Genomic DNA, 113,950 nt, shown 5'->3' with positions numbered 1-113,950 from the left:
CGCGCCGACGCGATCGCCGCGGCCCGTCGCGAGACGGTCGGGGTGCCCGCGCGGATCACCGAGCTCGCCGGGGAGGTCGCCGGGATCGCCGCCGAGCTCGCCCGCAGCGGCAACCCCAATCTGCACGGCGACGCGACGGCCGCCGTCCACCTCGCCGCGGCCGCGGCGACGACCGCCGCCGAGCTGATCGCGGCGAACGTCACCGACGACCCGAAGGCCGGCGACACGGGGGAGGCCCAGCGGGACCGGGCCCGCGAGATCGCCGCCGGCGCCCGCGCGCTCGCCGAGGCGGCGCTCACCCGGGGCGCGGGGCGCGACTCGTGATGCGTCAGGAGATCTCCACCAGCTCGCCGGTCCGGCACGCTTCGGCGATGGCGAGCGTGACGCGCAGCGTCTCCACCGCGTCCCGTCCGGTGACGCGCGGGGCCGCCCCGCGGATCACGTCGCAGAAGTGGGCGAGCTGGCGTGCGAGCGGATCGGCGTCCTCGACCTCGACGACGGCCGCCTCGAACGGCTCCCACCAGGACGGCGCGCCGGGGTAGGTCGTGAGGCGCATCGTCGGCACTCTGAGCGACCCGCGTGTCCCGGCGATCACGTAGCAGTCGGCGTCGGGCTGATGCGGGTAGGCGGCGTTCTCCGCGGACGTCAGCTCCCAGCTGAACGGCGCCGCGGCCGTGTCGGAGAGCAGGAACGTCCCCAGTGCGCCGCTCGCGAAGCGCAACACCACGGCGACGGTGTCCTCGACCGCGTGCCCGCGGGTGCCGTTCGCGGCCATGGCCTGCACCGCGAGGATCTCCCCGCAGACGGCCCGCAGGTCGTCCACCTCGTGGACCATGTTGATGAGGATCGGCCCGCCCCCGGGCTCGCGTCGCCACGGCGCGGCGTCGAAGTAGTCGTCGGGCTTGGAGAACAGGGCGCTGCCCTGCACGGCCACGACGCGCCCGAGGGTGCCCGCCGCCACCGTCCGAGCTGCGGCCTCCAGCAGCGGGCTGTAGCGGCGGTGGTGGCCGACGAGGAGCGGCACGCCCGCCTCCTCGGCCGCGTCGACGAGCCGCTGCGCGTCCTCGACCGTGTCGGCGATCGGCTTCTCGACGAGGACCGGAACGCCGCGCTCGACGCACTCGAGGGCGATCGGCACGTGCAGCCGGTTGGGCGCCGCGACGATCACACCGACGCCGTCGGTGCCCTCGGCCGCGAAGCACTCGCCGATGGAGTCGTGGTCGGACGCGGCCGCGGGGGCCGGGTCGACGACGGCGGCGAGCTCGCACCCCGGGCTCTGCCGGACGAGCTCGGCGTGCCTGCGCCCGATGAGCCCGGCGCCGGCGACGACGATCCGGGGGAGGGTGCGGGGGAGCGGCATCAGACCGCCGCGGCCCGCAGCCGGGCGTAGTCCTCGGGCGACACCGGCGTGGCGTCCGCGGTCCCGAGGTCGTCGAGGGGGATGCGGAACGTCTCGCGGGCCGACCACGCCGCGGCGGCGGCCAGCACCGCGAACCCGAACGTGAAGCCGCCGACGATCAGCGGCACGTTCGACCCGGACGGCGCGACGACGGCGAAGACCGTCGGCATGAAGGCGGTGATCGCCGTGCCGATGTTCTGGGAGACCGCGAACCCGGTCACGCGGGTGCGGGTCGGGAACAGCTCCTGGTAGAAGGCGGGGAAGATCGCGTTGTAGCCCTGGTACACCACGCCCCACATCAGGATGGCGAGCACGAACGCGAGCACGACGTCGCCCCGGCTGACCGCCCACAGGTACGCGAACGAGAGGGCGCCCGAGCCGAGCGAACCCACGATGATGCAGGGGCGGCGCCCGATGCGATCGCTGAGGTCGCCGACGAACGGGATGAGCAGCACGGCGACGACGTTGCCGACCACGGAGATCCACAGATAGGTGGTCGCGCTGAAGCCGAGCCCGTACGCCTTGCTGGTGGCGTAGCTGGCCCCGAACACGGTGGTGGTCGTCGGCACGATGTTCATCAGCGCCATCAGGACCACGCGCAGCACGTCGCGGCCGTTCTCGCGGACGACCTGCACGATCGGCGCCTTCGGCACCGCGTTCTGCTCCTGCTCGGCGCGGAACGCCGGGGTCTCGTCCACGCGGCGCCGGACGAGGTAGCCGGCGACCACCACCAGGGCGCTGAGCAGGAACGGAACCCGCCAACCCCAGGCCTGGAACGCGTCGGCGGGCAGCAGCGCGGACATCGGGAGGAACACCGCGGCCGCGAGGATCTGCCCCGCCTGCACGCCCTGGAGGGTGAAGCTCGCGTAGAAGCCGCGGCGCCCGAACGGCGCGTGCTCGACGATCATGGCGCTGGCGCCTGAGATCTCGCCGCCGACGGCGAACCCCTGGATCAGCCGCAGGACCACCAACAGGGCCGGGGCCGGCACGCCGACCGACTCGTACGTGGGCAACAGCGCCACGAGGAACGTCGAGACGCCCATCATCAACATGCACAGCACCAGGACGTTCTTGCGGCCGTGCTTGTCGCCCCAGTGGCCGAGCACGAACGCTCCGAGCGGGCGTGCGACGTAGCCGACGCCGAACGTCGCGAGGGAGGCGACGACGCCGACCGCGGGGTCGCCCTGGGGGAAGAAGATCGCCGGGAACACCAGTGCGGCGGCCTGGGCGTAGATGAAGAAGTCGTAGTACTCGAGCGCGCTGCCGACCCACCCGCTGGCCGCTGCCTTCCTCGGGGAGCGTTCCACGGTCCTCTCCTTCGAAGCGTCGGGTGCGCGCGTGCGTGGTGCGGCTGGGGAGAGGCTAAGGGGCCCCGGGGGAACGTGATCACGGCCCACCGCCCGCCTGTGCCGGACACGGGCGCGCGGCGCCGGTCGGGTGGAGATCGGACGGAGGAGGGTCGGCATCCTCACGACGCGTTGACCGGCGTACCCGCGGTGTGTTCCAGTTGCCGCGACGACGGTGCAGGAAGCCGGTGCGAGTCCGGCGCGGTCCCGCCACTGTGACCGGGGCGACCCGGGAGCCAGACCCTCGCCGTCGTCCACAACTCCGCCGAGCAGAGGGCGCGGACCCTCGAGGAGGAAACGCCGATGACGCAGCCCGTGCTGCTGCTCTCCACCGCCGACACGGAGCTGCTGGCCGCCCGCAGCTCCGGGGCGCTCTACCGCACCGCCAACCCGTCGCGCGTCGACCCCGAGGGGCTGCCCCCGCTGCTGGACGGCGTCGCCGTCGTGGTGCTGCGGCTGCTGGGCGGGCGCCGGGCCTGGCCGGAGGGCGTGGACGCGCTGATCGCGTCCGGGCTGCCGGTCGTGCTGCTGGGCGGGGAGGCCGCCCCCGACGCCGAGCTGATGGCCGCGTCGACCGTCCCCGCGGGCGTCGCCTCCGAGGCGCTCGCCTACCTCGCCGCGGGTGGCACCGCCAACCTGCGGCAGCTGCACCGGTTCCTGTGCGACACCGTGCTGCTCACCGGCGAGGGCTTCGACCCGCCCACCCCGATGCCGGAGTTCGGCCTGCACGGCGATCGGCGCCAGGACCCGGACCGGCCGACGGTCGGCGTGGTCTTCTACCGGGCGCACGAGCTGTCGGGCAACACGGCGTTCGTCGACGTGCTGTGCGACGCGATCGAGGCGCGCGGCGCCAACGCGCTGCCGGTCTTCTGCGGCTCCCTCCGCGGCGCGCAGCCCGAGCTGATGGAGCTGCTGGGCCGGGCCGACGCGCTGGTCGCGACCGTGCTGGCGGCGGGCGGGACGGTCGCAGCGGACGCGAGCGCGGGCGGCGAGGAGGACTCGTGGGACGCGGGCGCGCTCGCCGCCCTCGACGTCCCCGTGCTGCAGGGGCTGTGCCTGACCACCCCGCGCGCCACGTGGGCGGAGTCCGACGCGGCGCTGTCGCCGATGGACGCGGCGATGCAGGTGGCGATCCCCGAGTTCGACGGCCGATTGATCACGGTGCCGTTCTCGTTCAAGGAGGCTCTGCCGGCTCCCGAGGGGCCGGGCGACGACATCCCCGTCTACGTCGCCGACCCCGAGCGGGCGGGCCGGTTGGCCGGGCTCGCGGTGCGGCACGCCCGGCTGCACGCCACGCCGGTGGCGGAGCGCAAGCTGGCGGTGGTGCTGTCGAGCTACCCGACCAAGCACTCCCGGGTCGGCAACGCCGTCGGGTTGGACACCCCGGCGTCGGCGGTCGTGCTGCTGCGGGCGCTGCGCGAGGCCGGCTACACGGTCGGGGAATTCCCGGCGGACCCCGACGAGCTGATCCACGCGCTCATCGCCGCGGGCGGCCACGACGTCGAGTGGCTCACCGAGGAGCAGATGGCGGCCGCGCAGGCCCGCGTCCCGCTCGCGGACTACCGCCGCTGGTTCGACGCGCTGCCGCCCGCGCTCGCCGACGGCATGCGGGAGCACTGGGGCGACCCGCCCGGCTCGCTCTACGTGGACCGGGACGAGATCGTGCTGGCCTCGCTGCGGTTCGGCAACGTCGTGCTGATGATCCAGCCGCCGCGCGGGTTCGGGGAGAACCCGGTGGCGATCTACCACGACCCGGACCTGCCCCCGTCGCACCACTACCTGGCCGCCTACCGCTGGCTGGACGAGGTCTTCGGCGCCGACGCGGTGATCCACCTCGGCAAGCACGGCACCCTCGAGTGGCTGCCCGGCAAGGGCCTCGGCCTCGCCGCCGAGGACGCCCCGGACGCCGTGCTCGGCGAGCTGCCGCTGGTCTACCCGTTCATCGTCAACGACCCGGGGGAGGGCACCCAGGCCAAGCGGCGCGGCCACGCCGTGGTCGTCGACCACCTGGTGCCGCCCATGGCCCGCGCCGACACCTACGGCGAGATCGCCAAGCTCGAGCAGCTCCTCGACGAGTACGCCACCGTCCAGGCCATGGACCCGGCGAAGCTGCCCGCCCTGCGCACGCAGATCTGGGAGGTGGTGACCGCCGCCCAGCTGCACCACGACCTGCACGTGGACACCGCGCCGGGCGAGGAGGACTTCGACGAGTTCATCCTGCACATCGACGGCTACCTCTGCGAGATCAAGGACGTCCAGATCCGCGACGGCCTGCACGTCCTCGGGGCGCCGCCGCGGGACGAGGCCCAGGTCAACCTGGTGCTCGCGATCCTGCGGGCGAGCCAGGTCTGGGGTGGGAGGACGGCGCTGCCGGGCCTGCGGGCCGCGCTCGCCGCCTGGGCAGGCCTGGACGAGCAGGCGCTGCTGGCGAACCCCGGCGCCCAGGTTCAGGAAAGCCACATTCATGAACGTGGGCTTCATGAATGTGGCTTTCCTGAAGCGCGGCGGCAGCGCCTCCTCGCCGTCGCCCCCGGCCCCGCCGTCACCGGCGCCGACATGGTCGACGTCCTCGAGGGCGTGGCCCGGGCCCTGGTCACCGGCGTGCAGGAGCGCGGGTGGGCCGAGCCCGCCGCCGTCTGCGCCGAGCTCCTGGGCGAGGAGATCCCCGACGTCGTGGCGGTGCTCGAGTTCGGCTGCCGCGAGGTGGTGCCCCGGCTGGAGCGCACCACCGACGAGGTCACCGCCGCGCTGCACGCCCTCGACGGCGGGTACGTGCCCGCCGGGCCGTCCGGGTCCCCGACCCGCGGCCTGGTCAACGTGCTGCCGACCGGGCGGAACTTCTACTCGGTCGACCCGAAGGCGATCCCGTCGCGCAGCGCGTGGGCCATCGGCTCGGCGCTCGCCGACTCCCTCGTCGCCCGCCACCTCGCCGACACCGGCACCTACCCGCGCAGCGTCGGGCTCACCGTGTGGGGCACCAGCGCCATGCGCACCCAGGGCGACGACCTCGCCGAGATCCTCGCGCTCATCGGCTGCCGCCCGACGTGGGACGACGCCTCGCGCCGGGTCACCGGGTTCGAGGTCGTGCCGCTCGAGGAGCTGGGCCGGCCGCGCATCGACGTCACCGTCCGCATCTCCGGGTTCTTCCGCGACGCGTTCCCGCACGTGATCAACCTGATCGACGACGCGATCCGCACCGTCGCCGACCTGGACGAGCCGCCCGAGCAGAACTACCTGCGCGCCCACGTCGAGGAGGACGCCGCCCGGCACGGCGACCGCCGCCGCGCCACGTCGCGGATCTTCGGCTCGAAGCCGGGCGCGTACGGGGCGGGCCTGCTGCCGCTGATCGACGCCCGCAACTGGCGCAGCGACGCCGACCTCGCCGAGGTCTACGCGGTCTGGGGCGGCTACGCCTACGGCCGCGGCCTCGACGGCCGCGAGGCGCGCGCCGACATGGAGGCCTCGTTCCGCCGGATCGCGGTCGCGGCGAAGAACCAGGACACCCGTGAGCACGACATCGTCGACTCCGACGACTACTTCCAGTACCACGGCGGGATGGTGGCGATGGTGCGCGCGCTCACCGGCCGCTCACCCGCCGCGTACGTCGGCGACTCCGCGGTGCCGCAGGCGGTGAAGACCCGCACGCTGGCCGAGGAGACCAAGCGGGTCTTCCGCGCCCGCGTGGTGAACCCGAAGTGGATCGCCGCGATGCGCCGGCACGGCTACAAGGGCGCGTTCGAGCTCGCGGCCACCGTCGACTACCTGTTCGGCTACGACGCCACCGCGGGCGTGGTCGACGACTGGATGTACGGCCAGCTGGCCGAGAGCTACGTGTTCGACGAGACGACCCGGGCGTTCCTGGAGAAGTCGAACCCGTGGGCGCTGCGGGGGATCACCGAGCGGCTGCTGGAGGCGGCCGACCGCGGCATGTGGGCCAAGCCCGACGACGCCGTGCTCGACCGGCTCCGCCAGACCTACCTCGACCTCGAGGGCGACCTCGAAGGCGACCTGGAGGGGGAGCGGTGAACACGCTGGTCGGGGTGGGTGTGGGGCCCGGCGACCCGGAGCTCGTCACCGTCAAGGCGGCCAACCTGCTGGCCAAGGCCGACATCGTGTTCGTGCCCGTCGCCGACACCGGGGAGACGGGCCGGGCCGAGCAGACCGTCCTGTACTACGCCGAGGCGTGGCGCGTGGAGCGCGTCGTGTTCGCGCTGCACGACCGCGAGCACACCGAACGTCGCGAGCGCGCGTGGGACGCCGCGGCTGCCCAGGTCGCGGCCTGGTTCGCCGCGCACCCGGGCGGTACCGCCGTGTTCGCGACCATCGGCGACCCGTGCGTCTACTCCACGTTCAGCTACCTCGCCGCCTCCGTGCGCGGGGTGCTCGGCGAGCTGGACGTGCAGCTCGTGCCGGGGATCACCGCGATGCAGGACCTCGCCGCGCGCTCCGGGACGCCGCTGGTGGAGGGCCGCGAGCCGCTCTCGCTGTTCCCGATGACCGCCGGCCCGGAGCGGTTCCGCGCCGCCCTGGAGCGCGGCGACGCGGTGGCCGCGTACAAGTTCGGCCGGATGCTGCCCGAGACCCTCGCCGTGCTCCGCGAGACCGGCCGCATCGACGAGGCCGTCTACGGCGCGGGCCTCGGCCTGCCCGAGGAGGACATCCGTCCCGCGGCCGAGCTCGACCCGGACGAGGAGGGCCCGTACCTGTCGACCCTGATCGTCCCGCCGAAGCGGACGGGCCGCGGCGGCTCCCTGTGAGCGGTCCCGGTTTCTACGAGGTGGTGCACGCCCGTCGGGACGTGCGGTCCGGGTTTCGGCCCGACCCGGTGGACGACGCCGTGCTCAGCCGGGTGCTGGAGGCCGCGCACGCGGCGCCGTCGGTCGGGTTCTCCCAGCCGTGGGACTTCCTCGTGCTGCGCGACCGCGCGATCCGGGAACGGGTTCACGCGCACGTCGCCGCGGCCCGCGCGGCGTACGCCGCGTCGCTGCCCGCCGCGCGGGCGGCCGCCTTCCGCGACCTCAAGGTCGAGGCGATCCTCGACACCCCGCTCAACATCGCGGTGACCTGCGACCCCACCCGCGGCGGGAGGCACGTCCTCGGCCGCCACACCCAGCCGCGGACCGCGCCGTACTCGGTGGTGGGCGCCGTGCAGAACCTGTGGCTCGCCGCGCGGGCGGAGGGCCTCGGCGTGGGCTGGGTCAGCTTCGGCGACGAACGGGAGCTCGCCGCGCTGCTGGGCCTGCCGCCGCACGTGGAGCTGGTCGCCTACCTCTGCGTCGGGCACGTCGACGACTTCCCCGACGAGCCGGAGCTCGCCACCGCGGGGTGGGCGCGCCGCCGCCCGCTGCGCTGGGCGGTCCACCACGACACCTACGGCCGCCGCGGCCTGCCCGGGGAGGAACCGATGGACCTGCTCGCCGAGACGGTCGCCGCGATCACGCCCCCGGACGCGGCCGCGCGCGCCGCCGCCGTGGAACGCCTCGACCGGATGACGAAGCCGCGCGGCGCGCTGGGGCGGGTCGAGGACCTCGCCGTCGCGCTCGCCGGGATCGCGGGTGCCTGCCCGCCGCCGGTGCCCGAACCCGCGGCGGTGGCCGTGTTCGCCGCCGACCACGGCGTGCACGCGCACGGGGTGACGCCGTGGCCGCAGGAGGTCACCGCGCAGATGGTGGCGAACTTCCTCGCCGGGGGAGCGGTGGTGAACGCCTTCGCCCGTCGGGTGGGGGCCGAGGTGTGCGTGGTCGACGTCGGCGTCGCGGCGCCGCTGGACCCGGCGCCCGGCCTCGTCCCGCGCCGGGTCGCCGACGGCACCGCCGACCTCGCCACCGGCCCCGCGCTCACCCGCGAGCAGGCCCGCGCCGCCGTCGAGGTGGGCATCGAGACGGCGCGCGACCTCGTCGCCGCCGGGAACCGCTGCCTCGTGACCGGCGACATGGGCATCGCCAACACCACCGCGGCCGCGGCCCTGATCAGCGCGTTCACCGGGGCCGACGCGGGCGAGGTGACGGGGCGGGGCACCGGCGTCGACGACGCCACGCTGGCCCGCAAGACGTCCGTGGTGGCCGCCGCGATCGCTCTGCACCGCCCGGACCCGGCCGACCCGCTCGGGGTGCTGGCCGCCGTCGGCGGCCTCGAGCACGCGGCGCTCGCCGGGTTCCTGCTCGGTGGGGCCGCGTTGCGCGTCCCGGTGCTGCTCGACGGCGTGAACGCCGGTGCAGCCGCCCTCGCCGCGGCCGCCTTCGCCCCGCACGCCCGGACGTTCTGGGTGGCCGGGCACCGCTCGGCCGAGCCCGGGCACGCCCGCGCCCTGGCGCACCTGGGCCTCGACCCGCTGCTGGACCTCGGCATGCGCCTCGGCGAGGGCACCGGAGCCCTGCTCGCCCTCCCGGTCCTGCAGAGCGCCGCGCAGGCGCTGCAGGACGTCGCGACGTTCGACGCCGCGGGCGTCACCGACAAGACCCGCTAGCGCCCCTCGGCGCCGGTGTCAGTGGCCGGGCAGGGCGGTTGGCGGGGTGGGCGCCGCCGGCGCGGGCACGCCACGGCGCCGCAGCGCGTGCCACGAGACCCGCACCAGCTGCACGGCCAGCGCGGCGACCACGGCGACGTCGAAGGCGAGCACCATGCGCTGCAGGACCCCGCCGACGTCGACCGGTCCGAAGATGCCGGGCACGACGTCGTCGAGCCTGCTGACCACGTAGGCCACGGCCAGCACGGCCGCGGCGATGGAGAGTGTGCGGACCGTGGAGACCACCGGGCGCCACTCCGGGTACTCGGCCAGCCGGGCCGCCGCGGCGAGCCCGGCGAACGACAGCAACGCGAGGATGCCGGCCCCGGCGAACTGGTGCACCCAGCCGCCGAAGGTCAGGATGCGCGGCGAGTCGTCGGCGGGGAAGACCGCGGCGAGCACCAGGCACGTCGCCCACACCGCGAGCAGCACCGTCGGGCGGCCCGCCATCCGCACGCCGGAGCGCGCCATCCCGACCAGCACGGCGAGCGCCCCGACCGCCAGCGCCACCGCCGCGGAGAAGAACAGCTGCTCGCCGCCGTCGACGAACGCGTAGTAGCTGAGCGGGACCGAGATCGGGTCGACCTCGCGGAAGTAGGTCACGCCGAGGTAGACCATGATGATCGTCGATCGCGCGATCGCGAGAAGCGCGAGCACGGCGAGAAGAAGCGTCGCGACGCCCAGCCGGCCCGAACGCTCCACACCCCCCATTCCTGCCCCCCATCCGCTGATCCTTTGATCAAGCGAACGCGGTGCGTCGGGCCGGGTGTTCCGTGTTCTTCGTTACGCGTTCCCGGTGGCGCTTCGGTGGCGCTTCGGTGGCGCGTTCTCGGTGGCGCGGCCCGTCAGGCCGACCGGTCCACCGAGGCCGGGGACGTGGACTCGAGCGCCTCCACGAGGTGCTCGACCGTGATCGGCCCGTGGTACATCTCGCCGTTGACGAAGAACGTGGGCGTGCCGCGCACCCCGCTGCGGACGCCGGAGTTGAAATCGGCCTCCACGCGGTCCTCGACGAACCGGGTGGCGGGCCAGGTGACCTTCTCCGGCGGGACGCCGATCTCCTCGGCGTAGCGGCGCAGGTCCGCCTGCCGCAGCCGCGGCTCGTCGCCGGAGTAGAGCTTGGCGTGCATCGCCCAGAACTGCCCCTTGAGCGCGGCGCCCTCGGCCGCGACGGCCGCCGAGAGCGCGAAGGGGTGCAGCTCGGCCAGGGGGAAGTGCCGGAAAGCGAACACGAGCCGGTCGCCGAGGCGCCGGCGCACCTCCTCGACCACGGGGTAGGCGCGGCGGCAATACGGGCACTCGAAGTCGCCGTACTCCACGAGGGTCAGCTCGGAGCCGAGCACTCCCAGCAGGTGGTCGTAGCTGCCGACCCGGGGTACGAGCGGCATCGTGCCTCCCTGACGGCTGATCGGGGCATAACGCACGAAGTGGCAGGATCACGTCGTGACGGTGACGACCTTAGCCGAGCGCGGTGACCTGAGCCGGGCTGCGCGCGACTTCCTGCGCACCGAGTCCGGGTCGGCGGTGCTGCTGCTGTCGGCGGCCGTGCTCGCTCTGGCCTGGGCGAACCTGGGGTGGGGTTACGAGGATTTCTGGCACACCGAGTTCGCGATCACCTTCGGTGACACCTCGCTCGCCCTCGACCTGCGGCACTGGGTCAACGACGGGTTGATGGTGCTGTTCTTCTTCAGCGTCGGGCTGGAGATCTCGCGGGAGATGGTGCTCGGCGAGCTGCGCGGGTTCCGCGCGCTGGCCGCCCCGGCCGCGGCGGCGATCGGCGGGCTCACCGTGCCCGCGCTGCTGTTCCTGGCGTTCAACGCGGGCGGCCCGGCGGCCGGGGCGTGGGGGATCGCGATCTCCACCGACACCGCCGTGGTGATCGGCGTGCTGGCGCTGGTCGGTCCGCGCTGCCCGGACCAGCTGCGGGTCTTCCTGCTAGCGCTGGCGATCGTCGACGACATCGGCGCCGTGGCTGCGATCGCGCTCTTCTACACCGAAGACCTGCAGATGACCCCGCTGCTGCTGGCGCTGGTGCTGTTCGTCGCGCTGCTGGCGCTGCGGTTCGCGCCGTTCTGGCGCACCCCGGTCTACGTGCTGATCGGGGTGGTCATGTGGCTCGCGGTGCTCGACTCGGGCGTCCACCCGAGCGTGGTCGGCGTCGTGATGGGGCTCTTGGTCAACGCCTACGCCCCGCGGCCGCGCGACGTGATGCGGGCGCAGGTGCTGGGCACCAGCTTCCTGCTCGACCCCAGCCCGGAGCGCGCGCTGGCGGCGCAGGCGGCGGTCACCGAGGCGGTGTCGCCCAACGAGCGGCTGCAGCTGCGCATCCAGCCGTGGAGCAGCTACGTGATCGTCCCGGTGTTCGTGCTCGCCAACGCCGGCGTCGTGCTCACCGGCGAGACCCTCGCCGCTGCGTTCACCTCGCCGGTGACCTGGGGCATCATCGTCGGTCTCACCGTCGGCAAGCTGGTCGGCGTCACCGCGGGCACCTGGGTGGCGTTGCGCACCGGGATCGGGCGGGTGCCCGACACCCTGCGCTGGGGCCAGCTGGTCGGCGGCGCCGGGCTCGCCGGCATCGGGTTCACCGTGGCCCTGTTCGTCACCGAGCTCGCCCTCGACGACGAGCACCTGGTGACCGACGCGAAGATCGGCATCCTGACCGGGTCGCTGCTCGCGGCGCTGCTGGGCTGGCTCGTCTTCCGCCTGGCCGGCGAGCGGGGCGGCCAGTGCGCGCCCAGCGGCCTGCCGGTGCTGCCGCCCCGGCCGTGGCGGCCGCCGGAGTGACGCCGGGCCCGCTCCCGCCGGTCAGGCCAGGCTGCCGAGCGGGTCGGCCCGGCTGAGGTCCGGGTCGTCCGCGCGCAGCGTGCGGGCCTTGCCCGGGCCGGTGGAGCGCGTCTCGAACCGCACCGTGACCCGCCCGTGCCCCGCGCCCTGCACCCACCCGTGCCCGTACTCGGGGTGGGTGACGTCGTCGCCCGGCCGCCACGGGCGCTCGGCGGACCGGTCGTCCGCGCGCGGCGTCGACTGCTCCGCCGGTTCGACGGGACCGGCCGCAGGTTCCGCGGCGGGCTCGGCGGCCGCAGGTTCGAAGAGCGCGGGCGGCGGGTCGTCGGTGAGCCCGGCGAGCGACACCCCGATCAGCCGGACCCCGCCCTCGGGAACCGCGGCGCGGGCCAGCCGCTGCGCGACCGCGGTGAGGGTGGCGAGGTCGGCGCTCGCGACCGTCGACGTCTCCGAGCGGCTGGACGTGGTGAAGTCGGCGCTGCGCACCTTCACCGTGACGGTGCGCGCCGCGCGCCCGGCCGCCACCAGCCTGCGGTGCGCCGCCTCGGTCATCCGCGCGACCGCGTCGTGGACCGCGGTCATCGCGGTGAGGTCGGTGTCGAAGGTGGTCTCGGCGCTGACCTGCTTGGCCGCGCCGCGCGGCGCCACCGGGCGCTCGTCGATGCCGCGGGCGAGGCGGTGCAGCTCCGTGCCGATCGCCGTGCCGAGCAGGCCGTGGACCTCCCTCAGGTCCATCGCCGCGAGCTGGCCGATCGTGTGGACCCCGAGCTTGCGCAGCCCGGCCTCGGCGACCGGCCCGACGCCCCACAGCGAGCGGACCGGCAGCGGGTCGAGCACCGCCCGCTCCTCCTCGGGCGCGATGACCCGCAGCCCGTCGGGCTTGGCCAGCTCCGAGGCGATCTTCGCCAGCTGCTTGCCCGACCCGGCGCCCACGGACGCGGGCAGCCCGGTCGCGGCGCGCACGTCGGCCCGCAGCCGGGTGCCGAACCGCTCCACCTCCTGCGGCGACGCGCCGGCCAGCGCGGGCGGCTCGAGGAACGCCTCGTCGATCGACACCGGCTCCAGCACGGGGGAGGCGTCGGCGAGGATCGCCATCACCCGCGAGCTCAGCTCCTTGTAGAGGGTGAACCGCGCCGGGAGCACGACGGCGTGCGGGCAGAGCCGCCGCGCCTGCCCCATCGGCATCGCCGAGCGCGCCCCGAACGCCCGCGCCTGGTAGCTGGCGCCCGCCACCACCGCGCGTGGCCCGAGCCCGCCCACCAGCACCGGCCGCTCTCGCAGCGTGGGGCGGGTGAGCTGCTCGGCCGCGGCGAAGAACGCGTCCATGTCCAGGTGCAGGACCCAGCGCGCGGTCACCGTGTCATCCTCCCCGGCGCCATTTTTCCTGGACGGACCGACAACCCGGCCCGTAGCGTCCGGTAGTCGTGGCAACCGCAGAGACCAGCCAGGGCCTCACCACCGAGATCACCACCGAGATCACCACCGTCGAGGAGCTGGAAGCCCTCGTCGGTACGCCCCAGCAGGCGGTGCGCGACAAGGTCCGCCCGTCGCTCGACCCGATCGACCGCATGTGGCTCGCCCACTCCCCGCTCTGCCTGGTCGGCACGAGCGACGCCGCGGGCAACCTGGACGTCTCCCCGAAGGGCGACCCGGCCGGGCGGCTCGCCCACGTGGTCGACGACCGCACCATCGTCATCGCCGAGCGCCCCGGCAACCGCCGCGTCGACGGGTACCGCAACATCCTCACCAACCCGCACGTCGGGCTGCTGTTCCTCGTCCCGGGCCGCGGCGACACCCTGCGGATCAACGGGCGGGCGCGGCTGCTGCGCGACGCCCCGTACTTCGACGAGCTGGTCGTGAAGGGCCACCGGCCGGTGCTCGCCCTCGAGGTGGCGATCGAGGAGGTCTTCTACCACTGCGCGAAGGCGTTCATGCGGGCTCAGCTGTGGGAGCCGGAGACCTGGGACCCCGAGGCGCTCCCCTCCACGGCGCGCATCGCGAAGGCCCTGGTCCGCAAGGACGCACCGCTCGAGGAGCTCGAGCGGTACTACGGGCCCTCCTACGCCGAGCGGCTCTACAAGGCCTGAGCGGCGAGCAGCCCGTCCCCGCGCTCCTCGGTGATCTCCGGCCGGTCCCCGCTGCCCGCGACGGCGGCGCGGTAGCCGGGTGCGGGGTGCAGGTCGGCGACCCACAGCGGGTCGCGCGGCGCGTCGTCGCCGGTCCAGTCCAGCACGCCGTCCGGCCCGAGGGTGATCGCCGACATCGGGGTGGACAGCCCCGTGCCCACCGCCTTGAGCAGCGCCTCCTTGCGCGTCCACAGCGTGAAGAAGGCATCGGCGTCGGCCGCGGTCTCCCGCGCTGAGCAGACGTGGGCGAGCATGCCGTCCAGGTCGGCGAGCTCGCGGACCCGCTCGACGTCGAGCCCGACCGCGCCCGCGGGGTGCACCGCGACGCCGACGAGGTCGCCCGCGTGCGTGAGGGAGAACCCCGGGCCGCCGGGCAGCACGGGCTTGCCGTGCTGGGCGCCGCAGCGGCAGGTGCGGTCGAACACCAGCGCGGCGGGCGGCGCGCCGACGGCGTCGGCGAGCACCAGCCGCACCAGGGCGTGCGCGGCGAGGTAGCGGGCCTGATCGGCGGGTTTGCGGAAGCGGGTGAGCCGCTCGCGCTCGTGGCCGTCGAGCACCGCGACCAGCCCAGGGGCGTCCGCGGGCGCCACCGGGGCGGCCCACCACACGACGGCCATGCTGCGGGCCTTCCTCAGGGTTTGCGGCCGACGCCGCCGTAGGCGTCGATCTGCTCGACCCGGCCGATCTCGACGCCGTCCGGTCGCCACTCGGTGATCGGCACGACCCCCGGCTCGACCAGCTCCGTGCCGGTGAACCAGCCGCGGACCTCCTCGACCGTGCGCAGCTGGTAGGGCGATCCCATGTCGGCCTGCGCCTGGGCGCTCTTGACGGCCGCCTCGCTGGTGCTGGTGCCGTCCCACATCGTCAGGTAGCTGCCCGACGGCACGGCGCCGAGCACGCGGGAGACGATCGACCGCGTCACCGCGTAGTCCGGTTCGTAGCCGAACACCCCCATGAACATGACGCCGACCGGCTGCGAGAGGTCCAGCACCCCGCCGGCCTGCTCGACGATGCGCTCCGGTTCGTGGTAGTCGGCGTGGACGTAGGTGGTGACGCCCTCGGGGGTGGTGTTGACCAGGAGCGCCCTGGCGTGCGCGAGCACCAGCGGGTCGTTGTCGACGTAGACGATCTTGGCGTCGGGTGCGACGGACTGGGCCACCTCGTGGGTGTTCTGCATCGTGGGCAGCCCGGTGCCGATGTCGAGGAACTGGCGGACCCCGGCCTCGGCCGCCAGGAAGCGGACGGCGCGGATCAGGAAGTGGCGCGACTTCACCGCCATGTCCGCGATCTGCGGGTACATCGCTCGCACCGCGTCGCCGATCTCCCGGTCGGCGGCGTAGTTGTCCTTGCCGCCCAACCAGTAGTTCCAGATGCGCGCCCCGTGCGGGACGTCGGTGCGGATCTCCGGCAGGGGTTGCTCGGTCACGGTCGCGACCGTAGCGCACGGACCGCGGTCGCGATCACGTGTTCGCGCCCGCCGCATGACCTCCGAGGTGATCGACCCCGACACCCGCGCGCGGCGAGGCTTCCTCCCGTCAGCGAACGACGGGGAGGACCACAGATGACCACCGCAACCCTTGCCACCGCCGCCGTGCAGCGCTACCTGGCGGCCTGGAACGCGACCGATCCGGCCGAGCGGCGTGCGGCGGTCGAGGCGGCGTTCGCCCCGGACGCGCGCTACGTCGACCCGCTCGCCGACGTGACCGGCACCGAGGCGCTCGACGCCCTGATCGCGGGCGTGCACCAGCAGTTCCCCGGCATGCGGTTCGTCCCGGTCGGGGACGTGGACGCCCACCACGACGTCTGCCGGTTCCGCTGGGGCCTCGGCCCGGAGGGTGCCCAGCCCGTCGTGATCGGGTTCGACGTGGCGACCGTGGGCCCCGACGGGCGCATCACCGGCGTGCAGGGCTTCCTCGACAAGGTGCCGGCAGGCGCCTGATCAGCGCGGTGCCGGTAGGTGCCTGATCAGCGCGGTGCCGGCAGGTGCCTGATCAGCGCGCGGCCCACGCCGGCGGCACCCAGACCTCGTCGCCCGGCGCCTCCGCCCGCCGCATCCGCAGGTAGCGGCGCAGCGCGCGGAGCGCCGGGTGCGGGTTGTCGGCGCGCCGGACCAGCGACATCGGGTGGACCGGCGCCGGGCCGCGCACCGGGATCCGGCGCGGGTCGTAGCGGTCCGGCCACAGGTAGCGGGAGCGCTCCCCGACCAGCGTCGCGAGCTGCGGGAGTCGGCGATCTCGGCGAGCAGCGACTCGCCACCGAATGCGGACCGGAGGACGTCGACGGTCTCGATCGGTGGGGCTGCCGCTGGGCGGTGCGGCGGTCGGCCTGTTCGGGCCGGTGATCACCGTGCCCGCCGACGCGTGCAGCCACCTGCTCTCGGCGGCCGGCATCACCGCGGTCCGCCGCCGGGAAGCCCCACGGCGAGGTCCGATGGCCGACCGGCGCGTGGCCGAGCTGCTCGACGGCTCTCGGCACATCCTGACCCACCCGGGCCTGCGCGCGCTCCACGCCAACCACCTGCTCGTGGCCGGGCTGATCACGGCCCCGGAGCCGCTGCCGGCCGCCGCGTCGTCATGCCGAGGATGATCGCCCGCCCCGCAAGGCCGACGACCGGGCAGCTGGACGAGGCTGCCCGGTCGCCCGCCCGGCGCCGCGCCCCCGCCTCGCGGGGTCGCTGAGGCGGGAACGGCGGCGCCGCGCTGGATCACCCGGTGCGCCACACCGGGATGATCCGACGGCCCTGCGCAGGGCGGGCGCGCCCCGAGGAGCTCGCGTGGATGGCTCCACTCGGGGCGGACTTGCCCGCACGGCCGCGCCGGGCCGCCCGGTTGGCCGGCGCCGCGTCGGCGCCGGCGGGCTTCACTCCACCTGCCGGCGCGAGCTCGGCGGCGGAAAGCAGGGACGAGAGCAACGGATCACGCAAGGGATGCCTCCTGCAGAAGACGGGGCCGGCGCAGCAGAGCCGGGGCGGCGCCGGATCTCATCCAGTGCCGGCCGGGTGGCTGGGACGGGTGGTGCCGCGGTGGCGGCCGTCGCTACAGGCGCATGGGCAGAACGGTAGGCCGGTGGTGGTGGGTGCGCGAGCGATTTATCGGGGGTGCCGGTCTGGCGGGTTCCGCGGGACTCGATCCCGGTTGACCCGGCTGCCGATGGGCGCGCCTGGTCGCCTCGCCGGTCCCGGCGCTGGCTGCCGAGTTGGCGCCTTCGCTGCGAGTGGTCCGGTGCACGCCGGGTTCTCGCCACGGGTGGGTGGGTGCGTCGGTTCTCCCCACCGAATTCCGTGGTTGCGTTGGCGGCCGTACCCGACTCGGGGGCACGGCAGTTGGCCGCGAGCCCGCTGCGGTCGCGTGCCACTCAACCGCTTGTGGTCCCGTTGCGTCTCCAGGCCCACCCCGATCTCCCTCGCGCCCTCTGAGTCGGGTTCCGCGGAACCCGCTTCTCACGCGGCCGGGGTGACCCGCTTCGGTAGCAGGAGCAGCTGAGGACGTAGTCGACGTCGAGGTTGTCGCCGTCCCAGTTCGGTGTGATCGTGGTGTGGTCGATGTGTAGACGCGCGCGGGTGTGCATCTCCACCAGGCTCTCCGCATTCCCGGTCAACGGCGGGGCGGCCTCGGGAATCAGTGCTCCGTCGGGGCGGAACTCCCATTTCCCGCCAGCCGGGGAACTGGCGGCGCTCCCCGTCCCGCGCCGTGAGCGCCCGCACCTGAGCGTCGGAGGTGAGTCGTCGGGAGCGGCCCGGGTACATGGGGTTGTTCGCCGTACCCGCTCGCCCGACCCGTGAACGGCTCCTAGCGTCGTGCCCGTGAGCAGCACGCAACCCAGCGTTGACACCATCGTCGTCGGCGGCGGCATCGCCGGCGCCTCGATCGCCTACGAGCTCGCCGCCGACCGGTCGGTCCTCCTCGTCGAGGCCGAACCGGAGCTCGCCCGCCACTCCACCGCGCGCTCCGCGGCGACCTACGTGCCCGGCCACGGCCCGGCGCCGGTGCGCGCGCTGATCCGGGCGAGCGGCCCCCGGTTCGCCCGCCTCGAGGCGGAGCTGGAGGCGCCGCCGCTGCTCGCGCCCCGCCCGGTCCTGCACGTCGCGGTCGACGCCGACGGCGAAGCGCTGCTGGCCGCCGAGCTCGCCGCCCAGGACGGCGAACCCGGGGCGCCGGTCCCGATCGACCCGGACGAGGCGCAGCGGCGGTGCCCGGCGCTGCGGCCCGGCGTGGTCCGCGGGGCTGCCGTGGTGGAGGGCGCCGCCGACGTGGACGCCGCGGCGTTGCACCAGGCCTACGTCCGGGGGCTGCGCCGCCGCGGTGGGCGGGTCCGCACCGGCGCGCCCGTCACCGAGGTGCGCCGCAACGGCTCCGGCTGGGAGGCGCGGCTCGGCCCGGACGGGGAGGCGGTCGCCGCGGCCGAGGTGGTCGACGCGGCGGGCGCGTGGGCCGACGCCGTGGCGGAGCGCGCGGGGGTGCCGCGGATCGGGCTCACGCCGATGCGGCGCACGATCGCGCTGGTCGCCGTGCCCGACCCGGCCCGCCTGGCCGGCCCCGACGGCGGCAGGCTGCCGATGGTCGTCGACGCCCGCGAGGGCTTCTACTTCAAGCAGGAGGGCGACGGGCTCCTGGTCAGCCCCGCCGACGAGACGCCCGTCCACCCGCACGACGCGCGCCCCGACGAGCTGGACGTCGCGACGGCGCTCGAGCGGGTCGAGGCGGTCACCGGCCTCGGCCTGCGCTCCGTGCGCACGGCGTGGGCCGGGCTGCGTTCCTTCGTAGCCGACCGGCTGCCGGTGGTCGGGGCGTGGCCCGAGCACCCCGGGTTCTTCTTCTGCGCCGGTCAGGGCGGGTCGGGCATCGAGACGGCGCCCGCGCTCGCGGCGTTCGCCGCGGCCGTGGTGACCGGCGCGCCGACCCCGGACGACGTCCCGTTCGGGCGCGACGCCTTCGCCCCGACCCGCCTGTGATCGACCTTGCGCACCGGCCGCTGAGCGCGGGACGTACGGTTCGGGCTCATGACGAGCGCGCTGTTCGACCCGCTGTTCGGGGCCGACCGGGTCGCGGCCCGGCTCGACGACGCGTCGTGGGTGGCGGCGCTCGTCGCCGTCGAGGTGGCGCTGTCGCGGGCCGCGGCCGAGCACGGGATCGTGCCCGCCGACGACGCCGACAAGATCGAGGCGGCCGCCGCGTCGCTGCAGATCGACCCCGCGGCGCTGGGGCGGGCCGCGGTCGAGGGCGGCAACCCGGTGATCCCGCTGGTGCGCATGCTGCGCGCGGCGGCGGGGGAGGCCGGGCGGTCGGTGCACCCCGGCGCGACGAGCCAGGACGTGATGGACACCGCCGCGGTGCTGCTCGTCGGCTGGGCGGGCGAGGTGGTGCTGGACGACCTGCGCGGCGCGGCCGACGCCGCCGCCGACCTCGCGCGGCGGCACCGCGACACGCCGATGATCGCCCGCACGTTGGGCCAGCAGGCGCTGCCGACGACGTTCGGGCTGGTCGCGGCCGGTTGGTGCGCGGGGCTCGACCGGGCCCGAGCCCGGCTCGCCGACGTCCTCGCCGCGCTGCCGGTGCAGCTGGGCGGGCCCACGGGCACGCTCGCCTCCCTGCACCCGCACGGGCCGGCCGTGGCCGCGTCGCTCGCCCGCGCCCTCCGGCTCGCCGACGCCGCCCCGTGGCACACCGAACGCACCCGCATCGGGGAGCTGGCCGGGGCGCTCGCCGTGGCCGCGGGCGCCTGCGCCAAGCCGGCGACGGACGTTGTGCTGCTCGCCGGCACGGAGCTCGGCGAGGTGTCGGAGGCGGCGCCCGGCGACTCGTCGTCCATGCCGCACAAGCGCAACCCGATCGCGGCGGTCACCGCGCGCGCGGCGGCGCGCAGGGCACCGGGCCTCGCGGCGGTGCTGCTCGCCGCGGCCGACCACGAGCACCAGCGCGCCGCGGGGCCGTGGCACGCCGAGTGGGAGACGATCACCGACCTGCTGCGGGCGACCGGCGGGGCGGCCGCTCGGCTGCGGGTGTCCCTCGAGGGGCTCGAGGTGCATCCGGACCGGATGGCGGCGAACCTCGCGCTCACCGCCGAGGCGAGCGGCCCGCCCGGACACGCCGGCGAGCTGGTCGACCGGCTGCTCGCGGGGCGCCCGTGAACGGTGAAGTGATCGAACCGTCGCCCCCGACCGGCAGACTCCGGGCATGGCCGAACGCGTGCTGTCCACCCGCGAGCTCAACCGGGCCGTGTTGGCCCGCCAGCTGCTGCTCGAGCGCGCCGCGCTGAGCCCCGAGCAGGCGGTGGAGCGGGTCGCCGGGCTGCAGACGCAGTACGCGCCGTCCGGCTACATCGGGCTCTTCTCGCGGTTGGAGAACTTCCGCCGCGCCACCCTGACCGAGGCGCTGCACGCCGGGCGCGTCGTGCAGGCGTGGGTGATGCGCTGCACGATCCACATGGTCTCGCCCGCCGACTACTGGCCGTTCACCGAGGCGGTGCGGGAGGCGCGTCGCGAGCAGTGGCGGCGCACCCACCGCGTCGGTGTCCACACGGCGGTCGACATGGAGGCGGCCGCCGCGCAGCTGCGCGACCACCTCGCCGACGGCCCGCTCAAGCAGGCCCGGATCCAGGAGCTGCTGGCCGCCGCGGGGCACCCGAAGGAGGTCTGGCCGGGCGTGCAGCTGTGGGTCGACCTGGTGCGCGTCCCGCCCGCGGGCACGTGGGACACGCCCCGCGCCCACGTGTACGGCCTGGCCGAGCACACCGTGCCCGCCCCCGACCCGGCGCCGGAGGAGGACTGCGCGAAGGAGTTCCTCGTGGCCCGCTACCTGCGCGGGTTCGGGCCGGCCGCCCCCGCCGACATCGCCTCGTTCTGCGGCTGGAGCACCACCGCCACGCGGGCCGTGCTCGCGCGGATGCAGCTGCGCCGCTTCCGCAGCGAGACCGGGGCCGAGCTGGTGGACGTCCCGGACGGGCCGCTGCCGCCCGCCGACACGCCCGCCCCGGTGCGGTTCCTCGGGCAGTGGGACGCCAACCTGCTGGTGCACGCGCGGCGCGCGCAGATCCTGCCCGAGGAGCACCGGCCGCGGGTGTTCGCGCGGAACATCCCGCAGTCGGTGCCCACGTTCCTCGTCGACGGTCAGGTGGCGGGCACCTGGCGTTACGTCGACGGCGAGGTGCGGTGCGAGCCGTTCCAGCCGCTCACCCGCGGGGCGGCTCGCGAGGTGGAGGCGGAGGCGGAGCGGCTCGCCGCGTTCCACGCCAATTGATCAGCGTGTTCCGGCAGGGCCCGCAGCTCCGCGAGCCGGCGTTCCCACGCGCGGTCCCGTGCGGCGGCGCCGGGGAACCCCGAGCGGGTCGCCCGGACGCAGGATCGACAGCGCGACGAGGGCGGCCACGAGGACGAGGACGATGATGGCGGTAGTCATGGCAGTAAGTTTCCGCTCGCCAAGTTTCCGCCAACAGTGGCAGAACCGACTACCTCTGTAAAGATCCTGCCAGTACTCTCGACGCCATGCTGTCCACGGTCGCCGTGCTGGTGATCCCGCCGGTCGCCCCGTTCGAGTTCGGCACGATCTGCGAGGTCTTCGGCATCGATCGCAGCGAGGACGGGATCCCGCCGATGGAGTTCCGGGTCTGCGGCGAGGAGGCGGGCCGGCCGCTGCCCACGTCCGTCGGCGCCCAGGTCGTGCCGACCCACGGGCTCGACGGGCTGCGCGGCGCCGACCTCGTGGCGATCTCGGCCACCCGGGCCCGCGAGTTCTCCGACGCGGTGCTCGACGCCGTGCGAGAGGCCGCGGCGGCGGGGAGCACGCTGCTCAGCGTGTGCTCCGGGGCGTTCGTGCTCGGCGCGGCCGGCCTGCTCGACGACCGGCGGTGCACCACCCACTGGGAGAACGCCGACGAGCTGCGCCGCCGCTTCCCACGCGCGCACGTGGACCCGGACGTGCTGTTCGTCGACGACGGCAACCTGATCACGAGCGCCGGTACGGCCGCGGGCATCGACGCGTGCCTGCACCTGGTGCGCCGCGAGCTCGGCAGCGCCGCGGTCAACGCGCTCGCGCGGCGGATGGTGGTGCCGCCGCAGCGCGACGGCGGCCAGCGCCAGTACATCGAGCAGCCGGTCCCGGTGTGCCGGGCCGACGGCCTCGCGCCGGTGCTGGACTGGGTGCTGGAGCACCTCGACGTCGAGCACACGGTGTCCGACCTCGCCCGCAGGGCGCGCATGTCGGAGCGCAGCTTCGCCCGCCGTTTCGTCGCCGAGACCGGCACCACCCCGCACAAGTGGCTCACCCTGCAGCGGGTGCTGCGCGCGCAGCGGCTGCTCGAGGACACCGACCTGGGCATCGACGAGGTGGCCCAGCGGTGCGGTTTCGGCAGCGGGGCGTTGCTGCGCCACCACTTCCGCAAGGTGGTGGGCGTGTCCCCGGCCGAGTTCCGCCGCACGTTCGCCGTCCGCACCGCGCTCGCCGGGCACTAGTCTCGGGGTGTGACCGACGAGGTGGGCACCGGCGACGCGCAGGACGCCGTGCTCGCCGAGCGCGACGGGGACGGTGTCCTCACCCTCTTCTTCAACCGCCCGGAGCGGCGCAACGGCTGGGCGGAGGACCTGCACGAGGCCTACTACGACCGGCTCGCGAAGGCCGCGGCCGACCCGGACGTGCGCGCGGTGGTCGTCACGGGCGCGGGCAGCACGTTCTGCCCGGGCGCCGATCTCTCCCGCCTCGGCGGGCTGGCCGAGGCGGGCGCGCGGTTGCCACACCACCCGGTCGACGTGCCGCGCCGGTTCCCGAAGCCGCTGATCGCCGCGATCAACGGGGCGTGCGCGGGGGTGGGGCTCGTGCAGGCGCTGTTCTGCCACGTCCGGTTCGCCGCCGACACGGCGCGGTTCTCCACCGCGTTCGCCCGGCGCGGGCTCGTGGCCGAGTACGGCGTCGCGTGGACGCTCTCCCGGCTCGTCGGCCAGGAGCGCGCCCTCGACCTGCTGCTGTCGGGGCGGACGTTCGACGCGGCCGAGGCGATGCGGCTGGGGATCGTGAGCCGGGTCGTCCCGCGCGCCGAGGTCCTCGCGGCGGCACAGGCGTACGCGCGCGACCTCGCGCTGCACTGCAGCCCACGGGCGATGGCCGTGATCGCGCGGCAGGTCCTCGACGCGCAGGACTCCACCTTCGACGAAGCGTTGCGCGCCTCCTACGAGCACGTCGACCGCTTCATCGGGTCGGCCGACCTGCGAGAGGGGGTGGCCTCCTTCGTCGAGCGGCGTCCGCCGCGGTTCCCGCCGCTCGCCCCACCTCCCGACTGACGCCTCCACCACCACAGGAGATGAACCACATGCAGCAGCGACAGGCCCGGGTCGCGGTGATCGGGGCGGGCCCGTCCGGGCTGTACGCAGCCGCCGCGCTGCTGGCCTCGGACGTGCCGGTCGACGTCGACGTGCTGGACCGGCTGCCGGCACCGTACGGCCTCGTGCGCTACGGCGTGGCCCCCGACCACGTGAAGATGAAGTCGGTCATCCGCGTGTTGCGCAAGCCGTTCGACCAGTCCCGGGTCGCGTTCCTCGGCGGTGTCCACGTGGGCGAGGGCGGCGTGCCGCTCGAGGTCGTGCGGCAGCACTTCCACGCGATCATCCACGCGACCGGCAGCACGGTGGACCGCGAGCTGGGCATCCCGGGCGAGGAGCTGGCCGGGTCGCTGGGGTCGGGCGCGTTCGTCAGCTGGTACTGCGGCCACCCCGACCACACGAAGCTGCAGCCGCTGCTCGACCGCCCGGGCGTCGCGGTGGTCGGGGCGGGCAACGTGGCGCTCGACGTCGCCCGCGTGCTCGCCAAGACCGCCGACGAGATGGCGGGCACCGACGTGCCGGACCCGGTGCTGGAGACGCTGCGTTCGAGCGCCGTGCGCGACATCCACGTGCTGATCCGGCGCGGCCCCCAGCACATCCGCTTCACCCCCGCGGAGCTGCGCCAGATCGGCGAGCTCGCCAACGCCGACGTGCTCGTGCACGACGACGGCACGCTCGCCGCGGGCGTCGAGGAGCCGGAGGACCGGCGGCACCGGCAGATGCTCGACATGCTCGCCGAGTGGGCCGCGGCCGAGCCCGCCGGGAAGCCGCGCCGGATCCACCTGCGCTTCCTGCGCTCCCCGGTGGAGATCCTCGGCACCGGCGGTCGCGTGAGCGGGGTCGTCGTCGAGCGCAACCGGATCGTCGACGGCCGCGTCGTCGGGACGGGGGAGCGGGAGACGCTCGACGTCGGGCTGGTCGTGCGGGCGATCGGCTACTCCGCAGAACCCGTGCCCGGCCTGCCGTTCGACGAGGCCACCGGCACGGTCCCGAACGTGGGCGGCCGGGTGGTGCGCGACGGCGAGCCGGTGCCCGGCGCCTACGTCACGGGCTGGATCAAGCGCGGACCGACCGGCGTGATCGGCACGAACAGGGCCGACGCCGTCGAGACGGTCACCGCGCTGCTCGAGGACCTGCCGAACCTGCCCGACCCGGAGCACCCCGACCCGGCCGAGTTCCGCGCGGCGCTGGCCGCGCACGGGGTGCGGCCGGTGGACTGGAGCGCGTGGCTGCGGCTCGACGCCGAGGAGATCCGCCGGGGTGGCCTGCGCGGCGCGGAGCGGGTGAAGGTGGCCGAGCTCGCCGAGATGCTGGACGCCGCCCACGGGGCGCCCACCGGCTGACCGGCCGGATCAGGCGGCAGCGAGCAGCCGGACGCCCTCGACCAGCCGCGACAGGTCGGCGTCGGTCCACGGGCCACGGGCGATCACGCAGACGTGCTCGACGCCGACGCCGCCGAGCGTCGTGCAGCGCGCGGCGAATCCCTCGGGCGCCTCGCCCGGGGCGAGCGCCGTGGCGACGGTGGTCTCGATCTCCTCCCGCGGCCGTCCGATCGCTGCGCACTCGCGCGCGAGCACGTCCAGCTTGCGGCGCAGGGTCGCGCCGCGGTCCGGGACGTCGAACAGGTTGCACGCGTCTGCGTAGCGGGCGACCAACGGCAGCGTCCTCCGCTCCCCGGCGCCGCCGACCAGGATCCGCGGTCGGCGCGCCGGGACCGGGTGGTTCAGCGGCCGCTCCGCGCGGACGTGCCCGCCCCGGAAGGGGGAGTCGTCGCCCGCGAACATGCGGTGGGCCAGCCGGAGGGTGTCCTCCAGCAGCTCGAACCGCCGCGCCGTCGGCGGCATCGGGATGCCCATCCGGGCCGCCTCCCGACCGTCGTAGCCCGCACCGAGGCCGAGCCAGGCGCGCCCGCCCGACAGCGCGTCGAGCGTGCTGACCGCCTTGATCAGGACGGCGGGCGGGCGGAACGTGACCGGGCTGACCAGCGCGCCGAGCCGCACCCGGGTCGAGCGGGCCGCGAGCCACCCGAGCGTCGTGCAGGCCTCGAGCTGCGGATCGGTCGGCTCGGTGCCGGGTGCGTGCTGGACGAGGTGGTCGGGCACCCACACGGTGTCGAGGCCGCCCTCGTCGGCGACCCGCACGATCCGCTCCAGTGGCGCGTGCCCGGTCCCGCTCGGGAACCGGGTGATGCTCAGGCTGACGCGCACCGCCGCGTCGGTGCAGCCCTCAGCAGGGCTCGACCGAGATGACCGCGGGCACCGCGTTGAGGCGGTCGACGAAGCTGGCGCACTCGTCGGCGGTGAGCGACACGGTGCAGGTGATCGAGCTGTACGGAACCCCGTCCTTGACCTCGACGGAGAACTCGCGCACCGGGACGCCGAACGAGGCGAGTGCGCTGCCGATGTCGAGGACGCCCTGCATGCCGCCGGTGGTCACGATCTCGTGACGGCGCTGGAGCCTGGGGGCCCAGGTCTTGCGGGGGGAGTGGTCGAGAACAGTCATCGTCGGCTCCGATTCCACGGGTTGTGGGGGCCGAGCCAGGCCTCGGGTGGTGAATGGGGAGCAGGCGCGCCGGCAGCCTGGCTCAGCCGACGCGCGGCAGTACTGCCGCACCGAGGGCGAGGGCGTAACGCATGTGACCAGCATAACGCGTGTCGCCCCCCGGATTCCCCCGACCCGCCGTCCCGATCGGGGCGCAACGGGCTAACGCACCAGCCTCCCGAGCAGTGCGGCCGCCCCCGCGATGCCGGCGACGGCGGCCCCGGCGAGCAGCCCGAAGTCGGCCCACAGGTTCGCCGGTGCGCCCACCAGGAGCCCGCGCAGGGCGTTCACCAGGTACGTCAGCGGGTTGACCAGGCTGACCACCTGCAGCCACGCCGGCATGATGTCGATCGGGTACAGGGCGTTGGAGGCGAAGAACAGCGGCATCGTCATGAGCTGGCCGATGCCCATCAGCCGGTCGCGGGTCTGGGCGATGCCCGCGATCGCCATCGACAGGCACGAGAAGAACCCCGCGCTGAGCATGAGGGCGGCGGCCGCGGCGAGCAGCTTCAGCGGGTTGACGGTGATGTCGACCCCGAGCAACGCAGCGATCGGCACGAGCACCACCACGGGGGCGAGCCCGCGCACGCCGGCCGCGAAGGCCTTCGCGGTCACGATCGCCGACCGCGGCGTCGGCGTCACCATGACCTTGGTCAGGATGCCCGCGTCGCGCTCCCAGATGATGTGGATCCCGAAGAAGATCGAGACGAACAGCGCGGACTGCGCGAGGATCCCGGGGGTCAGGAACTCCAGGTAGGTGAGCTCGCCGGTCGGGATCCCGCGGATCCGGCTGAAGATCTGGCCGAAGACCAGCAGCCACAGCACCGGCTGCACCATGCGCGTGAGCAGCTCGGTGTTGTCGCTGCGCAGCTTCTGCAGCTCGACGAGGCCGAGCGCGGCGGTGCGCACGGCGAAGAGGCGGACCGGCTCAGCCCAGCTTGCGGGCCGTCGTGCGGCTGCGACGGACATTCCTCACCCCTTCGCTGCGTTCGGAGTCGAGGCCCGCGCCCGCGTAGTGGCGGAAGACGTCCTCGAGCGTGGCGTCGGGGCCGATGCCGGCCCGGAGCGCGGCGGGTGAGCCGACGGCCTGCAGCCGGCCGTGGTGCATGAGTGCCACGGTGTCGCACAGTTCGTCGGCCTCCTCCATGTAGTGCGTGGTGAGCAGCACCGTCATGCCGTGCTCGGCCCGAATCTGCCGCACCCGCTCCCACACGCCCGCGCGCGCGATCGGGTCGAGCCCGACCGTCGGCTCGTCGAGCACGAGCAGCCTGGGCCGGTTGACCAGCGCCTGCGCCAGCTCGAGCCGGCGGATCATGCCGCCCGAGTACGTGTCGGCGCGCCGGTCGGCCACCGCCGAGAGGTCCATGGCGGCCAGGACCTCCTCCACCCGGTCGGCCCGCTCGGCACGCGGGACGTCGAACAGCCGCGCGAACCACATGACGTTCTGGCGCCCGGTGAGCGCGGTCTCGATCGACAGCTGCTGGGGTACGTAGCCGAGGTGCCTGCGCACCTCGGTCGGGCGGCGCCGGACGTCGTGCCCGAACACCCGCACGCTGCCCTCCTGCACCGGGAGCAGCGTGTTCAGCACCCGGATCGTGGTGGTCTTGCCCGCCCCGTTCGGGCCGAGCAGCCCGAACACCTGTCCGGCCGGGATGGTCAGGTCGAGGTGGTCGACGGCCACGGTGTCGCCGAACCGGTGCACCAGCCCGGTGCACTCGACCGCGAGCCCGCTCACCGCTCACGCTCCAGGGCCCGCAGCTCCTCGGCCAGCGCCTCCAGTGCGTCGATGCCCGCGGCGAGCTCGGCGACCCGGCGCGGGCCGAGCCGTCCGAGGGCCTCGTGCAGCACACCGCGCCTGCGGGCCCGGGCGGCGTCGAGCGCTTCCTGGGCGGAGGCGGTGAGCCGGAGCCGGCCGACCCTGCGGTCCTGCGGGTCGGTCTCGCGGACGAGCAGCCCGGCCCCGACCAGCTGCGTGACGATCGTGGACACGGTGTTGGGGGCGAGCCCCAGCTCGTCGGCGATCTCGGCGACCGACCTGCCCGCGCGCTTGCCGACGACCAGGAGCACCTCGCGTTGCGCAGGCGAGACCTCGAACGGCGCGGCCGCGACGACCGGCCCCGCCAGCCTGCGCAGCAGCCTGCGCACCGCGCCGACGGCGGGCATCAGCGACTCGGACACCGCCTCGGGGGTGGGCGCCGTGGGGGAGGGGACCATGCGCCCAGCATAAACCTCTGGAGCAGAATAGATCTGAATCAGAGGCAATTGACCCGTGCTCGGGCTCCCGTTCGACGTGCCGCCGCCCTGCAGCCCGGTCGACGAGGAGTACCCGGGGGTGCCGGTCCGCAAGGAGCTCGGCGAGCACGAGACGATGCTGTCGATCGACAAGGCGCGCCGGGTGCTCGGCTACGCGCCGCGGTCCAGCCGGCGCGGGTAGCGGTCGAGCAACGCCGGGGTGAAGCGCCGCCACGCCACCGCGGTGAGCACGACCATCCCGCCGAAGGCGATCCAGCACGGCGCCGTGATGCCGAGCGCGCGGGCCACGAGCCCGCCGCCGAGCGCGCCCACGGCCGAACCGCCCACCGGCGAACAGGTAGTAGCCGCTGTTGACGCGCCCGCGCAGCGCGTCGGGCACCACCCGCTGGCGCCAGGACACCGAGAGGATGCCCCACGGGCTCGCGTGCGCGCCGAAGACGACCATGGTGGCGACGGCGACCCACGGCGCGCGGGCGAGCGCCAGTGACAGGTGCGTGCAGGTCTCGATCACAGGCCGGTGCGCAGCAGCAGCGCCGTACCGAACCGGGCCTGCAGCCGCGCCGCCACCAGCGTTCCGGCGATCCCGCCGACCGCGCTCGACGCGAGCAGGAGGCCGAACCCGACCTCGGTGAGCCCGAGCCGCTCGCGCGCGTGGAGGACGAGCAGAGAGAACGCGGCGAGCAGCGTGACGTTCATGAAGCACAGGCAGACCGCCAGCATCCGCAGCACCGGGTGGCGCAGCAGGGCGCGCATCCCGGTGGCGAGGTCGCGGCACACCGGTCGGGGCGGCCGTTCCGGGCGGAACCGGCCGCGCAGCGTGGCCACGAGCACCGCACCAGGTTGACCAGCACCACCAGCCGGCGCCGGTCGAGCCGGTCGACGTAGACGCCGGCGGGCAGCGCGAACAGCAGCCACGGCCGCTGCTGCACGAACACCGCGCCCGCCACGAGCGCGGGATCCGAGGTCAGGGACGCCAGCCGGAGGGGACCCGCCGCGATCGCCACGCCGTCGCCGACGTTCGAGACGGCGGAGGCCGCCCACAGCCGCCGGAACGCCGCCCCCACCCGCTCGGCGTGGCGGAAGGGTCAAACGGTTCACCCGCGGATCAGTGTGCGAGCGGGTCCGTGGCCGTCGCGAACCGCGCCACCGTGCCGGCGAGCGCGTCGGTGAAGTCGTCCAGCACCCGCCGGTCGATGCCCTCGGCGCGGTCGCACGCGGAGTGGTAGCAGGGGTCGAAGTCGACGCCGGCCCGCCCGCCCCACCGCGCGGCCTGAGCGTCCGTCTTCGCGTTGTCGGCGCCTGAGAACACACCGCCGGTCGGGATCCCGGCCTCGATGAACGCGTCGTGGTCCGACTCGTCGTCGAACGCCGCGGTCTCGGCGGTGGCGCCCGTGGCGGCCAGCTCCTCGACCAGGGTCCGGCCGACCACCTCGGAGCCCTCCGGGCCGGTCTCGTCCGCCTCGTCCCCGAAGCCGCCCTGGACGAAGTAGCCCGCGTTCGGCGAGGCCGCCATGTCCGCGTTGAGGTAGAGGATGATCGCCCTGCGCTCGCTGCGGGAGAGCGACTCGACGTACGCGGCCGAGCCGTCGAGGTTCCGCTCCTCCGCCGCCCAGAACGCGAAGCGCACCGCGTTCGTGGTGGGTGGGGAGCCGCCCATCCGGGTCGCCACCTCGAGCAGCGCGGCCACCCCGGAGGCGTTGTCGTTGATCCCCGGGCCGTCGGGGACCGAGTCGAGGTGCGCCCCCGCGACCACGACCCGCTCCGGGTCCCCGGTGCGGGTCTGGGCGACAACGTTGCGGAGCGTGATCGGCCGGCGATCGTCCGAGCGGAGGGTGAACACGGGGGTGGTGGTGTCGAACCCCGCCTCGCGCAGCACCCCGGCGACGTGGTCGACGCTCGCGTCGTAGCCCGGGCCGGGACTCGCCCGGTTTCCGCCCGTCGCGTCGGCGATGGATTGCAGCGCCTCGATGTGCACCCAGGCGCCGTCCGCGGTGACCTGCTCGACGAGCTGCGCGCGGAAGGTATCGCCGGGCGGCGCGGGAGGTGTCGCCGGCCGGGCGGTGCAGCCGGGCAGCAGAGCGGCGGCGATGAACAGGGCCATCGTGCCCCTCCGGCACCCGCCCACGCCCGCGTCATGCATCAGAGACAGTCCGATCGACGACTCGCTCCCGTGGTTGGGGAGTCGCCCGTCCCGCTCGATGCGTTTCCCGGTGCGGTCACCCGCGCCCGGGGTGACGGCCCGCCGGGGGCAGCGGCGGGTCCGGCGGCGGAAGCTCACCTGGCGGGACCCGACGCCTGCGAAGCAGAGCGCGAGGCACAGCAGCCCTGCGGTCACGAGAGTTCGTGATCACCGCGACCGAGACCCCGGCGAGATCGAAGATCAACGCGAGGCCGAAGAGGGCGGCGGCGACTGCTGCGGGCATCGGGATTCCTTCCGCAGGGGGTCGCCCAGCTGGTTCCCGTTCCGCACCGCGCCCGACCCGCCGCCGCGGTGATCAGACGGGGTCCGGGTCGCCGTCCTCGCCGAACCAGTGCGCCAGGCGCCCCCTGCGACTCACCGCGCGCAGCCGTCGCTCGGTCGGCTCGCGGGTCCGGCTGGTGGTGACGATGAGCAGCTCGTCCCCGGTGAGGAGCCGGGTGTCGCGCTCCGGGACGATCGTCTCGCCGTTGCGGATGATCAGGCTGACGACCGTGGGCGGCGGGAGCCGCAGCTCGAACAGGGCGACGCCGTGCAGCCGGGACCCGGGCGGGATGGCCAGGGTGAGCAGCTCGGCGTCGAGCTGGTCCAGCGGCGCCGCCTCGACCTGCAGCTCGCGCGTGGCGTGGCGGGGGATGAGGCGCAGCGCGCGGCCGACGATCGGCAGGGACGGGCCCTGGATGAGGGTGAACACGACGACCCCGACGAAGACGATGTCCAGGATCTGGTCGCTGCCGGGGACGCCCGCGACGATCGGGAAGGTGGCGAGCACGATCGGCACCGCCCCGCGCAGCCCCGCCCAGGAGATGAACACCTGTTGGCGCCACGGCACCCGGAACGGGATCAGGCACAGCACGACCGAGACCGGGCGGGCCACCAGCAGCAGCACGACCCCGATCACGAGCGCCGGCAGGATGTTGGGCCCCAGCTCGCTGGGGGTGATCAGCAGGCCGAGCAGCACGAACAGCGCGATCTGGGCGAGCCAGCCGAGGCCTTCGGCGAAGGACTTGATGGCCATCCGGTGCGGCAGGCCCGCGTTGCCGAGCACGATGCCCGACAGGTACGCGGCGATGATGCCGGACGCCTGCGCCGCGCCGGCGGCGGCGAAGGCCAGGATGCCGATGCCGAACGTGGCCAGCGGGTACAGCCCGGACGACGGTAGCGCGATCCGGCGCAGGGCCGCGACCCCGAGCCTGCCCAGCCCGAGCCCGACGGTGGCGCCCACCACGAGCTGGTAGAGCAGGTTGAGCGTGACCCCGCCGATCCCGGCCTCCTGCAGGGGCGTGGTCGCGAACAGCGTCACCAGGATGACGGTGGGGGCGTCGTTGAACCCGGACTCGGCCTCCAGCAGACCCGCCATGCGCCGCGACACCGGGATGCCCCGCAGGACGGCGAACACCGCGGCAGCGTCGGTGGACGACACGATCGCGCCGATCAGGAGGGCCAGCTGCCAGTCCATGCCGAGCAGCAGGTGGGCGCCCGCGGCGGTCACCACCACGGAGATGCCCACGCCCGCCGTGGCGAGCACACCCGACGGGGCGAGCACCGAGCGCACGTCGGACCACCTGGTCGTGATCCCGCCCTCGACGAGGATGACGGCCAGCGCGGCCGCACCGAGGTTCTGCGCCAGCTGCGCGTCGTCGAACTCGATCCCGAGCCCGTCCTCGCCGATCGCGACGCCGAGCGCGAGGAACAGCAGCAGGCTGGGCAGCCCGAGCCGGGCCGCCGCACGGGCGGCGGCGATGCTGGCCAGCACCACCGCCCCGCCGGCGAGCAACACGACGTAGAGCTGCGAGAGGGTCATCAGACGAAAGCGAAGTAGCGCAACCACACATAGGCCCACGCGAGGACGAGGGTCATGATGGCGACGGACAGCCCGTACTTGGTGAACTCCCAGAACCCGATGGGCTGACGGTGGCGGGCCGCGATGCCGATGACCACGACGTTCGCGCCCGCCGCGACCGCGGTGGTGTTGCCGCCCAGGTCGGCGCCCAGCGCGAACGCCCACCACAGCGCCTGCCCCTGCGCGGGGTCGGGCGCCACCGCGACGAGGTTCTCCACGATCGGCGCCATCGCCGCGGTGTAGGGGATGTTGTCGACGAACGCGCCGAGCACCGCTGAACCGAAGATGAGGCTGGTCGCGGTCAGGAAGTACCGGTCCCCGACGGCGGCCGCGGCCGCTTCCCCGATCGCGCCGATGACGCCGACCTGGACCAGGCCGCCGACGAGCACGAACAGGCCCATGAAGAACACGAGGGTCGGCCACTCGACCTCCTCGAGGAACTCGGAGGCCTTCGTGCGGGAGACGAGCACGATGGCGCCGGCGCCCAACAGCGCCACGATCGAGGGTTCCAGGTGCAGCACGGTGTGCAGCACGAACCCGATGATCACCAGCCCCAGCACCACCAGGCAGCGCACGAGCAGCCGCCGGTCGGTGATGGCCTCGGTCGGCCGCAGGTCGGCGATCTGCGCGGCGTCCGGCACGGTGCGGAACGCGTCGCGGAACATGAACCGGCACACGACCAGGAATGCCGCCACCATCACGACCACGATCGGCGTGAGGTGGATCAGGAAGTCGTTGAACGACAGGCCCGCCCGGCTGGCGATGATGATGTTCGGCGGGTCGCCGATGAGGGTGGCCGTGCCGCCGATGTTCGACGCGAACACCTGCGCGATGAGGTAGGGGACGACCGGCAGCCCGAGCCGCGCGCACACGGCGAACGTCACCGGCGCCACCAGCAGGACCGTGGTCACGTTGTCGAGCACCGCCGACGCGACCGCAGTGATCACGACCAGGAGCGCCATCAGCCGGAACGGGCGTCCCCCCGAACGCTGCGCCGCCCAGATCGCGAGGTACTCGAAGAACCCCGTCTGCTTGAAGACGCTGACGATGATCATCATCCCCAGCAGCAGGAAGATGACGTTCCAGTCGACGCCGGTCTCGTCGGAGTAGAAGGCCGTCTCCGCGTCGACGATCCCGAACAGGACCATGGCCGCGACGCCGCCGAGGGCGGCGGCGACGCGGTCGACGCGTTCGGTGGCGATGAGCGCGTAGGCGACGACGAAGATGGCGACGGCGAGAACGGTCATCGGCATGGGGCCTCCGGGTCGGGGGAGCGGCGCAGCGCGGGGTCACACCACGTCCGGCGGGCGGCGTGCACTGCGCGCGACGAGAACCAGCGGAGCGGGGGCTCCGGGTGGCGGGCGGTCGAGCGGACGGCGACGTCAGCGCACGGGCGCCCCCGCAAGCGATGGCACCGCGGGCGGCCGGAGCGCCGTCGCGGCCGCCCTCCGGACCCCGCCCCGCCGGTCGTCACCGCGATCGCCCGTGGTCCTGCTCACGGGCCCCACGGGCCGGGTCGTCCGGCGGCGGGACCGCGGCGATCAGCGGGTCGACCTGCACCGCGGCCGGGCAGACCTTCCGCCGTGCCACTCGAGCACCGGTGGGATCCGCTGTCCGCACGGTGGGAGCGCGAAGGTGCTCTCCTCATGGTCCTGATCAACCCGCCTAGTTCGCCGCGACGCCGGCAACACCACCTGGTCGTGCCCATCCGCGCCGGTCACCGAGGAACCGGCGCAGGAGCCGAGGGGTGCCTACGTCGTCGGGAGGTTTCAGGACCGACCGTGACCGGGACAGCGGCGCACGGACGTGCCGCGGCGATCCGTCGATTCGCGCGCCGCGGCCGTTCCCCATGGGCTCAGGATGTCAATCGGCGGACCGGTCGACCATCGGGCCCAACACCCATATTCGTGATCGTGCGACGCGCGTCCCGCCGGTGTCGCCGAGAAGTGGGGTCCAGCCACCATGGACAGACCGCGACGGCGAGGTGACGCTTGCGGCATGCCCGCGATCGTCGATCGGCACCCCGCGCAGCCCCGAGGCGACAGCCGGGCGGGTGGAACACCGGCGACGGCGCTGTTCTGGCGGCTGTTCGGGTTGAACACGATGGTGTTCGTGGCCGGTGCGGGCGTGCTCGTGCTCACGCCCGCGACCGTCTCGGCGCAGACCGCGATCCGCGAGGTCGTCGTCCTGGCCACGCTGCTGGTGGCGATGCTGGTGGTGAACGCGATGCTGCTGCGGCGCAGCCTCCGGCCGCTGGACGGGCTGTCGGCCCTCATGGAGCGGGTCGACCTGCTGCGGCCCGGCGAGCGCCTCGCGGTCCGGGGAGCAGGCGACGTCTCGCACCTGGTCCGGACGTTCAACGAGATGCTGGACCGGCTCGAGGCCGAGCGCGGCGAGAGCAGCGCGCAGATGCTCGCCGCGCAGGAGGGCGAGCGGAAGCGGATCGCGCAGGAGCTGCACGACGAGATCGGCCAGAGCCTCACGGCGGTGCTGCTGAGCCTGAAGCGCACCGTGGACCGCGCGCCCGAGGACCTGCGCGACGAGCTGCGCAGCGTCCAGGAGCTGATCCGCGGCAGCCTCGACGAGGTGCGCCAGGTCGCCCGCAGGCTGCGCCCCGGGGTGCTCGACGACCTGGGCCTGCACAGCGCGATGAGCGCGCTCGCCACCGACTTCACCGAGGCCAGCAACGTGACGATCACCCGCCGCGTCGACCCGCACCTGCCCGAGCTGGGCAAGGACTCCGAGCTGGTGCTCTACCGGATCGCGCAGGAGAGCCTCACGAACATCGCCCGCCACGCGGGCGCCTCGCAGGTCGAGCTCTCCCTGACCCGCGAACCCGAGGGCGTGGTGCTGCGCATCATCGACGACGGGCGGGGCCTGGACGGGGCGGCCGAGGGGGCCGGGATCCGCGGCATGCGGGAGCGGGCCATCCTGATCGGTGCCCACCTCACCCTCGGTCCGGGCCCGACCGGCGGCACCGAGGTGCGCTTGACCATCCCGGACAGAACGCGGCGGGGGTAGGCGGAGTTGGAATCCGGCAAGACGCGCATCCTGCTGGCCGACGACCACGCCCTGGTGCGGCGCGGGCTGCGCCTGATCCTGGACGGCGAACCGGACCTCGAGGTGGTCGCGGAGGCGGGCGACGGCGCGGAGGCGCTCGAGCTGTCCGGCCGCGGCGACGTGGACCTGGCCATCCTCGACATCGCGATGCCCCGGATGACCGGCCTGCAGGCCGCGCGGGAGATGTCGCGCCGGGCCCCCGACGTGCGCATCCTGATGCTGTCGATGTACGACAACGAGCAGTACTTCTTCGAGGCGCTCAAGGCGGGCGCCTCCGGGTACGTGCTCAAGTCGGTGGCCGACCGGGACCTGGTCGAGGCCTGCCGGGCGGCGATGCGCGGCGAGCCGTTCCTGTACGCGGGCGCCGTCACCGCGCTCATCCGGGACTACCTGCAGCGCAAGCGGCAGAACGACCGGCTGCCCGACAGCATCCTCACCCCCCGCGAGGAGGAGATCGTCAAGCTGATCGCCGAGGGCCACTCGTCGAAGGAGATCGCCCAGACGCTGGTCATCAGCGTCAAGACCGTCGACCGGCACCGGGCCAACATCCTGCAGAAGCTCGGCATGCGCGACCGGCTCGACCTCACCCGCTTCGCCATCCGCGCGGGGTTGGTCGAGCCCTGACCGCCTGCCGGGTCACCCCCGCTGCAGGGCCTGCGTCGCGGGCGCGAACAGCGACGGCGCGGTCTCGTAGGGGGTGTAGAAGCTGAACCGGTCCACCAGGCCACCGAAGCGCTGCAGGATCGCCTCGCCCAGCCGATCGGGCTCGGCGACCACGGCGAAGGTGCCGAGCACCTCGTCGTCGACCAGCTCGCCCATCCGCCGCCAGCGGTCGTCGTCCGTGCTGCGCGACAGCCGGTTGAGCTCGACGCCCAGCTCGCCCCACCCGTGCAGGTCGAGCACCCGCCGGTAGGCCGGGGTGCTGCCGTAGAAGGCGATCTGCTCGCGCACGGCGCGCGCGGCCGCGGCCATCTCCTCCTCGGTCGTGCCGGTGACGACGAGGCCGGAGAACGCGATCGTGAAGTCGGCGCGGGTCCGCCCGCTCGCGGCGAGCCCCTCCTCGACCACGGGGAGGGTCTGCTCGCGCAGGTAGCGCTCGGTGGTGAAGGGGTGGGGCATCAGCCCGTCGCACACCTCGCCGGCCACGCGCGTCATCAGGTCGCCGACCGCGGCCAGGTACACCGCGGGCGGGCCGTACGGGTTGGGCCCGGGGGAGAAGAACGGCGTCATGAGCGTGTGCGAGTAGAACTCGCCGCGGAACGCCAGCCGTTCGCCGGCGTTCCACGCCGTCCAGATCGCGCGCAGGGCCTGCACGTACTCGCGCATGCGGCGCGCCGGGTGGCTCCACGGCATCGCGAACCGGCGCTCGATGTGCGGCTTGACCTGGCTGCCCAGCCCGAGCACGAACCGGCCCTCCGAGTGCAGCTGCAGGTCGTTGGCGAGGTAGGCCGTGGTCATCGGGTTGCGGGCGAAGGCGACGGCGATGGCCGTGCCCACCGCCACCCGCGAGGTGTGCTCGGCCACCGGCATGAGCGGCAGGAACGGGTCGTGCGGGCCCTCGTGGCTCCACAGGCCGTCGAAGCCGGCCGCCTCCTGCTCCTTCGCCTCGGCGGCCAGCTCGGCCAGCCCGGCGCCCTTCAGCAACGCGTCGACCTTCATCCGGTCAGTGGAGCACGAGCCGCGCCGCGGTCCTGCGCCGGTATGGCGAGCCGCTCGGTCACCGCACCGGCGGTGCACCCCGCGACCGCGGTCTCGAGGTCCTCGTGCACCAACCACTGCCGCTGCAGCCCGAGCAGCGACACCACGCGCCACGCCGCCCCAGGCCGGGGGCACACGACGTGCGCGACGCCGCCCCGCGCCTGGACCGCGCCCACGACCCGCTCGACGCAGTGCACGCCCGCGGCGGCGAAGAACTGCACGCCCGTGAGGTCGACCAGGATCGACGAGGAGCCGAGGGCGAGGGCGCGTTCGAGCGCCTCGGTGAGCGCGTCCCGGGTGCCGGTGTCGACGTCGCCGGCGACCCGGACGGCGACGTACCCGCCCGGGCAACCCTCGACCTCGGCCACGAACACCCGAATCGGACCCTTCTCGCTCGACCCCCGTCATGTGTGGGCACCCAGAGTGATCCGGTAAGCACCGCAGGTCAATACCGCTACGGTCGGAAGATCACCACGACCCGGTGGTCCAGGTGGCGGTGCTGCTCACCCTGCGTGGCGGCAGGCCCCTCGGGGTCGCCTCCGCGAACTTCAGGAAAGCCACATCCATGACGCTGGGCTTCAGGAAAGCCACATTCCTGACGTCGGCCGCGGGGGCCCACCTGCGGGTTGGGGCGGCATGTGCTGGATAGACTTCCGCGCGACCGGCTGCGCACCGCGCCGGCGCCCGGCGAGTCGCGGGTCCGATCCGTCGGGTCCTCGCCGCCACATCCGGAACCGGGAGTTCGACCGCACATGACATCGCGCGTGCCCGAGGGTGTCGTCTGGATGCGCAGCAGCACCAGCACCGGCGACGACGCCGTCGAGATCGCCCGGCTGCCCGACGGCGGGGCGGCGCTGCGCCGCGCGGGCGACCCGGACTGCGAGCCGCACGTCTACACGGCTGCCGAGTGGGAGGCGTTCGTGAAGGGCGTGGACGCGGGCGAGTTCGACCTGCCCGAGTAGGTGCGCCCGCTCCTCGGGGCCGCCGCGTCGGTGGTCGTCGCGCAGGGAGCCGTCCTCGCGCTGTGGCCCGACGCGCACACGCTGCTGATCGACCTGCAGGTCTACCGGGCGGGCGGCGAGCACGTCCTCGCGGGCGACCCGCTGTACACGGGCGGCGTGCTGCTGGACCTGCCGTTCGTCTACCCGCCGTTCGCCGCGGTGCTGTTCGCGCCGCTCGCGCTGCTGCCCTTGGGCGTGCTCAAGGCGCTGTGGACGACCGCCGGGGTCGCCCTGCTCGCCCTCGTCGTACACCGCTGCGCGCCCCGCGCGGGGTGGCCCGCGGTCGCGCTCGCCGCGGTGGCCGCGACCGCGCTCGACCCGGTGCGCACCACGCTCTACCTCGGGCAGATCAACATCGTGCTGCTGGCCCTCGTCGCCTGCGACCTGCTCGGCAGGCCGGAGGGCCGCCTGCGCGGCGTCGGGGTCGGCCTCGCGGCCGCCGTGAAGCTTACTCCGCTGCTGTTCGTGGTGTACCTGGCGGCCACGCGGCGGTGGCGGGCCGCGGGCACGGCGCTCGCGACGTTCGCCGCGGCGGCCGGGATCGGGTTCCTGTTCGCGCCGGCCGACTCGGTGGCGTTCTGGTGGGACGGCACGTTCCTCGCCGCCGACCGGATCTCCGACGTCGCCGGCCCCAGCAACCACTCGCTCAGCGGCCTGATGGCGCGGCTCGGCGCCGAGGGGCTGCCCTGGTTCGCGGCGGCCGCGGGGCTCGGGGTGGCGACGATCGTGGCCGCCGCGCGGGCGCACGGCGCCGGCGAGGAGGTCCTCGCCGTGGCGCTGTGCGGACTCGCCTCGGCCGCGCTGGCGCCGTTCGCGTGGTCGCACCACTACGTGTGGGTCGTCCCGCTCGCCGTGCACCTCGGCACCCGCGCCGTCGCGGGGGACCGGCGGGCCGCGGCGGGGCTCGCCGGGGTGCTCGTCGCGACCGTCGCGGTGGTGACCGCGCTGCCCGGCCCGCGGGTCGGCCCGATCCCCGCCACGGGGCTGGTCTCGGTGTGGCAGGACGCCTATCTGCTGCTGTTCCTGGTGGCGCTCGCCGCCACCGCCGGATGGCGGCGAGCGCCCTGCGCGGCGCCGCCGGCATGCCGAGCCCCCGCTACCGAAGCGGTCGGAACGCCGCCCGGAGCTCGTCGCTGAACAGCTCGGGCTCCTCCCACGCGGGGAAGTGCCCGCCCCTGTCGACCTCGTTGAAGTAGGCGAGGCCGGGGTGAACCGACTCCACCCAGCTGCGCGGCGCGGCCCGGAGCTCGCCGGGGGAGGTCGTGAACGCGACCGGCACCGCGACCGGGGAGGGGCGGCGCCCGCCGCCCGCGCCGCGGCGATGGCCTGCCCGAATTCCCAGTACCAGCGCGCGGCCGACGCCCCGGTGCCCGTCAGCCAGTACAGCGTGATGTCGTCGAGGACGTGGTCGCGGGTGAGGTTGCCCGCCGGCTCGCCGTCCACGAACGCCCGCGAGATCTTCCGGTAGCTGTCGGTGTCGTGGTCGAGCATCCACGCCGCGAGCCCGACGGGGGAGTCCAGCGGGGAGTAGCCGATGGTCTGCGGCCGGGTGGACTGCTCGAGGAAGTAGCCGAAGGCGTCCGTCAGGAACGCCTCGACGGCCTCGTGCGCCGCGCGCTCCTGCGCCGACGCCGCCGGCAGGTGCTCCTTGAGACCGAGCGCCGGGGTGAGCAGGTTGACGTGGATGCCGCTCAGCCCGTCGGGCGCCTGGCGGCCAGCTCCGCCCAGGCGCGGGCGATCCGGCCGGATTCCCGCCCGAGCTCGGTCGGTTCGCCGGAGAAGCCGTAGCCGGGCAGGGATGCCAGCACGAGGTGGAACGCGTCCGCCGGGGTGCCGCCGTGCGCGGTCGGGTCGGTCAGCGGGCCGACCGTCTCCAGCAGCTCGACCACGGAGCCGGGCCGGCCGTGGGTCATGATCAACGGCAACGCGTCCGGGTGCGGCGACCGGACGTGGACGAAGTGGATCTCGACGCCGTCGATCTCGGTCGTGTGCTGCGGCAGGGCGTTCGGTCGCTCCTCGCACGCGCGCCAGTCGTAGCCGTCGGCCCAGTAGCGGGCGAGCTCGCGCACCGTCGCCGGCTGGACGCCCTGCGCGCGGTCCGCGACCAGCTCCCGCGAGGGCAGCCGCGCCGCGCCGACCCGCCTGCGGAGCTCGCCGAGCTGCTCCTCCGGGACGTGGACCTCGAACGGGCGGATGCGGGGCGCCGTGGTGCCCGCGGGGGCTGAGGTGGGTTCGGTGGGCAGCGACATCGTGCGCCTCCTGACGACGTCCGGTTCGGTGCTGCGGTCGCTCGCGCTGCGGTGCGCCGGTCGCGTCGCGCTGGTGGGACCGGCGGCTGGTGGTCGCCGTCTCGGTGCGTGACCCGGCCGCGGTGCGGCCCCGGCCGGTCTCCGCTCGTACCGCCGCGCCGTCGTCCGGCACCGGACCCAACACCGGCCCACCACGCGGCCCAACCCGGACCGCGCCGCGGAAAGGCGAAGGCCCCGCCGGGTCGGCTTCCCGGCGGGGCCTTCGTTCGGTCTGGTCGCTACTGCTGGCCGAGCGCCTCGCGCTCCTCGGTGCGGGTGGCGACCTCGGCGGGCTGCTGCCCGTCGCGGGCCGCGGCCTCCCGCTCGGCCGCCTCCCGGCGGGCCCGCTCCAGCGCCTCGGTCTCCTCCGGCGGGTCCGGCGTGAGCAGCGAGCCGGGCACCGGTGCGCCGCCCAGGCCGAGCTGGTTCATCCGCTTGGGCACCGGGGCGCCCTGGTACTCGAGCGGGATGGCGTGCCCGTGCTCGTCGACGCCGCCCAGCGGCTGGTGGACCTCGATGAACTCACCGTGCGGCAGCCGCTTGATGATGCCGGTCTCGATGCCGTGCTCGAGGACCGCGCGGTCGGAGCGCTGCAGCCCGATGCAGATCCGGTAGGTCACCCAGTAGGCGATCGGCGGGACCACCAGGACCCCGATCCGGCCCGCCCACGTGGTGGCGTTGAGCGAGATGTCGAAGAAGTACGCGATCAGGTCGTTGCTGCCCGACAGGACCAGCACCGCGTAGAAGGAGATGCCCATGACGCCCAGCGAGGTGCGGACCGGCACGTCGCGCGGCCGCTGCAGCAGGTTGTGCAGGGCGTTGTCCTTCGTGAACTTCCGCTCGATCCAGGGGTACGCGCCGGCGAGCACGTACAGGATCGGCAGGAACGCGGGGCTCGCCCAGAACGCCGGCGGGATGTTGTAGTCCCCGAGGTAGATGTCCCACGGCGGGAAGATCCGCAGCATGCCCTCGGTGAACAGCACGTACCAGTCGGGCTGGGAGCCCGCGGAGACGTGGGCCGGGTTGTACGGGCCGAAGTTCCACATCGGGTTGATCTGCAGCAGCCCGCCCATGAGGCCGAGGACGCCGACCGTGACCGCGAAGAACGCGCCGCCCTTCGCCGCGAACTGCGGGAGGATCCGCACGCCGACGACGTTGCCCTCGGTCCGGCCGGGGCCGGGGAACTGGGTGTGCTTCTGGTACCAGACCAGCCCGACGTGCAGCGCGATCAGCGCGAGCAGGATGCCCGGGATGAGCAGCACGTGCACGATGTAGAGGCGCGGGATGATCTCCGTGCCGGGGAACTCCCCGCCGAAGATCGCCCAGTGGCTCCAGGTGCCGATCACCGGGACCGCCAGCATGAACCCGGAGGCGATCCGCAGCCCCGTGCCCGACAGCAGGTCGTCGGGGATCGAGTAGCCGGTGAACCCGGCGAAGAAGCCGAGGAACAGAAGCAGCACGCCGATCACCCAGTTGGCCTCCCGCGGCTTGCGGAAGGCGCCGGTGAAGAACGTGCGGAACATGTGCACGACCATCGCCGCCATGAACAGCAGCGCGGCCCAGTGGTGGACCTGCCGGACGAACAGGCCGCCCCTGACCTCGAAGGAGAGCTCGAGCGCGCTCTCGTAGGCGCGCGACATGTGGATGCCGCGCAGGTTCTCGAACGGGCCGTCGTAGACGACCTCCTCCATGGAGGGGTCGAAGAACAGCGCCAGGTACACGCCCGACAGCAGCAGGACGATGAAGCTGTAGAGCGCGACCTCACCGAGCATGAACGACCAGTGGGTCGGGAAGACCTTGTTGAACTGCTTCCGCAGCCCGGCGGCCGGGTGGTAGCGCTGGTCGAACTCGTCGAGGGCGCCGATCACCTTGGCGTTGGAGCCGGAGCCTGTCGGTGTGGTCAGGGCGCTCACGGGTTGTACCTCCGCTCCCAGAAGGCCGGACCGACGGGCTCGGCGAAGTCGCCGGTGGCCACGAGGTATCCCTCGTCGTTCACTGTAATCGGTAGCTGGGCCAGCGGCCTGGTCGCCGGACCGAACACCGGCCGCGCGTACTCGGTCGCCAGGAACTGCGACTGGTGGCACGGGCAGAGGATCCGGTTGGTCTGCGCCTCGTACAGCGAGGTCGGGCAACCCAGGTGGCTGCAGATCTTGGAGAAGGCGTAGAAGTCGCCGTAGTTGAAGTCCTCCTGCCCGCTGCGCTTCACGACGCGCTCACCGGGCCGCAGGCGGATCAGCATGACCGGGGCGTCGGAGGCCCGCAGGCTGCGGATCAGGGCCTCCTCGTTGCCGCGGTCGGACTCCCGGAACGGGAACACCGTCTCCATCGACCCGGGCGCCTGGTCCTCGGGCCGCACGAGCGAGATCTCGTGCGGGTCGCCGGTGTCGCGGCGCAGGTAGACCGTCTCGCCGTTGACCGGCTTCCACGGGGTGACCCACAGCGCCGCCTCGTCGCCGCCCTTCCACGGGTCGCGCACCAGCGGCGCGACGGCGGCGACGCCCAGCCCGAGGCCGAGCACGCCGGCGGCGCCGCCCGCGGCCCGCACGATCAGCTTGCGCCGTGCGATGTCGGTGTCCTTGGCGGCCTTGACCAGCTGCGCGGTGACGGTGAGCCGCGCGACGTCGTCGGACGCGCCGTCGTGGCGCTGCTGGACCGACACCTCGTCGGGGAAGAACTTCTTGATGTAGGAGATCACGCCGATGCCGATGGCGAGCACCGACAGGCCGAACGTGCCACCGACGACCGGGGTGTACAGCGAGTACACCAGGTACCCCGGCTCACCGGGCGGCACGTACTCGTACGGCCAGGCCACGAACGCGACGACGAACGCGAGGCCCGACAGCGCGGAGATCACGAACCACAGCGCGACGGACCGTTCGGCGCGCTTCTCGGCGCGGGTGCCCCGGATCGGCCACTTGGGCTGGTTGTGGACGACCTCGACGTCGTCGAGGTCGCCCGCGAGCCGCGCCCGCTGCTCGATGGTCATGTCCTCGACCTCGGCGGCCGTGGGCGCGGGCGGCTTGGGGTTCTCCGTTCCGAGCGCGGGTGGATGCTGGCTCGAGGTGGTCATGACTTGGCTCCCAGCCACATTGCGAACCCGACCATGGCGGCGATGCCGACGATGAAGGCGACCAGACCCTCCGACACGGGCCCGATCCCGCCGAGCGCCTGGCCGCCCGGGTTGTTGTTCCCGTTGGTCACCGACTTGATGTAGGCGATGATGTCCTCCTTCTCGTCCGGCGCGAGCTGCCGGTCGGAGAACTTCGGCATGTTCTGGGGGCCGGTGAGCATGGCCGTGTAGATGTCCAGCTCGGTGGCCGGGTCGAGGGTCGGCGCGAACTTGCCGGAGGACAGCGCCCCACCGCGTCCGGTGAAGTTGTGGCAGGACGCGCAGTTGAGGCGGAACAGCTCGCCGCCGCGCGCGGGGTTGTCGCCGCGCAGGGCGAGGCCCTCCGCGTTCGGCCGCGTCGGGCCGCCGCCGTTGGCCTGGATGAACGCCCCGAGCGCGTCGATGTTGCGCGCGCCCTCCTCGGTCTCCGGGTTGAACTGGGGCACCGGGGGCTTGCGCTTCGCCTGCGCCTCCTGGCGGGCCAGCGGCATGCGCCCGGTGGCGACCTGGAAGTACACGGCCGCGTCGCCGACGCCGATCAGGCTGGGCCCGCGGTCCTGCACGCCCTGCAGGTTCGAGCCGTGGCACGTCACGCAGGCGTTGTTGTAGAGCTCCTGGCCCTGGGCGATCAGCGCTGCGTCGCCCTCCTGGGCCGTGGCCACCTGCGGCTCCGGCGTGAAGGCGGTGTACAGGCCACCCGCGGTGAGCAGGCCGATCCCCAGCGCCAGCGCGCCTGCCACGCGGCGGCGGAACCGGCTGCGCGGCCCGCGGGGCTTCCTCGAAGGGGGTGTGGTGGTCATCGTCGGCGTCGTCCAGCCCTAACGGTCGGGTATCAGCGGATGAAGTAGATGACGGTGAACAGGCCGATCCACACCACGTCGACGAAGTGCCAGTAGTACGACACGACGATCGCAGCGGTGGCCTGCTGCGGCGTGAACTTGCTGAGCTTGGTGCGGATCAGCAGGTAGACGAACGCGATGAGCCCGCCCGTGACGTGCAGGCCGTGGAAGCCGGTGGTCAGGTAGAACACCGTGCCGTAGGCGCTCGACGCGAGCGTGGTGCCCTCGTGCACCAGCTGGACGTACTCGTAGCCCTGGCCGATCACGAAGGCCGTGCCCATGATGAGCGTGAGCAGGTACCAGCGGCGCAGTCCGAACACGTCCCCGCGCTCCGCCGCGAACACACCGAACTGGCAGGTGAACGACGACGCCACGAGGACGATCGTGACGACGAGCGCGTAGGGGACGTTCAGGTGCGTCGGCGGCGGCGGCCACGGCAGATCCGGCGGGTTCTGGGCGCGCGCCGTGAAGTAGATCGCGAACAGCCCGGCGAAGAACATCAGCTCGCTGGACAGCCAGACGATGGTCCCGACGCTGACCAGGTTGGGGCGGTTCAGCGAGTGGATGCGCGCGCTGATGGTGGGAGCCGCAGTCGTCACCGGGGCAGTATGACCCATCTTCTACAGGCTGTCGTCTTTACCCCCGGGGGCAGGCGGGGCGGGGCGGACGAGCACGTCGCACTACAGTTCCCCGATGTGAGCAGCCCCGTCGCGCACGAGACCCTGACCGTGCTGGTCTACAGCCATCGCCCCGAGACCCGGGAGGCCATCATCACGGCCGTCGGCAGGCGCCCGGCACCCGACCTCCCCCGCGTGCGCTTCCAGGAGGCGAGCGGGATCGCGGAGGTGATCCAGGCGGCCGACGACCGCGAGTTCGACCTCGCGATCCTCGACGGCGAGGCCCAGCCCACGGGCGGTATGGGCGTCTCCCGCCAGCTGAAGACCGAGATCGACGACTGCCCGCCGCTCATCGTCGCGGTGCGCAGGCGCGACGACCGCTGGCTGGCCACCTGGTCCCAGGCGGACGCGGTGCTCGTCCACCCGCTCGACCCGCTCACCGCCGCCGAGACGGTGGCCGAGGTGCTGCGGCGCGACGTGCTCCCCGCGCGCAGGCACGCGGGTACGGTCAGTGGCTGAGACGAGCCTCAGCTGGCCCAGCCTCATCGGCCGGCTGATCCGAGGCGACCACCTGAGCTCCACCGACACCGCCTGGGTGATGGACCGGGTGCTGTCGGCCGAGGCCACGCCCGCCCAGCTCGCCGGGTTCCTGGTCGCGCTGCGCGCGAAGGGGGAGACGGCGGCCGAGATCGCCGGGCTCGCCGAGGCGATGCTGCGCCACGCCCACCGCGTCACGGTCGACGGCCGGGCCGTCGACGTGGTCGGCACCGGCGGCGACCAGGCGCACACCGTCAACATCTCCACGATGAGCGCGGTCGTCGTCGCCGCGGCCGGCGCGCCGGTCGTCAAGCACGGCAACCGCGCCGCGTCGTCGTCCAGCGGCGCCGCGGACGTGCTCGAGGCGCTCGGCGTCGCGATCGACCTGCCACCGGACGGCGTCGCGGCGTGCGTGGCGGAGGCGGGCATCGGATTCTGCTTCGCGCCCGTGTTCCACCCGGCGATGCGGCACGCGGCCGCCCCGCGCCGCGAGCTGGGCGTGCCCACCGCGATGAACGTGCTCGGCCCGCTCACCAACCCGGCCCAGCCGCCCGCCGCGCTCGTCGGGTGCGCCGACCCGCGGCTCGCGCCGGTGATCGCCGAGGTGCTCGCGGAGCGCGGGGCGTCCGCGCTGGTGGTGCGCGGCGACGACGGCCTCGACGAGCTCACGACCACGACCACCAGCACCGTGTGGGTCGTGGCAGGCGGTCAGGTGCGGCAGGAGAGCATCGACCCCGCGGCCCTGGGCCTCGCGCCCGCCACCCGGGAGGCGCTGCGCGGTGGAAGCCCGGCCGACAACGCAGAGGTCTTCCGCGCGCTCGTCGGTGGCCGCCGCGGCCCCGTGCGGGACGCGGTGCTGCTGAACGCGGCGGGTGCGTTGGTCGCGTTCGACGGCCCGCCCGCGCCGGTGGCCGACGCGTTCCCGGCCGCACTCGAGCGCGCCGCCGCGGCGATCGACTCCGGGGCCGCCGAGCGGCTGCTCGCCCGCTGGGTCGAGGTCTCCTCGGCCCAGCGGCCCCGGTAGGGGGCGCCGTCAGTCGAGGCCGACGGAGAAGGTCGCCTCGGTGTCGGCCCGGGAGTACGAGCGGAACGCGATGTGGGTGTCGGTGCGCACCACGCCCTCGATCTTGCTGAGCCGTCCGGCGATGACGTCGGCGAGCTGCTCGTGCTCGGCGACCTTGACGATGGCGATCAGGTCGACGTCGCCTGCGCAGGAGTAGACCTCGGACACGCCGTCGAGGTCGGCGATGGCCTGCGCCGTCTCGGGAATGCGGTCGGCGGCGGTGTGCACCAGGACGATCGCGGTGATCACGACGGCTCCCTCGGGTCTCGGACTGAACGCGACACTAGTCGTTGCCGCCGGAGCCGTAGCCTGACACCCCGAGGGACGGGGATCACGTGGCCATCGGCGGGAGCCTGCGGGCGTGGCGGGAACGCGCGCTGCTGACCCAGGAGCAGCTCGCGGAGCGGTCCGGCATGAGCGTCCGGTCGATCCGGCGGCTGGAGTCGGGCGCGGCGGCTCGACCCCGCAGCTCGTCGGTGGAGCTGCTCGCGGCCGCGCTGGGGCTCTCCGCGGCCGAACGGGCGCTCCTGACCGGCGCGGCGCCGCCGCCCGCCCCGGGGGTGGTGCCGCGCCAGCTGCCCGCTCCGCCGCCCGGGCTCACCGGCCGCGCGGCCGAGCTGGCCGACCTCGGGCAGGTCGCCGACCCCGCATCGGTGGTGGTCACGTCGATCGACGGGATGGCGGGCGTCGGCAAGACGGCGCTCGCGGTGCACGTCGCGCACCGGCTCGCCCACCGCTACCCGGACGGGCAGCTGTTCTGCGACCTGCACGGGCACACCGAGGGCGTGGCGCCGGTCGACCCCGCCGACGCGCTCGACCGCGTGCTGCGGGCGCTCGGGGTGCCCGGCGAGCACATCCCGGACGACCCGGACGACCGCGCCGCGCTCTACCGCAGCCGGGTCGCCGGGCGCAGGGTGCTGGTCCTGCTGGACAACGCGGCGAGCGAGGCGCAGGTGGCGCCGCTGCTGCCGGGCACCCCGGGCTGCCTGGTGCTGGTGACCAGCAGGCGGCGCCTCGTCGGCCTCGACCAGACCCGCGCGGTGTCGCTCGACGTGCTTCCGTTGCGGGACGCGATCACCCTGTTCACCGCCGCTGCGGGCGAGGGCCGCACGACCGGCGCGCCGGACGCGGTGCTGGCCGAGGTCGCCGAGGCGTGCGGGCGGCTCCCGCTCGCGCTGCGGATCGCCGCGGCGAGGCTGCGCTCCCGACCCGCCTGGTCGGTGGCCGACCTCGTGGGCAGGTTGCGCGACCACGGGCAGCGCCTGGCCGAGCTGGAGGCGGGCTCGCGCAGCGTCGCGGCCGCGCTGGAGGCCTCCTACCGGGACCTGCCCCCGCCGCTGCAGCGGGCCTACCGGCTGCTGTCGCTGCACCCCGGGGCCGACCTGGACCGCTACGCCGCGGCCGTCCTCCTCGACTCCTCCCCCGGCGCCGCCGACCGGCTGCTCGAGCACCTCATCGACGCCCACCTGCTGCCGGAGCCCTCGCCGGGCCGGTTCGCCTTCCACGACCTGGTCCGGGCGCACGCGCGGGCGGCGTCGGCGCGGGCGGACGCAGAGGCGGAGCGCCGGGCGGCGCGCACGCGGCTCTGCGACCTCTACCGGCACGCGGCCGCGGTGGCCATGGACGTCGCCTACCCGCACGAGCGCAGCCGCCGCCCGGACGTCCCCCCGGCCGGCGTGCCCGCCCCCGGGTTCGCCGATGCGGCGGGCGCGAGCGCCTGGCTCGAGCGCGAGCTGCCCAACCTCGTCGCCGCCGCGCGCCACGCCGCCGGGCACGACCTGCCGCGGCACGCCGCGCACCTCGCCGCCACGCTGCACCGCCACCTGTACGAGCAGGGGCGCAGCGCGGAGGCGCTCGCGGTCCACCGGTACGCGCTGGACGCCGCGCGGGCCGCGGGCGACGCCGCCGGCGAGGCCGACGCGCTGGTCCTGCTCGGCAAGGTGCACTGGTGGTTCCACAACCGGCTGCGGCGGGCGGCCGAGCTGTTCGAGCACGCCGCGGACGTCGCCGGCGTCGCGGGCCACCGCCTCGGGCAGGTGCAGGCGCTGACCGCCCTCGGCGCGGTGTGCAGCCTGCGAGGTGCGCACGAGCGCGCGCCGCGGCACTTCGCGGCCGCGCGCGCCGTCGTCCGCGAGGTGCGCGACCCCGGCGCGGAGTTCGACGTGCGCTACTTCCACGCCTGGCACCGCCTGCGCTGCGGGGAGCCCGCGCACCGGGGGTTCGAGCGGTGCCTCGCCGAATCGCGCGCCCGCGGCGACCGCAACGGCGAGTGGCTGGCCCTGCACGGCCTCGGCTACGCCCACCTCGCCGGCGAGCGGGGCGGGCCCGCGCTGCGGTGCTTCGAAAGGGCGCTGCGCACCTGCCGGGCCGTCGGCGACCGGCGCGGCACGCTCGGCTGCCTGATCGGGATCGCGTCCGTCCACCGCGCGGAGGGGCGCGGTGCGCAGGCGGCCTCCCGGTACCAGGAGGCCGTCGAGCTGGCCAGGCTGATCGGCAACCCGAACGCCGAGTGCGAGGCCGTGCACGGGTTCGGCAGGCTCGCCTGCGCGACCGGGCGGCCCGAGCAGGCGGTGGCCCTGTTCGGCAGGGCGCTCGACCTCGCGACCCGGCTCGGCCGCCCGGTGGCCGAGGTCCGCGCCCACGACGGCCTCGCGCACGCCCACCGGCTGCTCCAGCAGCCCGACCGGGCGCGGCAGCACCTGCGGCGCGCCCTGGACATCCTGACCGACCTCGGCCTCGAGGGGCTCGGCACGGACCTGAGCTACGGCGAGCGGATCACCGCCTCCGCCATCCGCCGCCACCTCGCCCGGTAGGGCCGGGTCAGCGGTCGACCTCGAGCGGCCGGGCCCGCTCGGCCCACGACTGCCAGCGGCCGGCACCGCGGGCGGGCTCGGTCCACGCCGGCTCGCTCACGACGAGGCGGGTGCCGCCGGTGGTGAGCCACCGGTGCAGCAGCCGCACCTCCTCGACGGGCGCCCCGCGCAGCGGGCCGGGCCCGGGCAGCACCGTCTGAGCGCCGAGCCGCAGCGCCTCGATCACCGGCATCGGCGCCACCCCGCGCCGCGCGACGCCCGCCGCGGCGAGCCGCCCGTAGCGCACCACGGCGATCTCCCAGCCGCGGTTGCCGTCCGGTCGGGCGCCGACCACCTCGGGCAGCGCGGCGAGCGCGGCGAGCCGCTGCACCCGCTCGAGCCCGACGACCAGCGCCGCCAGCTGGTCGCGCCTGCGCGCGGCCGTCTCGAACCGCTCCTTCGCCGCGAGCTCGTCGATCGCGGCGGCGGCTCCGCGCAGGGGTGCGTCGTCGCGGCCGTCGACGAGGTCGGCGAGCGCGCGGACGGCGGGCGCGTACTCCTCGGGCGTCTGCAGGCCCGCGCACGGCGCCTTGCAGCGGCCCAGCTCGTGCAGCGCGCACGGGCTCGCCGAGGCCCCCTTCGCCGGGATCCGCTGCGTGCACGGCCGCAGCGGCACCACGTCGAGCACCGTGTCGACGGCCGCGGCGGCCGCCCGCCGGGACGGGAACGGCCCGAGCGCGCCGTCGCGGGGCGTGGTGACGATCGACAGCCGCGGGAACGCCTCGGCGGTGGGCACGACCCACCACGTGTGGTTCGGTCGGGTGGAGCGGCGGTTGTAGCGGGGGCGGTGCGCCGCGATCAGCCGCAGCTCCCGCACCGACGCCTCCAGGGCGTGGGCGCAGACGACGGTGTCGACGCGCTCGGTGAGCGCCACCATGTCGCGCACGCGCCTGCGTCGCTCGCCGGCGGTGAAGTAGCTGCGGACCCGGCGCCTGAGGTCGCCGCTGGTGCCGACGTAGAGCACCTCGTCGTTGGGGCCGCGGAACAGGTACACCCCGGGGGCGGACGGCACACCCTCGGCGAGCACCCGCTTGCGCCGCTGCTGCTCGGTGGGCCGGTGGGCCGCTGCGTCCTTCGCGAGCGCGAGCAGCTCCTCGAGGCTCTGCACCCCGAGGTTGCCGACGCGCTCCAGCAACCGGTGCAGGACCTCGACGGTGGCGCGGGCGTCGGCGAGCGCCCGGTGGGTGGGGCGGGTGGTCGTGCCGAACAGCTCGGCGAGCGCGCCCAGGCGCACGCTCGGGGCCTCGTCGTGGGGGAGCACCGCCCGGGCGAGCCGCGCCGTGCACAGCACCGGAGGGCGGGGCCACACGTGTCCGTGCCGCTCGCACGCCGCCCGCAGGAAGCCGGCGTCGAACGGGGCGTTGTGGGCGACCAGCACCGAGCCGCGCAGGAACTCCAGCAGCGGCGGCAGCACCTGCCCCAACCGGGGCGCGCCGGTGATCATCGCGGTGGTGATCCCGGTGAGCGCCACGATCCCGGGCGGGATCCCCGTACCCGGGTCGACCAGCGTGGCGAGCTCGCCGAGCTGCTCGCCGCCCCGCACCTTCACCGCGCCGATCTCGGTGATCGCGTCGCTGCCCGCGGAGCCACCGGTGGTCTCCAGGTCCAGCACGACGAAGGTGACCTCGCGCAGCGGGGTGCCGAGCTCGTCGAACGTCAGCTGAGGGGAGCGGACGGGCACGGGCGCGGACGCTAGCGAGGGGCCCCGACAACTCCCGCCCGGCACGGGTTGTGACCGCGGCGTCACCGGTGAACCGGCGCCACGGCGGATAACCTGTAGTGATGTCCAGGCCCGATGCCCACCACGGCCCGCCCGAGCGGGGCGCGGCCGGGTCGTCGCCTGGGCAGGTCGACTGGACCCGGCTGCCGGACCCGCTGCGTTCCCGGCTGGCCGAGATCGCGGCCACCGCGCTCGGGTCGATGCCGGCCGCCGACATCCCGGTGCCGCTGCGGAGGTTCGCGCGGTTCACCCCGGCCAAGCGGGCCAAGCTCGGCGCGAGCGCGATCACGGCGGAGCTGGCCGCGTCCGCGGCGTTCCGCACGGCGGTCGTCGCGTGGTGGGAGGACCAGCGTCCCGGCGAGCTCACCACCGCGGCCGACGACCCGCTGACGGCCGCCGCCGCGGCCCTGCTGAACGACGACCCCGAGGCCGCCGAGGCGGTGGCGGCCGCCGCCCGCCGCAGCGAGGCGGCGGAGCTGCGCGCGGAACGCGACGCGGCCCTCTCGCGGGTCGAGAAGCTCACCGCAGAGCTCGAGCGGCTGCGCGGGGAGCTCACCGAGGCCCGCGCCCAGGCCCGCACCGCAGGCCAGCAGCGCGACCACGAGTACCAGCAGCTGCGCCGCCGCGTCTCCGAGCAGGGAGCGAAGCTGCGCGCCGCGCGCGACGCCCAGGCGGCCGCGGAGCGGGCGGTCGAGGAGCTGCGCCGCGCCGCCGAGCGCGACCTCGCCGCGGCCATCGCGGAGCGGGACCGCGAGCGGGAGCGCGCGGAGGCCGAGCGCAGGCGCGCCGAACGGGCCGTGGCCGAGGTGGCCGCCGCCCGGCAGGCGGCGCGGGAGGCGCGCAAGGCCGACGAGGTGCGGCTGTCGCTGCTCATCGAGACCCTCGGCGGCGCGCTCACCGGGCTGCGGCGCGAGCTCGCGCTCGGCGGGGGAGGGCCCCGCCCCGGCGACCTGGTCGCGGGGGCTCGGGCGGTGCGCGGTGGCACCGCCGTCGGCACCGGAGCCGAGCTGGACGCCCTGCTCGCCGTCCCGGCGCTGCACCTCGTGGTCGACGGCTACAACGTGAGCAAGACCGGCTACCCCGAGCTCCCGCTCGCCGACCAGCGGTCCCGGCTCGTCGGCCAGCTCGGCGCGCTCGCCGCGCGCACGGGGGTGGAGATCACCGTGGTGTTCGACGGCGCCGGGGTGATCACCGCCCCGCCGCGCGGCTCGCGGGGCGTGCGGGTGCTGTTCAGCGACCCGGGCGTGCTGGCCGACGACGTCATCCGCGACCTGGTGGCCGCCGAGCCGCAGGGCAGGCCGGTCCTGGTCGCCACCGCCGACCGCGCGGTGGCCGACTCGGTCCGCCGCTACGGCGCGCACACCGTGTCGTCCGAGCTGCTGCTCACCCGATTGGTGCGCGGTTAGGCCGCGGAGCCCGCTTCCGCCGGGAACTGTCGGGGGTCGTCCCTAACGTCGCGCGCACCGGACGGCGACAGGCCCGTCCGAACCGTCGAGGGAGCAGGGATGATCATCGACTGTGACGGCTGCGCGGTGCGCGGCGTGGCCTGTGGCGACTGCGTGATCGGCGTGCTGCTGGGGTCCCCGGCGCCCGCCGAAGCGGCCGAACGCGGCCCGGACGGGGCGACGGAGGTGCCGTCCGGCGCGCCGATCGTGCAACTCGACGCACCGGAGCGGCGAGCGCTCGCCGTGCTCGCCGATCAAGGTCTGGTGCCGAAATTGCGGTTGGTGGCCGCTCCGTCGCGCCGAGCGCGGCGCAATCCCGGCAACGGGGGAGCGGTCCGTGACGCAGGGTGACGACAAGCCCGCACAGGGCACATTTCCACTGCGCTCCGTGCATGTGAGTGACCTCACGGGACGCGCCGCACGAGGGGGACCCCGGGTTGGACGGCTCGCGCGGAGATCCGTAATCTCCGCGAGACCTTGCGGCGCGTCAGCCGTTCGACCGCGAATGGCAACGCGAGGTCACCGCACGATGGTCCGATCGGCGCTCCCCCATACCCCGATCGAGTCATCGGCGGGGAGGCGAGAGGAGTTCCGTCCGCGTGGAGTCGCGTCGACGTACCTTCTCGGGCCTTCGGATGCCCGTGTCCCCGGTCGTGCGTCGCCCCCGTCACCGCGTCCGGTCGGCGTCCGCGGCCGCGTCGATCGTCCTGATCGTGATCACCTCGCTGTTGGTCGGCGCGTCCCCCGCCGCGGCGCAGCAGGACCCGCCTGACAACGCCGAGGACGCCGCGAAGCGGCTCGAGGAGGTCAACCGGGAGGCCGAGGCCCTCACCGAGGAGTGGCACGCCGCGAAGGACACCCTCGCGGCGCGCCAGGAGGAGCTGGAGACCCTCCAGGCCGCGGTCGAGCCGGCCAGGGTCGCGCTCGAAGAGGCGATCCTCGACGAGGAGCAGTTCCGGCAGGAGATCGACGGCGTGGCGCTGTCGACGTTCGAGAGCGGCAACCTCGACCAGCTCAGCGCGCTGCTGGCGAGCCGGTCGCCGCAGGAGTTCCTCGACCAGATGTCGGCCCTCGAGGCGCTCGCCACCGAGTACCGCGACAAGCTCGACCAGCTGCTCGCGAAGGTCGACGAGACCGCGCAGCGGCGGATCGAGGTCGACGCCGCCGTGGCGCGCGCCCAGGCCGCCGCCGACGAGGCCGCGAAGGCCGAGCAGGAGGTCGAGGCCCGCAAGCGCGACGCCGAGAGGCGGATCGACGAGGCGCAGCGCCTGCTCGACCGGCTCACCCCGCAGCAGCGGCGGGCGCGCAACGGCCCCACCCTGACCGGGCCCACCAACCTCTCGGGCAGCGGCATCGGGGTGCAGGCGGCCAAGGCCGCCATGAAGATGCTCGGCAAGCCCTACCGCTACGGCGCGGAGGGCCCGAACGCCTTCGACTGCTCGGGGCTCACCTCGTGGGCGTTCCAGCAGGTCGGCGTCACCCTGCCGCGGTCGAGCCGGGAGCAGGCGCGGGTGGGCACCCCGGTCTCCCGCGACCAGCTGCAGCCCGGTGACCTCGTGTTCTTCTACCAGCCGGTGAGCCACGTCGGCATCTACGTCGGCAACAACATGATGATCAACGCACCGCAGACGGGCGATGTCGTGAAGTACTCCGACATCTCCAGCCGGCCGATCACCGGCGCCCGCAGGCTGTAGCCGGGCGACCTCGTCCGCTCCCCGGAACGGGCGGCGGCCGGCCGGGTGACCGGCCGCCGCCCGATCGCACCACCGGCGGCGATAACGTCGGCCGGTGGCGCGCACGCTGCTGGTGACCAACGACTTCCCGCCGCGCACCGGCGGCATCCAGACCTACCTGCAGGGATTCGCCGAGCGGCTGCCACCGGGGGAGCTCGTCGTCTACGCGCCCGCGTGGCCGGGCGCGGCGGAGCACGACGCGGCCCTGCCGTTCCCGGTGCACCGCCACCCGACGTCGCTCATGCTCCCGGTCCCCGCGGTGGCCGCCCGCGCCGTCGCGCTGGCCCGCGAGCACGGCGCCACCACCGTCTGGTTCGGCGCCGCCGCGCCGCTCGCGCTGCTCGGGCCGCACCTGCGCAGGCGGGCGGGCGTCGAGCGGGTGGTCGCGAGCACCCACGGCCACGAGGTCGGCTGGTCGATGGTCCCGGGCGGGCGGCAGGCCCTGCGCCGCATCGGCACCGACTGCGACGTGCTCACCACGATCTCCCGCTACACCCGCGGGCGGATCGCCGCGGCGTTCGGGCCGCTCGCGGCGCTGGAGGTCCTGCCGTCGGGGATCGACACCGGGCGCTTCCGCCCCGACCCGGGTGCCCGCGCCGAGTTGCGCAGGCGCTACCGCATCGGCGACGCCCCGCTCGTCGTGTGCGTGTCCCGGCTGGTGGCGCGCAAGGGGCAGGACGCGCTCATCCGGGCCCTCCCGCTGGTACGGGAGCGGGTGCCGGGGGCGCGGCTGCTCGTCGTCGGCGACGGCCCGGCGGCCGGGAGGTTGCGCAGGCTCGCCCGGACCGCGGGCATGGACCCCCACGTCGTGTTCACCGGGGCGGTGCCAGCGGCCGAGGTCCCCGCGCACCACGCGGTGGGTGACGTGTTCGCCCTGCCGTGCCGCACCCGCGGCGGCGGGCTCGACGTGGAGGGGCTCGGCATCGCGCTGCTCGAGGCCGCAGCGTGCGGGCTCCCGGTCGTCGCGGGCCGCTCCGGCGGGGCGCCGGAGACGGTCCAGGACGGCCGCACCGGCCACGTCGTCGACGGGCGGGACGTCGCGGCCGTCGCCTCCGCGGTGGCCGACCTGCTCGCCGACCCGGACCGGGCGCGGGTGATGGGCGCCGCAGGCCGGGCCTGGATGCAGCGGGAGTGGACGTGGGAGGCGCGGGTGGCGCGGCTGCGCGCCCTGCTCGCCGGCCGCCCGGTGGTCAACGAGCGCTGACGCCGGTGGCTATGCTCGCCGGGCGGAGGGACGAGGGAGGCGTCTGGGTGCCTGGTGGCCCCCGCGGTCTTCAAAACCGACGTGGCCGAGCAACTCGGTCAGGCGGGTTCGATTCCCGTCCGCCTCCGCCATCCCGCCCGTCCCGCGCGCCGGTCAGGGCAGCACCGTGATGCGCCCCCGGCCCGGGACGGCACGGCCGATCACCGCGGCGGCGTGCCCCTGCCCGCGCAGCCGGTCCACGGCCGCGGCCGCCTCGTGCGGCGCGGCGCCGAACAGCAGCCCGCCGGAGGTCTGGGCGTCGGCGAGCAGCACGACGTCGGTCTCCCCGACCCCGGCCGCGGCGTCGAGCACCTCGTCCACCCACTCCCGGTTGCGCCGGGTGCCGCCGGGCACGACCCCGGCGTCGGCCTGAGCCCGCACTTCGGGCAACAGCGGGACGGAAGCCACCTCGACCACCGCGTCCACCCCGGAGGCCGCGGCCATCTTCCGCAGGTGGCCGAGCAGCCCGAAGCCGGTGACGTCGGTGCAGCCCATCGCGCCCGCGGCGAGCGCCGAGGCGGCCGCGTCGGCGTTCGGGGTGCACATCGCGGCGACCGCGGCGTCGACCAGCGCCTCGCTCGCGGTGCCTGCCTTCACCGCCGTGGTGGCGATCCCCACGCCGAGGGGCTTGGTGAGCACGAGCGCGTCGCCGGGCCGCAGGCCCGCGTTGGTGAGGATCCGGTCCGGGTGCACCTCCCCGACGACGGCGAGCCCGTACTTCGGCTCCGGGTCGTCGATCGAGTGGCCGCCGACCACGGCGAACCCGCACTCGCGCCCGACGTCCGCCCCGCCGGCGAGCACCTCGCCGAGCATCTCCGCGGGCAGCACCTCGGCGGGCCAGGCCACGACGTTCAACGCGAACAGGGGGCGCCCGCCCATCGCGTAGACGTCGGACACGGCGTTGGTGGCGGCGATGCGCCCCCACGTGCGCGGGTCGTCGACGACCGGGGTGAAGAAGTCGGTGGTGGCGACGAGCGCGCGGTCGGCGTCGAGCCGCCACACGGCGGCGTCGTCGCCGGTCTCGGTGCCGACGAGCAGGTCGGGGTGGGCGGCCGGGGTGACCGTCGCGAGGATCTCCGCCAGGCGTCCCGGTCCGATCTTGCAGCCGCAGCCGGCGCCGTGGCTGAACGTCGTGAGCCGGTGGGGGTCGGTCGCGGGGTCCGCCGTTGCATCCGCCACAGCCGGATCCTACGGGCGGTGCCACACTCTGGCCGTGTCCCGCACCGGCTCCGACCCCCGCCGCCTGGTGCCCCGCACCGACGCCGTGCTCGCCGACCCCCGGATCGCGGCGGCGATCGCCCGGCTGGGCAGGCCGCTGGTGAAGCAGGCCGTCGCCGCGGCCCAACAGCGGGTCCGCGAGGGGAGCCTCGCGCCCGAGGCCGTCGCCGACGCCGCCCTCGCCGCGCTGCCGCAGGCCCCCACGACGCTGCGCCCGGTGCTCAACGCGACCGGGGTGGTGCTGCACACCAACCTCGGCCGCGCCCCGCTCTCCGCGGCCGCTCGCGAGGCCGTCGCCGTGGCGGCCGGGACGTGCGACGTCGAGCTGGACCTGGCCACCGGCGCCCGTGGCAGGCGCGGCGCCGGGGTCGTGGACGCCCTGCTCGCCGCCGTCCCCGGCGCCGGGGGAGCGCACGTGGTCAACAACGGGGCCGCCGCCCTCGCGCTGGTCGCGGCCACCCTGGCGGCCGGCCGAGAGGTGGTCGTCTCCCGCGGGGAGATGGTCGAGATCGGCGACGGGTTCCGCATCCCCGACCTGATCGAGTCGGTCGGCGCGCGGCTGCGCGAGGTCGGCACCACCAACCGCACCCACCTCGCCGACTACGAGCGCGCCATCGGCCCGGACACCGGGTTCGTGCTCAAGGTGCACCCGTCCAACTTCACGGTCACCGGGTTCACCAGCTCCGTCCCGCCCGGCGCGCTGACCGGGCTCGGGCCGCCGGTGGTCGTCGACATCGGCTCCGGCCTCCTGCACCCGCATCCGCTGCTGCCCGACGAACCCGACGCCGCGAGCGTGCTCGCCGCCGGGGCGTCGCTGGTCACGGCCTCGGGCGACAAGCTGCTGGGCGGCCCGCAGGCCGGGCTGATCCTCGGCGACGCCGAGCTGGTCGGGCGGATCCGCCGGTTCCCGCTCGCCCGCGCCGTCCGGGTGGACAAGCTGACGCTGGCCGCGCTGGAGGCGACCCTGCGCGGCCCGGCGCCCCCGGTGCACGCCGCCCTCGACGCGACGCCCGCCGAGCTGCGGGCCAGGGCCGAGGCGCTGGCCGCCCGCCTGCCGGGGGTGGACGTGCAGGTCGTGGCCTCGCAGTCGACCGTCGGTGGCGGCGGCGCGCCCGGCGTCGTCCTGCCCAGCGCCGCGCTCTCGCTGCCCGAGCGCTACGCCGCGGCGCTGCGCACGGGCACCCCCGCGGTCCTCGGCCGGCTCGAGGGCGGGCGGTGCCTGCTCGACCTGCGCGCGGTCGACCCGGCCGACGACCCGACCATCGCCGAACGCGTCCGGGCGGCGGGGCCGTGACCAGCCGCGTCATCGCCACGGCGGGGCACGTCGACCACGGCAAGTCGACGCTGGTGCGCGCCCTGACCGGCATGGAGCCGGACCGGCTGGCCGAGGAGCGGCGCCGGGGGCTCACCATCGACCTCGGGTTCGCCTGGACGCGCCTGCCCTCCGGAACCGACCTCGCGTTCGTCGACGTCCCCGGGCACGAGCGGTTCGTGACGACGATGCTCGCCGGCGCGGGACCCGTGCCCACGGTGCTGGTGGTGGTGGCCGCGGACGAGGGCTGGATGCCGCAGTCGCGCGAGCACCTCGACGCGATCGACGCGCTCGGGGTGCCGCGCGGCCTGCTCGTGATCACGCGGTGCGACCTGCTCGACCCCGAGCCCGCCCGCGAGGACGCGCTCGCCGAGATCGCCACGTCGTCGCTGGGCACCGTCGGGGTGGTCGAGGTGTGTGCGCCCCGCGGCCAGGGCCTCGACGCCCTGCGCGCCGCCCTCGACGACCTGGTCGCCTCCGTCCCCGAGCCCGACCCGGCCGCCGACGTGCGGCTGTGGGTCGACCGCGCGTTCACCATCCGCGGCGCGGGCACGGTGGTCACCGGCACCCTCGGGGCAGGCACCATCCGCGTCGGCGACGAGCTGGAGCTCGGCGGGCGGACCGTGCACGTCAGAGGGCTGCAGAGCCTGGGCGAGCCGGTGCCGTCGGTCACCGGGGTGGCGCGGGTCGCGGTGAACCTGCGCGGCGTGCCCCGCGAGCAGGTCGCCCGGGGCGACGCCCTGCTCACACCGGGTGCCTGGCTCGCCCCGGCCGAGTTCGACGTGGCGCTGCGCGGGGTGCGGGGCGCCGAGCTGGGCCCGCTGCCCCGCGAGGTGGTGCTGCACGTCGGCTCGGCCGCCGTCGCCGTGCGGGTGCGCCCGCTCGGGCCCGGCTACGCGCGGCTGCGGCCCTCCCGCCCGCTGCCGCTGCGCATCGGGGACCGCGCCGTGCTGCGCGACCCCGGCCGGCGGGCCGTCGTCGCGGGGCTGGAGGTGCTCGACGTCCTCCCGCCGGTGCTGCGCCGCCGCGGGGCCGCCGCCCGCCGCGCGGCCGAACTCGCCGAACCCGGCGCCGGCACGGCCGAGGTCGAGCTGGGCCGCCGCGGGATCGTCCGGGAGGCCGACCTGGTGGCGATGGGGGTGCCCCGCGCCGAGATCGACGCCGTGCCCGCGGTGCGGGCGGACGGTTGGCTCGTCGCGCCCGCGCGCGCCCGGGCTGGCGTCTCCGCGATCGTCGCGGCGGTGCGCGACCACGACGCCGCGGAACCGCTCGAACCCGGGCTGCCCCTCGAAGCCGCCCGCCGCTGCGCGGACCTGCCCACCACCGGCGTGGTGACGGCCGTGCTCGCCGCGGCGCAGGCCGGCGGGGTCGTGCCGCAGCTGCGCGACGGCCGGGTGCACCTGGGCCGGGGCCGCGGGCTCCCCGAGCGGGTGCGCGCGGCGATGGAGGAGCTGCGCGCCGACCTCGTGGCGCACCCGTTCCGCGCGCCGGAGGCCGACCGCCTCGCCGAGCTCGGCCTCGGCCCGCGCGAGCTCGCCGCGCTGGTCCGGGCCGGTGAGCTGATCGCGATCGCGGACGGGGTCGTGCTGCTGCCCGACGCGCCGGACCGCGCGGTGGAGGTGCTGCGCGGCATCGGGGGCGGGTTCACGCTCAGCGAGGCGCGGCAGGCGCTCGGCACCACCCGCCGGGTCGCCGTGCCGCTGGTGGAGCACCTGGCCCGCACCGGGCGGACGGTCCGCGAGGACGACGTGACCCACCGCCTCCGCGACGAGGCCTGACCCGCGCGCTGAGGCGGGTCCGCGGCTCCGGCTCCGGCGGCGGGCCGGGGACGGGCGGTGCCGGATCCGGCGGGGGACCGGGCATCGGCTCGGGCTCGGGGAACGGCGGCGACGGCTCCGGCCCCGGCGGCGGAGTCGGCGGGACCGGCGGCTCGGGCTGCGGGCCGGGGCCCGGCAGCGGCGGCTCGGTCGCCCGCTCGGTGGTGGCGCGACGGTCGTCCATGCCGCGGGCCTACCCGCGTCCCGAGCGAGCGACACGTCGACCACCCCCGCCCGAGCCGCGGCTCAGGCGGGGGTCTTCGTCCCGCTGTAGATGCTCGCGATCTCCGCGGCGAACGTCTTGGCCACGACCGCGCGCTTCACCTTCATCGTGGGCGTCATCTCCCCGCCGGCTTCGGTGAAGTCCACGGGGAGGATGCGGAACTCCCGGATCTGCTCGGCCCGCGACACCGCCTGGTTGGCGTCGTCGACCGCGCGGGCGATCTCGGCGCGCAGATCGGGGTCGTCGACGAGGTCGGCGATCGGGGTGTCGGCCGGCCTGCCCGCTCGCTCGAGCCAGCCGGGGAGGGCCTCGGAGTCGATCGTGACCAGCGCGGCGACGAACGGCTGGCCGTCGCCGACGACCATGCACTGGCTCACCAGCGGGTGGGCGCGCAGCCGGTCCTCCAGAACGGCCGGGGCGACGTTCTTGCCGCCCGCGGTGACGATCAGCTCCTTCTTGCGGCCGGTGATGCGCAGGAAGCCCGCGTCGTCGAGCTCGCCGATGTCGCCGGTGTGGAACCAGCCGTCGGTGAGCGCCTCGGCGGTGGCCGCCTCGTTCTTCCAGTACCGGCGGAACACGATGGGACCCTTGACCAGCACCTCGCCGTCGTCGGCGATCCGCACGGCGTGGCCGGGCACCGGCCGCCCCACGGAGCCGATGCGCTGCGCGCTCATCGTGTTGAGCGTGACCCCGGCCGTGGTCTCGGTGAGGCCGTAGCCCTCCAGCACCGGCAGGCCGATGCCGCGGAAGAAGTGACCGAGCCGCTCGCCCAGCGGCGCGGCGCCGGACACCGCGGCCACCACCCGCCCGCCGACGACGTCGCGCAGCTTGCGGTAGACGAGCCGGTCGAACAGGGCGTGCTGCAGCCGCAGCCCGAGCCCGGGCCCGCCGGTGTCGCGGGCGCGGCTGTAGGCGATGGCCACCTCGGCCGCGCGGTCGAAGACCTTCCCCTTGCCGCTGTCGTGGGCGCGCTGGCGGGCGCTGTTGTAGACCTTCTCGAACACCCGCGGCGCGGACAGGATGAACGTGGGCCGGAACGACGCGAGGTCGGCGGTCAGCTGCTTGACGTCGGGGGTGTGCCCCACGGCCGTGCGCGAGTAGAGCGCGCCGCACTGGATCACCTTGCCGAACACGTGCGCGAGCGGCAGGAACAGCAGCACCGAACCCTGCTCGCTCAGCAGCTCGGGCAGCATGCCGACGGTGCCCTTCACCTCGCTGAGCAGATTGCGGTGGGTGAGCTCGCAGCCCTTGGGTCGTCCGGTGGTGCCCGAGGTGTAGATCAGCGTGGCGAGGTCGTCGGCGCGCACGGCGGCGCTGCGCTTGCGCACCTCCTCGGCCGGGGTCTGCGCGCCCAGCGCCGTGAGCGCCTCGACGGCGCCGGGCCCGCCGTCCGACGGCTCGATCTGCCAGACGTGGCGGACCGTGGGGCACTCGGCGCGCACGCTGTCGACGAGCGCGGTGTGCTTGCCCGACTCGACGACCGCGGCGACGGCCTCGGAGTCGGACAGGATCCAGCGGATCTGCTCCGCCGACGAGGTCTCGTAGATCGGCACGGTGGCCGCGCCGACGGCCAGGATCGCGTAGTCGACGAGGGTCCACTCGTAGCGGGTGCGCGACAGCAGCGCCACGCGGTCGCCGGGCTGCACGCCGGCGGCGACGAGCCCGCGGGCCACGGCCACGACCTGCTCGGCGAACTGCGCGCAGGTGATGTCGGACCACCGGCCCGGGGCGTCCTGGCGCCGGTAGACGACCGCGGACCCGTGCTCGTCGGCGTTGCTGTACACCGCGTCGAGGAGGTTCTCCTCGTCACCCACGTGGTACGTGGCGGGGACGCTGTACTCGCGCACGGTCGGACCTCCTGGCCGGCACTGGCTCCGTTTCCCGAAACCTACCTCGCAGTAGCGGCTGCCGTCAGGACGCGTCACTACGCTGGCGCGGTGCCGTCGGTGGATGTGGTGGACGAGACGTTCCTCGCCGTGCCGCCCGCGGTGGTGGCGGCCGAGTTCGCGGTGCCGTCGCGGTGGCCGCAGCTGTGGCCCGACCTGGAGCTCGAGGTCATGGCCGACCGCGGCGTCGAGGGCATCCGGTGGACGGTCGGCGGCGCGCTCGTCGGCAGCATGGAGGTGTGGCTCGAGCCGGTGCTGGACGGCACCCTGCTGCACTACTACCTGCGCGCCGACCCGGCGGGCCCGGACGGGCGGCCGCGCCCGCTGTCGCGGCGGCGCGCCGCGGCGGAGACCGCCCGGCGCCAGCGGGCCGCCAAGGCGATCGCGTTCGCCAGCAAGGACCGGCTCGAGGCGGGTCGCGAGCCGGGGGAGCCGCCCGCGAGGTAGCGTGATCTGCATGCGCGTGCACGTGGTCTCCGACGTGCACGGCGCCGCCGAGGCGCTCGCGCGGGCGGGCGACGGGGCCGACGCGCTCATCGTGCTGGGCGATCTCGTCCACTACGTCGACTACCGCGACCCCGAGTCGGGGATCCTCGGGCGGGTGCTCGGCCCCGAGGTGAGCGCGGAGTTCGCCCGGCTGCGCCGCACGGGCGGGCGCGACGAGCTGATCCGCTTCATCCGCGACGCGTGGGCGCGGATCCCCGACGCGCCCGCCGTGGTGGAGGAGGCCGTCCTGGAGCAGTACGACCGCCTGTTCGGCGCGCTCACCGCTCCGACGTATGCGATCCCCGGCAACGTCGACATGCCGCGGCTGTGGCCGCGCTACGCCCGACCGGGGCTCACGCTCGCCGACGGGCAGGTGCTCGAGATCGGCGGCCTGCGGTTCGGGTTCGTGGGCGGGGTGCCGCTCCCGCCCGGCGTCGAGCGGCGCGCGAGCGGCCCCTGGACGCCGCACCTGTTGCCCGCGGACGAGTACGCCGCGGCGGTCAAGGCCCTCGACCGCGTCGACGTGCTCTGCAGCCACACCCCGCCCGCCGTGCCGGAGCTCGCCTACGACGTCGTCACCCGGCGGGCCGAGGCGTCCTCGCCGGAGCTGCTCGACGTGATCCAGCGCGACCGGCCCCGCGCCGCGCTCTTCGGGCACGTCCACCAGCCGCTCGCGCCGCGGGTGCGCGTCGGCCGAACCGAGTGCGTCAACGTCGGGCACTTCCGCGCCACCGGCACTCCGTACGTGCTCCGCTGGTGAGGCCCAGTAACGTGCCCGCCATGGCCGACGCGACGACCTCATCGATCACCATCGCCGCCCCACCGGAGCGCGTGATGGACGTGATCGCCGACTTCCGCGCCTACCCCGAGTGGGCCGAGCAGGTGAAGAGCGTCGAGGTGCTGAGCAGCGGCGAGGACGGGCGGGCGCAGCGGGTCAGGTTCACGATGGACGCGGGCCCGATCAAGGACTCCTACACCCTCGACTACACCTGGGACCCGGGCGGCCGGTCGGTGAGCTGGACGCTCGTGAAGGGGCAGATCCAGAAGGCGCAGAACGGCTCGTACACGCTCGCCGAGGCCCCGGAGGGGACCACGGTGACCTACTCGCTCGCCGTCGACCTGAACATCCCGATGATCGGCATGCTGCGCCGCAAGGCGGAGAAGGTGATCATCGACACCGCGCTCAAAGGGCTCAAGCGGCGGGTCGAGAGCCTCTCGTGACGGCCCCGCCGACAGGTCCGACCTGATCCCGCGATTACCCTTCCGCGTCGTGCGCGTCGTCCTGTTCACCGGCAAGGGAGGCGTCGGCAAGACCACCCTCGCCGCGGCCACCGCCGCCCTCCTCGCGCGCTCCGGGCGCAAGGTGCTGGCGGTCTCGACCGACCCCGCGCACTCGCTGGGCGACGCGTTCGAGGCCGAGCTGGGCGCCGAGCCCACCGAGCTCGACCCGGGGCTGTCGGCGGCGCACGTCGACACGCGGGCGCTGGTGGACGGTGCGTGGGCGCGCCTGCAGGACCACCTCGGAACGCTGCTGGCCGGTGCGGGCGTCGACGAGTTGGTGGCCGACGAGCTCACCGTCGTGCCCGGGGTGGAGGACCTGCTCGCCCTCGGCGAGGTGCGCAGGCTCGCCGAGAGCGGGCTGTGGGAGGTCGTCGTCGTCGACTGCGGGCCCACCGCGGAGACGCTGCGGCTGCTCGGACTCCCGGAGGCGCTCTCGACCTACCTGGAGCGGCTGTTCCCCGCCCACCGGCGGGCGGTTCGCGGCCTGATCAGCGGGTTCGCCGGCCGCCGGGGCAGCGAGCCCGCGTGGGAGCGGGCCATCGCCGCGCTGGACGGGCTCGCCGAGCAGCTGCAGGGCCTGCGCGGGCTGCTCGCCGACCAGGACACGACCTCGATCCGGCTCGTGCTCACCCCGGAGCGGGTGGTCGCCGCCGAGACCCGCCGCACGCTCACCGCGCTCGCGCTGCACGGCCTGCGGGTGGACGCCCTCGTCGCGAACCGGCTCGTGCCGGAGGCGCCGTCGTCGCTGCGCGGGCCCGCGGGCCGTTGGCTGCGCGAGCGGCACGCGGAGCAGAGCGCGGTGCTCGCCGAGCTGAAGGCGCTGCCGGTGCCGCTGCGGGTGGTCGGGCACACGGCGGCCGAGCCGATCGGGCTGGCCGCGCTGCGCGAGCTCGCGAGCGGCCTCTACGGCGACGACGACCCCGCGGCCCCGCCCGGCCCGCCCGCCGCGCCGCTGCTGCAGGTGAACCGCACCGCGGGCAGCGGCACGTCGCTGGACTCGGCGTTCGAGCTGGTGCTGCGCCTGCCCGGGGTGGCGAGCGGGCCCGTGGAGCTGGTGCGGCTCGACGACGACCTCGCCGTCACCACCGGCGGCACGCGCCGGATGATCGCCCTGCCGCCCGTGCTGCGCCGCTGCGAGGTCACCGGCGCCCAGGTGGCGGGCGACGAGCTGTCGGTGGCGTTCGTGCCCGACCCGGCGGTCTGGCTCCGGTGACGGGGCCCGGCGGCTGCGGCGGCCACGAGGGGATCGGGGAGGAGCTGCGCGTCCTCGCCCTCGCCGCGCTCGACCGGGTCGACCCGGTGCTCGCCCGGCTGCGCGCCGGGCCGGTGACCGACGCCCCCGAGGCGTGCGCGTCGTGCCCGGTGTGCGCGATCATCGCCGCGCTGCGCGGGGAACGCCCCGAGCTCGCGGTGCGACTGGCCGAGCACGCGGCGGGGCTCGTGGCCGTGCTGCGGACCGCGCTCCTGGAGGGCGCAGAAGGGGGGACTGCGAGTGGTGCGGAACCGGACCCGGCCGCGGACCGGCCTCCTCCGCGGCGCGTCCAACGGATCCCGGTCGAACGGCGGACCTCGTGACGGTGACTACGTGATGGTGAAGTCGTGACGGTGAACTCGTGACGGAGCTGACCATCGGCGTCGACGTCGGCGGGACCAGCGTGCGGGCCGGTGTCGTGGACGCCGATGGCAACGTCCACGACACCGCGCGCACCCCGACGCCGCGCAGCGACGCGGCGCTGGAGGCGGCGCTCGCGGGCGTGATCGGTGAGCTCGCAGCGCGCCACGAGATCGGGGCGGTGGGGCTCGCGCTCGCCGGTTTCGTGACGCCGGACCGGCGGGGCGTGCGGTTCGCACCCCACCTGTCGTGGCGGGACGTGCCGGTCGCCGACCGGATCGCCAAGCGGATCGGCCTGCCGGTCGTCGTCGAGCACGACGCGAACGCGGCGGCGCTCGCGGAGCGGCACTTCGGGGCCGCCTCCGGGGCGGGCACGGTCGTGTTCGTGGCGCTCGGCACCGGCATCGGCTCGGCCTTGCTGATCGACGGCGAGCTGTACCGCGGGGCGTTCGGGGTGGCGCCGGAGCTGGGCCACCTGCGGGTCGTGCCGGACGGCAGGCCGTGCCCGTGCGGGAAGAACGGCTGCTGGGAGCGCTACTGCAGCGGCACGGCGCTGGCCACCACCGCCGTCGAGCTGCTCGCCCGCGACCCGGGGAAGTCGCCGCTCCTGCGCCGGCTCGTGGCGGGCGATCCGGGCCGGGTCACCGGACAGCGGGTGGCCGTGGCCGCGCGCGACGGCGACCCGGTGGCGATCGCGGCGATGGACGAGCTCGCCCGCTGGCTCGGCGAGGGCCTCGCGCTGGTGGCCGACGTGTTCGACCCCGAGCTGGTGGTGATCGGCGGTGGGGTGTCGGTGTCGGCGCCGCTGTTCCTCGACGAGGCGCGCGAGCACTACGCGGCGTCGGTGACCGGGGCGGGCAGGCGCCCGCTGGCCCGGATCCGGACGGCGCAGCTGGGTGAGGCCGCCGCGGTGGTCGGCGCCGCCCAGCTGGCCCGGGAGCTCGCGAAGGGCTGCTGACGGACGAGGGCGGCGAGGGCCCGGGTTACACCACCGCGCCGTCGTCGTCCTCGTCGCGCTGGTCCGGGGGGTCCGGCCACAGCCGCAGCACCAGCCAACCCAGGCCCGCGGCCAGCCCGACCAGGCCGAGCGGCAGCCCGTACGGGGTGGCGATGCCCAGCCAGCCGGGGGATATGACGAGCACCAGCCCGATGGCGATCAGCGTGAGCCCGACCAGCGCGGGCGGGCCGGGGCGCGGCAGGGGCGGCGGCTCCGGCGGGATGAAGTGCTCGTCCTCCGGCAGCGGGGGCGGGGACCAGGAGCGCGGCGGCGTCGCGGGCGCCGCGGGCGGGTCGTCGTCGTCGGCGAGCGCGGCCGCCTCGGCCTCGTCCTCGGGCCACTGCGGTACGTCGCCCTCGCTGCGCCAGAGGGCCACGATCGCCTCGAACTCGTCGGGCGCCGCCCCGTCGGGCTGGGGGCGCTCGTCGGGATCTCGGTTCACGCGGCCTCCTCCCTCGGTGCGGGCCGGCGCGGCGGGGACACCATCCTGACACGATCCGACCGGGGAAGGGGAGGAGTTGACGGCCGGTTCGGGCGGCGATGGCACCGAGCCCGTTGTCGACGCTCCCTACCGATCCGTAGGCTGGCGCAGTCGAGCTGGAGGGGGCACGCCCAGGTGTTGTACTGGTGGTCCAAATATGTGCTCCTCGGCCCGCTGCTGCGGCTGCTGTTCCGGCCATCGATCGAGGGCCTCGAGCACGTACCCGAGCGGGGTGGGGCGATCCTGGCGAGCAATCACCTCGCCGTGGCGGACTCGTTCTTCCTGCCGCTGCTCGTGCCGCGGCGCATCACGTTCCTCGCCAAGCGCGAGTACTTCATCCAACCGGGTTTCATCGGTTGGCTGAAGAGGATCTTCTTCACCGGGATGGGGCAGGTGCCGATCGACCGGTCCGGCGGATCGGCGGCGCAGGCGGCGATGGACACCGCGGTGCGGCTCCTGCGCGAGGGCAACCTGCTGGGCATCTACCCGGAGGGCACCCGATCCCCCGACGGACGGCTCTACAAGGGCAAGACCGGCGTGGCCCGGATGGCGCTCGAGGCCAACGTGAAGGTCATCCCGGTGGCCATGATCGGCACCGACAAGGTCAACCCGATCGGGTCGCGCATCTGGCGGCCGCGCAAGGTGCGCATCAAGATCGGCGCCCCGCTCGACTTCTCCCGCTACGCCGGGATGGCCGGTGACCGGTTCATCGAGCGCTCGATGACCGACGAGATCATGTACGCGCTCATGGAGCTGTCCGGCCAGACCTACGTCGACGTGTACGCGGCGTCGGTCAAGGAGAAGGCGGCCAAGGCGGCGATGGAGAAGTCGATGGCGGCCGGCAGCGGGCAGAAGGCCCTCGGCGCCACCGAGCCCGCGATCCCCACCGACGGCGACGGCAGCGCCGACGGCCGGGACGCGAGCCGCCTGCCGGACACCCGGGCCGGCTAGCGCGCCCGACACCCACCCGCGCACGAGGTCGTTACGGGCGAGTAATACCGTTCTGGCGTGACGCGATGGTCGGGTGTGGGAGAGCCGGACGATCCGTTGCGCCCCGACGACCCGCTCGCCGGGGCGGAGCACGAGGACGTCCTGCTCCCGTCCGCCGCGGCGGACGACGAGAAGCCCGTCGCCGACGAAGCCCCGCGGGAGGACCCCGACGGGGACGCGACGTCGGTCGCGGACCTGGAGGACCGCCCCACCACCGTGATCCCGGCCGTGGTCGGCCCCGCGCCCGCGCCGCGCCGCCGGTGGTCCGGCATGGTGCAGTGGGCGGTGTTCGCGGCGGTCGCCGTCGTGGTCATCGCGGCGACGACCACGGTGGCGTCCTGGCTGCAGGGGCCCACGTCCGCGCGCCAGGGCTTCACCGGGCTGAACCAGCCGTGGCCGACCGCCACCACCGCGGCGCCCGCCCCGCCGGCCGAGGCCGCGCCCGAGCCGTCCCCCACCCCGGAGGCCACGCCCGAACCGGAGCCCGAGCCGGAGCGCAAGCCCGCGGCGAGGCCCACCCAGCGGCCGCGGCCGACGACCAGGGCGCAGGAGCCCGCCTCGCCGCCCCCGCCCGCGGCGACCGTGAACGCGCCCTCCACCGGGGGCGCGGAACCGACGGGGGAGCCGCCGGAGGAGGGGCAGCCGCCCACGCAGAGCGGGCCCGTCGTGGCGGCCGACCCGGGCGCGAGCGACCCGCCCGCCGACGAGGACGACGACGAGGACCGCGACCGCGACGAGAACGAGGCCGGGGACGAGGACGACGACGAGGACCGCTGACGACGAGGGGCGCCCGCAGGGGCGCCATCGTCAACTACCCTTCCGACGTGCGGTTCTTCTACGACTGCGAGTTCATCGAGGACGGGACGACGATCGACCTGGTGTCGATCGGCGTGGTCGGGGAGGACGGGCGCGAGTTCTACGCGGTCTCCACCGAGTTCGACCCCGAGCGGGCCGGGCCGTGGGTCCGCGCCAACGTGCTGCCGAAGCTGCCGTCACCGGCCGACCCGGCGTGGCGGTCGCGCGTCCAGCTGCGCACCGAGCTCCTGGAGTTCCTCACCTCGGCGCCCGGGGAGGTGGAGCTGTGGGCCTGGATCGCGGCCTACGACCACGTGGCGCTCTGCCAGCTGTGGGGTGCCATGCCCGCGCTGCCCCGGGCGCTGCCCCGGTTCACGCGCGAGCTGCGGCAGCGGTGGGAGGAGGCGGGTAGGCCGCCGCTCCCGCCGCCCACCGCGGACGCGCACGACGCGCTCGCCGACGCGCGGCTGAACCGGCGCCGGTGGGAGGCGATCGAAGCGGCGGTGGCCGCCCGCTGAGCGCACCGCCGCCGGCGACGGTGCGCAGACGAGGGCGACCACCGCCGCGGCGGATCACGGACGGGTTGAAGGGACCGGTCAAACGAAGATGCTCACGCCGCCGGGCCCCACCAGCAGGCCGACGATGATGAGCACGATCCCCCAGATCAGCTGCCGCCGGAGGATCGCGAAGACGCCTGCGACGACGAGGATCACTGCCAGGATCCACAAAAGGGTTGCCATGACGACTCTGTGCCCGCAACCGTCCACTCCGGAATCGGGCCGAATGGGTGATCAGTGCGCCGAAGCCGGCCGCCCGGGATCCGGCGCGGGTGCTCGCAGGCCCACGGCCTACCCTTGGACACCGTGAACTGGACGGTCGACGCACCGGTCGAGGTGCTCCCCGAGTTGCCGCCGCTGCCCGCTGACCTGCGGGCTCGCCTCGACGACGCGCTCGCTCGTCCCGCGGCGCAGCAGCCGGAGTGGCCCGACCCGGAGCAGGTCGCCCACGTCCGGGCCGTCCTGGAGAGCGTGCCGCCCGTCACGCTCCCGCCGGAGGTCGACCGGCTGCAGGAGCGCCTGGCCGCGGTCGCACGGGGCGAGGCGTTCCTCCTGCAGGGAGGCGACTGCGCCGAGACGTTCATCGACAACACCGAGCCGCACATCCGCTCCACCATCCGCACGCTGCTGCAGATGGCGGTCGCGCTGACCTACGGCGCGTCGATGCCGGTGGTGAAGGTCGGCCGGATCGCGGGCCAGTACGCCAAGCCGCGCAGCTCCCCGATCGACGCGCTGGGCCTGCCGTCCTACCGCGGCGACATCGTCAACTCGCTGCACCCCACGCCCGAGGCGCGGGTGCCCGACCCGTCGCGGATGGTGCGCGCCTACGCCAACGCGGGCGCCGCGATGAACCTGGTCCGGGCGCTCACGGCCACCGGCATGGCCGACCTGACGATGGTGCACGACTGGAACAAGGACTTCGTGCGCACCTCGCCGGCGGGGGAGCGGTTCGAGGACATCGCCACCGAGATCGAGCGCGCGCTGAGCTTCATGCGGGCGTGCGGGGTCGACGACCACAACCTGCACAGCGTCGAGTTCTACGCCAGCCACGAGGCGCTGCTCATCGACTACGAGCGCGCGATGCTGCGCCTGGACACCAGCCACGGCGAGCCGCGGCTGTACGACCTGTCGGCGCACTTCCTGTGGATCGGGGAGCGCACCCGCCAGCTCGACGGCGCCCACATCGCGTTCGCCGAGCTGCTGTCCAACCCGATCGGGCTCAAGATCGGGCCGACCACCACGCCCGAGCAGGCCGTCGAGTACGTCGAGCGGCTCGACCCGAACGCCACCCCCGGCCGGCTCACGCTCGTGAGCCGCATGGGCAACGGGCGCGTGCGCGACGTGCTGCCGGGGATCGTGGAGAAGGTCGAGGCGTCGGGGCACAAGGTCATCTGGCAGTGCGACCCGATGCACGGCAACACCCACGAGTCCACCACCGGCTACAAGACCCGCCACTTCGACCGGATCGTCGACGAGGTGCAGGGCTTCTTCGAGGTGCACCGCGCCCTGGGCACCCACCCGGGCGGCATCCACGTCGAGGTCACCGGCGAGGACGTCACCGAGTGCCTCGGCGGCGCGCAGGAGATCTCCGACGCCGACCTCGCCGGCCGGTACGAGACCGCCTGCGACCCGCGGCTGAACACGCAGCAGTCGCTCGAGCTGGCCTTCCTCGTGGCGGAGATGCTCCGGGGCTAGCAGCCCGTGGGATACCGGCGAACGGCGGGTTCGTCGCAACCCATCCGACGAACGCGCCGCTCGTCGGAAAGCCGCCCGCCGGCGAGGAGCGGCCCCGCACCCTCCAGCAGGCCCGTCAGACGGTCGTGAGCGTGACCGTGGTGCCCCGCTCGACCGTGGTGCCCGCGCGCGGGCTCTGGTCGACCACGCGCCCGTCGCGGCGCCCGAGGAACGGGATCGCGCTGCGGCCCTTCGCGTCCAGGTCCAGCTCGTCGAGGATGTCCTCGGCGTCGTCGAAGTCCTTGCCGATCAGGTCGGGCACCCGCACGGTGTCGGACTTGCCGCTGCTCACCACGAGCGTCACCCGCCCGCCGACGCGCAGCTCGGTGCCGGCGTCCGGCTCGGTGCGCAGCACGGCGCCCTCGGGCACCGAGTCGCTGTCGTCGGTGTCGTCCGGCCCGTGGACGGGGGTGAGGCCCGCCTCGCGCAGCGCGCGTTCGGCATCGGCCAGGGGCGTGCCCGGCGCGATCTCGGGCACGGTGGGGCGGCCCGCGGACACCGTGACCACCACCGTGCTGCCGCGCAGCAGCTGGGCCCTGGGCGCCGGCTCGGTGGCGCTGACGATCCCGTCGGCGACCTCGTCGTCGTAGGCCTCCACCACCCGCGCGACCAGGTCGGAGTCGGTGAGCAGCCGCTGCGCCGCCGCCGCGTCCAACCCGACGATGCTCGGTACCTCGGTCCAGCGCCCGCTGCCGAGCCACCACGCCCCGACGCCGACCAGCACCGCCAGGACCACGACCACGGCCGTCCACGCCGCGAAGGCCCGGCGGCTCCGCCTGCGCAGCCGCACGTGCGGCGGCGTGTCGTGCTCCGGGCGCGGCAGGGCGCGGGTGCCGCGCGGGCCCTGGGCCGCGGGGGCTGCCGGGTGCGCGGTGGGGCCCGGCGTGAGCCGCTGGGGCGCCGCGGGCACCGTGTCCTGCTCCTCGATCGGGCGCGGCGGCGGCACCGGCGGCGGCACGCGGGGGACCTCCAGCAGCGCGGCCACCCGGTGCAGCTCGGCGAGCATCGCGCTCGCGTCGGCGGGCCGCTGGGCGGGGTCGCGGCGGGTGGCGCGCAGGACGAGCTCGTCGAGCTCGGGCGGCACGTCGCCGGCGATCTCCGACGGCGGCGGAACGTCCGAGTTGACGTGCTGGTAGGCCACCGAGAGCGCGGTGTCGCCGTGGTACGGCGGCGCGCCGGTGAGCAGCTCGTAGAAGACGATGCCGGCCGAGTAGACGTCGCTGCGCGGGTCGGCGTCGCCGGTGGCGACCTGCTCGGGGGACAGGTACGCGACCGTCCCCATGATCATCCCGGCGGTGGTGGCCCCCGCCCGCGCGCTCGCGGTGACCAGGCCGAAGTCGGCGACCTTGACCTCGCCGGTGCGGCTGATCAGCACGTTCTCCGGCTTGACGTCGCGATGCACCAGCCCGATCCGGTGGGCGGCCGCGAGGCCGGAGAGCACCCGCTCCATCACGGCGAACGCGGCGGGCACCCCGACGGCGCCCCGCGTGCGCAGGACGTCGCGCAGCGTACCGCCCTCCACCAGCTCCATGACGAGGAACAGCAGCGGCCCGTCCCCGGGTAACCCGGTACCCGCGACGGTGGGCGCCTGGCCCTGGTCGTACACGTCGACGACGGCGGGGTGGTCGATGCGCGCCGCCGAGCGGGCCTCGCGCTCGAGCCGTCCGCGGAACGCGGGGTCGACCGCCAGCCGCGGGTCCATCACCTTGATGGCGACCGGTCGGTCGAGCCGCGTGTCGGTGCCCCGGTAGACCGTGGACATCCCACCGCGGGCGATGAGCGGGCCCACCCGGTATCGCGCGTCGAGGAGCGCGGCAGGCGGGGCGTTCACGCGATGACGGTACCGGGTGCGTTTGGCGCTTCTCCCGGGCGGCGCGCCTGTGGCATCGTATCGCCCCGTGAACGAGGTTGTCGGGCTGTCCGAGGACATCGCCGCCCTGCCCGTCGCGGAGGTCGCACAGCGGCTGGGGCAGCCGGTGTCCCGGGTGCACCAGCTCGTCCGCGACGGCTACCTGCTGTCGTTCCGCCGCGAGGGAGAGGTCGTCATCCCGTCCGATTTCCTGGGCGACGACGGCTCGGTGATCAAGGGCCTGCCGGGCACCATCACGGTCCTGCGCGACGGCGGCTATGCGGACGCGGACATCCTGCGGTGGCTCTTCGCGGAGGACGACTCGCTGCCGGGCACCCCGGTGCAGTCCCTGCGCGCCGGGCGGCACCGCGAGGTCAAGCGGCGCGCGCAGGCGATGGCGTTCTGACGCCGGGCGCCCGCGTCAGGCCGTCGCACGGGCGGCGAGCGCCCGCACCAGGCCGGGCACGGCCACCGCGGCCCGGGTGCGCCGGGGGACCGCGACCCGGCGGTGGAGGACGTCGTGGTCGACGGCCTCGATCCGGTCGAGGATGCCCTGGTAGAGGGTGAACGCACAGGTCACGCAGGCCCGGGAGACCGGTTCGAGCATCCCGATGCCGGGTGCGGCGCGCCGGTAGACCGCGCGCGTGTGCGCCACGAGGTGGGCGAGCGCGCGGCGCACGCGCGGGTCCGGCCTGCGGGTGCGCCGACACCACAGCAGGAGCTCCCGGTCGACGCCGAAGGCCGCGAGCTCGTCGGTGGGCAGGTACACGCGGCCCCGATCGAGGTCCTCGCCGACGTCGCGCAGGAAGTTCGTGAGCTGGAATGCCACGCCGAGCGCCGCGGCGGGCCCCTCGGCCTCCGCCCGCGGGACCACGGTGCCGAGCACGGGCAGCATCATCAGGCCGATCACGGCGGCCGAGCCGTGCACGTACCGGGCCAGCTCGTCGAACGTGGCGTACTCGGTGACCTCGGTGTCCATCCGCATGGAGCGCAGGAAGTCGGTGAAGAGGGCCGGGTCGAGCGCGTAGCGGCGGGCCGTGTCGGCGACGGCGGCGAGCACGGGGTGCTGCGCCCGGCCGGAGGCGAACGCCTCCTGCAGGGAGGCGCCCAGCCGGTCGAGTTCGGCCGCCTTCTCCGCGGCCGGGCGGGCGTCGCCGAGGTCGTCGACGATCTCGTCGGCGTAGCGCGCGAACCCGTACACCGCGTGCACGGCGGGCCTGCGCGCGGCGGGCAGCAGGCGGGTGGCGAGGAAGTACGTGCGGCCGTGGTGGGCGTTCAGGGCCCGGCAGACGGCGTAGCCGGCCCGCAGCGCCGGGTCGGTGATGCCGGCGGCGTCGAGCTCAGCCGCGGCTGCGGTCGGCACCGTCGGGGACGGGGACGGGGGCCGGTCGGCGGGAGCGCTCCGGGGCCCCTGCGGACAGGCGCAGCGGGTCGGGGCGCACCAGCGAGATGGCGGCGACCACGCCCACCACCGCCCACGCGACGAGGTACGGCGGGTTGTAGAGGGCGTCCTCGCCGTCGGAGTAGTAGCAGATCGTCAGCATCACCGAGATGAACACGGTGACCTGCAGCGCCCGCACCGACCACGCGGCGGCCGCGACCAGCGCCATGCCCCAGCTGACGTACCAGGGCAGCATCGCGGGCGAGAGCACCGCGGTGGCGAGCAGCACGACGCCCGCGCGGCGGACGGCGTCCGGGCCGCCGTCGCGGGCCGCCCACCACTGCCGCACGGCGATGTAGACCAGGAGGATCGCGCCGAGCACCCGCGCCACGTTGATGAACGGCTGCTTCGGCACGTTGACGAGCATGCTGACCAGGGTGTGGCTGAACTCGCCCACGGCGGTCGGGAGCGACATCCAGTTCACGATCATCGACGGCGCGCTCAGCGCGGGCAGCCAGCCCAGGTTCACCTGGGCGGCGAGCGTGCACGCGGCGAACACCGCCACGAAGACCGCGACCCCGGCGCCGATCGCCTTCGCGATGCGCACCCGCTGCGAGCCGGACAGCCGGGCCGCCCACACCAGCACGAGGAACGGCAGCGCGATCACCGCGCTCGCCTTCACGGCCATCGCCAGCGTGGCGAGCGCGATGCCGAGGGCGTGGCGGCCGCGGAGCGCGGCGAGCGCCCCCGTGGCGAGGAAGCCGACCACGAGCAGGTCGTTGTGGCCCCCACCGACCATGTGGACGACCATCACCGGGTTGGCCACCGCCACCCACAGCGCCACCGCGACGCGGCCGCCGAGGCGGCGGGTGAGCTCGGGCAGCGCCCACACGAACAGCAGCAGGCCGGGCAGCAGCGCCAGCCGCATCAGCACGACGCCGAGGATGATCTGATCGCCGGTGACCCACGCGACGGCCTTCGCGATCAGGATGAACAGCGGCCCGTAGGGCGCGGGGGTGTCCTGCCAGAAGTAGTGGACGTTGTCGGCGAAGATCCCCGGCATCGCCTCCGGCCCGACCTCGTAGGGGTCGAAGCCGGCGAGCGGGAGCCCGCCCTGGGCGAGGTAGCTGAAGATGTCGCGGGTGAACAGCGGCGGCGCGAACAGCAGCGGCGCCATCCACACGACGGCCGTGGTGAGCACCGCCCGGCCGCCGACGCGGCGGGCGAGCACCTCGCGGCCGAGCCGGATCCACGCCCAGACCATCAGCCCGACGCCGCCGTAGATGAGCATGGCCGCGAGGTCGCGGCCGTGCCCGTAGCGCCAGAAGCCGAGCGGCGAGTTGGTGAGGATCGGGTCGTGCACCAGCACGCCGCCCGCGCCGAACCCGCCGATGAGCAGCATCAGCGCGGCCGCGAAACCCATCAGGAGCGGCCGCCGGGGCGGTCGGCCGAACCGGTCGCGCCACGATCGCCGGACGGCGGGACGAGCTTCGGCGGAGGGCGGCGCGTCGAGGATCTCGGGCGCACCGCCGGGCGCGGCTGCGCGTTCCGCTGCCGTGTCGGGGAGCGTCGACCCGTCGACCGGTGATGGTGGCTTCATGACGCGATCCATGCTCGCACGACCCGTGTCAGGCGCCGGTGGGTACCCTGCGGCGCGCCCGTGGGGCACGGCGGGCGGCACCCGTGATGCGCTGCGCGGCCAGCCGGCCCGAGATCAGCACCGTGGGGATCCCCACTCCGGGGGTCGTGCCGCAGCCGGCGAGCACGGCGTTGTCCAGCCCTCGCACGAGGTTGCGCGGGCGGAACGGGCCGGTCTGGGCGAGGGTGTGGGCGGCCGAGAACGGCGTCCCCGCGGCGTGCCCGGCCGCCGCCCAGTCCGCGGGGGTCACCAGGTGGGCGACGTCCACGTCGCCGAGGTCGAGGCCGCGGGCGGCGAGCACGCGCAGCAGCTCGTCGCGGTAGGCGGGACCGACCCGGGGCCAGTCGACGCGCCCGCGGGCGAGGTTCGGGCACGGCGCGAGCACGTACAGCAGGTCGCCGCCCGGCGGGGCGAGCCCGGGGTCGGTGGCGGTGGGGCGGGTGACGAGCAGCGACGGGTCGCTCATCAACCGGCCCTCGTCGATGATCTCGTCGAACGTGCGGCGCCACGCCGCGCCGAACGAGATCGTGTGGTGGGTGAGCCCCGTGGTCGGGGTGCGCAGCCCGGCGTGCAGCACGACGGCGCTGGGCGACCACCGCAGCGGCACCACCCGGCGCGGGGTTCGCCCGATCAGGTCGTGCACGACCGGCAGGTCGGGGGTGAGCACCACGGCGTCGCACGGGAGGCGCTCGCTGCCGGCGTCCCCGGGTGAGCCGTCGGTTGCGCTGTGGCCGTTTGCGCTGTGGCCGTTTGCGCTGTGGCCGGTTGCGCGGTGGTCGGTTGCGCTGTGGCGGACCGCGGTGACCCGCCCGTCGCGGCGTTCCAGCCCGGTGACCGTGCGCCCGTAGTGGAACGCGCCGCCGGCGCGGGCGGCGGCGTCGGCGAGCGCCTGCGCGACCCGCCGCATCCCGCCGCGGGGGAAGTACACGCCCGCGACCGTGTCCATGTAGGCGATCACGCCGTAGGCGCCGAGTGCCCGCTGCGGCGGCACTCCGGCGTACAGGGCCTGGAACGTGAAGATCCGCTGCAGCCGCTCGTCGGGCAGCATCCGGGCCACCCGCGGGCCGAGCCTGCCGAACCCGCCGAGCGCGGCGAGCCGCGCCAGGTCGGGGCCCAGCAGGCCGAGCGGCGAGTCGTGGTTGGCGCCGATGAACCGGTCGATCTCCACCTCGTAGAGCCGGGTGAGCCACGACCGCAGCCGCTGGTAGCCCGCGGCGGCCGCCGGGCCGCAGGTGGCGCGGACCTCCTCGGCCATCGCCTCCGGGTCGGTGTGCACGTCGATGGTGGAGCCGTCGGCGAAGCGGGCGCGGTAGGCCGGGCGCAGCTGCACGAGGTCGAGCCGGTCCTCGAGCCGCTCCCCGACCGCGGAGAGGGCCTCGCCGACCAGCTCGGGCATGGTGAGCACGGTCGGCCCCGGGTCGACCCGGTAGGTCCCGCGCTCCGAGCGCAGGTCGAGCCGCCCGGCGCGCCCGCCCGGGTGGTCGGCGCGTTCCAGCACGGTGACCCGCCTGCCCGCGCCGAGCAGGTGCAGCGCGGCCGACAGGCCCGCGAGCCCGGCGCCCACGACCACCACGTGGTCGGTGCGGCCGGGGACGCGCCTCAACTGCGGCGCCGGGTCGCCGACACCGCCAGCTCGGCGAGCTGGGACGCGGCCGGCTCGGCGACGTCGGCGGCCGAGAGCGCGTCGAGCGCGGACCCGGTGAGCGCGGCGATGCGCTGCTCGACCGCCTGCACGGCGCCCAGGTCGGTGAGCAGCCCGCGCACCCGGTCGACGCCCGCCTCGTCCAGGCCGGGGTCGCCGACGGCGTCCAGGATCGCCTGGCGCGCCTCGGGCCGACCCTGCTGCTCGGCGCGTTCGACCGCGACGGCCACCAGCAGCGTGCGCTTGCCCTCGCGCAGGTCGTCGCCGGCGGGCTTGCCGGTGACCTCGGGGTCGCCGAACACGCCGAGCAGGTCGTCGCGCAGCTGGAAGGCGACGCCGATGTCGGCGCCGAACCGGCGGTAGGCGCTCACCAGGTCGGCCGGGGCGTCGGCGAGCGCCGCCCCGAGGTGCAGCGGGCGCTCGACGGTGTAGGCGGCGGTCTTGTAGCGGTCGATCTGCAGCGCCGCCCGCACCGAGGTGTCGCCCGTGGACTGGTGCAGCACGTCCAGGTACTGCCCGCCGAGCACCTCGGTGCGCATCGCGCGCCACGCCGGCGCCGCCCGGCGCAGGGCCGCCGGTGGGAGACCCGCGGCGTGCAGCATGTCGTCGGCCCACGCGAGCGCGAGGTCGCCGAGGAGGATCGCGGCGGCCGCGCCGAACCGGGCGGGCTGGCCGCGCCAGCGCGCCGCGGCGTGCTTGCGGGCGAACTCGACGTGCACGGTCGGCCGGCCGCGGCGGGTGGCGGAGGCGTCCATGAGGTCGTCGTGGATGAGCGCGCTCGCCTGGATGAGCTCGAGCGCGCTGATCGCGCGCAGCACCGCGAGCGCCTCGGGGGCCTCGACCTCACCGCCTGCGCCGCGCCAGCCCCACCACGCGAACGTGGGGCGGATCCGCTTGCCGCCGCGGAGGACGAAGTCGGCGAGCGCCTCGGTGGCTTCCCCGAACACCGGGTCGATCGTGCCGGCATCGGCCGTGCGGCTGCGCAAGTAGGTGGTCAGCGCCGCCTCGACGGCGGCGGTGAGCTCCGAGTCGGCGGGGCCCGTACCGTCGTCGGGAGGGGGGCCCGGACTCGGGTGGGGCACGGTGCCCGCGCGGCTCACGGGGACCACCCCGCGGGCCGGGGGCGGGGGAGCGGGTATCGGGTGGAGCGGGGCACGGGGCCGAGCGTAACGGCCGGTCACCGGGCCCGCGAGTCGTCGGAGCGACCGATGCCGGAGCGGAACGGGGCCGTCGGACGCAGCGACTACGCTCCAGTGTGTGAAGGTCACCCAGCGGATCAGCGGCGACCGACCGGTGTTCTCGGTCGAGTTCTTCCCGCCCAAGGACGAGGCGGGGGAGGCGGAGCTGTGGCGCGCGATCCGGCGCCTCGAGCCGCTGGACCCGGCCTTCGTGTCCGTCACCTACGGCGCGGGCGGCTCCAGCCGGGACCGCACGATCCGCACCACCGCGCGCATCGCCACCGACACCACGCTCGTGCCGATGGCGCACCTGACCGCCGTCTCGCACTCGGTGGCCGAGCTGCGGCAGGTGGTCGGGGCCTACGCCGCGGCGGGCATCTCCAACATCCTCGCGGTCAGGGGCGACCCTCCCGGCGACCCGCTCGGTGAGTGGGTGCCGCACCCGCAGGGCCTGACCTACGCCGAGGACCTCGTGCGGCTGGTGCGCAGGCTGGGCGACTTCTGCGTCGGCGTGGCCGCCTTCCCGTACGGCCACCCGCGCTCGCCCGACCTCGACTCCGACCTCGCCCGGCTCGTCGCCAAGATCCGCGCGGGCGCCGACTTCGCGATCAGCCAGCTGTTCTTCGAGCCCGACGGCTTCCTGCGGCTGCGCGACCGGCTCGCCGCGGCGGGCTGTGAGGTGCCGCTGCTGCCCGGCATCATGCCGCTCACCACGGTGCGCACGCTGCGCCGCGGCCCCGAGCTGTCGGGGGCCCCGCTGCCGCCCGCGCTCGTCGATCGGATGGAGCGCTACGCCGACGACCCGGCCGCGTTCCGCGCCGAGGGCATGGACGTCACCGCCGAGCTGTGCGCCCGCCTGCTCGCCGAGGGCGTGCGCGGGCTGCACTTCTACACGCTCAACCGGTCGCTCGCCACGGTGGAGCTCGTGCGGCGGCTCGGCATCGGGGCGCGGCGCCCCGCGCTCAGCGGGAGTTGACCGGCGGGTTGCGGGTGCGGCGGGCCGCCAGCACCACCACCGCGGAGGCGAGCGCCACCAGCGTGGCCACCCCGAGCGTCCAGTTGACCGGGGACGGCGCCTGCGGGTCGGGGTAGGCCACCACGGCCGAGAAGTCGCCGACCTCGCCCGGGGTGAACGTCCAGGCCACCTCGCTGGAGTCGGCGTCGCCGTTGGACTCGACGATCTGGCCGGGGAAGTTCATCTTCAGCTGGAAGTCGGCGCGGTCGACCGCCACCGTGGTGAGGTCGACGGCCCCGCCGACCAGCACCCGGCTGCCCGCCCGGCGCATCTCGAACCGGACCTTGCTGCCCTCCGGGCCGACGGCCTGGGTGAGCTGGGAGGTCTGCTCGAACGTCAGGTCGTCGAACCGCAGCACCGACCCGGCGTAGCCGTCCTGGCGGTACTCCGAGACGTCGACGTCGTCCTCCAGGTCGGGCGGCAGCGTGATCGCGGGCCCCGGGTCGTCCGGCCCCTTCTCGGGCGTGGCCACGACGATCTGCCCGGTGACCGTGTCGTCCGGCTGCACCGCGAGCGCCGCCTGCACCCTGGCGCACCCGCCGAGCGCGAACGCGGCGAGCAGCAGTCCGAGGAGCAGCGGGATCCGTCGGGAGGTGGGCACGGGTGCATCGTGCCAAACCGGTACCGGCCCTCCGCGGACCCGCGCCCGCACGGTCGGGGTCGTTCGAACGGCCCAGGACGGCCCAGGACGGCCCAGCACGGCCCAGCACGGCCAAGCACGGCTCAGCGGGGCGGGGGCAGGGGGAGGGGCCGGCCCAGCACCGCGAAGGGGCGGGCGTCGCCGGTGAAGCGGTGCTGGCGCAGCACGTCGGTGAAGCCCGCCCGCCGGTAGAGCCGCCACGCCCGGCCGGGTTCCTCGGACCCGTACTCGGGGGTGGACAGCAGCACCCGGGCGTTCGGGACGTCGGCGAGCAGCGCGCGCAGCAACGCCTCGCCCAGCCCGTGGCCCTGCGCGTCCGGGCGGACGTGCAGCTCGGTGAGCTCGAAGTAGTCCTGCAACCAGTGCTGGGCCTCGGGACCGGCCGCGGCGAGGCCGCGGCGCACCTCCTCGTACCACCACTGGCCGGGCCCACCGGCGTAGCCGTAGGCGATCCCCAGGAGGGAACCCGCCGCGTCGAGCCAGCCGACGGCGCGCCAGCCGGGCCTGCGGACGTGTTCGAGCCACAGCGTGCGCCGGTGGCGCGCGGTGCTGGGCGGGTAGCCCATCGCGGAGACGTAGACGTGCAGCGCTTCGGTGAGCCGGTCGGCGAGGTCGTCCGGTCCGAACCGGACGAGCTGACGCGCCGGTGCCCTGGTCACCCGTCCATCTCACCACGTTCCGGCCGCGCAGGCACCCGTGGCGCCCCGGACTTGACGCGAAGGCCGGGGCGCGCTTCACTGGAGACCGATCGAACATGTGTTCGATCTCGTCGCCCCGGTCGGTGGGGTGGGGGAAGCACCCCGCCACCGGGTGCGGCGAACCTGCCGGTGGGAGGGAGCGTATGCCGGTGAGCGAGGGTGTGCGATGGGCCCGTTGAACCTGTTCGGATCGGGACAGCCCACGCCGGTGCAGGTGCGGTGGCAGGACGGCGAGCCCGTCGAGTTCCAGCGCAGGCCCTCCCGGCGCGGTCCCCGTTACCTGATCACCGACGTCCGCGATCGGTGGATCGAGGAGTCGCCGTGGCCGTTCCCGTCGCCCATGCCGGTCGGGGGCGACCGGCTGCGCTGCTGGCGGGTGGTGGCCCGGTCGGCGGGCGAACCGGAGGCGCCGGCCCGCGAGTTCGTGCTCCGCATGCGGGCCGGCCCCGGCGTGTGGGACCTCGTCCGGGTTGCCGACTGACGATCACGGCCGCAAGGCATGGAGGGCGACGATGACGATCACCACCTCGGCCGGCACCCAGGCGCGGGTGCCCGCGCAGCGCCCACCCCACCGCGCGGGGCCCGTCCCGCGGCGGCCGGTGCCCCCACCGGCCGCCGCGCCCACCCCGCGCGCGGCGCTGGGCCTGCTGCGCCAGGCCGCCGACGGGCTCGCCGAGGCCCACCGCACCGACGACCCGCTGCGCCGCTACCCGGAGGCCTACCTCGCGGCGCTGCGCGCGGCGGCGGCCGTGCTCGCGGTGCGGGCGCGCCCGCAGCCCCGACGCGGGGCCAGCCGCAACGTCTGGGAGCTGCTGGCCGAGGTGGCGCCGGAGCTCGCGGAGTGGGCGGCGTTCTTCGCGGCCTGCTCGGCCACCCGGGCCGCGGCCGAGGCGGGCATCGCGCGGCTCGTCGGGCGGCGCGACGCCGACGACATGCTGCGCCAGGCCGAGCAATTCGTCGGCCTCGTCACCGCGTCGATCCCGGTGCGCTGAGGCAGACCCGCGGCCTCAGTGCGCGGCGGGCTGGTCCCAGTGCGCCGCGGCCTGCGTCGGGAACGCCTCGGCCGGGTCGGGGCGGCGCTCGCTGCGCAGCACCCGGCCCAACAGGAGGGTGAAGACGGCCGACGCCTCCCGAGCGCCGGGCGTGTCCCAGCGCTGGATGGGCATGCACGCGCCCTGGGCCTGCTGGATGGCGGACCGGTCGGGGAGCACGCCGGAGAGCACGAGCGGGCCGAACAGCTCCCGCAGCTCGCTGATGCGGAACTCGTGCTCGGTGTTGCGCGGCCGGACCCGGTTGATCAGCACACCGAGCGGCTGCAGGTCGGGGTTGCCGCGCTGACGCTCGGTCTGCACGGCGTCGAAGGCGCGCTGCACGCCCGACACCGCGAACATCGTCGGGTCGGTCACGAGCACCGCCCGGTGGGTGGCGGCGAGCGCGCTGCGGGTGAGCTGCCCAAGCGACGGCGGGCAGTCGATGATCACCAGCCGGTACGGCTCCCCGCCGTGGTCGGCGGACGGGTCGGCGAGCAGGTTCTCGGCGTTCACCAGCCGGTGCAGCGCCCGCCGCAGCTGGTCGAGCTGCTTGGGGCTCGGTTCGGGATGGTTGTGCCGCTCGGTCTGCTCGGCCCCGACGAGGACGTCGAGGCCCTCGCCCCAGCCGCTGCGTGCGATCGCCCGGTGCAGCACCGAGCGGCGCGGCTCGTCGAGCACGTCGGCCACCGTGGCCGTGGTGGGCCCGGGATCGAGGGCGATCGTGGCGTTCGCCTGGGGATCGAGATCCACCACGAGCGTGCGCACGCCGTGCTGCAGCGCCGCGCCGGCCAGCCCGAGCGCGACGGTGGTCTTGCCGACCCCGCCCTTCAAGCTCAATGTGGCCACCACCAGCACGGCGATCAACCTACCTCTTCGGGGTGAGGACTAGTCTGCCGCCGTGAGGCTCGCATGGTGAGTGGTCCGACGGCCGAGGTGGCCGGCGTCGACGGCGGCGTGGTCCAGCGCGCGCTCGCCGCCGAGATCACGCGCGTGCGCGAGGACCGACCGGGCCGCCCGCCCCACGTGCTCGACGTCGGCGGCGGTAGCGGCGCCTGGGCGGTGCCGCTCGCGCGGCTCGGCTGCGCGGTCACGGTCGTCGACAACAGCCCGAACGCGCTCGCCGCCCTGCAGCGCAGGGCGCGCGAGGCCGGCGTGGCCGAGCTCGTCACCGCCGTCCAGGGCGACGTCGACGCGCTCGCCGAGGTCGTCCCGGCCGGGGGAGCGGACCTGGTGCTCGGCCACGGCCTGCTCGAGGTCGTCGACGACGCCGCGGCCGCGGTGGACGCGCTCGCCACGGCCACCGCCGGGGGCGGGGCGGTCTCATTGCTCGTCGCCGGCCGCTACGGCGCGGTGCTCACCCGGACCCTCACGGGCAAGCTCGCCGAGGCGCGGGCGCTGCTCACCGACCCCGACGGGCGGTTCGGGCCCGGCGACGCGCTGCGCAGGCGCCTCGACGCGGCGTCCCTGCGCGGGCTGTTGGAGTCCACCGGTGCGCTCCGGGTCGAGCTGCTGCAGGGCGACGGCGTGCTCGACTGCTGGGTCCCCGGCGCCGTGCGCGACGGCGGGCCCGCGGTCGCGCGGGAGATCGCCGAGCTGGAGCACCTCGCCGCCGCGGCGGCGCCGCTGCTCGACGTCGCGGCCCGGCTCCACGTGCTGGCCCGCCGCACCTGACCCCGGCAGCCGCCCGATCGGCCGCGCGTTCGGCGCACCGGATCGCCCGTTCGGCGACGACTGCGACATTGATCACGGTGTGATCACGAGGGGGGCACGGGTTGATCGCGTCGGGCGGACCCGATGTGACCGAGTCGGCACGGGGGGTGGCCGGGGCGCTCCCTGATCCGTTCCCAGGTCGCGCACCTGCGACGATGCCCGCTCCGGTGCCCCGGACGCCCCGTGGTCGCGCGCCCGGCCGGGTGATCCGGCGAGATCGACCCGTCCGCTCGACGAGTGCGGGTGGTCGACGGGGCCTCAGGCTCGTATCCTCATCACCAGACGCCCAGCCTGGGCGCTCGTCGCGTCGTTCCGGCACCATGGAATATGACCGACAGGATGAACAGTGCCGGAGGTGAAGCCGTGCCCCTCTCCGAGCACGAGCAGCGGCTGCTCGAACAGATCGAGCGCGCGCTCTACGCCGAGGACCCGAAGTTCGCGTCGACCGTGCGCGGTGGACGGTTGCGCAAGCCGACGCGGCGTCGCCGCCTCCAGGGCGTTGCGCTGTTCGTCGTCGGTCTCGTGCTGCTCGTCGTCGGCGTCGCCGTGCAGCAGCTGTGGCTGGGGAGCTTCCCGGTGGTCAGCGTGATCGGGTTCCTCGCGATGCTCGGGGGAGCCGTGCTCGCGGTCACCTCCGTGGGAGGCAACAGCCAGGCCGCGCCGGCGAAGGACGCCGAGCCGGACAAGAACCGGTTCACCGGCCGGATGGAAGAGCGCTTCCGCCGCCGCTTCGAGCAGGAGTAAGCCCCGCCGAGAGGCCTCCGTCGACTGGCGCACGCACCGCCCGAGGGTGTGTGCGCCAGTTCGCGCTGTGCCGGTTCGTCCGTCTCGGCTCGCGCCGAGCCGCGCCGCCCGGCGCCCGGTCCGGCCCCGCACCCGCTCTGGGCCTCCGCCGAGGGCCCCGCCCCGGGATCAGCCCGGGGTGACGGACTCCGGCCGGTCGCCGCCCGCCCGGACCCGGGTCCGGCGCTCCCGCACGTGCTTCACCACCGAACGCGGCAGCAGCCTGCCCCGCAGCGACAGCGCGCTGCCCGCCGCGATCCCGGCGGCCACCGCCCGCACCGGCGCGTCGAGCTCGCCGGGGCCGGGGTGCCTGCCGCCGTACCAGCTCGCCTCCACCGCGCTGATGATCCGCCGCAGGGCCTGCTGCGCGTCCGGGTCGAGGTGGTGCTCGCGCACGAGCCGCCGCGCCGCCGCGCGGACCGTGTCGCTCGGCGGGCAGTCGGCGCCCCGGTCGGTCGACTCCGCCATCAGCTCCTCCCAGCCCGCGGTCGCCGCTTCCGCGCCACCGCGCGCCACGGCGGCGAAGCGGCGCCTGCGGTCGCGGATCCGCAGCGCGGCGGGCACCAGGGCCACCGCCGCGGCGGCGAGCGCGGCGACGAACGGCCACACCGGGATGTCGATGCCGGGCGCCTCGGGGGGAGGCGCCGACTCCAGCCGGGACGGGTCGGGCGTGCTGGGCTCGGGGAGCTGCGGGTCGCCCGAGTCCTGCTCCTCGGGCGCGGGCACGTCCTCGGCCTCCGCGGTGTCCTGCTCGCGGCCCGCCTGCTCGGCCTGCGCCTCCAGCACGTAGGGCGGGTCGATCCGGCGGCCGTCGGTCAGCGGGGTGGGGTCGAACGGGGTCCAGCCGATGCCGGGGAACCAGGCCTCCACCCACGCGTGCGCGTCGGCCGTGGTGATCGTGCGGTGGTCGCCCTGCTCGGTGCCCGCGGTGAACCCGATCGCGACGCGGGCGGGCACCCCGACGGTCCGCAGCATCACCGCCATCGCCGAGGCGAACTGCTCGCAGTAGCCGGTCTTGCCGACGGTCAGGAACTCCACGAGCGCGTCGTCGCCGTTGCCGGGGGCGGTCTGCAGCGAGTAGGTGAACTCCGAATCGGGCCCGGCGAACCAGTTCTGGATCGCGAACACCCGGTCGAAGCCCGGCCCGGCGTCGCCGATGACCTCCTGGGCGATCTCGGCGACGCGCGGGTCGACCCCGGTGGTGTCGAGGTACTCGAGGCCGACGCCCGCGATGCCCTGCGCGGCGCGCAGCTCCTGCATGGACGGGGTGAGCAGGATCGCCCGGTGCCGCCACGCGTCCTCCTGGCGGGGGCGACCGGAGTAGCCGGTGCCGCTGGCGGTGTCGTAGAGCCACTGGGAGTCGGGGAGGTCGGCGACGTCGATCGGCTCGCCGTAGAGCGGCAGCCAGTAGTCGCGGAAGGCCTCGTTGTCGATGCGGACGTCGACGAACTCGCCGGGCACGTCCGGCTGCTGCTGCACCGGCCCGGGCAGCGGGATCCCGGGCGCGGGCCGGGTGGCCTCCCAGCCGCGGTCGGGGACGTACTGGCGCAGGGTGAGCGCGCGCAGGTACGCGGGGCGGGTGAGCCCGCGGACCTCGAACAGCTCGATCGGCGTGCTCTGCTCGAGCTGCCCGCGCAGGGCCGTGAACGGCGTGAGCCCGATCGATCCCACCGGCCCGCTCCCGCCGCCCCCGGCGAACCGGCCCGCGGTGCCGATGAACGGCGTGACGACGCCGACGCCGAGCGCCACCACGACGGCCCCGGCCACGAGCGCCGTGCCGCCGGTCAGCTGGCTGTGCAGCCCGCCCGCGGCCACCAGCAGCAGCCCGAACCCGACCGCGGCGCCCGCCATCGCCCACCACGGGAGCAGCTGGTCGGCCAGCGCCGCGGGCACGGCGAAGACCGCGAGCAGCGGGACGCCGGCCGCCGCCGGGGCGCGCGCGAGCACCGCGGCCGCGTGGACGCCGATGGCGAGCAGGCCGAACGCGGCCGTGGTGAGGAACAGGATCTCCGGGGTGGCGGCGACCGGCGCGGTGCTGGTGTCGATCTGCTGGCCTGCGCCCGCGACGAGGTCGCCGAACCGGCCGAAGGCCGCGGGGCCCGGCAGGAACCCGAGCAGCGCCCCGTCGCCGAAGGAGATCGTGAGGACCAGCAGCACCGCGGCGCACTGGCCGATCACGGTGACCACCGGCCCGAGGCGGGGCAGGAGCAGGCCCACCGCGGTGACGGCCGCGATCACGGCGAGCGTGTGGCCGAACCAGGAAGCGCCCTGGATGACGGCGGTGATCGGGCCACAGGACAGCAGCACCGCCAGCCCGGATGCGACGGTCGCGATCCAGGGCGCCCGCCGGGCGGGCCCGCGCGGCGCCGCCGGTGGCGCCGCAGGCGGTGGTCCTGCCGGGCCCGCGTCGTCCGGGGCCGGCGGGTGCGGACGAGGTGCCCGCGCCCGCGCGGCCGGTTCGGCCGGCCGGCGCGGCCCCCGGGCCTGCCGCGGCGGTGGGGTGGCCGAGCGGGTCATCGCCGCCCCACCCCGGCGGGAGCCGCGCCCGCGACGAGCTGGTCCCACACCTGCGAGGGGGTGAGGCGCGCGGCGGCGACGGCGACGTGCCAGCCGGCGCGGCGCAGCGCTGCCGCGCCCTCGGCGACGGTGCTGCGGCCGCCCGCGGGGTCCCAGGTGGCGGTGTCGCACAGCACCGCGTGCCCCCCGGCGGGGTGGCGGGAGGTGAGCGCCTCGACGTCCCCCGGGGTGATCGCGCCCAGGACGGCGAGCACCTCGGTGCCCGCGGTGAGCTCGGGGCCCGCGAGGTCGGTGCGGGCCGAGGGGCGCAGGCCGGCGAGCGCGTCGAGCAGCTGCTCGCGCCCCGACGCCGAGCCGGGCGGGGTGAGCTCCACGCCGTCCTCGGTGACGAGCGTGACCGGTTCCCCGCGGGTGAAGAGGTGCACGCACACGCTGGCGGCGAGGCTGACGGCGAACTCGAGGCTCGAGTCGGCGCCCCGCCCGCGGTGGGCGCAGTCGCGACGGTCCAGCAGGAGGGTCATCCCGCCGCGCCACGGCCGTTCCTCGAGCCGCACCATCAGCTCGCCGTGCCGCGCGCTGCTGCGCCAGTGCACCCGGCGCAGCTCGTCGCCCTGCCGGTAGGGGCGGATCAGCACGTCGGTGCTGCCCGGGCCCTGGTGGCTGAGCGCGGCGCCCGCCGTGCCCTCGCCCGCGCCGAGCGCGGGGGGCACGCCGCGCAGCGGCACCACGCGGGGCAGGACGACCAGCCGCTGCGACCCGGCGAGCTCGTGGTCGAACTCGGCGAGGCCGAGCGGGTCGGTGGCGGTGCCGGTGAGGGGGCCGACCCGGTGCACGCCGCGCAGCACCGGCCGCAGGGGATAGCTGAGGGTGGCGGTGCCGCGGCTGGACAGGCGGTGCACCGTGAACCGCGGCGGGGCGTCGGCCTGCGGGCCCGCGGCGTCCGGCGCGGCGTCGCTGAGCCGCAGCGCCCCGAGCAGCGGCCCGCCCTCGAGCTGCAGCTCCACGTCGATGCCCGAGCCGACCGGCGCCCGCGGCGGGTCCAGGGTGCGCTCGGCCCGCACGGTGCGGCGGGTGCGGGCGGCGAGCAGCAGCGCGAGCAGCGGCAGCAGCGCCACGAACACGCCGGCCCGCAGCAGGTCGCGTTCGTCGAGGACGATGGCGCACACGCAGGTGGCACCGCCGCCCGCGAGCAGGCAGCGTCCACGGGTGGTGAGACCGGAGAAGCGGCCGCCGGGTGCCACGCCTAGCCGCCCCGGGGGGCGGGTACCGGGTGCCGGCCGAGCAGGCTGCGGACGATGTCGACGGCCGAGCGGCGGGCGGCCAGCGCGTCGGGCGTGAGCAGCAGCCGGTGGGCGAGCACCGGCACGGCGACGGCCTGCACGTCGTCGGGCACCACGAAGGCGCGGCCCGCGAGCGCGGCCTGGGCGCGCGCGGCGCGCACCAACTGCAGCGTGGCCCGGGGGGAGGCGCCGAGCCGCACGTCCGGGATGCGGCGGGTGGCCCCCACCAGGTCCACGCAGTACTGGCGCACCTCGGGCCCGACCCGCACCCGGCGGACGGCGTCGATGACCATGCGCACCCGCCGCGCGTCGGTGACCGGGCGCAGCATGTCCAACGGCTCGGCCATGCTGTGCTCGTCGACCATGGCGAGCTCGGCGGCCGGGTCGGGGTAGCCGACGCTCACGCGCGCGGTGAAGCGATCGCGCTGGGCCTCCGGGAGCGGGTAGGTCCCGTCCATCTCGATCGGGTTCTGCGTGGCCACGACCATGAACGGGCTGGCGAGCGCGTAGGTGGCGCCGTCGACGGTGACCTGGTGCTCGGCCATGCACTCCAGCAGCGCCGACTGCGTCTTCGGGGAGGCGCGGTTGATCTCGTCCGCGATCACGATGTTGGCGAAGACCGGGCCGGGGCGGAACTCGAACTCGGCGGTCTGCCGGTTGAACACCGACAGCCCGGTGATGTCGCCGGGCAGCAGGTCGGGGGTGAACTGCACGCGGCTGACCGCGCAGTCGATCGAGCGCGCGAGCGCCTTGGCCAGCGACGTCTTGCCGACGCCCGGCACGTCCTCCACCAGGAGGTGGCCCTCGGCGAGCAGGGTGACCAGGGCGACGCGCACCACGTCCGGCTTGCCGACGATGACGCGCTGGACGTTGGTGGCGATGCGACCGCACAGGTCCGCCACGTCGCCGAGACCGGCACCGGTGTCGCCGTCGATCCCGGGGCGGCTGCTCGTGGCGGTCACGACTGCTCCTCCGGTGACCTCGCACGCTCGGCCACGAGTCCTCCTCCGTGGTCGTCTCCCGCGCCTCGTGGGGGGCCGAGACGCGAGGCCCAGTCTGTCAAACAGCTGCGCGCATCTCCGCCCGATGGGGTAGGCGGCAGCCTCCCCACTCTGCCCCACCGCGTCGCTGCGTGCGCCCCTCGTGCGCCGTACGGGGGGCGGAATGCGGGCAGCAGCCGGGTGGATCGGGGCTCCCGGCCACTCGTGGTGCTCACCGTCCGGGTTGTGCGGTCGTCGCGCGAGCGGGTGGTCCCCCACCTTCCCCCACCGTTGCTGACCAGGGGTTTTCCCTTCCTTTTCCGGCGCGGCGAGCGGCGTTCCGAGTTGACGGTGGGGCGAAGTGGGGTAATGTGGTGATCGCTGGGGCTCGGGTGGGGCCGCAGGTGGAGGTGGGGCCGGTGTTCCTCGGCACCTACACCCCCAAGCTGGACGACAAGGGGCGGCTCACGTTGCCCGCGAAATTCCGCGACGAGCTGCGAGGCGGGCTGATGATCACGAAGGGGCAGGACCACTGCCTGTACGTGTTCACGCGCGAGGCCTTCACGGAGCTCGCGCAGAAGGTGGCGTCTGCTCCGCTGACGAGCGAGGCGGCCCGCGTCTTCCAGCGCAACCTCTTCTCCGGCACCGACGAGCAGCACCCCGACGCACAGGGGCGCATCGCCATCACGCCCGAGCTGCGCCGCTACGCGGGGCTCAAGAAGGAGTGCGTGGTGATCGGCGCGTTCACCCGTGCCGAGATCTGGGACGCCGAGGCCTGGCAGCGGTACCAGGAGCAGCACGAGGACACCTACGCCAAGGCGCAGGAGGAGGTGCTTCCCGGACTGATCTGAGCACGGGGCGAACGCCGGTGACCCGGCGGTGTCCCCACCCGGTAGCCCTGGCGCACCTTCCCCGGTGCCAGGTCTGCCGGGTGGAGGCATCGCCGTGGTCGCGAGGCGGCCGACGCGGGGGGCAACGCGGGGGCGGCGACACGGGGCAGGGAGGTGCGCGGTGACGCATCACGACCACGAGGACGGGCCAGCTGGGGCCAGGCACGTCCCCGTGGCCCTGCCCCGGGTCGCCGAGCTCCTCCGGCCCGCGCTCGCCGACCGGCGGGCGGTGCTCGTCGACGCCACCCTCGGGCTCGGCGGGCACGCGTCCGCGCTGCTCGCCGAGCACCCCCGGCTCACGCTGGTGGGGCTCGACCGCGATCCGGAGGCGTTGGAGATGGCCAGGCGGCGGCTGGCCGCCCACGCCGACCGGATCCGCCTCGTGCACGCCGTGTACGACCGCATCGCCGACGTGCTCGGGGAACTGGGGCTTCCCCGGGTCGACGGCGTGCTGTTCGACCTCGGCGTCTCGTCGCTGCAGCTCGACGTGACCGACCGCGGCTTCTCCTACGCCCGCGATGCGGACCTCGACATGCGGATGGACCCCACCACGGGCATCACCGCGGCCGAGGTCCTCAACACCTACCCGGTGCCCGAGCTGGCGAGGGTGTTGCGCGAGTACGGCGAGGAGCGCTTCGCCAACCGGATCGCCTCCGCCGTCGCGCGCAGGCGGGCCAAGGCGCCGCTGCGGCGCAGCAGCGAGCTCGTCGAGCTGCTCTACGAGGTGGTCCCCGCGGCCTCCCGGCGCACCGGGGGCCACCCGGCGAAGCGCACGTTCCAGGCGCTGCGCATCGAGGTCAACGGCGAGCTGGACGCGCTGCGCGCCGCGCTGCCGGCGGCGATCGACGCGCTGGCGGTCGGCGGCCGGATCGTGGTGCTCGCCTACCACTCGCTCGAGGACCGCATGGTCAAGCGGGAGTTCGCGGCGCGGGCGCGCTCGCGCACGCCGCAGGACCTGCCCGTCGAGCTCCCGGGACACGGTCCCGAGCTGCGCCTGCTCACCCGCGGGGCCGAGCAGGCGAGCGAGGAGGAGATCCGCGACAACCCGCGGGCGGCCCCGGTCCGCCTGCGTGCCGCCGAACGCATCCGGGAGGCGGCGTGACCGTCAGTCAGGAAGTGCAAGTGCAGGTCGTCGGGAACGGGGTGGTGTCATGAGTGCTCCAGTCACCGAGCGCGGGCGCACCGCCGTACGCGGCCGCACCGCGGCCATCCCCGCTCAGCGGGGCGTCGCCGGTGCCGCCGCGAGCGTCACCGCACCCGCGAAGCCCGCGGTCGAGCCGCCGAGCACGGCGCGCCGGTCCGCGGCGGCGGGCAAGGCGTACGCGCGTCGCGACGAACGGATGCGGCGCGCCGCGGGCGCCCGCACCGCCACCACGGCGGGACGGCCGCAGTTCGTGCTCCTGATCATGGTGCTGCTCGTCGTCGGGCTGGTCGCCACGCTGTGGCTGTCGACGGCCGCGGCGGCCGACTCGTACCGGCTCCAGGACGCCACCGCGGAGGCGCGGGTGCTCAGCGAGCAGGCCGAGCGGCTCAAGCAGGAGGTCGCGGTGCTCGCGTCCGCGCCCGAGCTGGCCCGCCGCGCGGGCGAGCTGGGCATGGTGCCGGTGCGCGACCCGGCCCGGCTCGTGGTCGCCCCGGACGGGAGCGTTTCGGTCGTGGGGGAGCCGCGCGCCGCGGTCCCGCCGCCGCCACCGCCCCCGCCGCCGGGCGATGGGCAGCCGGGCGATGGGCAGCCCGAGGAGGCCGTCGAGGGCGAGCAGCCGGGTCGGGCCACGCCGCCGGGCGAGGAGGAGGCGGCCACCGACCCGGAGACCACCGCAGGCGGGGACACCGCAGGCGAGGACGCGGACGCGAGCGAGGGCACCGAGCAGCTCGCCGCGCCCGCGGAGCAGGCGGCGCAGCCCGAACCCGACGGCGGCGAGCCCGCCCCGGAGGGGGAGGGCCAGGACGCGGGGGCCGGCCCGGCGGGGGCCGGCGCCGGTGACGGGACGGACGCGGGCTGATGCCGACGGCCCCGCCCCGGCCCAGGGCCGCCGGAGCGGCGGCCCGCCAGGCGCCGTCGTCGCGGCCCGCGGCGCGGCGCAGGCCGCCGGACCCGGCGGCGCTGACCGCCCGAAGGCTGCGGATCGGCCGCGTGCTGCTCGTGACGGTGCTGGCGATCGCGACGCTCAAGCTCGTCGTCGTCCAGACCGTGGAGGCGGGTGAGCTGCGGGCCGCGTCGGCGCGCCAGTCGACGACGAACATCCGCCTGCCCGCCGAGCGCGGCGCGATCCTCGACCGCGCGGGCGAGCCGCTCGCGTTCAGCGTCGACGCCCGCGCGCTCGTCGCCAACCCGCGGATGATCGCCCGGACCCACGGACCCGACGCACCCCGGTACGCCGCGGAGATGGCCGCGGCGGTCGCGGAGGCCACCGGGCAGGACCCGAACGACCTCACGCGCCTGCTCACCAGCGACCGCGGCTACGTGGTGCTCGCGAAGCTCGTCACCCCCGACGTCGCGCGCGCCCTGCGGGACCGGTTCCCCGAGATCGCCGAGGAGCGGCGCGAGGACCGGCAGTACCCGGGCGGGACGCTCGCGGCGAACGTCATCGGCGCCGCCACGTGGAACGCCGACGAGCGCAAGCTCACCGGCCGCGTCGGCCTGGAGAGCTCGCAGGACAACCTGCTCGCCGGGTTCGACGGGCTGCGCGTGGTCGACACGGCGGAGGACTCCAGCGCCGTGATCCCCGGCAGCACCCGGTTCGAGCGCGCCGCCGTGCAGGGCTCCGACCTGCGGCTGACCCTCGACTCCGACCTGCAGTACACCGTGCAGCAGGCGCTGGCGGACTACGTGCAGCGCACCGGGGCGGACCCGACGTCATCGGCCGTCGTGCTCGACGCCCGCACCGCCGAGGTGCTCGCCATGGCCAACGGCCGCACGTTCGACCCGCGCGACCTGTCCTCGGCGTCGCCGGAGCAGCTGGGCAACACGGCCGTGCAGTACACGTTCGAGCCAGGGTCGGTGAACAAGGTCATCACGATGGCCGCGGCGCTGGAGCACGGCGTGGCCGGGCCGAACGACGTCCTCACCGTGCCGGGCAGCATCCGGGTGGCCGATCGCACGATCCGGGACGCGTGGAGCCACGGCACCGAGCAGTACACGCTGACCGGGGTGCTGGCGAAGTCGTCGAACGTCGGCACGATCATGACCGCGCAGAAGGTGGGCGAGGAGCGGTTCGCCGAGATGCTCACCCGCTTCGGCCTCGGCCAGCGCACCGGCGTCGGCCTGCCCGGCGAGGAACCGGGCCAGGTGCCGCCGCGGGAGTCGTGGTCGGGCTCGACGTTCGGCAACCTGCCGATCGGGCAGGGCCTCACCGTCACCACGCTGCAGATGGCCGGGATCATGCAGACGGTCGCGAACGACGGCCTGCGGATCCCGCCGCGGATCATCGCGAGCACCACGGGGCCGGACGGCGTCGAGGTCATCCCGCCCGCCCCCGAGCCGGTGCGGGTGATCTCCGAGCAGACGGCCGCCACCCTGCGGACGATGCTCACCGCGGTCACGCAGGACGCGCGCGGCCAGCGCGGCACCGGCTACCAGGCGGCCGTGCCCGGGTACGTGGTGGCGGGCAAGACCGGCACGGCGCAGCAGGTGGACCCGGCCTGCGGCTGCTACTCGTCGCGGCTGCACTGGATCAACTTCGCCGGCATGCTGCCCGCCGAGGACCCGCGCTACGTCATCGCGATCATGCTCGACGCCCCGCGGCCGGGCACGAGCGCGGCGCCGCTGTTCCACGACATCGCCACCTACATCGCACAGCGCGAGCGGCTACCGGTGTCCGACCAGCCACCGCCGGTGCAGACCCTGCAGCTGCCGTAGCGCGGCGCCGCCGGCGGGCGGCCTTGACCCCGCAGCCCCGGGCGCGCACCATGCGCGGATCTCCGAAGGCCGGGGGGAGGGGGTCGCCGTGGAGCGCTTCGTCCGGGACGGCGGGCTCACGCTGTGCGTCGAGGGCTTCGGCGCCCCCGCCGACCCGGCGCTGCTGCTCATCGCGGGCAACGCGAGCTCGATGGACTGGTGGGACGACGAGCTGTGCGCGCGCCTGGCCGCGGGCGGCCGCTACGTCGTCCGCTACGACCCGCGCGACACCGGCCGGTCGACGCAGTGGCCCGCGGGCGCGCCCGGCTACACGGGCGCCGACCTCCGAGGCGACGTCCTGCGGGTGCTCGACGGGCTGGGCATCGCCGCGGCGCACCTGCTCGGCGTCTCCTCCGGTGGCGCGCTCGCCCAGCAGGTCGCACTCGCCGACCCCGCGCGCGTCCGCACGCTCACCCTGGTCGCCACGTCGTTCGGCGGCCCGGCGAGCGTGGAGTGGGACGACCTGCCGCCCCCGACCGAGGAGGTCGCGGCCCACTTCGCCGCGCCGCAGGCCGACCCGGACTGGAGCGACCGGGACGCCGTCGTCGCGCACGTCGTGGCCGAGCTGAGCGTGTTCGCCGGCACGCTGCCCACGGACCCCGAGCGGCTGGCCGCCGTCGCGGGCAGGCACTTCGACCGCACCCCGGACATGGCGGCGAGCTGGAAGAACCACTGGGTGGCCGACGCAGGCCCGCCGGTCACCGCGCCGGTCTCGAGCATCACCGCCCCGACCCTCGTGCTGCACGGCAGCGCCGACCCGCTGTTCCCCTACGGCCACGCCGTCGCGCTCGCCGCGGAGATCCCGGGCGCCCGGCTGGTCGCGCTGCCCGGCATGGGCCACGGGATGCCGCCACCGCCGGTGTGGGACGAGCTGGTCGCCGAGGTGCTCACCCACACCTCCGACGGGTGACCCGCCGCGTGCGCCGTGCGGTCCGCAACGGGCCGCGGACCCTGGGCGGATCACGCTCCGTGTGCGGTTGGTGCCGACCGACGCGCCCGGTGCGCCGCCCGGCGCGCGGACCGGTGACGCGCGGGCGGTGCGCGCAGGGGCGCGGACCGGCGCGCCGGTAGCCTTCCGCGACGTGTCGCCCGCGCGCGAAGCTCCACCCGCCCCGGCCGGCGCACCGCCGCGGCCGCGGGCGGTGCGGCCGGTGCCGCTCGACGTGCTCGGCGCGGCGATCGGGGTGCCCGCCCGGGGATCGGCGACCGTCACCGGGGTGACCCTGCGGGCCTCCGACGCCCGCCCCGGCGACCTGTTCGCCGCCGTCCGCGGCTCGCGCGCGCACGGGGCCGACCACGCCGCCGTCGCGATCGCGGCGGGCGCGGTGGCCGTGCTGACCGACCCGGACGGCGCCCGACGGCCCGCGCTGGCCGGCGTGCCGCTGCTCGTGCACCCGCGCCCGCGGGAGGTGCTCGGCACCGTGGCCGCGCAGGTCCACGGCGACCCGACCGCGCACCTGCGGGTGCTCGGCGTCACCGGCACCAGCGGCAAGACCACCACCGCCTACCTGCTCGAGGCGGGGCTCGCCGCCGCGGGCCGCACGGCGGGGCTGGTCGGCACCGTCGGCACGCGCATCGACGGCCGCCGCCTGCCCACCGCGCTCACCACGCCGGAGGCGCCGGACCTGCAGGCGCTGTTCGCGGTGATGGTCGAGGACGGCGTGACCGACGTGGCGATGGAGGTGTCCAGCCACGCGCTCGCCATGGGCCGGGTCGCGGGCACCCGGTTCGCGGTGGCGGCGTTCACCAACCTGTCGCAGGACCACCTGGACTTCCACCGCGACATGGAGGACTACTTCGAGGCCAAGGCCGCGCTGTTCGACGGCAGGGCCGAGCACGCGGTCGTCTGCGTCGACGACGAGTGGGGCAGGCGCCTCGCCGCCCGCACACCCGGGGCGGTCACCGTGACCGCCGCGGGCGCCGACGCGGCATGGCGCGCCGTCGATGCGACCACCGGGCACGACGGCACCCAGTCGTTCACCGCGATCACCCCGGACGGGCAGCGGGTCCCGGTGCGGCTGCGGCTGCCGGGCGCGTTCAACGTCGCCAACGCGGTGGTCGCGCTGGCGTGCCTCGACGCGGTGGGTGTGCCCGCCGCGGCGGCCGCCGAGGGCTTCGCCCAGGTCGCGGTGCCGGGGCGGATGCAGCGGATCGAGGAGGGCCAGCCGTTCCTCGCGATCGTCGACTACGCCCACAAGCCGGGCGCGGTGGCGGCGCTGCTGGACGCGCTGCGCCCGCAGGTGAAGGGCCGGCTGATCGTGGTGCTCGGCTGCGGCGGCGACCGCGACCGGGGCAAGCGCCCGCTGATGGGGGCGGCGGCCGCCGCGCGGGCGGACGTGCTGATCGTCACCGACGACAACCCGCGCACCGAGGACCCGGCCGCGATCCGCGCGGAGATGCTCGCCGGCGCGAAGGCCGAGCCCGGGGCGGGGGAGCTGGTGGAGATCGGGGACCGGCGGGCGGCGATCGCCGCCGCCGTGGCGTACGCGCGACCGGGGGGCGCGGTGGTCGTCGCGGGCAAGGGGCACGAGACGGGCCAGGAGGTCATGGGCGTCAAACACCCCTTCGACGACGCCGTGGAGCTCGCCGAGGCACTGCGGGGGATGCGGTGAGCGGCCGCGCGCACCGGGGTGATCGGATGTGCCCTCGAAGCGAGGGCGAGCGATGAGCAGGACGAGAGAATGATCGAGATGCGGCTGGCCGACGTCGCCGCCGTCACCGGTGGGCGCCTCCACCGGGCTTCCGGGGACGAGCGGGTGACCGCCGTCGAGTTCGACTCGCGCGCGATCGGGCCGGGCGGGCTGTTCGTCGCCCTGCCGGGCGAGCGGGTCGACGGGCACGACTTCGCGGGGGCGGCGGTGGCCGCCGGGGCGGCGGGCGTCCTCGCCGGGCGCGAGGTCGACGCCCCCGCGGTCATCGCGCCGCCGGTGGCCCGGCAGGAGGGCACCTACCTGGCCGAGGCCGACCGCGACGGCTCCGGGGCGGCGGTGCTCGCCGCCCTCGCGGCGCTCGCCCGGCACGTGGTGGGCGCGCTGCCCGCCACGACCGTCGTCGGGGTCACCGGCAGCTCCGGCAAGACGAGCACGAAGGACCTGCTCGCGGCGGTGCTCGCCCCGCTCGGGCCGACCGTCGCGCCCCCCGGCTCGTTCAACAACGAGCTCGGCCTGCCCTGGACGGCGCTGCGCGCCGACGCGGGCACCCGCCACCTCGTGCTGGAGTTCTCCGCGCGCGGCGTCGGGCACATCGCGCGGCTCGCCCAGGTGGCCCCGCCGCGGATCGGGGTGGTGCTCAACGTCGGGCGCGCACACCTCGGCGAGTTCGGCTCGGTGGAGGCGATCGCGCGGGCCAAGGGTGAGCTGGTCGAGGCGCTGCCCGCGGACGGCGTCGCGGTGCTGAACGCCGACGACCCGCTGGTCGCGGCGATGGCCGCCCGCACCGCGGCCCGCGTGGTGACCTTCGGGCGCGGTGCGGCGACGGTCCGCGCCGAGGACGTCCACCTCGACGGCGGGCGGGCCCGCTTCACGCTCGTGGCGCCCGCCGGCCGCGCCCGTGTCGCGCTGCGGCTCGTCGGCGAGCACCAGGTGGGCAACGCGCTGGCCGCCGCGGCCGTCGCGCTGGAGCTGGGCGGCACCCCGGACGGGGTCGCGGCGGCGCTCTCCGCCGCGGAGCCCGCCTCGCGGTGGCGGATGGAGGTCACCGAGCGGCCCGACGGCCTCACGGTCGTCAACGACGCCTACAACTCCAACCCCGACTCGATGCGGGCCGCGCTCGCGGCCCTCGCCGCGCTCGGCGAGGGCACCCGGCGGACCTGGGCCGTGCTGGGCCCGATGGCCGAGCAGGGCGAGGGCACCGCGGCCGTCCACGCCGAGGTCGCCGCGCTCGCCCGCAGCCTCGGCATCGACCGGCTCGTCGCCGTCGGCACCGGGGACTACCCGGGCGCGCGGCGCGTCGCCGACGTCGACGAGGCGGTGCGGCTGCTGCGCGCCGAGGCGGGGCCGGGGGACGTCGTGCTGGTGAAGGCCTCCCGCGCGGCCGGGCTGGAACGGGTCGCCGAGGGGCTGCTGCGCTCACCGGGACCGGTGCCCCGGTGAGAGGTGTGTTCATCGCCGCGGGCGTGGCGCTCGCGGTCTCGATCCTGCTGACGCCCTACCTCATCCGATTCTTCGCCCGGCAGGGGTTCGGGCAGGAGATCCGGGCCGAGGGCCCGCAGAGCCACCAGGCCAAGCGCGGGACGCCCACGATGGGCGGCGTCGCGATCCTGCTCGCGATCTGGCTGGGCTACCTCGCCTCGCACGCGCTGACCGGCGAGCCGATCACGGCGTCGGCCCTGCTGGTGTTGTTCCTGACCACCGCGCTGGGGGTCGTCGGCTTCCTCGACGACTTCATCAAGCTGCGGCGGGCCCGCAACCTCGGGCTGAACAAGACCTCCAAGACCGTGGGCCAGGTGCTCACGGCCACGATCTTCGGCATCCTCGCGCTGCGGTTCGCCAACGCCGACGGGCTCGCCCCCGCCTCCGACAGCCTGTCGTTCGTCCGCGACATCACGGTGCTGTCGTTCGGGTCGGTCGGGTTCGTGCTGCTCGCGAACCTGATCATCGCGGGCTGGTCGAACGCGGTGAACTTCACCGACGGCCTCGACGGGCTCGCGGCGGGCACCGGCGCGATCGTGCTCGCCACCTACACGATCATCGGGTTCTGGCAGTTCCGCAACAACTGCGCGATCGCCAGCGCCGCGGGCTGCTACCAGGTGCGCGACCCGCTCGACGTCGCGCTCGTCGCGGCCGCGGCGATGGGCGGCTGCATCGGGTTCCTCTGGTGGAACGCCGCCCCCGCCCGGATCTTCATGGGCGACACCGGCTCGCTCGCGCTCGGCGGCCTGATCGCCGGGCTGTCGATCGTCACGCGCACGGAGCTGCTGCTCGTGGTGATCGGCGGCGTGTTCGTGGTGGAGGTGCTGTCGGTGGCCGTGCAGATCGCGGTGTTCCGCACCACCCGGCGCCGCGTGTTCCGGATGGCGCCGTTCCACCACCACTTCGAGCTCGCCGGGTGGGCCGAGACCACGGTGATCATCCGGTTCTGGCTGCTGGCGGCCATGTGCGCCGCGCTCGGGCTCGGGCTGTTCTACCAGGAGTGGCTGACCGCGGCGGGCGGTGGCTGAGCCGCCGGACGAGCATGGTTGCATCGGTGACGACGCACGGGAGGGGGAGCCCACGATGAGGCCCGACGAGCTGTCCGGCGCCCGCGTGCTCGTGGCGGGCGCGGGCGTGTCGGGGCTCGCGGCCGCCGCTGCGCTCGTCGAGGCCGGGGCCCGGGTCACCGTCACCGACGCCCGGCCGGCGGCCCTCGCCGACCTGCCGCCCGGCGCCGAGGCGGGCGGCGACCCGGACGCCGTGCCCGCGGGCACCGACCTCGTCGTCACCTCGCCGGGCCGCCGCCCGGACCACCCGCTCGTCGCCGCGGCCGCCGCCGCGGGTGTGCCGCTGGTGGGGGAGCCCGAGCTCGCGTGGTGGCTCGGCCAGGGCATGGAGCGCCCGCCGGTGTGGCTCGCCGTCACCGGCACCAACGGCAAGACCACCACCACCGGGATGCTCGCCGCGATCCTGCGCGCCGCCGGCCGCGACGCGGTGGCCTGCGGCAACATCGGCTACCCGGTGGTCGAGGCGGTGCGCGCGGGGCACGAGGTGCTCGCCGTGGAGCTGTCGAGCTTCCAGCTGCACTGGTCGCCGTCGATCCGCCCGCTCGCCGGCTGCGTGCTCAACGTCGCCCACGACCACCTCGACTGGCACGGCTCGTTCGCCGCCTACGCCGCGGCGAAGGCGCGGGCGCTGCGGGCGGAGGTCGCCGTCGCCGGCGTGGACGACCCGGCGGCGGCCGCGCTGCTGGCCGAGTCGAGCGCGCCGCGCCGGGTCGGCGTCACCCTCGGCGAGCCGGGGCCCGACCAGCTCGGGATCGTCGACGGCGTGCTCACCGACCGCGCGTTCGGCGCAGGCCCGCTCGCCCCGGCCGCCGCCGTGCACCCCGCGGGTGAGCCCGGGCTGCTCGACGCGCTCGCCGCGGCCGCGCTCGCCCGCGCCGCGGGCGTCGGACCGGACGCCGTCCGCGCCGGCCTCGACGACTTCCGGCCCGGCCCGCACCGCGGCGCCGTGGTCGCCACCGTCGACGGGGTGCGCTACGTCGACGACTCCAAGGCCACCAACCCGCACGCCGCCGCCGCCTCGCTCGCCGCGCAGGCGCCCGCGCCGGTGGTCTGGATCGTCGGCGGCCTGCTCAAGGGCGCGTCCGTCGACGAGCTCGTCGCGCGGCACGCGGGCGGCTTGCGGGCCGCCGTCGTGATCGGCAGCGACCGGGCGGAGATCCTCGCCGCCCTGGCGCGACACGCGCCCGACCTCCCCGTCGCCGAGGTCGTGCCGGGCGACGATGCCCCCATGCCGACCGACGTCATGACGACCGCCGTGCGGCGCGCCGCCGCCTTCGCCCGCCCGGGCGACGTCGTACTGCTCGCCCCGGCCGCGGCGTCGATGGACCAGTTCACCGACTACGCCGAGCGCGGGTTGCGGTTCGCGGAGGCCGCCGCGGCGCTCGAGCACGCGGGGACGGGCGCGCCGTGACCGTGCCGTGGCAGCGGGCGGGCGACCGGGCCCCCGGCGGGGAGCGGGGCCGGTCGGCGCGCGCCTCGTCGCGGGGCGGCGGCTCCCGCGGCGGTTCGTCCCGCGGTCGCGGGAAGGGCGGGCGCGGCTCGGGCAGAGGCGCCGCCGCCGCGCTGCTTCCCGGGCGGGGCGCGTTCAGCCCGCACGGGGTGCGCGTCGCGGTCGCCCGCACGGCGTCGGCGCTGGGCCAGTGGCTGCGCCGCCCGCTCACGTCGCTGCACCTCGTGCTCGGCGTGTTCGGGCTGCTCACGTTGTTCGGGCTGGTGATGGTGCTGTCGGCGTCGTCGGTGGAGTCGTTCACCGCCGACGGCTCGTCGTACTCGGTGTTCACCCGGCAGCTGATGTTCTGCGGGCCCGGCCTGCTGATGTTCTACCTCGGGCTGCGCATCTCCCCGCGCCGGTTGCGCTCGCTCGCCCCCGCCTCGCTCATCGTCGGGGTGCTGGCGCTGGTCGCGGTGCTGTTCGTGGGGGAGACCCGCAACGGCTCGCGCGCCTGGTTCGCGATCGGATCGTTCTCCGTGCAGCCGTCCGAGGCGGTGAAGGTGGCGCTCACGCTGTGGGGCGCCCACGTGCTCGTCGCCCGCCGCGCCGTCATGCACCGGTGGAAGTACGCGCTCTCGCCGGTCGTGCCGGTCACGGTCGTGCTGCTCACGCTGCTCGTCCTGCAGCCCGACCTGGGCATGACGATCTCGCTCGGCGTCGTGCTCGTCGCGCTGCTGTACTTCGGCGGGGCCCCGATGGGGCTGATCCTCGCGCTCTCGGCGGGCGCCGCGGCCGGGGCGATCGCGCTCGCGTTCAGCGCCGAGTACCGGATGAGCCGCATCACCGCCTTCCTCAACCCGGAGAAGGCCGACCCGCTCGCGGCGGGCTTCCAGGCGCAGCAGGCGCTGTACTCCCTCGCCGACGGCGGGCTCTTCGGGCAGGGCCTCGGGCAGGGCCGGGCAAAATGGAGCTACCTGCCCAATGCCCACAACGACTTCATCTTCGCGATCGTGGCCGAGGAGCTCGGGTTCATCGGCGCGTTCGCGGTGCTCGCCTTGTTCGCCACGCTCGCCTACACCGGCTTCCGGATCGCCGCCCGCAGCGCCGACCCGTGGCTGCGGCTGGTCGTGGCGACGTCCACGACGTGGCTCGTCACCCAGGCCGCCATCAACATCGGCTACGTGGTGGGGCTGCTGCCGGTGACCGGGCTGCAGCTCCCCCTGATCTCCTCGGGAGGCACGTCGCTCGTGGTCACCATGTTCGTCTTCGGGGTGCTCGCCAACGCCGCGCGGCACGAACCGGAGGCCATCGCGGCGCTCAAGCAGCACGGGGAGGGCCGCATCGCCCGGCTGCTGCGGCTGCCGCCGCCCCAGCCGTACCGGGCGCCGGTGCAGCGGGGACGGGTGCGATGAGCGCGGCGTCGACCCCGGCGCCCGGCCCCGGCCCGGGCGGGCCGTCGATCGTCGTCGCGGGCGGGGGGAGCGGCGGGCACATCGAGCCCGCGCTGGCCTTCGCCGACGCCGTGCGCGCGCTGCGGCCGGACGCGCGCATCACCGCGCTCGGCACCGAGAAGGGCCTGGACACCACGCTGATCCCGGCGCGCGGCTACCCGCTCGAGCTGATCCCGCCGGTGCCGTTGCCGCGCAAGCCCACCGCCGACCTGCTGCGGCTGCCGGGCAAGATCCGCACCGCGGTCGGGCGGGTGCGCGAGGTGCTCGCCGGCGTCGGCGCGCAGGCGGTGGTCGGGTTCGGCGGCTACGTCGCGCTGCCCGCCTACCTGGGTGCCCGCGGGCGGGTTCCGATCGTCGTGCACGAGGCCAACGCCCGCGCGGGCCTCGCCAACAAGGTCGGCGCCCGGTTCGCCGACGTCGTCGCGGTCGCGGTGCCCGGCAGCGGGCTGCCCGGCGAGCGGGTGGTGGGGATGCCGCTGCGGCGCTCGATCACCTCCCTGGACCGCCAGGGCCTGCGCGCGGAGGCCCGCCGGTTCTTCGGCCTGCCGCCGCAAGGGCCGGTGCTGCTGGTCTTCGGCGGCTCGCTCGGCGCCCGCACGCTCAACACCGCCCTCGCCGCCGCGCTGCCCGAGCTGCTGCGGGCCGGCATCGCCGTGCTGCACTCGCACGGCAAGGGCGGCGAGCCCGCCCCACCCGCGCCCGGGTACGTCGGCCTGCCGTACATCGAGCGCATGGACCTCGCCTACGCCGCCGCCGACGCCGTGCTCTGCCGGGCGGGCGCCACCACCGTCGCGGAGGTGTCGGCCGTCGGCCTGCCCGCCGTCTACGTGCCGCTGCCGCACGGCAACGGCGAGCAGGCGCTCAACGCCCGGCCGGTGGTCGACGCGGGCGGCGGGGTGCTCGTCCCGGACGCCGAGCTCACCGGGCAGCGGGTGGTCGCCGAGCTGGTGCCGCTGCTGCGCGACCCGCGCCGGCTCGCCGGGGCCGGGGCCGCGGCCCGCTCGTCGGGGCACGCCGACGCCGCCGACACGCTCGCCCGCATGGTCCTGGAGCTGGTCGGGGCCACCCCGGAACCGGCCACGCAGGTCCTGCCGCCGTGGAGGGATCGATGACCGAGCTCGAGAAGCGCGTCCACCTCATCGGGATCGGCGGTGCCGGGATGAGCGGCATCGCCCGGATCCTGCTGGCCAGGGGGGTGGCGGTGTCGGGGTCGGACGCGAAGGACTCCCGCACCGTGCTCGCGTTGCGCGCGCTCGGCGCCGACGTCGCGATCGGCCACGACCCGGCCCACCTGCCCGAGCCGCCCGCCACCGTGGTGGTGTCGTCGGCCATCCGCGAGACCAACCCCGAGCTCGCCGCCGCCCGCGAGCGCGGCCTGCCGGTCGTGCACCGCGCCCAGGCGCTCGCCGCCCTCACCGCCGGGCGACGGCTCGCCGCCGTCACCGGCACGGCGGGCAAGACCTCCACCACGTCGATGCTCACCGTGGCGCTGCAGCACTGCGGGCTCGACCCGTCGTTCGCGATCGGCGGGGACCTGGCCGCGTCCGGGTCCGGCGCCCACGAGGGCAGCGGCGACGTCTTCGTCGTGGAGGCCGACGAGAGCGACGCGTCGTTCCTCGCGTTCTCGCCCGAGGTGGCGGTGGTGACGAACGTCGAGGCCGACCACCTCGACCACTACGGCGACGCCGAGGCCTACATCGCGGCGTTCGACGAGTTCCTCGGCCGGATCGTGCCCGGCGGGGCGCTCGTGACGTGCGTCGACGACCCGGGCGCCGCCGCGCTCGCCGCCCGCGCGCAGGCGCGGGGCATCCGGGTGCGCCGCTACGGGCGCGCCGCCGACGCCGACGCGCGCCTGGTCGACTTCCGCCCCGACGGCACCGGCGCCCGCGTCGTGCTGCGCCACGCCGACCGCGAGCACCTGTTGCGGCTCGCCGTGCCCGGCGAGCACATGGCGCTCAACGCGCTCGGCGCGCTGCTCGCCGGGGTCGAGCTGGGCGCGGCGCCGGACGTGCTGCTGGCCGGGCTCGCCGCGTTCGACGGCGTCAGGCGGCGCTTCGAGTTCCGCGGCCGCGCCGCGGGCGTCGCGGTCTACGACGACTACGCCCACCACCCGAGCAAGGTCGCCGCGCAGCTGCGGGCGGCCCGGCAGGTCGTCGAGGGCCAGGCCGAGCAGGGCGGCCGCGTGGTCGTGGCGTTCCAGCCGCACCTGTACTCCCGCACCCGCGACTTCGCCCGCGAGTTCGGCGAGGCGCTCGGGCTCGCCGACGAGGTGGTCGTACTCGACGTGTACGGCGCGCGCGAGGACCCGCAACCGGGCGTGAGCGGCGCGCTGATCGCCGACGCGGTGCCGCTGCCGCGCGAGCGGGTGCGGTTCGTGCCGCGCTGGGAGGACGTGCCGGCCGTCGTGGCCGGGATCGCGCGGGCGGGCGACCTCGTCATCACGATGGGCGCGGGCGACGTCACCGTGCTGGCCCCGGAGATCCTGCTGGAGCTGGAGAAGCGGGAGAAGTGATGGCGCGCCCCGGTCGCGGACGGCGCGGCGGCGACGGCCGAGCGGGCGATCGCGCGGTCGCCGAGCGCCCCGCCGCCCGCCCGCCGCGCGACCCGCAGCCGCCGCGGCGGCCGGTTCCGAGGGCGCGCTACCGGCGCCGCCGCCTCGCGGCGCTGCTGATCGGGCTGGTCGTGCTGGTCGGGCTCGGCTTCGGCGTGCGGGTGCTGCTCTACGACTCCGGCCTGTTCGACGTGGAGGCCGTCGAGGTCGCCGGGCTGGTCACGCTGCAGGAGGACGACGTGCGTGCCGCCGCGGGTGTGCCGCTGCACGCCCCGCTCGCCGCCATCGACACCGACGCCGTGGCGGAGCGGGTCGCCGCGCTGCCCCCGGTGGAGTCGGTGCACGTGGGCCGGTCGTGGCCGCACACGGTCGCGGTCACCGTCACCGAGCGGGTGCCGGTGGCGACCGTGTCCACCTCGCAGGGGCCCGCGCTCGTCGACCGCACCGGCGTCGTCTACCGGGGGGCGCCTGCACCCGACCTGCCGCGCCTGGTGACCTCGCCGCGCACGGGGGACCCGGCGACGCTCGCCGCGGTCGCCGTGCTCACCTCCCTTCCCGACGAGCTGCACGCGCAGGTCGAGTCCGTCGGCGCGAGCGTCGTGTCCCCGGGCGCGCCCGGCCAGGTCACGCTGCGCCTCGCCGACGGCAAGGAAGTCCGCTGGGGCACCCCGGAGCGGGCCGAGGAGAAGGCCGCGACGCTCTCCGCGCTGCTCACGCAGCCCGGCACCGTGTACGACGTGACGAGCCCCGACCTGCCGACGATCCGCCGTTGATCACACCGGCCGGGTGGCCGCGGGTCGCCCGCTAAGGTGACGAACCGGCCCCCGGTCGCCCGTTCTCCCGGGCCGGAGGGAAAGATCAGCATCGAAGATCGACCCCTTTGGGGGCTGGCGCGCCAGCGGCGCGCCTGCTGGACCGAGACCGGGACGAGACCTAGCGTCTCCACCGGATGGCCCGGACCCCCGGGGACGGACCCGAGCTTGACTGGAAGGTGCGCCCTTATGACGCCCCCGCACAACTACCTGGCCGTGATCAAGGTCGTCGGCATCGGTGGCGGCGGCGTGAACGCCGTCAACCGCATGATCGAGGTCGGCCTGAAGGGCGTCGAGTTCATCGCGGTGAACACGGACGCGCAGGCCCTGCTGATGTCCGACGCCGACGTCAAGCTCGACATCGGTCGCGAGCTGACGCGCGGCCTCGGCGCCGGCGCCAACCCCGAGGTCGGCCGCAAGGCCGCCGAGGACCACCGCGAGGAGATCGAGGAGGTCCTCAAGGGGGCCGACATGGTCTTCGTCACCGCGGGCGAGGGCGGCGGCACCGGCACCGGCGGCGCGCCGGTGGTCGCGTCGATCGCGCGCAAGCTCGGTGCGCTCACCATCGGCGTGGTCACGCGGCCGTTCACGTTCGAGGGCCGCCGCCGGGCCGCGCAGGCCGAGGAGGGCATCACCTCGCTGCGCAACGAGTGCGACACCCTCATCGTCATCCCCAACGACCGGCTCCTGCAGCTCGGTGACGTGGGCGTGTCGCTGATGGACGCGTTCCGCTCCGCCGACGAGGTGCTGCTGTCCGGTGTGCAGGGCATCACCAACCTGATCACCACGCCGGGCCTGATCAACCTCGACTTCGCCGACGTCAAGTCCGTCATGTCCGGCGCGGGCAGCGCGCTCATGGGCATCGGGTCCTCGCGCGGCGAGGGCCGCGCCGTGCAGGCGGCGGGCAAGGCGATCAATTCGCCGCTGCTGGAGGCCTCCATGGACGGGGCACAGGGCGTCCTGCTGTCCATCGCGGGCGGCTCCGACCTCGGCCTGTTCGAGATCAACGAGGCCGCCTCGCTGGTGCAGGAGGCCGCGCACCCCGAGGCCAACATCATCTTCGGGACGGTGATCGACGACTCGCTGGGCGACGAGGTCCGCGTCACCGTCATCGCCGCCGGCTTCGAGGCGGGCGGGCCCACGCACAAGAAGCTGGAGCCCACCGCGTTCAAGTCGCAGGAGAAGGAGAAGGCCTCCCCCGGGGTGATCGCGCAGGGGGTGAGCGGCACGACGTCCTCGGGCGGCTCCTCCGGCGGCGCGCCGGCGCAGGGCAACGGGGCGACCGGGGCCACCGCCTCCGGGTCCGCCGCGGGGACCGCGCCGCAGGCCTCCGCCGCCCCGACCCCGCCGACGGCCGCACCCGCCGCGAGCGCGTCGGTGCCCGCCGCGGCGTCGACCACCGCGCCCGCGGCGGGCAACGGCACCGCCGCGAACGGCACCGCGGAGAACGGCACCACCGCGAACGGCACCACCGCGAACGGCACGGGGCACACCGGCAACGGCTCGTCCGGTGCGCAGTCGTCCGGCGCGCAGTCGGTGCCCTACACCAGCGGGCGCGCGACGGCCCAGCCGGCCGCGCCCAGCACCCCCAACCAGGCGGGCACCCTGCCTCCCGCCGCGCCGCCGGCCACCGGCACGTTCTCCGCCGCGGCGCCGCGCCAGGCCGACCCGGTGCCCGAGCCGCAGCGGCCGCACCCCGCCGAGCGCTCCACCTCGTCCCTCTACACGCAGCCGGTGGACGTCGCGGACCTCGACGACGACGTGGACGTGCCACCGTTCATGAAGAGGTGAGCTTCCGCGTCCGACGGGTGGTGACCACCCGGGCGGGCGGCCGCTCCCGCGGTGACTTCGCCTCCTTCAACCTGTCCCCGCGCGTCGGGGACGACCCGGCGAGCGTCGCGGCCAACCGGGAGCGGCTGCGCCGCGAGCTCGGGGTGCCGGTGGTGTTCCTCGAGCAGGTGCACGGGACGAACGTCGCCACCATCGACGCCGTCCCCGACCCGGACGCCCCCGACGTGCCCGCCACCGACGCCGTGGTCACCGCGTTGCCGAGGGTCGGGATCGCGGTGCTCGCCGCCGACTGCGTGCCGGTGCTGCTCGCCGACCCCGCCGCCGGGGTCGTTGGCGCCGCGCACGCCGGCCGGGTGGGCGCCGCCGCGGGCGTGGTGCCCGCGACCGTCGAGGCGATGGAGGCGCTCGGCGCCCGCCGCGACGCCCTCGAGGTGCTGCTCGGGCCTGCGATCTGCGGCGGCTGCTACGAGGTGCCCGAGCGGATGCGCGCGGAGGTGGACGCGCGCCTGCCCGGCAGCGCCGTGCGGACCCGGCGGGGCACGCCGGGGCTGGACCTGCGCGCCGGCCTCTACCACCAGCTCGTCGAGCTGGGGGTGGCCCGCATCGGCGGGGACCCGCGCTGCACGCGGGAGACCCCCGATCTCTACAGCCACCGCCGCGACCCGCGCAGCGGGCGTCAGGCGGCGATCACCTGGCTCGACCCGCGGTGACGCGGCCCCGTTGGGGCGCGCGCGGGCGAGGGGGTTCGATGGAGCGCGTGGATCGACGTTCGGAGCTCGAAGAGCGGCTGGCCGCAGTCCGGGAGCGGATCCGCCGGGCGTGCGTCGCCGCCGGCCGGGACCCCGCCTCCGTCGAGCTGCTGGCGGTGACGAAGACCGTGCCCGCGGAGGACGTCGCGACGCTGATCGACCTCGGGCTGACCGCGTTCGCGGAGAACCGCGTGCAGGAGGCCGAGGCGAAGGTCGAGGCGGTGGCCCGGCTGCGCCCGCAGGCGCGGCCGCGCTGGCACATGGTCGGCACGCTCCAGCGGAACAAGGCCAAGTCCGTCGCGCGCTGGGCCGATCGGGTGGAGTCGGTGGATTCCATCCGGCTCGCGGACGCGTTGGATGCGGCCGTACGGCGCGAGCAGGAGACCGGTCGGCGCACCGATCGGTTACCGATCCTGATCCAGTACAGCGTCGACGGTGACCCACGGCGAGGGGGTGTCCCCCGAGCGGACCTCCTCCCGCTCGCCGAACACGTCGCCACGTGCGCCGGGCTGCACCTCGCCGGGCTGATGTCCGTCGCCCCGTTGGGGGCCGACCCGGACGAGGCGTTCGCCGACGTCGCCGCGGCGGCCGCCGAACTGCGTGATCGATTTCCGCAGGCCACGGTCCTCTCGGCCGGGATGAGCGGCGATCTGGAGGCCGCGATCCGGCACGGATCGGGTGTGGTGCGTGTCGGAACGGCCCTTGTGGGGGACCGACCGATAACCTCGCGGTGATCGTCGGTCACCGGTGCTGTGACCGGCCGTCGGGGCAGTCGATGATGGGAGCGCGGATGGGCGCGATGTACCGGCTCAAGGCCTACTTCGGCATGGTGCCCGCCGAGGAGATGGGCGAGTACGCCGACGAGCCCCTCGCCGACCGTTACCCGGGGGCGCGCCGCGACCGCTCGGTGCGCGACTACGCCAACGAGCGCTGGGACGACCGGTTCGCCTACGAGGACGATTCCGACCCGGTGCGGCGCGACCGCTACGACGACGAGTGGGACCGCCGGCCCGCGCGTCCCGCCGCCGACCGGGGCCAGGCGCGCGGCTCCGTGGGATCCCCGGTCCGCGGGGCCCTCGCCATGGAGCCTGACCTGCAGGAACCGGTGCGCCCCACCGGCGCGGCGCCGGCCGTGGTGCCCGAGCAGCGCGACCGCGCGAACGGCGCGTCCGCGCTCGCCCGGATCACCACGCTGCAGCCGCGCAGCTACCGGGACGCGCGCACGATCGGCGAGAGGTACCGCAGCGGCGTACCGGTGATCATGAACCTGACCGAGCTCGACGCGGCCGAGGCCAAGCGCCTCGTCGACTTCGCGGCCGGCCTGGTGTTCGCCCTCCACGGCGGGTTCGACAAGGTCACCAACCGGGTGTTCCTGCTGACCCCGGCCGACGTCGAGGTGTCGGCGGAGGACGCGCGGATGCTCGCCCAGCGCAGCGTCTCGGGCGCCTCCGACCCGGACCGCGGCTTCCGGGGGGAGTGACGGACGTGGTCCGCGGCTAGGATCGCGACGTGCTCGCCATCCAGTTCGTCGTCTACTACCTGCTGTTCTTCTTCTGGCTCATGCTCGTGGGCCGGATCGTCGTGGAGCTCGTGCGCAGCTTCGCGCGCCAGTGGGTACCGGCGGGCCCGAGCGCCGTCGCGCTCGAACTGATCTTCACAGCGACCGACCCGCCCGTGAAGTTGTTGCGGAGAGTGATCCCCGTCCTCCGCATCGGCGGCGTTGGACTGGACCTGTCGATTATGGTTCTACTGCTGGTGGTGTTCATACTGATGAACGTTGCCCAGCCGACGCCGTAGTGAGCCCCAGTCACACGGTGCCGCCGCCGAGGACTGCATGAGGTGATCCGATGCCGCTGACGCCCGCCGACGTCCACAACGTCGCGTTCAGCAAGCCCCCGATCGGGAAGCGGGGGTACAACGAGGACGAGGTCGACGCGTTCCTGGACCTGGTCGAGGCCGAGCTGGCTCGCCTGATCGAGGAGAACGAGGACCTGCGCGAGCAGGTCGCTCAGCTCGAGCAGCGCCTCGGGAACGCGCAGGCCGACCTGGAGGAGGCCCGTTCGCGACCTGCCGCGATGGGCGCGGTGTCCCCGCCCACGCAGCAGATCCAGCGGCAGGAGCCCGGACGCGCCATGGGCGCGGCGCTCGAGGCCGAGGGCGGCGACCACCACGTGCAGGTCGCGAAGGTCCTGAGCATGGCCCAGGAGATGGCCGAGCGGCTCACCGCCGAGGCCAAGAGCGAAGCCGACGCCATGCTCAGCGACGCGCGCACCAAGTCGGAGCAGCTGCTGTCGGAGGCCCGCAGCAAGGCCGACGCGCTCGTCAACGACGCTCGTGCCCGGGCCGAGACGATGCTCAACGACGCGCGCACCAGGGCGGAGACCCTGGAACGGCAGTCGCGCGACAAGGCCGCCACGCTGGTCGGCGACGCCGAACGCAAGCAGGCCGAGATCATCGGCACCATCACGCGTGACAAGTCGGTGCTCGAGAAGAAGATCGACGAACTGCGCACCTTCGAACGCGAGTACCGCACCCGGCTCAAGACGTACCTGGAGTCGCAGCTGCGCGACCTCGGGGAGCGTGGCTCCGCAGCGCCGTCCGACAGCCGGTCCAGCTCGAACGGCGGATACGCCTCCACCGGCTACGGCCAGCGCGCCGACGCCGGGAGCTGACCTCGACCGACCCGGGTGGTGCGGCCCGATCCGTCACGCCGCACCTCCGCAACACGGAGTGAGACGTGCTGCTGCTGGTCCTGATCCTCGTTCTGATCGCCTTCGGCCTGCTGGTCGTGGCCCTGCTCTCGGGCAGCGTCCTGTGGGCCTGGGTGTCCGTGGGTGTGAGCGTCGCCGCCGCGGCGGTGTTGCTCATCGACTGGCTGCAGCGACGGAGCGCGGTACGGGCCGGTGCCGAGGCCGCTGCCGTCCCCGCCGCCGGAGAACCGCTCCGCGCGCGTTCTCAGGACCCGGAGCCGGTCACCGAGGTGCTGCCGGTCATCCCGCGCTCGGCCGACGACCCCGGCCGTGACGAGGGGACGACCGGTGAGCGGTTCGACGACGCGTCGGACGCGACCAAGACCGTCGTGATGCCCGCCGTGCAACCGTCCGCCTCTGCTGGGCTACCGCCCGGCGCTTCCGGCGATTCCACCTCGTCGGGCGGGGATTCGTCACCCAGCGTGACGGATTCCGGTGCCGCGGCTACCACGGCCACACCTTCAGCGGGCCCGGACGAGGGGCCCGCCGCCGGCGACGCGGCGCCCACGACGGTCGCGCCCGCGGCCGCCGAGCAGGGCGGCGCCGCACCGCCCACCGAGGCCGCCGCGAGCGGCGGCACCGACGCCGCCGCCTCCGACCAGGGCTCGACCACCACCTCGCCCGCGGCGCAGGAGCCGGAGGGCACCGCCGGGTCCGCCGAGGGACCCGGCGACGGCGCGCAGGCCGCCGGCGACGCCCCGGCGGCCGAGGCCACCGACGCGACGAAGGACGAGGACGCGGCGGACGGGCAGGCGGCGACCGCGGAGCAGGAGGACGCCGAGCCCGCGGGTGCGGCCGGTGCCGCTGCCGGTGTCGCTGCCGGCGCCGCCGCGGAGTCCGGATCCGACCCGGGCGCCGAGTCCGCGCCACCGCAGGCCGACGCGGAGCCGCCGGAGGAGACCCCGGACGCCGGGGCGGCCGCGGTCGTCGCGGGTCTGGAGTCGGAGGTGCTGGTCGTCGACGAGCAGCCGCGCTACCACATGAGCGGTTGCCGGGCCCTCGAGGGCAAGCCGACGATCCCGCTCCCGGTCCGGGAGGCGGTCGAACTGGGCTTCACCCCGTGCGCGTGGTGCACGCCGGTGCGCGCGCTCACGGCGCAGGAGCCCGCCACGCGGTAGTCCGCGCGTCCCCACCCGGGAGCCGGGCGAGGAAGGCGTAGCCGTGGACCTCGAAGGTCCTGGCATTCGCCTCGCCCGCGGCGCCCGCGAACGTGTCGACCGGTTCGCCGATCACCACGTCGACGAAGCCGCACTCCTCGAGCATCCGACGCCAGCCCGACCTGGGCAGCCCGCCGGCGATTCAACCGGTCCAGAGGTCGATGTCCTGGGCGGCGGCCTCCGGTATCGGCCGCCCGTTGGCGATGTCGGCGAACTGCAGCCTGCCGCCGGGCCGGAGCACCCGCCGGATCTCGCCGAACACGGCGCGCTTGTCCGCGCACAGGTTGACGACGCCGTTGGAGATCACCACGTCGGCCCAGCCGTCCTCGACCGGGAGCGCCTCGGCGAGCCCCTCGCGGTACTCGACGTTCTCCAGCCCCAGCGCAGCAGCGGTTGCGCCGGCTCTCGCGAGCATGTCGGGCGTCATGTCGACCCCGATCACGCTGCCGGCGGACCCGACCTGGGAGGCGGCGACGACCGTGTCGAACCCGGCCCCGGAACCGACGTCCACGACGCGCTCGCCCGGCAGCAGGGGGTGCAGCGAGAACGGGTTGGCGACACCGGCGAACGACTCGACGGCCGGTTCGGGCAGGGTCGCGAGCAGGCCGGGCTCGTAGCCGAGCCGCCGGGCGAGGGGGCGGCCGGTGTGGAAGTGGAAGCCGCGCCCGGGGAAGCGGGCCACCTCGCGGTACTTCTCGCGGACCTGCTCGCGGAGGGCCTCCTGGTCCACGCTCGCGCCGGTTGGCATCGTCGACCACCGCCTTCTCCGGCTGGCCCCGGACGGAGGTGAGTCTAGCCCCGTTGCACCGCAGGGGATCCGCGAAATCCGAGGTCGGCACGGCCGGGTCCGGCTCGGGGGAGCATCCGCGCCGGGCGTTCGAGGCCGGCGGAATACCGGGTGGCGGCGGGGCGCTACCCTTGTCACACAGGCACTGATCCGGCCATCACCGGGGAGCCTCCGGAAGAAACGCCCGTCCGCGGGCGGAGTAGAACCGGACGGGTCGGCCCGTCACAGCCGTCGAACGAGAGGCCGTTCCACCACGGGGCGGCAAGCGGGGTGGTACCGCGGCGCTCGCGTGAGCGTCGTCCCCGTGCCGGCAGCAGCACGAGCCACGCACGAGGAGCACCACTCGTCATGAGCGACCGTTATCCGTCGGTCCCCGCCCACCCGTCCTTCCCCGCGCTCGAGCGCGAGGTACTGGACGCTTGGGAGCGCGACGGCACCTTCCGCGCTTCGGTCGAGGCCCGGCCCGCCGGCGAGAACGGCAGCAACGAGTTCGTCTTCTACGACGGCCCGCCGTTCGCCAACGGCCTGCCGCACTACGGCCACCTGCTCACCGGCTACGTCAAGGACATCGTCCCGCGCTACCAGACCATGCGCGGCAAGCGCGTGGAGCGCCGCTTCGGCTGGGACACCCACGGCCTGCCCGCCGAGCTCGAGGCGATGCGCCTCAACGGCATCAAGACCACCGACGAGATCGTCGAGATGGGCATCGACAAGTTCAACGACGCCTGCCGCGCGTCGGTGCTCAAGTACACCGGCGAGTGGCGCGACTACGTCACCCGCCAGGCGCGCTGGGTCGACTTCGACCACGACTACAAGACCCTCAACCCCGACTACATGGAGTCGGTCATCTGGGCGTTCAAGACGCTCTACGACAAGGGTCTGGTCTACGAGGGCTTCCGCGTCCTGCCCTACTGCTGGCAGGACGAGACCCCGCTGTCCAACCACGAGCTGCGCATGGACGACGAGGTCTACCAGAACCGCCAGGACCCCGCGGTGACCGTCGGCTTCCGGCTGGACGGCGACGACGAGCTCGGGGGCGTGCTCGCCCTCATCTGGACCACGACGCCGTGGACGCTGCCCTCCAACCTTGCGGTCATGGTGGGCGACGACATCGACTACGTCGTGGTCGAGTCCGACGGCCCGACCGGCGACGTGCAGCGCTACCTGATCGCCGAGGCGCGACTGGCCTCGTACAAGCGCGAGCTCTTCCCCGACGCCGACGAGGCGACCGTCGTGGCGCGCTACCG

Annotated in this window: 108 protein-coding genes, 1 tRNA gene, 1 pseudogene and 1 riboswitch (1 of these 111 cut by a window edge); of the genes and pseudogenes, 66 read left to right on the top strand and 44 right to left on the bottom strand. The window is 75.2% G+C overall.

Annotated features, from left to right (window positions below):
• On the top strand, positions 1-324 hold the 3' portion of the coding sequence (locus tag VKZ81_RS26945; RefSeq protein ID WP_324244497.1) for a cyclodeaminase/cyclohydrolase family protein. The gene continues 297 nt to the left of window position 1, outside the view; 324 of the gene's 621 nt are visible here — the last part of the coding sequence; the start codon falls outside the window, past its left edge; its stop codon occupies positions 322-324.
• A 4-nt stretch (positions 325-328) separates the two neighbouring features.
• On the opposite strand, the gene VKZ81_RS26940 is transcribed toward VKZ81_RS26945, so the two are convergent.
• Together VKZ81_RS26940 and VKZ81_RS26935 are read right to left on the bottom strand one after the other, a co-directional pair.
• Positions 329-1,360, bottom strand: coding sequence for a Gfo/Idh/MocA family protein (locus tag VKZ81_RS26940; protein WP_324244496.1), 1,032 nt, complete (start codon positions 1,358-1,360; stop codon positions 329-331).
• Positions 1,360-2,706 (bottom strand): MFS transporter, encoded by a 1,347-nt coding sequence (locus VKZ81_RS26935; protein ID WP_324244495.1) that lies wholly within the window; start codon positions 2,704-2,706, stop codon positions 1,360-1,362. The genes VKZ81_RS26940 and VKZ81_RS26935 overlap by 1 nt, the downstream gene beginning before the upstream one ends.
• 195 nt (positions 2,707-2,901) lie before the next feature.
• Positions 2,902-3,011, top strand: a riboswitch (cobalamin riboswitch).
• Positions 3,012-3,048: 37 nt separating this feature from the next.
• On the opposite strand from VKZ81_RS26935, the gene cobN reads away from it, so the two are divergent.
• Genes cobN through cobT form a run of 3 tightly spaced genes read left to right on the top strand, consistent with a single transcriptional unit; the run spans position 3,049 to position 9,211 of the window.
• Entirely contained in the window at positions 3,049-6,771 is a 3,723-nt protein-coding gene (cobN, locus tag VKZ81_RS26930; protein WP_324244494.1) for a cobaltochelatase subunit CobN, read from the top strand.
• Entirely contained in the window at positions 6,768-7,502 is a 735-nt protein-coding gene (cobI, locus tag VKZ81_RS26925; RefSeq protein ID WP_324244493.1) for a precorrin-2 C(20)-methyltransferase, read from the top strand. The genes cobN and cobI overlap by 4 nt, the downstream gene beginning before the upstream one ends.
• Complete coding sequence (gene cobT / locus VKZ81_RS26920; protein WP_324244492.1) at positions 7,499-9,211, top strand: nicotinate-nucleotide--dimethylbenzimidazole phosphoribosyltransferase; 1,713 nt, start codon at positions 7,499-7,501, stop codon at positions 9,209-9,211. Before cobI ends, cobT begins: the two co-directional genes overlap by 4 nt.
• An 18-nt stretch (positions 9,212-9,229) precedes the next feature.
• Here the strand turns inward: cobT and VKZ81_RS26915 are convergent, their stop codons facing one another.
• The gene (locus tag VKZ81_RS26915; protein ID WP_324244491.1) at positions 9,230-9,952 is read right to left on the bottom strand and encodes a DUF998 domain-containing protein; all 723 of its coding nucleotides are present in this window, start codon (positions 9,950-9,952) and stop codon (positions 9,230-9,232) included.
• Between the two features lie 143 nt (positions 9,953-10,095).
• Positions 10,096-10,638, bottom strand: coding sequence for a DsbA family protein (locus VKZ81_RS26910; protein WP_324244490.1), 543 nt, complete (start codon positions 10,636-10,638; stop codon positions 10,096-10,098).
• Positions 10,639-10,693: 55 nt separating this feature from the next.
• Here VKZ81_RS26910 and nhaA point away from each other — a divergent pair, with 55 nt between their 5' ends.
• Positions 10,694-12,034: a Na+/H+ antiporter NhaA gene (gene nhaA, locus VKZ81_RS26905; RefSeq protein ID WP_324244489.1), complete on the top strand. Its 1,341-nt coding sequence runs from the start codon at positions 10,694-10,696 to the stop codon at positions 12,032-12,034.
• 21 nt (positions 12,035-12,055) lie between these two features.
• On the opposite strand, the gene VKZ81_RS26900 is transcribed toward nhaA, so the two are convergent.
• Positions 12,056-13,390, bottom strand: a complete 1,335-nt coding sequence (locus VKZ81_RS26900) for a DNA polymerase IV (RefSeq protein ID WP_324244488.1) — start codon at positions 13,388-13,390, stop codon at positions 12,056-12,058.
• A 68-nt stretch (positions 13,391-13,458) separates the two neighbouring features.
• Here VKZ81_RS26900 and VKZ81_RS26895 point away from each other — a divergent pair, with 68 nt between their 5' ends.
• The gene (locus VKZ81_RS26895; protein WP_324244487.1) at positions 13,459-14,121 is read left to right on the top strand and encodes a pyridoxamine 5'-phosphate oxidase family protein; all 663 of its coding nucleotides are present in this window, start codon (positions 13,459-13,461) and stop codon (positions 14,119-14,121) included.
• Here VKZ81_RS26895 and VKZ81_RS26890 read toward each other — a convergent pair.
• Together VKZ81_RS26890 and VKZ81_RS26885 are read right to left on the bottom strand one after the other, a co-directional pair.
• Complete coding sequence (locus VKZ81_RS26890) at positions 14,109-14,777, bottom strand: 4'-phosphopantetheinyl transferase family protein (RefSeq protein ID WP_324244486.1); 669 nt, start codon at positions 14,775-14,777, stop codon at positions 14,109-14,111. The two genes, VKZ81_RS26895 and VKZ81_RS26890, sit on opposite strands and share 13 nt — an antisense overlap.
• A 14-nt stretch (positions 14,778-14,791) precedes the next feature.
• Complete coding sequence (locus VKZ81_RS26885) at positions 14,792-15,586, bottom strand: SAM-dependent methyltransferase (protein ID WP_324244485.1); 795 nt, start codon at positions 15,584-15,586, stop codon at positions 14,792-14,794.
• 135 nt (positions 15,587-15,721) lie between these two features.
• On the opposite strand from VKZ81_RS26885, the gene VKZ81_RS26880 reads away from it, so the two are divergent.
• On the top strand, positions 15,722-16,099 hold the full coding sequence (locus VKZ81_RS26880) for a nuclear transport factor 2 family protein (RefSeq protein WP_324244484.1): 378 nt from the start codon (positions 15,722-15,724) through the stop codon (positions 16,097-16,099).
• 52 nt (positions 16,100-16,151) lie between these two features.
• On the opposite strand, the gene VKZ81_RS26875 is transcribed toward VKZ81_RS26880, so the two are convergent.
• Positions 16,152-16,280: a hypothetical protein gene (locus VKZ81_RS26875; RefSeq protein ID WP_324244483.1), complete on the bottom strand. Its 129-nt coding sequence runs from the start codon at positions 16,278-16,280 to the stop codon at positions 16,152-16,154.
• 172 nt (positions 16,281-16,452) lie between these two features.
• Here VKZ81_RS26875 and VKZ81_RS26870 point away from each other — a divergent pair, with 172 nt between their 5' ends.
• The 7 genes from VKZ81_RS26870 (at position 16,453) to VKZ81_RS26840 (ending at position 24,810) form a co-directional block, all read left to right on the top strand.
• Complete coding sequence (locus VKZ81_RS26870; RefSeq protein ID WP_324244482.1) at positions 16,453-16,746, top strand: hypothetical protein; 294 nt, start codon at positions 16,453-16,455, stop codon at positions 16,744-16,746.
• A 1,216-nt stretch (positions 16,747-17,962) separates the two neighbouring features.
• Positions 17,963-19,111 (top strand): NAD(P)/FAD-dependent oxidoreductase, encoded by a 1,149-nt coding sequence (locus VKZ81_RS26865; protein ID WP_324244481.1) that lies wholly within the window; start codon positions 17,963-17,965, stop codon positions 19,109-19,111.
• A 48-nt stretch (positions 19,112-19,159) separates the two neighbouring features.
• Positions 19,160-20,287 (top strand): 3-carboxy-cis,cis-muconate cycloisomerase, encoded by a 1,128-nt coding sequence (gene pcaB / locus VKZ81_RS26860; protein ID WP_324244480.1) that lies wholly within the window; start codon positions 19,160-19,162, stop codon positions 20,285-20,287.
• A gap of 46 nt (positions 20,288-20,333) precedes the next feature.
• Positions 20,334-21,395, top strand: a complete 1,062-nt coding sequence (locus VKZ81_RS26855; protein WP_324244479.1) for a winged helix DNA-binding domain-containing protein — start codon at positions 20,334-20,336, stop codon at positions 21,393-21,395.
• Positions 21,396-21,640: 245 nt separating this feature from the next.
• On the top strand, positions 21,641-22,606 hold the full coding sequence (locus VKZ81_RS26850; protein ID WP_324244478.1) for a GlxA family transcriptional regulator: 966 nt from the start codon (positions 21,641-21,643) through the stop codon (positions 22,604-22,606).
• 9 nt (positions 22,607-22,615) lie between these two features.
• Positions 22,616-23,428 (top strand): enoyl-CoA hydratase-related protein, encoded by an 813-nt coding sequence (locus VKZ81_RS26845; RefSeq protein ID WP_324244477.1) that lies wholly within the window; start codon positions 22,616-22,618, stop codon positions 23,426-23,428.
• A gap of 29 nt (positions 23,429-23,457) precedes the next feature.
• Positions 23,458-24,810 carry an FAD-dependent oxidoreductase gene (locus VKZ81_RS26840; protein WP_324244476.1) on the top strand — a complete coding sequence of 451 codons (1,353 nt, stop codon included), beginning with the start codon at positions 23,458-23,460 and terminating at the stop codon, positions 24,808-24,810.
• Positions 24,811-24,819: 9 nt separating this feature from the next.
• On the opposite strand, the gene VKZ81_RS26835 is transcribed toward VKZ81_RS26840, so the two are convergent.
• From VKZ81_RS26835 to VKZ81_RS26815, 5 genes are all read right to left on the bottom strand, one after another.
• Positions 24,820-25,674: an LLM class flavin-dependent oxidoreductase gene (locus tag VKZ81_RS26835; protein ID WP_324244475.1), complete on the bottom strand. Its 855-nt coding sequence runs from the start codon at positions 25,672-25,674 to the stop codon at positions 24,820-24,822.
• Positions 25,675-25,693: 19 nt separating this feature from the next.
• Positions 25,694-25,969 carry a hypothetical protein gene (locus VKZ81_RS26830; protein WP_324244474.1) on the bottom strand — a complete coding sequence of 92 codons (276 nt, stop codon included), beginning with the start codon at positions 25,967-25,969 and terminating at the stop codon, positions 25,694-25,696.
• Between the two features lie 201 nt (positions 25,970-26,170).
• The gene (locus tag VKZ81_RS26825) at positions 26,171-26,977 is read right to left on the bottom strand and encodes an ABC transporter permease (RefSeq protein ID WP_324244473.1); all 807 of its coding nucleotides are present in this window, start codon (positions 26,975-26,977) and stop codon (positions 26,171-26,173) included.
• Positions 26,937-27,743: an ABC transporter ATP-binding protein gene (locus VKZ81_RS26820; protein ID WP_324244472.1), complete on the bottom strand. Its 807-nt coding sequence runs from the start codon at positions 27,741-27,743 to the stop codon at positions 26,937-26,939. Before VKZ81_RS26820 ends, VKZ81_RS26825 begins: the two co-directional genes overlap by 41 nt.
• Positions 27,740-28,222, bottom strand: coding sequence for a MarR family winged helix-turn-helix transcriptional regulator (locus VKZ81_RS26815; protein WP_324244471.1), 483 nt, complete (start codon positions 28,220-28,222; stop codon positions 27,740-27,742). Before VKZ81_RS26815 ends, VKZ81_RS26820 begins: the two co-directional genes overlap by 4 nt.
• A 55-nt stretch (positions 28,223-28,277) precedes the next feature.
• On the opposite strand from VKZ81_RS26815, the gene VKZ81_RS26810 reads away from it, so the two are divergent.
• On the top strand, positions 28,278-28,442 hold the full coding sequence (locus VKZ81_RS26810; RefSeq protein ID WP_324244470.1) for a hypothetical protein: 165 nt from the start codon (positions 28,278-28,280) through the stop codon (positions 28,440-28,442).
• On the opposite strand, the gene VKZ81_RS26805 is transcribed toward VKZ81_RS26810, so the two are convergent.
• The 6 genes and pseudogenes from VKZ81_RS26805 to VKZ81_RS26785 all read right to left on the bottom strand — a co-directional run bounded on the left by VKZ81_RS26805 (position 28,412) and on the right by VKZ81_RS26785 (position 33,548).
• Positions 28,412-28,588: a hypothetical protein gene (locus VKZ81_RS26805; RefSeq protein ID WP_324244469.1), complete on the bottom strand. Its 177-nt coding sequence runs from the start codon at positions 28,586-28,588 to the stop codon at positions 28,412-28,414. The two genes, VKZ81_RS26810 and VKZ81_RS26805, sit on opposite strands and share 31 nt — an antisense overlap.
• 180 nt (positions 28,589-28,768) lie before the next feature.
• Entirely contained in the window at positions 28,769-29,092 is a 324-nt protein-coding gene (locus VKZ81_RS26800; RefSeq protein ID WP_324244468.1) for an MFS transporter, read from the bottom strand.
• A gap of 59 nt (positions 29,093-29,151) precedes the next feature.
• Positions 29,152-29,265 (bottom strand): annotated as a pseudogene (locus VKZ81_RS35235) (hypothetical protein); the annotation flags it as partial.
• A 101-nt stretch (positions 29,266-29,366) separates the two neighbouring features.
• A complete protein-coding gene (locus VKZ81_RS26795) occupies positions 29,367-30,362 on the bottom strand; it encodes a M20/M25/M40 family metallo-hydrolase (RefSeq protein ID WP_324244467.1) in 996 nt (331 codons plus the stop codon).
• Between the two features lie 394 nt (positions 30,363-30,756).
• Complete coding sequence (locus VKZ81_RS26790) at positions 30,757-32,262, bottom strand: potassium/proton antiporter (protein ID WP_324244466.1); 1,506 nt, start codon at positions 32,260-32,262, stop codon at positions 30,757-30,759.
• Positions 32,262-33,548, bottom strand: a complete 1,287-nt coding sequence (locus tag VKZ81_RS26785; RefSeq protein ID WP_324244569.1) for an ArsB/NhaD family transporter — start codon at positions 33,546-33,548, stop codon at positions 32,262-32,264. Before VKZ81_RS26785 ends, VKZ81_RS26790 begins: the two co-directional genes overlap by 1 nt.
• A gap of 751 nt (positions 33,549-34,299) precedes the next feature.
• Between VKZ81_RS26785 and VKZ81_RS26780 the strand changes: the two genes are divergently transcribed.
• On the top strand, positions 34,300-35,322 hold the full coding sequence (locus VKZ81_RS26780) for a sensor histidine kinase (RefSeq protein ID WP_324244465.1): 1,023 nt from the start codon (positions 34,300-34,302) through the stop codon (positions 35,320-35,322).
• A 6-nt stretch (positions 35,323-35,328) separates the two neighbouring features.
• Positions 35,329-35,985, top strand: coding sequence for a response regulator transcription factor (locus tag VKZ81_RS26775; RefSeq protein WP_324244464.1), 657 nt, complete (start codon positions 35,329-35,331; stop codon positions 35,983-35,985).
• 12 nt (positions 35,986-35,997) lie between these two features.
• On the opposite strand, the gene VKZ81_RS26770 is transcribed toward VKZ81_RS26775, so the two are convergent.
• Positions 35,998-37,020, bottom strand: a complete 1,023-nt coding sequence (locus VKZ81_RS26770) for a TIGR03617 family F420-dependent LLM class oxidoreductase (RefSeq protein ID WP_324244463.1) — start codon at positions 37,018-37,020, stop codon at positions 35,998-36,000.
• On the bottom strand, positions 37,017-37,433 hold the full coding sequence (locus VKZ81_RS26765) for an STAS domain-containing protein (RefSeq protein WP_324244462.1): 417 nt from the start codon (positions 37,431-37,433) through the stop codon (positions 37,017-37,019). Before VKZ81_RS26765 ends, VKZ81_RS26770 begins: the two co-directional genes overlap by 4 nt.
• A gap of 411 nt (positions 37,434-37,844) precedes the next feature.
• Here VKZ81_RS26765 and VKZ81_RS26760 point away from each other — a divergent pair, with 411 nt between their 5' ends.
• Positions 37,845-38,021 carry a DUF397 domain-containing protein gene (locus tag VKZ81_RS26760; protein WP_324244461.1) on the top strand — a complete coding sequence of 59 codons (177 nt, stop codon included), beginning with the start codon at positions 37,845-37,847 and terminating at the stop codon, positions 38,019-38,021.
• Positions 38,022-39,197 carry a glycosyltransferase 87 family protein gene (locus VKZ81_RS26755; protein ID WP_324244460.1) on the top strand — a complete coding sequence of 392 codons (1,176 nt, stop codon included), beginning with the start codon at positions 38,022-38,024 and terminating at the stop codon, positions 39,195-39,197.
• A 554-nt stretch (positions 39,198-39,751) separates the two neighbouring features.
• Here the strand turns inward: VKZ81_RS26755 and VKZ81_RS26750 are convergent.
• The 5 genes from VKZ81_RS26750 to ctaE form a co-directional block, all read right to left on the bottom strand.
• Positions 39,752-40,309: an epoxide hydrolase family protein gene (locus VKZ81_RS26750; RefSeq protein ID WP_324244459.1), complete on the bottom strand. Its 558-nt coding sequence runs from the start codon at positions 40,307-40,309 to the stop codon at positions 39,752-39,754.
• Positions 40,310-40,587: 278 nt separating this feature from the next.
• Positions 40,588-42,261: a cytochrome bc1 complex cytochrome b subunit gene (qcrB, locus tag VKZ81_RS26745; protein WP_324244458.1), complete on the bottom strand. Its 1,674-nt coding sequence runs from the start codon at positions 42,259-42,261 to the stop codon at positions 40,588-40,590.
• Positions 42,258-43,418, bottom strand: coding sequence for a cytochrome bc1 complex Rieske iron-sulfur subunit (qcrA, locus tag VKZ81_RS26740; RefSeq protein ID WP_324244457.1), 1,161 nt, complete (start codon positions 43,416-43,418; stop codon positions 42,258-42,260). The genes qcrB and qcrA overlap by 4 nt, the downstream gene beginning before the upstream one ends.
• Positions 43,415-44,257: a cytochrome bc1 complex diheme cytochrome c subunit gene (gene qcrC / locus VKZ81_RS26735; protein ID WP_324244456.1), complete on the bottom strand. Its 843-nt coding sequence runs from the start codon at positions 44,255-44,257 to the stop codon at positions 43,415-43,417. The genes qcrA and qcrC overlap by 4 nt, the downstream gene beginning before the upstream one ends.
• A 32-nt stretch (positions 44,258-44,289) precedes the next feature.
• Positions 44,290-44,913: an aa3-type cytochrome oxidase subunit III gene (gene ctaE / locus VKZ81_RS26730; protein WP_324244455.1), complete on the bottom strand. Its 624-nt coding sequence runs from the start codon at positions 44,911-44,913 to the stop codon at positions 44,290-44,292.
• 78 nt (positions 44,914-44,991) lie between these two features.
• Between ctaE and VKZ81_RS26725 the strand changes: the two genes are divergently transcribed.
• Both VKZ81_RS26725 and trpD read left to right on the top strand, forming a co-directional pair.
• On the top strand, positions 44,992-45,432 hold the full coding sequence (locus VKZ81_RS26725; RefSeq protein ID WP_324244454.1) for a hypothetical protein: 441 nt from the start codon (positions 44,992-44,994) through the stop codon (positions 45,430-45,432).
• Positions 45,425-46,474, top strand: a complete 1,050-nt coding sequence (gene trpD, locus VKZ81_RS26720) for an anthranilate phosphoribosyltransferase (protein WP_324244453.1) — start codon at positions 45,425-45,427, stop codon at positions 46,472-46,474. The genes VKZ81_RS26725 and trpD overlap by 8 nt, the downstream gene beginning before the upstream one ends.
• 9 nt (positions 46,475-46,483) lie before the next feature.
• Here trpD and VKZ81_RS26715 read toward each other — a convergent pair whose 3' ends face one another.
• A complete protein-coding gene (locus VKZ81_RS26715) occupies positions 46,484-46,762 on the bottom strand; it encodes an Lrp/AsnC family transcriptional regulator (protein WP_324244452.1) in 279 nt (92 codons plus the stop codon).
• Between the two features lie 86 nt (positions 46,763-46,848).
• On the opposite strand from VKZ81_RS26715, the gene VKZ81_RS26710 reads away from it, so the two are divergent.
• Positions 46,849-49,326: an ATP-binding protein gene (locus tag VKZ81_RS26710; protein ID WP_324244451.1), complete on the top strand. Its 2,478-nt coding sequence runs from the start codon at positions 46,849-46,851 to the stop codon at positions 49,324-49,326.
• Between the two features lie 7 nt (positions 49,327-49,333).
• Here VKZ81_RS26710 and VKZ81_RS26705 read toward each other — a convergent pair whose 3' ends face one another.
• Positions 49,334-51,046: a DEDD exonuclease domain-containing protein gene (locus VKZ81_RS26705; protein ID WP_324244450.1), complete on the bottom strand. Its 1,713-nt coding sequence runs from the start codon at positions 51,044-51,046 to the stop codon at positions 49,334-49,336.
• 101 nt (positions 51,047-51,147) lie between these two features.
• Between VKZ81_RS26705 and VKZ81_RS26700 the strand changes: the two genes are divergently transcribed.
• From VKZ81_RS26700 to VKZ81_RS26680, 5 genes are all read left to right on the top strand, one after another.
• A complete protein-coding gene (locus tag VKZ81_RS26700) occupies positions 51,148-52,491 on the top strand; it encodes an NYN domain-containing protein (RefSeq protein ID WP_324244449.1) in 1,344 nt (447 codons plus the stop codon).
• A gap of 99 nt (positions 52,492-52,590) precedes the next feature.
• Positions 52,591-52,881: a hypothetical protein gene (locus VKZ81_RS26695; RefSeq protein ID WP_324244448.1), complete on the top strand. Its 291-nt coding sequence runs from the start codon at positions 52,591-52,593 to the stop codon at positions 52,879-52,881.
• A 284-nt stretch (positions 52,882-53,165) separates the two neighbouring features.
• Positions 53,166-54,224, top strand: a complete 1,059-nt coding sequence (locus VKZ81_RS26690; protein ID WP_324244447.1) for an NlpC/P60 family protein — start codon at positions 53,166-53,168, stop codon at positions 54,222-54,224.
• Positions 54,225-54,318: 94 nt separating this feature from the next.
• The gene (locus VKZ81_RS26685) at positions 54,319-55,467 is read left to right on the top strand and encodes a glycosyltransferase family 4 protein (RefSeq protein ID WP_324244446.1); all 1,149 of its coding nucleotides are present in this window, start codon (positions 54,319-54,321) and stop codon (positions 55,465-55,467) included.
• 35 nt (positions 55,468-55,502) lie between these two features.
• Positions 55,503-55,598 (top strand) — tRNA-Sec (locus VKZ81_RS26680).
• Positions 55,599-55,620: 22 nt separating this feature from the next.
• On the opposite strand, the gene selD is transcribed toward VKZ81_RS26680, so the two are convergent.
• Positions 55,621-56,685: a selenide, water dikinase SelD gene (selD, locus tag VKZ81_RS26675; protein ID WP_324244445.1), complete on the bottom strand. Its 1,065-nt coding sequence runs from the start codon at positions 56,683-56,685 to the stop codon at positions 55,621-55,623.
• 34 nt (positions 56,686-56,719) lie between these two features.
• On the opposite strand from selD, the gene selA reads away from it, so the two are divergent.
• Together selA and selB are read left to right on the top strand one after the other, a co-directional pair.
• Positions 56,720-58,018, top strand: coding sequence for an L-seryl-tRNA(Sec) selenium transferase (gene selA, locus VKZ81_RS26670; RefSeq protein WP_324244444.1), 1,299 nt, complete (start codon positions 56,720-56,722; stop codon positions 58,016-58,018).
• Entirely contained in the window at positions 58,015-59,814 is a 1,800-nt protein-coding gene (gene selB / locus VKZ81_RS26665) for a selenocysteine-specific translation elongation factor (RefSeq protein WP_324244443.1), read from the top strand. The genes selA and selB overlap by 4 nt, the downstream gene beginning before the upstream one ends.
• A gap of 285 nt (positions 59,815-60,099) precedes the next feature.
• Here the strand turns inward: selB and VKZ81_RS26660 are convergent, their stop codons facing one another.
• On the bottom strand, positions 60,100-61,923 hold the full coding sequence (locus VKZ81_RS26660) for an AMP-dependent synthetase/ligase (RefSeq protein WP_324244442.1): 1,824 nt from the start codon (positions 61,921-61,923) through the stop codon (positions 60,100-60,102).
• A 90-nt stretch (positions 61,924-62,013) separates the two neighbouring features.
• Here VKZ81_RS26660 and VKZ81_RS26655 point away from each other — a divergent pair, with 90 nt between their 5' ends.
• Genes VKZ81_RS26655 through VKZ81_RS26630 form a run of 6 tightly spaced genes read left to right on the top strand, consistent with a single transcriptional unit; the run spans position 62,014 to position 66,299 of the window.
• Positions 62,014-62,409: a polyketide cyclase / dehydrase and lipid transport gene (locus VKZ81_RS26655; protein ID WP_324244441.1), complete on the top strand. Its 396-nt coding sequence runs from the start codon at positions 62,014-62,016 to the stop codon at positions 62,407-62,409.
• Between the two features lie 10 nt (positions 62,410-62,419).
• The gene (locus VKZ81_RS26650; RefSeq protein WP_324244440.1) at positions 62,420-63,208 is read left to right on the top strand and encodes a metallophosphoesterase family protein; all 789 of its coding nucleotides are present in this window, start codon (positions 62,420-62,422) and stop codon (positions 63,206-63,208) included.
• A 20-nt stretch (positions 63,209-63,228) separates the two neighbouring features.
• A complete protein-coding gene (locus tag VKZ81_RS26645; protein ID WP_324244439.1) occupies positions 63,229-63,669 on the top strand; it encodes an SRPBCC family protein in 441 nt (146 codons plus the stop codon).
• 49 nt (positions 63,670-63,718) lie between these two features.
• Positions 63,719-64,942, top strand: coding sequence for an ArsA family ATPase (locus VKZ81_RS26640; RefSeq protein ID WP_324244438.1), 1,224 nt, complete (start codon positions 63,719-63,721; stop codon positions 64,940-64,942).
• Positions 64,939-65,304 carry a hypothetical protein gene (locus VKZ81_RS26635; RefSeq protein WP_324244437.1) on the top strand — a complete coding sequence of 122 codons (366 nt, stop codon included), beginning with the start codon at positions 64,939-64,941 and terminating at the stop codon, positions 65,302-65,304. The genes VKZ81_RS26640 and VKZ81_RS26635 overlap by 4 nt, the downstream gene beginning before the upstream one ends.
• 38 nt (positions 65,305-65,342) lie before the next feature.
• Positions 65,343-66,299: an ROK family glucokinase gene (locus VKZ81_RS26630; RefSeq protein ID WP_324244436.1), complete on the top strand. Its 957-nt coding sequence runs from the start codon at positions 65,343-65,345 to the stop codon at positions 66,297-66,299.
• A gap of 25 nt (positions 66,300-66,324) precedes the next feature.
• Here the strand turns inward: VKZ81_RS26630 and VKZ81_RS26625 are convergent, their stop codons facing one another.
• Positions 66,325-66,780, bottom strand: a complete 456-nt coding sequence (locus VKZ81_RS26625) for a DUF308 domain-containing protein (protein ID WP_324244435.1) — start codon at positions 66,778-66,780, stop codon at positions 66,325-66,327.
• Positions 66,781-66,954: 174 nt separating this feature from the next.
• On the opposite strand from VKZ81_RS26625, the gene VKZ81_RS26620 reads away from it, so the two are divergent.
• Genes VKZ81_RS26620 through VKZ81_RS26610 form a run of 3 tightly spaced genes read left to right on the top strand, consistent with a single transcriptional unit; the run spans position 66,955 to position 69,122 of the window.
• Complete coding sequence (locus VKZ81_RS26620) at positions 66,955-67,770, top strand: lysophospholipid acyltransferase family protein (RefSeq protein WP_324244434.1); 816 nt, start codon at positions 66,955-66,957, stop codon at positions 67,768-67,770.
• Positions 67,771-67,827: 57 nt separating this feature from the next.
• Positions 67,828-68,586, top strand: a complete 759-nt coding sequence (locus tag VKZ81_RS26615) for a hypothetical protein (RefSeq protein WP_324244433.1) — start codon at positions 67,828-67,830, stop codon at positions 68,584-68,586.
• Between the two features lie 47 nt (positions 68,587-68,633).
• Entirely contained in the window at positions 68,634-69,122 is a 489-nt protein-coding gene (locus VKZ81_RS26610) for a polyadenylate-specific 3'-exoribonuclease AS (RefSeq protein ID WP_324244432.1), read from the top strand.
• A gap of 78 nt (positions 69,123-69,200) precedes the next feature.
• Here VKZ81_RS26610 and VKZ81_RS26605 read toward each other — a convergent pair whose 3' ends face one another.
• Positions 69,201-69,344 (bottom strand): GPGG-motif small membrane protein, encoded by a 144-nt coding sequence (locus tag VKZ81_RS26605; protein ID WP_324244431.1) that lies wholly within the window; start codon positions 69,342-69,344, stop codon positions 69,201-69,203.
• Positions 69,345-69,467: 123 nt separating this feature from the next.
• Between VKZ81_RS26605 and VKZ81_RS26600 the strand changes: the two genes are divergently transcribed.
• Entirely contained in the window at positions 69,468-70,856 is a 1,389-nt protein-coding gene (locus tag VKZ81_RS26600) for a class II 3-deoxy-7-phosphoheptulonate synthase (protein WP_324244430.1), read from the top strand.
• 115 nt (positions 70,857-70,971) lie between these two features.
• Here VKZ81_RS26600 and pknB read toward each other — a convergent pair whose 3' ends face one another.
• Positions 70,972-72,726, bottom strand: coding sequence for a Stk1 family PASTA domain-containing Ser/Thr kinase (pknB, locus tag VKZ81_RS26595; protein ID WP_324244429.1), 1,755 nt, complete (start codon positions 72,724-72,726; stop codon positions 70,972-70,974).
• Positions 72,727-72,793: 67 nt separating this feature from the next.
• Between pknB and VKZ81_RS26590 the strand changes: the two genes are divergently transcribed.
• On the top strand, positions 72,794-73,150 hold the full coding sequence (locus VKZ81_RS26590; RefSeq protein ID WP_324244428.1) for an Rv2175c family DNA-binding protein: 357 nt from the start codon (positions 72,794-72,796) through the stop codon (positions 73,148-73,150).
• Between the two features lie 15 nt (positions 73,151-73,165).
• Here VKZ81_RS26590 and VKZ81_RS26585 read toward each other — a convergent pair whose 3' ends face one another.
• Genes VKZ81_RS26585 through VKZ81_RS26570 form a run of 4 tightly spaced genes read right to left on the bottom strand, consistent with a single transcriptional unit; the run spans position 73,166 to position 78,488 of the window.
• Positions 73,166-74,107, bottom strand: a complete 942-nt coding sequence (locus VKZ81_RS26585) for a phytoene/squalene synthase family protein (RefSeq protein ID WP_324244427.1) — start codon at positions 74,105-74,107, stop codon at positions 73,166-73,168.
• Positions 74,085-75,725 (bottom strand): polyprenol phosphomannose-dependent alpha 1,6 mannosyltransferase MptB, encoded by a 1,641-nt coding sequence (mptB, locus tag VKZ81_RS26580; RefSeq protein ID WP_324244426.1) that lies wholly within the window; start codon positions 75,723-75,725, stop codon positions 74,085-74,087. The genes VKZ81_RS26585 and mptB overlap by 23 nt, the downstream gene beginning before the upstream one ends.
• Before the next feature lie 28 nt (positions 75,726-75,753).
• Entirely contained in the window at positions 75,754-77,367 is a 1,614-nt protein-coding gene (gene crtI / locus VKZ81_RS26575; RefSeq protein ID WP_324244425.1) for a phytoene desaturase family protein, read from the bottom strand.
• Entirely contained in the window at positions 77,364-78,488 is a 1,125-nt protein-coding gene (locus VKZ81_RS26570) for a polyprenyl synthetase family protein (protein WP_414709482.1), read from the bottom strand. The genes crtI and VKZ81_RS26570 overlap by 4 nt, the downstream gene beginning before the upstream one ends.
• Before the next feature lie 175 nt (positions 78,489-78,663).
• Here VKZ81_RS26570 and metF point away from each other — a divergent pair, with 175 nt between their 5' ends.
• A complete protein-coding gene (gene metF / locus VKZ81_RS26565) occupies positions 78,664-79,560 on the top strand; it encodes a methylenetetrahydrofolate reductase [NAD(P)H] (RefSeq protein WP_324244424.1) in 897 nt (298 codons plus the stop codon).
• Here the strand turns inward: metF and VKZ81_RS26560 are convergent.
• Both VKZ81_RS26560 and VKZ81_RS26555 read right to left on the bottom strand, forming a co-directional pair.
• The gene (locus tag VKZ81_RS26560) at positions 79,547-80,200 is read right to left on the bottom strand and encodes an LppM family (lipo)protein (RefSeq protein WP_324244423.1); all 654 of its coding nucleotides are present in this window, start codon (positions 80,198-80,200) and stop codon (positions 79,547-79,549) included. The genes metF and VKZ81_RS26560 overlap by 14 nt on opposite strands.
• A 122-nt stretch (positions 80,201-80,322) precedes the next feature.
• Positions 80,323-80,898, bottom strand: coding sequence for a GNAT family N-acetyltransferase (locus VKZ81_RS26555; protein WP_324244422.1), 576 nt, complete (start codon positions 80,896-80,898; stop codon positions 80,323-80,325).
• A 205-nt stretch (positions 80,899-81,103) separates the two neighbouring features.
• Between VKZ81_RS26555 and VKZ81_RS26550 the strand changes: the two genes are divergently transcribed.
• Both VKZ81_RS26550 and VKZ81_RS26545 read left to right on the top strand, forming a co-directional pair.
• The gene (locus VKZ81_RS26550) at positions 81,104-81,418 is read left to right on the top strand and encodes a hypothetical protein (protein ID WP_324244421.1); all 315 of its coding nucleotides are present in this window, start codon (positions 81,104-81,106) and stop codon (positions 81,416-81,418) included.
• Between the two features lie 31 nt (positions 81,419-81,449).
• A complete protein-coding gene (locus VKZ81_RS26545) occupies positions 81,450-81,929 on the top strand; it encodes an SAV_6107 family HEPN domain-containing protein (RefSeq protein WP_324244420.1) in 480 nt (159 codons plus the stop codon).
• Positions 81,930-81,944: 15 nt separating this feature from the next.
• On the opposite strand, the gene VKZ81_RS26540 is transcribed toward VKZ81_RS26545, so the two are convergent.
• On the bottom strand, positions 81,945-82,823 hold the full coding sequence (locus VKZ81_RS26540) for a ParA family protein (RefSeq protein ID WP_324244567.1): 879 nt from the start codon (positions 82,821-82,823) through the stop codon (positions 81,945-81,947).
• 57 nt (positions 82,824-82,880) lie between these two features.
• On the opposite strand from VKZ81_RS26540, the gene VKZ81_RS26535 reads away from it, so the two are divergent.
• The gene (locus VKZ81_RS26535; protein WP_324244419.1) at positions 82,881-83,639 is read left to right on the top strand and encodes an SAM-dependent methyltransferase; all 759 of its coding nucleotides are present in this window, start codon (positions 82,881-82,883) and stop codon (positions 83,637-83,639) included.
• Between the two features lie 402 nt (positions 83,640-84,041).
• The gene (locus VKZ81_RS26530) at positions 84,042-84,422 is read left to right on the top strand and encodes an SCO2097 family morphological protein (RefSeq protein ID WP_324244418.1); all 381 of its coding nucleotides are present in this window, start codon (positions 84,042-84,044) and stop codon (positions 84,420-84,422) included.
• Positions 84,423-84,590: 168 nt separating this feature from the next.
• Here the strand turns inward: VKZ81_RS26530 and VKZ81_RS26525 are convergent, their stop codons facing one another.
• The 3 genes from VKZ81_RS26525 to VKZ81_RS26515 all read right to left on the bottom strand — a co-directional run bounded on the left by VKZ81_RS26525 (position 84,591) and on the right by VKZ81_RS26515 (position 89,193).
• Complete coding sequence (locus VKZ81_RS26525) at positions 84,591-86,768, bottom strand: transglutaminase TgpA family protein (protein ID WP_324244417.1); 2,178 nt, start codon at positions 86,766-86,768, stop codon at positions 84,591-84,593.
• A 206-nt stretch (positions 86,769-86,974) separates the two neighbouring features.
• Complete coding sequence (locus VKZ81_RS26520) at positions 86,975-88,144, bottom strand: DUF58 domain-containing protein (protein ID WP_324244416.1); 1,170 nt, start codon at positions 88,142-88,144, stop codon at positions 86,975-86,977.
• A 77-nt stretch (positions 88,145-88,221) separates the two neighbouring features.
• The gene (locus tag VKZ81_RS26515) at positions 88,222-89,193 is read right to left on the bottom strand and encodes an AAA family ATPase (RefSeq protein WP_324244566.1); all 972 of its coding nucleotides are present in this window, start codon (positions 89,191-89,193) and stop codon (positions 88,222-88,224) included.
• Between the two features lie 464 nt (positions 89,194-89,657).
• Between VKZ81_RS26515 and mraZ the strand changes: the two genes are divergently transcribed.
• The 20 genes from mraZ (at position 89,658) to VKZ81_RS26415 (ending at position 111,877) form a co-directional block, all read left to right on the top strand.
• Positions 89,658-90,089, top strand: coding sequence for a division/cell wall cluster transcriptional repressor MraZ (mraZ, locus tag VKZ81_RS26510; RefSeq protein ID WP_324244565.1), 432 nt, complete (start codon positions 89,658-89,660; stop codon positions 90,087-90,089).
• 160 nt (positions 90,090-90,249) lie between these two features.
• The gene (gene rsmH, locus VKZ81_RS26505; protein ID WP_324244415.1) at positions 90,250-91,230 is read left to right on the top strand and encodes a 16S rRNA (cytosine(1402)-N(4))-methyltransferase RsmH; all 981 of its coding nucleotides are present in this window, start codon (positions 90,250-90,252) and stop codon (positions 91,228-91,230) included.
• Between the two features lie 49 nt (positions 91,231-91,279).
• Entirely contained in the window at positions 91,280-92,131 is an 852-nt protein-coding gene (ftsL, locus tag VKZ81_RS26500) for a cell division protein FtsL (RefSeq protein ID WP_324244414.1), read from the top strand.
• Positions 92,131-93,987 (top strand): peptidoglycan D,D-transpeptidase FtsI family protein, encoded by a 1,857-nt coding sequence (locus tag VKZ81_RS26495; RefSeq protein WP_324244413.1) that lies wholly within the window; start codon positions 92,131-92,133, stop codon positions 93,985-93,987. The genes ftsL and VKZ81_RS26495 overlap by 1 nt, the downstream gene beginning before the upstream one ends.
• 88 nt (positions 93,988-94,075) lie before the next feature.
• Entirely contained in the window at positions 94,076-94,936 is an 861-nt protein-coding gene (locus VKZ81_RS26490) for an alpha/beta fold hydrolase (RefSeq protein WP_324244412.1), read from the top strand.
• Positions 94,937-95,168: 232 nt separating this feature from the next.
• The gene (locus VKZ81_RS26485) at positions 95,169-96,638 is read left to right on the top strand and encodes a UDP-N-acetylmuramoyl-L-alanyl-D-glutamate--2,6-diaminopimelate ligase (protein WP_414709480.1); all 1,470 of its coding nucleotides are present in this window, start codon (positions 95,169-95,171) and stop codon (positions 96,636-96,638) included.
• Positions 96,639-96,707: 69 nt separating this feature from the next.
• Positions 96,708-98,117, top strand: coding sequence for a UDP-N-acetylmuramoyl-tripeptide--D-alanyl-D-alanine ligase (locus tag VKZ81_RS26480; protein WP_324244410.1), 1,410 nt, complete (start codon positions 96,708-96,710; stop codon positions 98,115-98,117).
• Positions 98,114-99,184, top strand: coding sequence for a phospho-N-acetylmuramoyl-pentapeptide-transferase (gene mraY / locus VKZ81_RS26475; protein ID WP_324244409.1), 1,071 nt, complete (start codon positions 98,114-98,116; stop codon positions 99,182-99,184). Before VKZ81_RS26480 ends, mraY begins: the two co-directional genes overlap by 4 nt.
• A 55-nt stretch (positions 99,185-99,239) precedes the next feature.
• Complete coding sequence (gene murD, locus VKZ81_RS26470; RefSeq protein WP_324244408.1) at positions 99,240-100,634, top strand: UDP-N-acetylmuramoyl-L-alanine--D-glutamate ligase; 1,395 nt, start codon at positions 99,240-99,242, stop codon at positions 100,632-100,634.
• Entirely contained in the window at positions 100,631-102,067 is a 1,437-nt protein-coding gene (ftsW, locus tag VKZ81_RS26465; RefSeq protein WP_324244407.1) for a putative lipid II flippase FtsW, read from the top strand. Before murD ends, ftsW begins: the two co-directional genes overlap by 4 nt.
• Positions 102,064-103,218 (top strand): undecaprenyldiphospho-muramoylpentapeptide beta-N-acetylglucosaminyltransferase, encoded by a 1,155-nt coding sequence (gene murG / locus VKZ81_RS26460; RefSeq protein ID WP_324244406.1) that lies wholly within the window; start codon positions 102,064-102,066, stop codon positions 103,216-103,218. The genes ftsW and murG overlap by 4 nt, the downstream gene beginning before the upstream one ends.
• A complete protein-coding gene (murC, locus tag VKZ81_RS26455) occupies positions 103,215-104,618 on the top strand; it encodes a UDP-N-acetylmuramate--L-alanine ligase (protein WP_324244405.1) in 1,404 nt (467 codons plus the stop codon). The genes murG and murC overlap by 4 nt, the downstream gene beginning before the upstream one ends.
• A complete protein-coding gene (locus VKZ81_RS26450) occupies positions 104,618-105,430 on the top strand; it encodes a cell division protein FtsQ/DivIB (RefSeq protein WP_324244404.1) in 813 nt (270 codons plus the stop codon). The genes murC and VKZ81_RS26450 overlap by 1 nt, the downstream gene beginning before the upstream one ends.
• Before the next feature lie 228 nt (positions 105,431-105,658).
• Positions 105,659-107,260 (top strand): cell division protein FtsZ, encoded by a 1,602-nt coding sequence (ftsZ, locus tag VKZ81_RS26445; protein ID WP_324244403.1) that lies wholly within the window; start codon positions 105,659-105,661, stop codon positions 107,258-107,260.
• Positions 107,257-107,970, top strand: a complete 714-nt coding sequence (pgeF, locus tag VKZ81_RS26440) for a peptidoglycan editing factor PgeF (RefSeq protein WP_324244402.1) — start codon at positions 107,257-107,259, stop codon at positions 107,968-107,970. The genes ftsZ and pgeF overlap by 4 nt, the downstream gene beginning before the upstream one ends.
• Positions 107,971-108,008: 38 nt before the next feature.
• Positions 108,009-108,743, top strand: coding sequence for a YggS family pyridoxal phosphate-dependent enzyme (locus tag VKZ81_RS26435; RefSeq protein ID WP_324244401.1), 735 nt, complete (start codon positions 108,009-108,011; stop codon positions 108,741-108,743).
• Between the two features lie 56 nt (positions 108,744-108,799).
• Positions 108,800-109,489, top strand: a complete 690-nt coding sequence (locus VKZ81_RS26430) for a cell division protein SepF (RefSeq protein WP_324244400.1) — start codon at positions 108,800-108,802, stop codon at positions 109,487-109,489.
• Positions 109,490-109,518: 29 nt separating this feature from the next.
• Positions 109,519-109,806 (top strand): YggT family protein, encoded by a 288-nt coding sequence (locus VKZ81_RS26425; protein WP_324244399.1) that lies wholly within the window; start codon positions 109,519-109,521, stop codon positions 109,804-109,806.
• 50 nt (positions 109,807-109,856) lie between these two features.
• Positions 109,857-110,681, top strand: a complete 825-nt coding sequence (gene wag31, locus VKZ81_RS26420; RefSeq protein ID WP_324244398.1) for a DivIVA-like cell division protein Wag31 — start codon at positions 109,857-109,859, stop codon at positions 110,679-110,681.
• A 65-nt stretch (positions 110,682-110,746) separates the two neighbouring features.
• Positions 110,747-111,877: a hypothetical protein gene (locus VKZ81_RS26415; RefSeq protein ID WP_324244397.1), complete on the top strand. Its 1,131-nt coding sequence runs from the start codon at positions 110,747-110,749 to the stop codon at positions 111,875-111,877.
• Between the two features lie 181 nt (positions 111,878-112,058).
• Here the strand turns inward: VKZ81_RS26415 and VKZ81_RS26410 are convergent, their stop codons facing one another.
• Positions 112,059-112,664, bottom strand: a complete 606-nt coding sequence (locus tag VKZ81_RS26410) for a methyltransferase domain-containing protein (RefSeq protein WP_324244396.1) — start codon at positions 112,662-112,664, stop codon at positions 112,059-112,061.
• Positions 112,665-113,051: 387 nt separating this feature from the next.
• Here VKZ81_RS26410 and VKZ81_RS26405 point away from each other — a divergent pair.
• Positions 113,052-113,950: class I tRNA ligase family protein (locus VKZ81_RS26405; protein WP_324244395.1), on the top strand; the 899-nt coding region annotated here is incomplete at its 3' end.

It is taken from the genome of Pseudonocardia sp. (genome assembly GCF_035305885.1).
Lineage (GTDB): Bacteria > Actinomycetota > Actinomycetes > Mycobacteriales > Pseudonocardiaceae > Pseudonocardia.
Note: the sequence above shows the minus strand (reverse complement) of the source record. Positions and strands in the feature narration are given on the sequence as shown.

Coding starts and splice junctions, on each gene's coding strand:
- VKZ81_RS26940 (WP_324244496.1), bottom strand. CDS start 1,360: ATGCCGCTCCCCCGCACCCTCCCCCGGATCGTCGTCGCCGGCGCCGGG.
- cobN (WP_324244494.1), top strand. CDS start 3,049: ATGACGCAGCCCGTGCTGCTGCTCTCCACCGCCGACACGGAGCTGCTG.
- VKZ81_RS26910 (WP_324244490.1), bottom strand. CDS start 10,638: ATGCCGCTCGTACCCCGGGTCGGCAGCTACGACCACCTGCTGGGAGTG.
- VKZ81_RS26890 (WP_324244486.1), bottom strand. CDS start 14,777: ATGGCCGTCGTGTGGTGGGCCGCCCCGGTGGCGCCCGCGGACGCCCCT.
- VKZ81_RS26880 (WP_324244484.1), top strand. CDS start 15,722: ATGACCACCGCAACCCTTGCCACCGCCGCCGTGCAGCGCTACCTGGCG.
- VKZ81_RS26875 (WP_324244483.1), bottom strand. CDS start 16,280: ATGTCGCTGGTCCGGCGCGCCGACAACCCGCACCCGGCGCTCCGCGCG.
- pcaB (WP_324244480.1), top strand. CDS start 19,160: ATGACGAGCGCGCTGTTCGACCCGCTGTTCGGGGCCGACCGGGTCGCG.
- VKZ81_RS26855 (WP_324244479.1), top strand. CDS start 20,334: ATGGCCGAACGCGTGCTGTCCACCCGCGAGCTCAACCGGGCCGTGTTG.
- VKZ81_RS26850 (WP_324244478.1), top strand. CDS start 21,641: ATGCTGTCCACGGTCGCCGTGCTGGTGATCCCGCCGGTCGCCCCGTTC.
- VKZ81_RS26840 (WP_324244476.1), top strand. CDS start 23,458: ATGCAGCAGCGACAGGCCCGGGTCGCGGTGATCGGGGCGGGCCCGTCC.
- VKZ81_RS26830 (WP_324244474.1), bottom strand. CDS start 25,969: ATGACTGTTCTCGACCACTCCCCCCGCAAGACCTGGGCCCCCAGGCTC.
- VKZ81_RS26825 (WP_324244473.1), bottom strand. CDS start 26,977: ATGTCCGTCGCAGCCGCACGACGGCCCGCAAGCTGGGCTGAGCCGGTC.
- VKZ81_RS26815 (WP_324244471.1), bottom strand. CDS start 28,222: ATGGTCCCCTCCCCCACGGCGCCCACCCCCGAGGCGGTGTCCGAGTCG.
- VKZ81_RS26795 (WP_324244467.1), bottom strand. CDS start 30,362: ATGGCCCTGTTCATCGCCGCCGCTCTGCTGCCCGGCTGCACCGCCCGG.
- VKZ81_RS26790 (WP_324244466.1), bottom strand. CDS start 32,262: ATGACCCTCTCGCAGCTCTACGTCGTGTTGCTCGCCGGCGGGGCGGTG.
- VKZ81_RS26785 (WP_324244569.1), bottom strand. CDS start 33,548: ATGACCGTTCTCGCCGTCGCCATCTTCGTCGTCGCCTACGCGCTCATC.
- VKZ81_RS26780 (WP_324244465.1), top strand. CDS start 34,300: ATGCCCGCGATCGTCGATCGGCACCCCGCGCAGCCCCGAGGCGACAGC.
- VKZ81_RS26770 (WP_324244463.1), bottom strand. CDS start 37,020: ATGAAGGTCGACGCGTTGCTGAAGGGCGCCGGGCTGGCCGAGCTGGCC.
- VKZ81_RS26760 (WP_324244461.1), top strand. CDS start 37,845: ATGCGCAGCAGCACCAGCACCGGCGACGACGCCGTCGAGATCGCCCGG.
- VKZ81_RS26750 (WP_324244459.1), bottom strand. CDS start 40,309: ATGTCGCTGCCCACCGAACCCACCTCAGCCCCCGCGGGCACCACGGCG.
- qcrA (WP_324244457.1), bottom strand. CDS start 43,418: ATGACCACCTCGAGCCAGCATCCACCCGCGCTCGGAACGGAGAACCCC.
- qcrC (WP_324244456.1), bottom strand. CDS start 44,257: ATGACCACCACACCCCCTTCGAGGAAGCCCCGCGGGCCGCGCAGCCGG.
- ctaE (WP_324244455.1), bottom strand. CDS start 44,913: ATGGGTCATACTGCCCCGGTGACGACTGCGGCTCCCACCATCAGCGCG.
- VKZ81_RS26700 (WP_324244449.1), top strand. CDS start 51,148: ATGTCCAGGCCCGATGCCCACCACGGCCCGCCCGAGCGGGGCGCGGCC.
- VKZ81_RS26695 (WP_324244448.1), top strand. CDS start 52,591: ATGATCATCGACTGTGACGGCTGCGCGGTGCGCGGCGTGGCCTGTGGC.
- VKZ81_RS26690 (WP_324244447.1), top strand. CDS start 53,166: ATGCCCGTGTCCCCGGTCGTGCGTCGCCCCCGTCACCGCGTCCGGTCG.
- VKZ81_RS26650 (WP_324244440.1), top strand. CDS start 62,420: ATGCGCGTGCACGTGGTCTCCGACGTGCACGGCGCCGCCGAGGCGCTC.
- VKZ81_RS26645 (WP_324244439.1), top strand. CDS start 63,229: ATGGCCGACGCGACGACCTCATCGATCACCATCGCCGCCCCACCGGAG.
- VKZ81_RS26605 (WP_324244431.1), bottom strand. CDS start 69,344: ATGGCAACCCTTTTGTGGATCCTGGCAGTGATCCTCGTCGTCGCAGGC.
- mptB (WP_324244426.1), bottom strand. CDS start 75,725: ATGAAGCCACCATCACCGGTCGACGGGTCGACGCTCCCCGACACGGCA.
- VKZ81_RS26550 (WP_324244421.1), top strand. CDS start 81,104: ATGGGCCCGTTGAACCTGTTCGGATCGGGACAGCCCACGCCGGTGCAG.
- VKZ81_RS26545 (WP_324244420.1), top strand. CDS start 81,450: ATGACGATCACCACCTCGGCCGGCACCCAGGCGCGGGTGCCCGCGCAG.
- ftsL (WP_324244414.1), top strand. CDS start 91,280: ATGAGTGCTCCAGTCACCGAGCGCGGGCGCACCGCCGTACGCGGCCGC.
- VKZ81_RS26495 (WP_324244413.1), top strand. CDS start 92,131: ATGCCGACGGCCCCGCCCCGGCCCAGGGCCGCCGGAGCGGCGGCCCGC.
- VKZ81_RS26480 (WP_324244410.1), top strand. CDS start 96,708: ATGATCGAGATGCGGCTGGCCGACGTCGCCGCCGTCACCGGTGGGCGC.
- murD (WP_324244408.1), top strand. CDS start 99,240: ATGAGGCCCGACGAGCTGTCCGGCGCCCGCGTGCTCGTGGCGGGCGCG.
- murG (WP_324244406.1), top strand. CDS start 102,064: ATGAGCGCGGCGTCGACCCCGGCGCCCGGCCCCGGCCCGGGCGGGCCG.
- murC (WP_324244405.1), top strand. CDS start 103,215: ATGACCGAGCTCGAGAAGCGCGTCCACCTCATCGGGATCGGCGGTGCC.
- VKZ81_RS26450 (WP_324244404.1), top strand. CDS start 104,618: ATGGCGCGCCCCGGTCGCGGACGGCGCGGCGGCGACGGCCGAGCGGGC.
- ftsZ (WP_324244403.1), top strand. CDS start 105,659: ATGACGCCCCCGCACAACTACCTGGCCGTGATCAAGGTCGTCGGCATC.
- VKZ81_RS26435 (WP_324244401.1), top strand. CDS start 108,009: ATGGAGCGCGTGGATCGACGTTCGGAGCTCGAAGAGCGGCTGGCCGCA.
- VKZ81_RS26430 (WP_324244400.1), top strand. CDS start 108,800: ATGGGCGCGATGTACCGGCTCAAGGCCTACTTCGGCATGGTGCCCGCC.
- wag31 (WP_324244398.1), top strand. CDS start 109,857: ATGCCGCTGACGCCCGCCGACGTCCACAACGTCGCGTTCAGCAAGCCC.
- VKZ81_RS26410 (WP_324244396.1), bottom strand. CDS start 112,664: ATGCCAACCGGCGCGAGCGTGGACCAGGAGGCCCTCCGCGAGCAGGTC.